The organism is Afipia carboxidovorans OM5 (assembly GCF_000218565.1).
In the GTDB taxonomy this organism is placed as follows: domain Bacteria; phylum Pseudomonadota; class Alphaproteobacteria; order Rhizobiales; family Xanthobacteraceae; genus Afipia; species Afipia carboxidovorans.
In genome coordinates this window covers 114256-226465 of sequence record NC_015684.1, presented here as the reverse complement: position 1 = coordinate 226465, position 112210 = coordinate 114256, and the positions used below count along the sequence as shown (strand labels likewise).

The 112210-nt window shown below is 63.8% G+C and carries 107 protein-coding genes and 2 tRNA genes (2 of these 109 running past the window's edge); 62 read left to right on the top strand and 47 right to left on the bottom strand.

Features of this window, described 5'->3' with window-relative positions; all coding sequences use genetic code 11:
• The 3 genes in view from OCA5_RS01045 to OCA5_RS01035 are tightly spaced (at most 14 nt apart) and all read left to right on the top strand, a layout consistent with a single transcriptional unit that may run on beyond the window.
• A protein-coding gene (locus OCA5_RS01045) for an FUSC family protein (protein WP_012561495.1) crosses the window boundary here: on the top strand, positions 1-1845 show its 3' portion. It extends 234 nt beyond the left edge of the window; 1845 of the gene's 2079 nt are visible here — the last part of the coding sequence; the start codon falls outside the window, past its left edge; it ends in the stop codon at positions 1843-1845.
• Entirely contained in the window at positions 1842-2039 is a 198-nt protein-coding gene (locus OCA5_RS01040) for a DUF1656 domain-containing protein (protein ID WP_012561496.1), read from the top strand. Before OCA5_RS01045 ends, OCA5_RS01040 begins: the two co-directional genes overlap by 4 nt.
• A gap of 14 nt (positions 2040-2053) precedes the next feature.
• Positions 2054-2953 (top strand): efflux RND transporter periplasmic adaptor subunit, encoded by a 900-nt coding sequence (locus OCA5_RS01035; protein ID WP_012561497.1) that lies wholly within the window; start codon positions 2054-2056, stop codon positions 2951-2953.
• Between the two features lie 175 nt (positions 2954-3128).
• Here OCA5_RS01035 and OCA5_RS01030 read toward each other — a convergent pair whose 3' ends face one another.
• Positions 3129-4064, bottom strand: a complete 936-nt coding sequence (locus OCA5_RS01030; RefSeq protein WP_012561499.1) for a LysR family transcriptional regulator — start codon at positions 4062-4064, stop codon at positions 3129-3131.
• A 230-nt stretch (positions 4065-4294) separates the two neighbouring features.
• Between OCA5_RS01030 and OCA5_RS01025 the strand changes: the two genes are divergently transcribed.
• Positions 4295-5341 (top strand): GGDEF domain-containing protein, encoded by a 1047-nt coding sequence (locus OCA5_RS01025; RefSeq protein ID WP_013912734.1) that lies wholly within the window; start codon positions 4295-4297, stop codon positions 5339-5341.
• Between the two features lie 209 nt (positions 5342-5550).
• Here the strand turns inward: OCA5_RS01025 and OCA5_RS01020 are convergent.
• From OCA5_RS01020 to OCA5_RS01005, 4 genes are all read right to left on the bottom strand, one after another.
• Positions 5551-5626 (bottom strand) — tRNA-Thr (locus OCA5_RS01020).
• Between the two features lie 85 nt (positions 5627-5711).
• Positions 5712-7430 carry a heme biosynthesis protein HemY gene (locus tag OCA5_RS01015; protein ID WP_012561502.1) on the bottom strand — a complete coding sequence of 573 codons (1719 nt, stop codon included), beginning with the start codon at positions 7428-7430 and terminating at the stop codon, positions 5712-5714.
• A gap of 30 nt (positions 7431-7460) precedes the next feature.
• A complete protein-coding gene (locus OCA5_RS01010) occupies positions 7461-8744 on the bottom strand; it encodes a COG4223 family protein (RefSeq protein ID WP_012561503.1) in 1284 nt (427 codons plus the stop codon).
• Positions 8745-8760: 16 nt separating this feature from the next.
• Positions 8761-9525, bottom strand: a complete 765-nt coding sequence (locus tag OCA5_RS01005; protein ID WP_012561504.1) for a uroporphyrinogen-III synthase — start codon at positions 9523-9525, stop codon at positions 8761-8763.
• 156 nt (positions 9526-9681) lie between these two features.
• Between OCA5_RS01005 and tsaD the strand changes: the two genes are divergently transcribed.
• The 5 genes from tsaD to OCA5_RS00980 all read left to right on the top strand — a co-directional run bounded on the left by tsaD (position 9682) and on the right by OCA5_RS00980 (position 15188).
• Positions 9682-10755, top strand: coding sequence for a tRNA (adenosine(37)-N6)-threonylcarbamoyltransferase complex transferase subunit TsaD (gene tsaD / locus OCA5_RS01000; protein WP_012561505.1), 1074 nt, complete (start codon positions 9682-9684; stop codon positions 10753-10755).
• A 54-nt stretch (positions 10756-10809) separates the two neighbouring features.
• Positions 10810-11787, top strand: a complete 978-nt coding sequence (locus OCA5_RS00995; protein ID WP_012561506.1) for an NAD(P)H-dependent glycerol-3-phosphate dehydrogenase — start codon at positions 10810-10812, stop codon at positions 11785-11787.
• 8 nt (positions 11788-11795) lie between these two features.
• Complete coding sequence (locus tag OCA5_RS00990; protein ID WP_012561507.1) at positions 11796-12209, top strand: EVE domain-containing protein; 414 nt, start codon at positions 11796-11798, stop codon at positions 12207-12209.
• Positions 12210-12426: 217 nt separating this feature from the next.
• The gene (gene acs, locus OCA5_RS00985; protein ID WP_012561508.1) at positions 12427-14382 is read left to right on the top strand and encodes an acetate--CoA ligase; all 1956 of its coding nucleotides are present in this window, start codon (positions 12427-12429) and stop codon (positions 14380-14382) included.
• Positions 14383-14663: 281 nt separating this feature from the next.
• Complete coding sequence (locus tag OCA5_RS00980; RefSeq protein WP_012561510.1) at positions 14664-15188, top strand: L,D-transpeptidase; 525 nt, start codon at positions 14664-14666, stop codon at positions 15186-15188.
• Between the two features lie 36 nt (positions 15189-15224).
• On the opposite strand, the gene OCA5_RS00975 is transcribed toward OCA5_RS00980, so the two are convergent.
• Together OCA5_RS00975 and OCA5_RS00970 are read right to left on the bottom strand one after the other, a co-directional pair.
• Positions 15225-15788 carry a thermonuclease family protein gene (locus OCA5_RS00975; RefSeq protein ID WP_012561511.1) on the bottom strand — a complete coding sequence of 188 codons (564 nt, stop codon included), beginning with the start codon at positions 15786-15788 and terminating at the stop codon, positions 15225-15227.
• A 68-nt stretch (positions 15789-15856) separates the two neighbouring features.
• Positions 15857-16069 carry a DUF1674 domain-containing protein gene (locus tag OCA5_RS00970; protein ID WP_012561512.1) on the bottom strand — a complete coding sequence of 71 codons (213 nt, stop codon included), beginning with the start codon at positions 16067-16069 and terminating at the stop codon, positions 15857-15859.
• 179 nt (positions 16070-16248) lie between these two features.
• On the opposite strand from OCA5_RS00970, the gene OCA5_RS00965 reads away from it, so the two are divergent.
• The 3 genes from OCA5_RS00965 (at position 16249) to purH (ending at position 21198) form a co-directional block, all read left to right on the top strand.
• Positions 16249-17589, top strand: coding sequence for an RsmB/NOP family class I SAM-dependent RNA methyltransferase (locus tag OCA5_RS00965; protein WP_012561513.1), 1341 nt, complete (start codon positions 16249-16251; stop codon positions 17587-17589).
• Positions 17590-17703: 114 nt separating this feature from the next.
• Positions 17704-19449, top strand: a complete 1746-nt coding sequence (locus tag OCA5_RS00960) for a heparinase II/III family protein (protein ID WP_013912732.1) — start codon at positions 17704-17706, stop codon at positions 19447-19449.
• Between the two features lie 156 nt (positions 19450-19605).
• Positions 19606-21198 carry a bifunctional phosphoribosylaminoimidazolecarboxamide formyltransferase/IMP cyclohydrolase gene (purH, locus tag OCA5_RS00955; RefSeq protein WP_012561515.1) on the top strand — a complete coding sequence of 531 codons (1593 nt, stop codon included), beginning with the start codon at positions 19606-19608 and terminating at the stop codon, positions 21196-21198.
• 137 nt (positions 21199-21335) lie between these two features.
• On the opposite strand, the gene OCA5_RS00950 is transcribed toward purH, so the two are convergent.
• A complete protein-coding gene (locus OCA5_RS00950; protein WP_041559625.1) occupies positions 21336-22739 on the bottom strand; it encodes an MFS transporter in 1404 nt (467 codons plus the stop codon).
• 132 nt (positions 22740-22871) lie between these two features.
• Between OCA5_RS00950 and ggt the strand changes: the two genes are divergently transcribed.
• The 3 genes from ggt (at position 22872) to OCA5_RS00935 (ending at position 26282) form a co-directional block, all read left to right on the top strand.
• Positions 22872-24590 (top strand): gamma-glutamyltransferase, encoded by a 1719-nt coding sequence (ggt, locus tag OCA5_RS00945; RefSeq protein ID WP_012561517.1) that lies wholly within the window; start codon positions 22872-22874, stop codon positions 24588-24590.
• Positions 24591-24731: 141 nt separating this feature from the next.
• Positions 24732-25622, top strand: coding sequence for an SDR family oxidoreductase (locus tag OCA5_RS00940; protein ID WP_012561518.1), 891 nt, complete (start codon positions 24732-24734; stop codon positions 25620-25622).
• A 75-nt stretch (positions 25623-25697) separates the two neighbouring features.
• Positions 25698-26282, top strand: coding sequence for a DUF2239 family protein (locus tag OCA5_RS00935; RefSeq protein WP_012561519.1), 585 nt, complete (start codon positions 25698-25700; stop codon positions 26280-26282).
• 2 nt (positions 26283-26284) lie between these two features.
• On the opposite strand, the gene OCA5_RS00930 is transcribed toward OCA5_RS00935, so the two are convergent.
• From OCA5_RS00930 to OCA5_RS00920, 3 genes are all read right to left on the bottom strand, one after another.
• Positions 26285-26755, bottom strand: coding sequence for a secondary thiamine-phosphate synthase enzyme YjbQ (locus OCA5_RS00930; protein ID WP_012561520.1), 471 nt, complete (start codon positions 26753-26755; stop codon positions 26285-26287).
• Positions 26752-27171, bottom strand: a complete 420-nt coding sequence (locus OCA5_RS00925; RefSeq protein WP_013912729.1) for a DUF1810 domain-containing protein — start codon at positions 27169-27171, stop codon at positions 26752-26754. Before OCA5_RS00925 ends, OCA5_RS00930 begins: the two co-directional genes overlap by 4 nt.
• Before the next feature lie 209 nt (positions 27172-27380).
• Positions 27381-27455, bottom strand: a tRNA-Gly gene (locus OCA5_RS00920).
• A gap of 225 nt (positions 27456-27680) precedes the next feature.
• Between OCA5_RS00920 and trxA the strand changes: the two genes are divergently transcribed.
• From trxA to OCA5_RS00905, 3 genes are read left to right on the top strand one after another with little or no spacing between them, the layout of a single operon-like run.
• On the top strand, positions 27681-28583 hold the full coding sequence (gene trxA / locus OCA5_RS00915; RefSeq protein ID WP_012561523.1) for a thioredoxin: 903 nt from the start codon (positions 27681-27683) through the stop codon (positions 28581-28583).
• A 27-nt stretch (positions 28584-28610) separates the two neighbouring features.
• Positions 28611-29285: an LON peptidase substrate-binding domain-containing protein gene (locus OCA5_RS00910; RefSeq protein ID WP_012561524.1), complete on the top strand. Its 675-nt coding sequence runs from the start codon at positions 28611-28613 to the stop codon at positions 29283-29285.
• Positions 29286-29323: 38 nt separating this feature from the next.
• Positions 29324-29527 carry a Trm112 family protein gene (locus OCA5_RS00905; RefSeq protein ID WP_012561525.1) on the top strand — a complete coding sequence of 68 codons (204 nt, stop codon included), beginning with the start codon at positions 29324-29326 and terminating at the stop codon, positions 29525-29527.
• A gap of 162 nt (positions 29528-29689) precedes the next feature.
• On the opposite strand, the gene OCA5_RS00900 is transcribed toward OCA5_RS00905, so the two are convergent.
• Positions 29690-30910, bottom strand: coding sequence for a ubiquinone biosynthesis hydroxylase (locus OCA5_RS00900; protein WP_012561526.1), 1221 nt, complete (start codon positions 30908-30910; stop codon positions 29690-29692).
• 149 nt (positions 30911-31059) lie between these two features.
• On the opposite strand from OCA5_RS00900, the gene tesB reads away from it, so the two are divergent.
• The 7 genes from tesB to OCA5_RS00865 all read left to right on the top strand — a co-directional run bounded on the left by tesB (position 31060) and on the right by OCA5_RS00865 (position 39764).
• Positions 31060-31947 carry an acyl-CoA thioesterase II gene (tesB, locus tag OCA5_RS00895; protein ID WP_012561527.1) on the top strand — a complete coding sequence of 296 codons (888 nt, stop codon included), beginning with the start codon at positions 31060-31062 and terminating at the stop codon, positions 31945-31947.
• Positions 31948-32231: 284 nt separating this feature from the next.
• Complete coding sequence (locus OCA5_RS00890; protein WP_012561528.1) at positions 32232-32570, top strand: P-II family nitrogen regulator; 339 nt, start codon at positions 32232-32234, stop codon at positions 32568-32570.
• A 41-nt stretch (positions 32571-32611) separates the two neighbouring features.
• The gene (locus OCA5_RS00885) at positions 32612-33928 is read left to right on the top strand and encodes an ammonium transporter (RefSeq protein WP_012561529.1); all 1317 of its coding nucleotides are present in this window, start codon (positions 32612-32614) and stop codon (positions 33926-33928) included.
• A gap of 268 nt (positions 33929-34196) precedes the next feature.
• Complete coding sequence (locus OCA5_RS00880; RefSeq protein ID WP_041559626.1) at positions 34197-35429, top strand: aminotransferase class I/II-fold pyridoxal phosphate-dependent enzyme; 1233 nt, start codon at positions 34197-34199, stop codon at positions 35427-35429.
• An 8-nt stretch (positions 35430-35437) separates the two neighbouring features.
• Complete coding sequence (locus OCA5_RS00875; protein WP_012561532.1) at positions 35438-37894, top strand: DNA translocase FtsK; 2457 nt, start codon at positions 35438-35440, stop codon at positions 37892-37894.
• A 142-nt stretch (positions 37895-38036) separates the two neighbouring features.
• The gene (locus OCA5_RS00870) at positions 38037-38867 is read left to right on the top strand and encodes an outer membrane lipoprotein carrier protein LolA (protein ID WP_012561533.1); all 831 of its coding nucleotides are present in this window, start codon (positions 38037-38039) and stop codon (positions 38865-38867) included.
• 81 nt (positions 38868-38948) lie between these two features.
• Positions 38949-39764, top strand: coding sequence for an exodeoxyribonuclease III (locus OCA5_RS00865; protein ID WP_012561534.1), 816 nt, complete (start codon positions 38949-38951; stop codon positions 39762-39764).
• A 188-nt stretch (positions 39765-39952) separates the two neighbouring features.
• Here the strand turns inward: OCA5_RS00865 and OCA5_RS00860 are convergent, their stop codons facing one another.
• On the bottom strand, positions 39953-40393 hold the full coding sequence (locus OCA5_RS00860) for a cyclic nucleotide-binding domain-containing protein (protein WP_012561535.1): 441 nt from the start codon (positions 40391-40393) through the stop codon (positions 39953-39955).
• Between the two features lie 66 nt (positions 40394-40459).
• Complete coding sequence (locus OCA5_RS00855; protein WP_012561536.1) at positions 40460-41146, bottom strand: response regulator transcription factor; 687 nt, start codon at positions 41144-41146, stop codon at positions 40460-40462.
• Positions 41147-41267: 121 nt separating this feature from the next.
• On the opposite strand from OCA5_RS00855, the gene OCA5_RS00850 reads away from it, so the two are divergent.
• On the top strand, positions 41268-41837 hold the full coding sequence (locus tag OCA5_RS00850; protein WP_013912725.1) for a L,D-transpeptidase family protein: 570 nt from the start codon (positions 41268-41270) through the stop codon (positions 41835-41837).
• A gap of 97 nt (positions 41838-41934) precedes the next feature.
• Here OCA5_RS00850 and OCA5_RS00845 read toward each other — a convergent pair whose 3' ends face one another.
• Entirely contained in the window at positions 41935-42624 is a 690-nt protein-coding gene (locus tag OCA5_RS00845) for a YggS family pyridoxal phosphate-dependent enzyme (RefSeq protein ID WP_012561538.1), read from the bottom strand.
• A 132-nt stretch (positions 42625-42756) separates the two neighbouring features.
• Here OCA5_RS00845 and OCA5_RS00840 point away from each other — a divergent pair, with 132 nt between their 5' ends.
• The 5 genes from OCA5_RS00840 (at position 42757) to OCA5_RS00820 (ending at position 50629) form a co-directional block, all read left to right on the top strand.
• Positions 42757-44451 carry a diguanylate cyclase domain-containing protein gene (locus tag OCA5_RS00840; RefSeq protein WP_012561539.1) on the top strand — a complete coding sequence of 565 codons (1695 nt, stop codon included), beginning with the start codon at positions 42757-42759 and terminating at the stop codon, positions 44449-44451.
• A 115-nt stretch (positions 44452-44566) separates the two neighbouring features.
• Positions 44567-47206: a leucine--tRNA ligase gene (gene leuS / locus OCA5_RS00835; RefSeq protein WP_012561540.1), complete on the top strand. Its 2640-nt coding sequence runs from the start codon at positions 44567-44569 to the stop codon at positions 47204-47206.
• The gene (gene lptE / locus OCA5_RS00830) at positions 47193-47747 is read left to right on the top strand and encodes an LPS assembly lipoprotein LptE (RefSeq protein WP_012561541.1); all 555 of its coding nucleotides are present in this window, start codon (positions 47193-47195) and stop codon (positions 47745-47747) included. The genes leuS and lptE overlap by 14 nt, the downstream gene beginning before the upstream one ends.
• Before the next feature lie 18 nt (positions 47748-47765).
• Complete coding sequence (holA, locus tag OCA5_RS00825; protein ID WP_012561542.1) at positions 47766-48794, top strand: DNA polymerase III subunit delta; 1029 nt, start codon at positions 47766-47768, stop codon at positions 48792-48794.
• A 116-nt stretch (positions 48795-48910) separates the two neighbouring features.
• Positions 48911-50629: a glycosyltransferase family 39 protein gene (locus OCA5_RS00820; protein ID WP_013912724.1), complete on the top strand. Its 1719-nt coding sequence runs from the start codon at positions 48911-48913 to the stop codon at positions 50627-50629.
• A 61-nt stretch (positions 50630-50690) separates the two neighbouring features.
• Here the strand turns inward: OCA5_RS00820 and OCA5_RS00815 are convergent, their stop codons facing one another.
• The 5 genes from OCA5_RS00815 to mnmE all read right to left on the bottom strand — a co-directional run bounded on the left by OCA5_RS00815 (position 50691) and on the right by mnmE (position 56818).
• A complete protein-coding gene (locus tag OCA5_RS00815; RefSeq protein WP_012561544.1) occupies positions 50691-51581 on the bottom strand; it encodes a ParB/RepB/Spo0J family partition protein in 891 nt (296 codons plus the stop codon).
• Positions 51582-51775: 194 nt separating this feature from the next.
• A complete protein-coding gene (locus OCA5_RS00810; RefSeq protein WP_012561545.1) occupies positions 51776-52627 on the bottom strand; it encodes a ParA family protein in 852 nt (283 codons plus the stop codon).
• Positions 52624-53313: a 16S rRNA (guanine(527)-N(7))-methyltransferase RsmG gene (gene rsmG / locus OCA5_RS00805; RefSeq protein ID WP_012561546.1), complete on the bottom strand. Its 690-nt coding sequence runs from the start codon at positions 53311-53313 to the stop codon at positions 52624-52626. The genes OCA5_RS00810 and rsmG overlap by 4 nt, the downstream gene beginning before the upstream one ends.
• Positions 53314-53464: 151 nt before the next feature.
• Entirely contained in the window at positions 53465-55339 is a 1875-nt protein-coding gene (mnmG, locus tag OCA5_RS00800; protein ID WP_012561547.1) for a tRNA uridine-5-carboxymethylaminomethyl(34) synthesis enzyme MnmG, read from the bottom strand.
• Positions 55340-55489: 150 nt separating this feature from the next.
• A complete protein-coding gene (gene mnmE / locus OCA5_RS00795) occupies positions 55490-56818 on the bottom strand; it encodes a tRNA uridine-5-carboxymethylaminomethyl(34) synthesis GTPase MnmE (RefSeq protein WP_012561549.1) in 1329 nt (442 codons plus the stop codon).
• A gap of 102 nt (positions 56819-56920) precedes the next feature.
• On the opposite strand from mnmE, the gene OCA5_RS00790 reads away from it, so the two are divergent.
• Positions 56921-58975 carry a thioredoxin domain-containing protein gene (locus OCA5_RS00790; protein ID WP_012561550.1) on the top strand — a complete coding sequence of 685 codons (2055 nt, stop codon included), beginning with the start codon at positions 56921-56923 and terminating at the stop codon, positions 58973-58975.
• Positions 58976-59055: 80 nt separating this feature from the next.
• Here the strand turns inward: OCA5_RS00790 and OCA5_RS00785 are convergent, their stop codons facing one another.
• The 4 genes from OCA5_RS00785 to OCA5_RS00770 all read right to left on the bottom strand — a co-directional run bounded on the left by OCA5_RS00785 (position 59056) and on the right by OCA5_RS00770 (position 62912).
• Entirely contained in the window at positions 59056-59934 is an 879-nt protein-coding gene (locus OCA5_RS00785) for an ABC transporter permease (protein WP_012561551.1), read from the bottom strand.
• A complete protein-coding gene (locus tag OCA5_RS00780; protein ID WP_042200923.1) occupies positions 59934-60737 on the bottom strand; it encodes an ABC transporter ATP-binding protein in 804 nt (267 codons plus the stop codon). Before OCA5_RS00780 ends, OCA5_RS00785 begins: the two co-directional genes overlap by 1 nt.
• Positions 60738-60744: 7 nt before the next feature.
• Positions 60745-61611 (bottom strand): ABC transporter substrate-binding protein, encoded by an 867-nt coding sequence (locus tag OCA5_RS00775; protein ID WP_244396129.1) that lies wholly within the window; start codon positions 61609-61611, stop codon positions 60745-60747.
• Positions 61612-61835: 224 nt separating this feature from the next.
• Entirely contained in the window at positions 61836-62912 is a 1077-nt protein-coding gene (locus OCA5_RS00770) for a tartrate dehydrogenase (protein WP_012561554.1), read from the bottom strand.
• 91 nt (positions 62913-63003) lie between these two features.
• On the opposite strand from OCA5_RS00770, the gene OCA5_RS00765 reads away from it, so the two are divergent.
• From OCA5_RS00765 to OCA5_RS00750, 4 genes are read left to right on the top strand one after another with little or no spacing between them, the layout of a single operon-like run.
• Entirely contained in the window at positions 63004-63612 is a 609-nt protein-coding gene (locus OCA5_RS00765; protein ID WP_012561555.1) for a cupin domain-containing protein, read from the top strand.
• Positions 63609-64556, top strand: a complete 948-nt coding sequence (locus OCA5_RS00760) for a 2-hydroxyacid dehydrogenase (protein WP_012561556.1) — start codon at positions 63609-63611, stop codon at positions 64554-64556. Before OCA5_RS00765 ends, OCA5_RS00760 begins: the two co-directional genes overlap by 4 nt.
• A 38-nt stretch (positions 64557-64594) precedes the next feature.
• On the top strand, positions 64595-65245 hold the full coding sequence (locus OCA5_RS00755) for a glutathione S-transferase (protein WP_012561557.1): 651 nt from the start codon (positions 64595-64597) through the stop codon (positions 65243-65245).
• A 36-nt stretch (positions 65246-65281) separates the two neighbouring features.
• Positions 65282-65887 carry a helix-turn-helix domain-containing protein gene (locus tag OCA5_RS00750; protein WP_013912721.1) on the top strand — a complete coding sequence of 202 codons (606 nt, stop codon included), beginning with the start codon at positions 65282-65284 and terminating at the stop codon, positions 65885-65887.
• Between the two features lie 75 nt (positions 65888-65962).
• Here OCA5_RS00750 and rho read toward each other — a convergent pair whose 3' ends face one another.
• Both rho and hemJ read right to left on the bottom strand, forming a co-directional pair.
• Complete coding sequence (rho, locus tag OCA5_RS00745) at positions 65963-67228, bottom strand: transcription termination factor Rho (RefSeq protein WP_012561559.1); 1266 nt, start codon at positions 67226-67228, stop codon at positions 65963-65965.
• A 276-nt stretch (positions 67229-67504) separates the two neighbouring features.
• Positions 67505-67927 (bottom strand): protoporphyrinogen oxidase HemJ, encoded by a 423-nt coding sequence (gene hemJ, locus OCA5_RS00740; protein WP_012561561.1) that lies wholly within the window; start codon positions 67925-67927, stop codon positions 67505-67507.
• A 540-nt stretch (positions 67928-68467) separates the two neighbouring features.
• Between hemJ and OCA5_RS00735 the strand changes: the two genes are divergently transcribed.
• Genes OCA5_RS00735 through dnaQ form a run of 4 tightly spaced genes read left to right on the top strand, consistent with a single transcriptional unit; the run spans position 68468 to position 71257 of the window.
• Entirely contained in the window at positions 68468-69319 is an 852-nt protein-coding gene (locus OCA5_RS00735; protein ID WP_012561562.1) for a pyruvate, water dikinase regulatory protein, read from the top strand.
• Positions 69320-69326: 7 nt separating this feature from the next.
• Positions 69327-69935 (top strand): Maf family protein, encoded by a 609-nt coding sequence (locus tag OCA5_RS00730; RefSeq protein WP_012561563.1) that lies wholly within the window; start codon positions 69327-69329, stop codon positions 69933-69935.
• Between the two features lie 11 nt (positions 69936-69946).
• A complete protein-coding gene (gene coaE, locus OCA5_RS00725) occupies positions 69947-70546 on the top strand; it encodes a dephospho-CoA kinase (protein WP_012561564.1) in 600 nt (199 codons plus the stop codon).
• A gap of 18 nt (positions 70547-70564) precedes the next feature.
• Positions 70565-71257, top strand: coding sequence for a DNA polymerase III subunit epsilon (dnaQ, locus tag OCA5_RS00720; RefSeq protein WP_012561565.1), 693 nt, complete (start codon positions 70565-70567; stop codon positions 71255-71257).
• Positions 71258-71345: 88 nt separating this feature from the next.
• Here the strand turns inward: dnaQ and secB are convergent, their stop codons facing one another.
• The gene (gene secB / locus OCA5_RS00715) at positions 71346-71831 is read right to left on the bottom strand and encodes a protein-export chaperone SecB (protein ID WP_012561566.1); all 486 of its coding nucleotides are present in this window, start codon (positions 71829-71831) and stop codon (positions 71346-71348) included.
• Positions 71832-72116: 285 nt separating this feature from the next.
• Between secB and OCA5_RS00710 the strand changes: the two genes are divergently transcribed.
• The 3 genes from OCA5_RS00710 to OCA5_RS00700 are packed head-to-tail and all read left to right on the top strand — an operon-like array spanning position 72117 to position 74792.
• Positions 72117-72821, top strand: coding sequence for a Tim44/TimA family putative adaptor protein (locus OCA5_RS00710; RefSeq protein ID WP_012561567.1), 705 nt, complete (start codon positions 72117-72119; stop codon positions 72819-72821).
• Positions 72799-74196: a murein transglycosylase A gene (gene mltA, locus OCA5_RS00705; protein ID WP_013912720.1), complete on the top strand. Its 1398-nt coding sequence runs from the start codon at positions 72799-72801 to the stop codon at positions 74194-74196. Before OCA5_RS00710 ends, mltA begins: the two co-directional genes overlap by 23 nt.
• Positions 74193-74792, top strand: a complete 600-nt coding sequence (locus OCA5_RS00700; RefSeq protein WP_012561569.1) for a Smr/MutS family protein — start codon at positions 74193-74195, stop codon at positions 74790-74792. The genes mltA and OCA5_RS00700 overlap by 4 nt, the downstream gene beginning before the upstream one ends.
• A gap of 114 nt (positions 74793-74906) precedes the next feature.
• Here OCA5_RS00700 and hslU read toward each other — a convergent pair whose 3' ends face one another.
• Together hslU and hslV are read right to left on the bottom strand one after the other, a co-directional pair.
• Entirely contained in the window at positions 74907-76208 is a 1302-nt protein-coding gene (gene hslU, locus OCA5_RS00695) for an ATP-dependent protease ATPase subunit HslU (RefSeq protein WP_041559540.1), read from the bottom strand.
• Between the two features lie 107 nt (positions 76209-76315).
• Entirely contained in the window at positions 76316-76867 is a 552-nt protein-coding gene (gene hslV / locus OCA5_RS00690; RefSeq protein WP_012561571.1) for an ATP-dependent protease subunit HslV, read from the bottom strand.
• 194 nt (positions 76868-77061) lie between these two features.
• Here hslV and hisB point away from each other — a divergent pair, with 194 nt between their 5' ends.
• From hisB to coaA, 7 genes are all read left to right on the top strand, one after another.
• On the top strand, positions 77062-77655 hold the full coding sequence (gene hisB / locus OCA5_RS00685; RefSeq protein WP_012561572.1) for an imidazoleglycerol-phosphate dehydratase HisB: 594 nt from the start codon (positions 77062-77064) through the stop codon (positions 77653-77655).
• 28 nt (positions 77656-77683) lie between these two features.
• The gene (locus OCA5_RS00680; RefSeq protein ID WP_012561573.1) at positions 77684-78181 is read left to right on the top strand and encodes a DUF2628 domain-containing protein; all 498 of its coding nucleotides are present in this window, start codon (positions 77684-77686) and stop codon (positions 78179-78181) included.
• Positions 78178-78828: an imidazole glycerol phosphate synthase subunit HisH gene (gene hisH / locus OCA5_RS00675; RefSeq protein ID WP_012561574.1), complete on the top strand. Its 651-nt coding sequence runs from the start codon at positions 78178-78180 to the stop codon at positions 78826-78828. The genes OCA5_RS00680 and hisH overlap by 4 nt, the downstream gene beginning before the upstream one ends.
• The gene (gene hisA, locus OCA5_RS00670) at positions 78825-79562 is read left to right on the top strand and encodes a 1-(5-phosphoribosyl)-5-[(5-phosphoribosylamino)methylideneamino]imidazole-4-carboxamide isomerase (protein ID WP_041559627.1); all 738 of its coding nucleotides are present in this window, start codon (positions 78825-78827) and stop codon (positions 79560-79562) included. Before hisH ends, hisA begins: the two co-directional genes overlap by 4 nt.
• Positions 79562-80335: an imidazole glycerol phosphate synthase subunit HisF gene (hisF, locus tag OCA5_RS00665; RefSeq protein WP_012561576.1), complete on the top strand. Its 774-nt coding sequence runs from the start codon at positions 79562-79564 to the stop codon at positions 80333-80335. The genes hisA and hisF overlap by 1 nt, the downstream gene beginning before the upstream one ends.
• 80 nt (positions 80336-80415) lie before the next feature.
• Positions 80416-80745, top strand: coding sequence for a phosphoribosyl-ATP diphosphatase (locus OCA5_RS00660; protein WP_012561577.1), 330 nt, complete (start codon positions 80416-80418; stop codon positions 80743-80745).
• A gap of 70 nt (positions 80746-80815) precedes the next feature.
• Positions 80816-81772: a type I pantothenate kinase gene (gene coaA, locus OCA5_RS00655; protein WP_012561578.1), complete on the top strand. Its 957-nt coding sequence runs from the start codon at positions 80816-80818 to the stop codon at positions 81770-81772.
• Between the two features lie 189 nt (positions 81773-81961).
• Here the strand turns inward: coaA and olsB are convergent, their stop codons facing one another.
• From olsB to rsmI, 8 genes are all read right to left on the bottom strand, one after another.
• The gene (gene olsB, locus OCA5_RS00650) at positions 81962-82921 is read right to left on the bottom strand and encodes a l-ornithine N(alpha)-acyltransferase (protein WP_012561579.1); all 960 of its coding nucleotides are present in this window, start codon (positions 82919-82921) and stop codon (positions 81962-81964) included.
• Positions 82922-83042: 121 nt separating this feature from the next.
• Positions 83043-85265: a PAS domain-containing hybrid sensor histidine kinase/response regulator gene (locus OCA5_RS00645; RefSeq protein WP_012561580.1), complete on the bottom strand. Its 2223-nt coding sequence runs from the start codon at positions 85263-85265 to the stop codon at positions 83043-83045.
• Between the two features lie 120 nt (positions 85266-85385).
• Positions 85386-85865, bottom strand: coding sequence for a hypothetical protein (locus OCA5_RS00640; protein ID WP_012561581.1), 480 nt, complete (start codon positions 85863-85865; stop codon positions 85386-85388).
• Positions 85866-85949: 84 nt separating this feature from the next.
• A complete protein-coding gene (locus OCA5_RS00635) occupies positions 85950-87488 on the bottom strand; it encodes a YifB family Mg chelatase-like AAA ATPase (RefSeq protein ID WP_012561582.1) in 1539 nt (512 codons plus the stop codon).
• A gap of 104 nt (positions 87489-87592) precedes the next feature.
• Positions 87593-88411, bottom strand: a complete 819-nt coding sequence (locus tag OCA5_RS00630) for a PAS domain-containing protein (protein WP_012561583.1) — start codon at positions 88409-88411, stop codon at positions 87593-87595.
• Positions 88412-88543: 132 nt separating this feature from the next.
• Entirely contained in the window at positions 88544-89485 is a 942-nt protein-coding gene (gshB, locus tag OCA5_RS00625) for a glutathione synthase (protein ID WP_012561584.1), read from the bottom strand.
• Positions 89486-89515: 30 nt separating this feature from the next.
• A complete protein-coding gene (locus OCA5_RS00620; RefSeq protein WP_012561585.1) occupies positions 89516-89911 on the bottom strand; it encodes a YraN family protein in 396 nt (131 codons plus the stop codon).
• Positions 89908-90849 (bottom strand): 16S rRNA (cytidine(1402)-2'-O)-methyltransferase, encoded by a 942-nt coding sequence (gene rsmI, locus OCA5_RS00615; protein WP_013912718.1) that lies wholly within the window; start codon positions 90847-90849, stop codon positions 89908-89910. The genes OCA5_RS00620 and rsmI overlap by 4 nt, the downstream gene beginning before the upstream one ends.
• A 205-nt stretch (positions 90850-91054) precedes the next feature.
• On the opposite strand from rsmI, the gene OCA5_RS00610 reads away from it, so the two are divergent.
• The gene (locus OCA5_RS00610) at positions 91055-92263 is read left to right on the top strand and encodes a penicillin-binding protein activator (protein WP_013912717.1); all 1209 of its coding nucleotides are present in this window, start codon (positions 91055-91057) and stop codon (positions 92261-92263) included.
• Positions 92264-92379: 116 nt separating this feature from the next.
• Here the strand turns inward: OCA5_RS00610 and hemW are convergent, their stop codons facing one another.
• From hemW to rph, 3 genes are all read right to left on the bottom strand, one after another.
• Positions 92380-93537, bottom strand: a complete 1158-nt coding sequence (gene hemW, locus OCA5_RS00605; protein ID WP_012561588.1) for a radical SAM family heme chaperone HemW — start codon at positions 93535-93537, stop codon at positions 92380-92382.
• A complete protein-coding gene (gene rdgB / locus OCA5_RS00600; RefSeq protein ID WP_012561589.1) occupies positions 93527-94165 on the bottom strand; it encodes an RdgB/HAM1 family non-canonical purine NTP pyrophosphatase in 639 nt (212 codons plus the stop codon). The genes hemW and rdgB overlap by 11 nt, the downstream gene beginning before the upstream one ends.
• Positions 94166-94282: 117 nt before the next feature.
• Positions 94283-94999 (bottom strand): ribonuclease PH, encoded by a 717-nt coding sequence (gene rph, locus OCA5_RS00595; RefSeq protein WP_012561590.1) that lies wholly within the window; start codon positions 94997-94999, stop codon positions 94283-94285.
• A gap of 154 nt (positions 95000-95153) precedes the next feature.
• Between rph and hrcA the strand changes: the two genes are divergently transcribed.
• On the top strand, positions 95154-96245 hold the full coding sequence (hrcA, locus tag OCA5_RS00590) for a heat-inducible transcriptional repressor HrcA (protein WP_012561591.1): 1092 nt from the start codon (positions 95154-95156) through the stop codon (positions 96243-96245).
• Positions 96246-96359: 114 nt separating this feature from the next.
• A complete protein-coding gene (gene grpE, locus OCA5_RS00585; RefSeq protein ID WP_012561592.1) occupies positions 96360-96962 on the top strand; it encodes a nucleotide exchange factor GrpE in 603 nt (200 codons plus the stop codon).
• 37 nt (positions 96963-96999) lie between these two features.
• On the opposite strand, the gene OCA5_RS00580 is transcribed toward grpE, so the two are convergent.
• Positions 97000-97968 carry a hypothetical protein gene (locus OCA5_RS00580; RefSeq protein ID WP_012561593.1) on the bottom strand — a complete coding sequence of 323 codons (969 nt, stop codon included), beginning with the start codon at positions 97966-97968 and terminating at the stop codon, positions 97000-97002.
• Positions 97969-98278: 310 nt separating this feature from the next.
• Here OCA5_RS00580 and dnaK point away from each other — a divergent pair, with 310 nt between their 5' ends.
• The 7 genes from dnaK (at position 98279) to OCA5_RS00545 (ending at position 105136) form a co-directional block, all read left to right on the top strand.
• Positions 98279-100192, top strand: a complete 1914-nt coding sequence (gene dnaK / locus OCA5_RS00575) for a molecular chaperone DnaK (RefSeq protein ID WP_012561594.1) — start codon at positions 98279-98281, stop codon at positions 100190-100192.
• Between the two features lie 153 nt (positions 100193-100345).
• Positions 100346-101479, top strand: a complete 1134-nt coding sequence (dnaJ, locus tag OCA5_RS00570) for a molecular chaperone DnaJ (protein WP_012561595.1) — start codon at positions 100346-100348, stop codon at positions 101477-101479.
• 96 nt (positions 101480-101575) lie between these two features.
• A complete protein-coding gene (locus OCA5_RS00565) occupies positions 101576-102172 on the top strand; it encodes a class I SAM-dependent methyltransferase (RefSeq protein WP_012561596.1) in 597 nt (198 codons plus the stop codon).
• A 103-nt stretch (positions 102173-102275) separates the two neighbouring features.
• Positions 102276-102845 carry an NADPH-dependent FMN reductase gene (locus OCA5_RS00560; RefSeq protein ID WP_012561597.1) on the top strand — a complete coding sequence of 190 codons (570 nt, stop codon included), beginning with the start codon at positions 102276-102278 and terminating at the stop codon, positions 102843-102845.
• A gap of 9 nt (positions 102846-102854) precedes the next feature.
• Complete coding sequence (pyrF, locus tag OCA5_RS00555; protein WP_012561598.1) at positions 102855-103562, top strand: orotidine-5'-phosphate decarboxylase; 708 nt, start codon at positions 102855-102857, stop codon at positions 103560-103562.
• 110 nt (positions 103563-103672) lie between these two features.
• Positions 103673-104491: a 4-hydroxy-tetrahydrodipicolinate reductase gene (gene dapB / locus OCA5_RS00550; protein WP_012561599.1), complete on the top strand. Its 819-nt coding sequence runs from the start codon at positions 103673-103675 to the stop codon at positions 104489-104491.
• 21 nt (positions 104492-104512) lie between these two features.
• A complete protein-coding gene (locus OCA5_RS00545) occupies positions 104513-105136 on the top strand; it encodes a 2,3-bisphosphoglycerate-dependent phosphoglycerate mutase (protein WP_012561600.1) in 624 nt (207 codons plus the stop codon).
• Positions 105137-105288: 152 nt separating this feature from the next.
• On the opposite strand, the gene OCA5_RS00540 is transcribed toward OCA5_RS00545, so the two are convergent.
• Together OCA5_RS00540 and OCA5_RS00535 are read right to left on the bottom strand one after the other, a co-directional pair.
• Complete coding sequence (locus OCA5_RS00540) at positions 105289-106203, bottom strand: methylated-DNA--[protein]-cysteine S-methyltransferase (RefSeq protein ID WP_012561601.1); 915 nt, start codon at positions 106201-106203, stop codon at positions 105289-105291.
• A gap of 93 nt (positions 106204-106296) precedes the next feature.
• Positions 106297-106812, bottom strand: a complete 516-nt coding sequence (locus tag OCA5_RS00535) for a DUF2244 domain-containing protein (RefSeq protein ID WP_012561602.1) — start codon at positions 106810-106812, stop codon at positions 106297-106299.
• A gap of 23 nt (positions 106813-106835) precedes the next feature.
• Here OCA5_RS00535 and nth point away from each other — a divergent pair, with 23 nt between their 5' ends.
• Entirely contained in the window at positions 106836-107657 is an 822-nt protein-coding gene (gene nth / locus OCA5_RS00530) for an endonuclease III (RefSeq protein ID WP_012561603.1), read from the top strand.
• A 153-nt stretch (positions 107658-107810) separates the two neighbouring features.
• Here the strand turns inward: nth and OCA5_RS00525 are convergent, their stop codons facing one another.
• Positions 107811-108563, bottom strand: a complete 753-nt coding sequence (locus OCA5_RS00525; RefSeq protein WP_012561604.1) for a sulfate transporter family protein — start codon at positions 108561-108563, stop codon at positions 107811-107813.
• A gap of 105 nt (positions 108564-108668) precedes the next feature.
• Positions 108669-109577, bottom strand: a complete 909-nt coding sequence (locus OCA5_RS00520) for a YiiX/YebB-like N1pC/P60 family cysteine hydrolase (RefSeq protein ID WP_012561605.1) — start codon at positions 109575-109577, stop codon at positions 108669-108671.
• A 197-nt stretch (positions 109578-109774) separates the two neighbouring features.
• Between OCA5_RS00520 and OCA5_RS00515 the strand changes: the two genes are divergently transcribed.
• Entirely contained in the window at positions 109775-111223 is a 1449-nt protein-coding gene (locus tag OCA5_RS00515) for a flavin monoamine oxidase family protein (protein ID WP_012561606.1), read from the top strand.
• 7 nt (positions 111224-111230) lie between these two features.
• Here the strand turns inward: OCA5_RS00515 and OCA5_RS00510 are convergent, their stop codons facing one another.
• Together OCA5_RS00510 and OCA5_RS00505 are read right to left on the bottom strand one after the other, a co-directional pair.
• Positions 111231-112073 carry an alpha/beta fold hydrolase gene (locus OCA5_RS00510; protein ID WP_012561607.1) on the bottom strand — a complete coding sequence of 281 codons (843 nt, stop codon included), beginning with the start codon at positions 112071-112073 and terminating at the stop codon, positions 111231-111233.
• 14 nt (positions 112074-112087) lie between these two features.
• Positions 112088-112210 carry the final stretch of a dipeptide ABC transporter ATP-binding protein gene (locus OCA5_RS00505; protein WP_012561608.1) on the bottom strand. The gene runs 1761 nt beyond the window's last position, so 123 of the gene's 1884 nt are visible here — the last part of the coding sequence; its start codon lies beyond the right edge, outside the window — the gene reads right to left on this strand; the stop codon is at positions 112088-112090.

The window sequence follows — 112210 nt, the reverse complement described above, 5'->3', positions numbered from 1 at the left end:
GCGCTGTTCTCCAACAGCCCGGAATTGTTCTGCCTCGTACTGGCGCTCTGGATCGGCCTCGGAACCACAATCACCATCTACCTGCGCGATGCGCCACAGGCCTATGTCGGCATGCTGTCGGGTTATTCGGCGGCGATCATCGGATTGCCGGCCGCGCTCGCGCCTGAAGTGGCATTTGAGTATGCGACGTCACGTTGCCTCGAGATCATGGTCGGTATCGGCTGCGCGACGCTGATGCATCATTTGATCTTTCCGCAGCGCGCCGGTGACGCCTTGCGCAAGGCGCTCGATGCAACATTGCCGAGCATGGCGCGCTGGGCGCAGGACGCGCTGCAAGGCAAGCAGAGCGAGGTCACCGGGCTTCTCGACCGGCGCCGCATTCTCAACGCCGTGGTGTCGCTTGATCTGTTGCGCATATTCGCGACTTTCGACACCCCTGCGATCCGAGTCGTCGATCCGGCGATCCGGCAGTTCGAGGGCACACTGCTCTCACTCCTCGCTATGCTGATGTCGGTCTACGACCGCTTCGCAGCGCTCGTGCAGGAGCGTCCCGCCACCGCCGACGCGCTCCGGCCGCTGCTCGCACAGGTGGCCGACCACATGGCGAAATCCGCGGAAACCAAAGCGACCGCAAACACAGAAGCCGAGCAATTCGACGAGGCGGCGTTGCGCCGGGATCTCAATGCGCATCTGCCCGACATCGCGACACTGCGCGTGGATACGCGCTCGTTCCTTGTGCGCAGCATGCTGCTGCGGCTCGGCGACGTCCTCGACCTGTGGCGCGACGTGGTGTGGCTGCGCACGCATATCGCGCGCGGCCAACGCCTTCCGCCGGATACGCCCACACCCTCGCGGCGGCCCCATCGCGATTTCGCCACCGCCTTGCTCGGGGGCGGAATTGCGGCGCTTGCGGTGCTGCTGACAAGCGCGTTCTGGATTCTCTCGGCGTGGCCGAACGGATGGACCGCCGTCATCTTCGCAGGCATCATTTGCGCGATCATGGGCGGCCGCGACAACCCTGCCGCCGCATCCACGATCTTTCTATGGATGAGCCTCGCAGGCATTCCTATTGCCGCGTTCTATCTGTTCGTCATCCTTCCCCCACTGTCAGGTTTTGCAGCACTCGCGATCGCATTCGCGCCATTCTATCTCGTCACCGGCGCGCTGCTCGCCGTTCCAAGAGCCATTCCCTTTACCCTGCCGCTGATCCTCACGGCAGGCGGCCTGATGCCGATCGTCAACACCATGACCTACGATTTCGCTGCTTTCCTGAACAGCGCGATCGGCTTCATCGGCGGCACCGGCATCGGCGTTCTCACGCTCGCTCTGTTCTGGCCGCTGCGAACCGATTGGGCGGTGCAGCGCCTGATGTGCGCCACCTTCGCCGATCTCGCCGCCATCGGCCACGGCAACATCGATCGCCCCGCTTTCGAAAGCCGCATGTTCGACCGCAGCAACGCCTTGTTTGCGCGGCTCGACCCGATGAAAGCCGACGAGCGCGCGATCATGCAGGGCAGCCTCGGCAGCCTTCGCCTCGGCCTGAACATGATTACGCTGCATCGCCTGCGCTATAGCCTGCCGACCGCCGCGGTGCGCACCATCACAAACGCTCTCGCCGATATTGCGGAATATTTCACCCGCGCCTCGCACAACGCTCTCGGCGCCACGCCGCTGCCCGCGCTCAGCAGGGCAAGCGCCGAACTTCTTCACAGCGATGACAGCCCGCTCGTGCTGCGCGCGGCCGAATCGCTTTATAACATCGACATGCTGATGAAGCGCCACGCGATATTTTTCGGACAGCCGACGGCGGACGCCACCTTCCAACCCCAGCCGGTGACCGCATGATCAAGGAGATCAACATCGCAGGCGTGCTGCTGCCACCCTTGATGGGATACGCCTTCGCCGCAATGATCATCTGGCTTGTGCTGCGGTTTACGCTGGCACGCACGAACCTTTACCGATTCATCTGGCATCCGCCTTTGTTCAACACCGCGCTTTACGTCATCCTGCTCAGCATCATCGTCGTCACGACGCTTTGACCGGACCGCTCCGAATGCCCGAACGTCTGCCAATTCTGCGCTTCTCCGTGACGCTCATTGCCCTCGCCGCCGCGCTTGTGGCGGGCTGGCTGCTGTGGCGGACCTATGAATACAGCCCCTGGACCCGTGACGCGCGGGTGCGCGCCAATGTGGTTCAGGTCACGCCCGATGTCTCCGGTGTGGTGATCGACGTGCGCGTCAAGGACAACCAGCAGGTCAAGGTCGGCGACGTGCTGTTCGTTGTCGATCAGGCGCGCTTTCAACTTGCGCTCGCCAGCGCCGAGGCCGCGCTTGCCGGAGCGGAGACGCTGCGCGACCAGCGGATCGACGAATATGAACGGAGGAAAAAGCTAAGCTCGGTTTCGATCTCCGACGAGGCGCTCGCGCAGGCCCGCAGCGCAGCCCTTGCCGCCGAAGCAAACTACAATCAAGCGCTCGCCGCACTCAACGTAGCGAAGTTAAACCTCGCACGCACCCAGGTGCGCTCGCCGGTCAACGGCCACGTCACCAACCTCCTGCTCGACAAGGGCGACTACGCGACCGCAGGGCGCGCGATGCTGGCTGTCGTCGACAGCGATTCCTATTACGTCGCGGGTTATTTCGAGGAGACGAAGCTGCAGGCGATCCATATCGGAGATCGCGTCGCCATCCGGCTGCTCGGCTTTAAACCCGAATTGCGCGGGCATGTCGCAAGCATCGCACGCGCCATCACCGATCGCGACAACGCACCGGCGAGCGACCTCGTCGCCAACGTCAACCCAACCTTCAACTGGGTGCGCCTTGCACAGCGCATCCCGGTGCGCATCAGCATCGACCGCGTGCCGGAGGGCATCACGCTCAGCGCCGGCATGACGGCAACCGTGGTGGTGACAGGGCCGGACGAGACGATGCGCGCGTCTGCCAAGAGCCCATAACCGGCATATTCAGGCTGGCCAGAACGGCTCAGGTTGGCTCGGAATTGTCATGCGGGCGTGGCCATTCGAAGAACGGCATCGCTTCCACTCTTGCTGCTGCATCGAAAGACGATGAAACGGCAATTTCGCCGGTTAACGTCCCACAGGTCAAAAGCATCGCGCTGGATCGGGTCGCTTAACTTATCGTTTGAGCAATGACTTTACGTAGCCAGATGCAGGCTGGATCGGCATCCGTTCGTTGATGCCAGACGAGTGAGTAAGTGTAATCCTCTATCCTGATCGGAAGGTCGAACGATTTCAGGCCGTAGCTTTCGGCGATCGATGAAAGGCGTGAGGGTAACGTTGCGATAAGATTGGTTCCGCTAAGGGCCGTGATATTACCGATAAAGCTCGATGACGCCAAACCGATCGTTCGCTTGCGCCCGACTGCGGCGAGCGCAACATCGACGGGGCTTGGATTTGAATCTCGAAATTTTGCAATGACGTGAGGGTAGCCCACATAGTCGTCGAGTGTGAGCCTGCCTCGGTTGGCTGGTTTGGCAAGAGGATGGCGACGATCCAAGAAGCCTTTCGAGCTTTCTCGGAAAAGCGGCATTGTGACATAGGGAGCGCCCGGAGGCTTGAGCGCCCAGAAAGTGCAGTCGAGATCGTTCGATTCCAGTTGTGCAATAGTTTGTGAGCCGACAGAAAAAACTTCAAGTTTTGCGCGAGGCGACGCGCGGTGCAATGTCCGTACCAGCGTCGGCATGATCGTAAGCATCGTGTAATCGCTCGCTGCTATACGAAAGGTGCGCTCGTTTTCGGCAGGATCAAACGGAGCATTTGCGAGAACAACTCCCACCGCGTTGAGGATATCCCGGACTTGAAGAACCATCCCCTCAGCACGCGGCGTCAGAACAAACCGGCCACGGCCCCGCACGAACAGGGGATCGCCGATCAGTCGCCGCAATCGGCTAAGTGCGTGGCTGACCGCCGGCTGGCTTAATGAAAGTTGTGTTGCGGCTAGAGTGGTGGAGCGAGCGCTTGCAATCGCGTCGAAGACCACCAAAAGATTGAGGTCGAGGCGCGCCAAGTTTTTTTGGTGCATCAGGCTAGTATTCTTTTCATGCATAGAAAGTAATCAATCTATTCATTTTTCATGTCGAGCCTAGTCCGGTAGTCTTCTTTGTCAAAGACGATTCTCGTCGAAGCTGGGCACTTTTCGCGGATGCGGGCCGAGAACAATTGCCTCCCGCATGTTTGAGAAACGCCCTTCATCGATAATTCTCGTCCAGGGATTTGCTTCTGTGCCGGTGCGGACGACAGCCTCGACAAAGTAGGCGCTCAATCGGTGATGCGTCAGTGCTTCAAGACACCAGCAGACCTCAAAGTATCGTGCACAAAACGCGCAGAGAACTCCTCAACAATATCTCCTCCTTCTTGCTCCATCATAGTTTGGAAGTGACGCCGACCAATCTGGTCCTGGTGCATGGCGCATTGTCGGGCGAAAATCGTGGATTGGCGCGGGCTATCGTCGCAAGGGTCGACGCCGGTGGGGCCGTTACGCAAGAATGGCTTGAAGAAGTTGCGCTCCTTGGTCCCGAGCCGACAACAAAACACGGTCAGCATGGTGTCGGCGCACTGATAGAAAAGCTCGAGGCAGCGCTGGAAGCGTTCGCTAGTTTGACGAGCAATATGAGACACGCCACATCACGTTACGGCGAGACTCTTGAACAGCAAGTTTCCGAGATGTCGAGGATCGAGGAGGCGGAATATCTCGTTGCAAGCCTCTCCGCCCTGACCAGAGCTATGATCGGCCGGACTCGCAAGGCCGAGGAGGAGATGGGCAAGTATGAAGACGAGGCCGAGACCCTGCGCAGGCGGCTGGAGAACGCGACGCGAGATGCCGAGATCGACTACCTGACCGGACTTCCAAACCGCCGTGCCTTCGAAGTGCTTCTGGATCGGCACTACGGGGAGGCTCGTGCGGCCGCCGAATCTCTAATCCTTGCTTTCTGCGATATCGATCACTTCAAGCGGGTCAATGACATTCACGGACACGAGGCTGGAGATCGGGTGTTGAAAGCGATAGCTGCGGCGCTTTCGAAAACGACGGACAACAACTGTCATGTTGCGCGATATGGCGGTGAGGAATTCGTGATGTTGTTCCGAAATATCTCAACCAATGAGGCAAGGAAACGATTCGATGATGTTCGCAAGGAGTTGGCGGAGCAACGGTTCATCAATCGCGCGACGGACAGGCCGGTTGGTCAGATAACGCTTTCAGGAGGGATGGCTAACGTGTTTGCCTATTCCGATCCCCGTGAAGCATTAAAAGCTGCCGACGATGCCCTCTTTCTAGCAAAAGAACGTGGCCGCAATCAGATCGTCGTCGCCGAAAACTATTGAGAGCTCGTGCACACGCGGGGCGCAATACAACGGCTTTGGCGCGATGGCCTGGGAGCAACGTAAATCAACTAGTGGTGTGCGTTTGTACGAATTAACGGCGGCGAAATCGGGGTACGATTTCTGCGGTCAAAGACCGATCACAAAGATCGGAACCCCTTCGCTAAGCCGTAACCAGATAGACCAGCGGCGAACAGCCGACAATGGAGCCATGGTGCCGCAAGAGGGACTCGAACCCCCGACCCCGTCATTACGAATGACGTGCTCTACCAACTGAGCTATTGCGGCGAACCGTAGGCGCGGACCGAAGCCGGCCCGGACAGGCGCGTGTTTATCGGTCGCAGCCCGGTTTTGCAAGAATCCCGGGCGAGTTTCAGCCGCCGAGCCGCGCCACGAAACCCCGCCAGCCGCCGGGCTGGCGGTCGTGCCCACCCTCGGGATCGTCCGAAAAATCGTCCTCGGGAACACCCGGATCATCGGGGGCGCGTACCAGCGGAATGACGGTCGGCGGCTGCGAGCGCGTCTCGCCGGCCGGGCGCGGCCGGAATACCGGCGGTGGGGCAACCATCTCGGGGCGAATCGGCGTGGGGGGTGGCGGCGCCGGAACTTCGTCGTCCAATTCTTCCGCAGCGGCGGGCAGCCCCTCGGCGATGGGCGATGCAGCGGCCTCGTCCGGAGCTGTATCGACTTTTACATCCGCCTCGAGATTTGTCTCGGGATTTGCGTCCGCCTTCTCCTCCGGTTTCGATTCGATCGCGATCGGCGGCATCGGCAGTGTCGGCGTCTCCGCCTCGATGGTCGCGCGTTCGGGCGCAAGCGCCGCCACCGGCGTGACCCATTGGAAAGCATCGAGCCGCCCCGTCACCGGAGACACCGGCCGCCAGCGATCCGAGACATAGCCGTCTGCCGTCCACGCCGGATCGGGTGCGGCCCGCACCGCGCGCGCGGTCCATTCGCGCGCCCGGCCCTCATCGTGATTGGCACGCTCGAGCTCAGCCATCAGCAACGCCACGCGCTGGGTCGGTGCATCGATCAGTGGCGCGAGCGCTTCGCGCGCCCGTTCAAACTCGCCGGCATCGATTGCAGCGCGCGCCACCGCGAGGCGGCCCTCACGATGATCCGGCGTTTTCTGCGCCAGCATCTCGACGCGCGACAGCCGCTCGCGCGCGGAATCGCCGAGACGCACATGCGCGTAGGCATCGGCGAGATCGGGGTGCGGGTTCGCCACCCACGCCGCCTCGACCACCCGCATCGCACGGCGAACCTGATTGTCCTCGCTATAGAACTTCGCGGCCAGCACCGCTGCCGGTACAAGCTGCGGCGCGAGCTTGACCGCTTCCATCGCACTCTTGCGCGACGCATCGCGATCGCGTTCCTCAAGCGCAAGCGCGCGGGCGGTGAGTAGAACGCCGCGCTCACGACGATACACAGCGGGCTCAACCAGCCCTGCGGCCTTGTTGGTGTCGAGCAGCGCCAACGCGCCGTCCCAATCGCTCCCTGCGCAACGGAAGCCAAGCACGGCCTGCGACGCCCATGGCGAAGCCGGTGCAATCTTCAGGGCCTCTTCGGCCATTGCCACGGCCGTATAGGCGTCGTCGCTGCGCTGCGCCTCGATGAAAAGCCCGCGCAGGCCGAGCAGGCGCATATCCTTGCGCTCGGCCATCGCACGGAAGGCGCGCTGCGCGCCCGCGCGATCACCTTCGAGTTGCGCGGTCTGTGCCTGCAGCATCAGCGCCAGCGGATCGTGCGCGGCGAGCCGCGTCGCCATACCGGCATGGCGTTGCGCGGCAAACGAATCACCGGTGCCGACGGCAATGAGGCCCTGCGTGATGGCGCGACGCGCTTTCGCCGCGCGCTTTTCCCGCCGCCGCCGACGCAGCCCCTCCGGCGCTTTCCAGAATGTGCGCACGACCGACCACACGACGAGCGCGACCGCGAGCAGGATGACACCGAGAAGTGCGGCAACCGGCAGCGACGTCTCGATGCGCCAGCCGCTCCACGACAGCACGAGACCTCCGCCCTGATCGGCGACCCACGCCGCGCCGAGCGCGGCAAGCGCGAGAAGGATCAGGAAGAAGAAGATGCGGGCCATCAAGTGTTTCCGATCGCAAACTTCAAAGTATCAATGCGGTGACGGCGGCAACGCCGCCGTTGCGGTTTCAGCGAAAGCGCGAGAGGCGGCCAGCGCCGTGCCGCGCGCCTGCACCTTGCCGATCCAGCCCTGCAGCGCGGAGCGATCCGGCTCCGGCAATTGCGTGACGATCTCACTGGCCTGTTTCAAATCGTTGCGGTTCGCAGCCGTCGTCGCCCGCGACAGCAATGCCGCGCGATCGGTGCCGTTGTCATCGACCCGCGTCACCTTCACAAGGCGCGACGCACTGTCACCGAGACGCTCGACCCAGCCACTCGCGGCGGGTGCGCTCTTCGGCGCGGCCGCAAGGCGCGGCAATTGCGTGAGGAGTTCACGGCACAGCGCCTCGGCGGTCGGCACGCCGGTTGCCGCAAATGGCTCGAGCGGCGCAAGCACCGAAGCTTCACCACCAAGGCGCGTGGCGGCGGCGAGCATCGCCGCATAGGGAAGACCCTGCCGCACGGTCTGATCGAGCGCGGTGGCCGCGAGCGCAAGGCGCAGCGCGGTATCATCCGGCGGCGGAGGCGGCGGCGCAGCGGCAAGCTTCGTGGCAGCCTCCGCGCTTGCTGCAACGGCTTGCTGTTCGAGTTTTGCCAGTCGCTCCTCCAGGCCGGAGATATCCGGCGCAGGCGCGGCCTTTGCTTCATCCTTCGCTTCAGCCGCGGATTCGGCCTTGGGCTCAGCTTTGGGCTCGGCTTTGGCTTCAACAGCCTCGGCAGTTTTCGCCGCCAGGGCCTGCATCTGCTCGCGGAGTGCGGTCATATCGGTTCGGATATCGGCGACGGCCTGATCGAGTGCATCGAGGCGCTTCGTCAGCGCGCTCGTGTCCACAGTCACCGGTACAGGCGTGGGTTTCGATTCAAGCTGCGCGACGCGCGTGCTCAGGCCTTCGATGGTCGACGTCTGCGCCGGCGGAATGTCGGGGTCGGAATTGTTCGGCCACAGCGCATTCCACAGCCCGCTGACCAGCAGCGCGACGACCGCGGCGCTCAAGGCTGCGGGCAGCACGACTCGCCACGACGGCGCGGCCCCGGCTGGCGATGGCTCTGACGAAGCGCTCTGCGCACTTTCTCCGGATGTCGTATCTGAATGCCCACCGCCAACCTGCGCATGGTCTGCATGCACATCTTCCGACGTCCGTTCAGCCTCAGACTCAGCGTTCACCTCACCCTTGGGCGTGGTGTCGGTGACATCGGAAGGATCGAGATCGATCGTTGGCGCGGCGCGCTTGCGGGCAGCTCCTTCGGTCTCACGCTGGTCGTCGTCTGTGGCCATGGTCCGCCCGGGTTTCCTACAGCTTACCAGATTTCGTTTTGGGCCGCGATGGCCGCTTCGGCGCGATCGCACGCTGCAATGCCTCGAACATCGCAGGCTCATCGGGCGCCGCCGCGACCCGCACCCGCGCGGCGCCGGCCTCCTGCAACACCGTGCCGACCACGTTCGAGATGCAGAACTGCGGCAGCGCCAGCGCGGAAATCTCAAGGCCTGCCGCCTGCACCGCGGCGACGAATGCCCGCGCGCTGCGCCGCGAATAATGCAGCACTGCCTCGACCTCTCCGGCCGCAAACGCCGCCTCAACCGCTTCGGAAAAATGTGGAAGCGGAATCATGCGGTAAGTCGTGAGCGTGGTCACGCTGTAGCCTTGTGCGCCGAGATCGGCACCGAGGTCGCGGCTCACATCGGCCCCCGCGAGATAGCAGATCCGGCCCTTGCCACGCATCCGCGCCTCGACCAGCGCGATCAGCGCTACCGCATCGCCCGCTGCGCTCTCGACATCGCGAAAGCCCGCGTTCCGCGCGATTTGCGCCGTCGCATCGCCGACAGCGAACAGCTTTGTCTCGCACAGTCGCTCCAGGATTGGTTTTCCCTCGATGCCGCGTAGCGCATTGGCGCTGGTCGCAAGAATCGCATCGTAGGGAAGTGCGTCAGGCTCTTCGCGCAGCGGCACCGGCTCAAACCGCAGCGCCGGCGACAGCAACACACTATATCCCTCATCCCGCAATGCGGCCGCGGTCGCCTCGTTGTCAGGAAAAGGCCGCATCACCAGGATCGACATTCATGCCTCATTCTGCGGAACTCCCTTTTACCGGACGTCCGCTAATGCTACCCGAGAACCAAGCAGAACGCCGCTTCGGCGGCAAACGCAAGTGCCCGACCGACCTATTCAATCTCGGACATGATTTAAAGGCTAACTTTGGCGCAAGGCCCCGCGATGCTCGTTCTGGGAATAGAGACCACCTGTGACGAAACCGCCGCCGCCGTGATCGAGCGGCAGGCAGACGGATCGGGCCGCATTCTCTCCAACATCGTGCGCTCGCAGATCGCCGAGCACGCGCCGTTCGGCGGCGTGGTGCCGGAAATCGCCGCGCGCGCCCATGTCGAGATGCTCGACGTGCTTGTGGATAGAGCAATGCGCGAGGCGGGCGTTGATTTCGCTCAACTCGACGGTATCGCAGCCGCCGCAGGCCCCGGCCTGATCGGCGGCGTTATCGTCGGCCTCACCACCGCAAAAGCGATCGCGCTCGTGCACGATACGCCGCTGATCGCAGTCAACCATCTCGAAGCGCATGCGCTGACGCCGCGCCTCACGGTGCCGCTCGCGTTTCCCTATTGCCTGTTTCTTGCTTCCGGCGGGCACACCCAGATCGTCGCCGTGCTCGGCGTCGGCGAATATGTGCGGATCGGCACCACGGTCGACGATGCGCTGGGTGAAGCGTTCGACAAGGTCGCAAAAATGCTGGACCTGCCTTATCCGGGCGGCCCGCAAGTCGAGCGTGCCGCGCGCGAGGGCGATCCGACACGTTTCGATTTTCCACGGCCGATGCTCGGGCGGAAGGATGCGAACTTCTCGCTGTCCGGCCTCAAGACCGCCGTGCGAAATGAAGCCTCGCGGTTGATGCCGCTCGAACTGCAAGACATCGCCGATCTGTGCGCGAGCTTTCAGGCTGCTGTGCTGGATTCGATCGCCGACCGTATCCGCTCTGGGCTTCGGCTTTTCCGCGAGCAGTTCGGCACGCCTCGCGCGCTGGTCGCGGCCGGCGGCGTCGCCGCCAATGTCGCGATCCGCAACGCGTTGCAGGAAATCGCAGCCGACGATGAAATCACCATGATCGTGCCGCCGCCGCAGCTTTGTACCGACAATGGCGCAATGATTGCCTGGGCCGGCGCGGAGCGTCTCGCGCTCGGCCTCACCGACACAATGGAGGCTGCGCCGCGTGCGCGCTGGAAGCTCGACGCAACCACCGAGACGCCGACGAAATTCATCAACACGCGCGCGCGTCATTGACGCACGGGCGCAGACCTTCTTCAATCACCCACGACATAACTGCCAAACAGACTCATGACCACTTTCAACACCATCTCCGTCATCGGCGCCGGCGCGTGGGGTACGGCGCTTGCCAATGCCTGCGCGCGCGCAGGCCGGCAGGTGACGCTTTATGGCCGCAGCACCGATGTGCTCGCTGCGATCGCCGCGCGCGGCGAAAACCCGCGCCTGCCCGGCATCACGCTTGAGAAAAGCATTCGCGTCACGCATGATCTTGCCGAGAGCGCGAAAGCCGACGCTCTTCTGCTGGTGACACCGACGCAAAGCCTGCGCGAGGCGATGATCGCGCTTGCGCCTCATGTTGCCGATGCAACTCCGCTTGTAATCTGTGCAAAAGGCATCGAGCGCGGCACCCGCAAATTCGTCACCGAGATCGCAACCGAAGTGCTGCCGCAAACGCGGCCCGCGATTCTCTCCGGCCCCAGCTTTGCCGCCGACGTGGCACGCGGCCTGCCGACGGCAGTCACGCTTGCGGCAGCGGAAGAGCCGCTCGCAGTGGCGCTGACGCATGCGCTGGGCTCATCGTCGCTGCGACCGTACCACACCACCGACGTGCGCGGCGTCGAGATCGGCGGCGCGGTGAAGAACGTACTTGCGATCGCGGCTGGTATCGCGGCAGGTAAGGCACTCGGCGCATCCGCGCTGGCGGCCCTCACCACCCGCAGCTTTGCCGAACTGATGCGTTTCGGACTTGCCTGCGGCGCGCATCGCGAAACCATCGCCGGGCTGTCCGGCCTCGGCGATCTGATCCTCACCTGTTCGAGCGCGCAGTCGCGCAACTTTACCTTCGGCATGGCGCTCGGCCGCGGCGAGGCGCCTCCTGGCTCGCTCAGCGAAGGGCAATCGACCGCGCCGGTGCTGATCGAGATCGCGCGCGCGCAAGCCATCGAAATGCCGGTCGCCGAGGCCGTCGCCAACGTGCTAGCCGGCGCGATTACCGTCAACGAAGGGATCGAGATGCTGCTGGCGCGGCCGTTCCGGGCGGAAGGATAAGGATCAAAATGAACTACTGGCTCGTCAAATCCGAACCATCGGTGTGGTCGTGGGACCAGCAGGTCGCCAACGGCAAGAAGGGCGAGCCCTGGACCGGCGTGCGCAATCACTCCGCCAAGCTCAACATGATGAAGATGAAGAAGGGCGACCGCGCCTTCTTCTATCATTCCAACGAAGGCAAGGAAATCGTCGGTATTGTCGAGATCGTGCGCGAGCACTACCCCGATCCGACCGATGCCACCGGCAAGTTCGTCTGCGTCGACATCATCGCGGGGAAACCGCTGAAAAAGCCGGTGACTCTCACTGCCGTGAAAGGCGAAGCGGCGCTTGCCGATATGGAGTTGCTGCGCCTGTCACGCCTGTCGGTGCAGAGCGTGACGCCCGCGCAATGGAAGCATGTCTGCAAAATGGGCGGGCTTTGAGAGGTTTTTGCGCGTATCGCGTGAAATTTCCTCTCACCTGCGGCGTTTTCTCCCATCCGCACGCATGCGTGCACTCAACTTATTGAAGAAATTCAATCGCGTCTCGACAAAAGTCCTAAATCTTCCAACTTGTCCCCCCTGCCCCCGGAAGCGCATAATTCCCATTGAATTCAACAAGATTACCCGCGTGTGAGGCGGGGTGTTCCGGGAGAAGCAAATGTCCGACGCAATTTACAAAGTGACGCCCGAATGGGCGAAGCGCGCCTATGTCGATGAAGCCAAATACAACGACATGTACGCGCGCTCGATCAAGGACCCGACCGGGTTCTGGAAAGAGGCCGCCAGCCGGGTGGACTGGATCAAGCCGTTCACCAAGGTCGACAATGCCTGCTTCGATCTCGGCAAGGTTTCCATCAAGTGGTTCGAGGACGGCGTCCTCAACGCCGCCTACAACTGCATCGACCGCCATCTCGAGAAGCGCGGCGACCAGACCGCGATCATCTGGGAAGGCGACGATCCGTCAGAGTCCCGCCACATCACCTATCGCGAACTGCACGCCGAAGTCTGCAAGATGGCGAACGTGCTGCGGGCACGCAACGTCAAGAAGGGCGATCGCGTCACCATCTACATGCCGATGATCCCGGAAGCGGCTTACGCGATCCTCGCCTGCGCGCGCATCGGCGCGATCCATTCCGTGGTATTCGGCGGCTTCTCGCCTGATTCCATCGCCGGCCGTCTGCGCGATTGCAAATCGCGCGTCGTCATCACCTCGGATGAAGGCCTGCGCGGCGGCCGCGTCATTGCGATGAAGGCGAACGTCGATGCGGCGGTCGAGAAGGTGAACGGCGAAGTCGACACCGTGATCGTGGTGAAGCGCACCGGCGGCAACATCACGATGAACCCGAAGCGCGACATCTGGTATCACGACGCTGCGGCGAACGCCGGCACCGACTGCCCCTGCGAGCCGATGAACGCCGAAGATCCGCTGTTCATCCTCTACACTTCAGGCTCGACCGGTCAGCCCAAGGGCGTGCTGCACACCACCGCGGGCTATCTCATCTTCGTGGCGATGACGCATCAATACGTCTTCGACTACCACGACGGCGACATCTACTGGTGCACCGCCGACGTGGGCTGGGTCACCGGCCACAGCTACATTCTGTACGGGCCGCTTTGCAACGGCGCGACCACGATGATGTTCGAAGGCGTGCCGAACTATCCCGACAATTCGCGGTTCTGGAACGTCATCGACAAGCACAAGGTCAACATCTTCTATACTGCGCCGACCGCGATCCGCGCGCTGATGCAGGCGGGCGACCAGCCGGTGAAGAAGACCTCGCGTGCCTCGCTGCGCCTGCTCGGCTCGGTCGGCGAGCCGATCAACCCGGAGGCATGGGAGTGGTATCACCGCGTCGTCGGCGATGGCCGTTGCCCGGTGGTCGACACCTGGTGGCAGACCGAGACCGGCGGCATCATGATCTCCGCGCTGCCCGGCGCGATCGCGCAGAAGCCCGGCTCGGCAACGCGACCATTCTTCGGCATCGTGCCGGAGATCGTCGACGGCGAGGGCAACGTGCTCGAGGGCGAATGCAGCGGCAACCTCTGCATCGCGCGCTCGTGGCCCGGCCAGGTCCGCACCGTTTACGGCGATCATGATCGCTTCGAGAAAACCTACTTCTCGACTTACAAGGGCCGGTACTTCTCCGGCGATGGATGCCGCCGCGATGCCGACGGCTATTACTGGATCACCGGACGCGTCGACGACGTCATCAACGTCTCCGGCCACCGCCTCGGCACCGCCGAAGTCGAGAGCTCGCTGGTCGCGCATGAAAGCGTGTCGGAAGCCGCCGTGGTCGGCTACCCGCACGACATCAAGGGCCAGGGCATCTACGCCTATGTCACTTTGATGGACGGCGTCGAGCCGAGCGAGACGCTCCGCAAGGACCTGATCGCCTGGGTGCGCAAGGACATCGGCCCGATCGCCCAGCCCGATCTGATCCAGTTCGCGCCGGGCCTGCCCAAGACCCGTTCGGGCAAGATCATGCGCCGCATCCTGCGCAAAATCGCCGAGGACGAGCCGACCAAGCTCGGCGACACGACGACGCTCGCTGATCCCGGCGTCGTCACCGACCTCGTCAACAACCGCCAGAACAAGCGGGCGGTTCACGCCTGATCGCCTGCTCCAAGCAGGCCGCCATCCGCCTCTCCCCCGCCATCGCGGGGGAGAGGTTTTTTGTGGCTCAGCGTCAAGGCCGCACCTTCACGGCATTGTTAAGTGCGCAGGCTCTGCGCGCGGCGCTTTCATCACGACTGTTGTTTTGCGGACATTTACAGCGCCGCCGATTTTTCCTTTATGGACGCCGCCGCGCCGGACGATTTCTCCCTGCGCGAGAGCGTCAATTGCGCGCAGGCCATTCTGCCGCGCCGACAAAAGGATTGCGGAGACCAATTGCCATGCGCCCGTTTGCTTCGACCATTGCCATCGCGTTCGCAGCCCTGGTGGTTGCGTTTGCCGCAAGCACTTCGGAGGCATCGGCACGGCCTGATCTCGTCAACGCACCGGCCGGCTATTCGCCGGGCACCATCGTGGTGAAGACCAACGAGCGCCGCCTCTATCTCATTCTCGATGAGCAGCATGCGATCCGTTATCCGGTCGGCGTCGGCAAGCGCGGCAAGGAATGGAGCGGCACGACGCGCATCAGCGGCAAGTACCGCAATCCGGCCTGGGCACCGCCGGCCGACGTGAAGCGCGACCATCCGCATCTGCCCGACGTCATCGAAGGCGGATCGCCGCGCAATCCGATGGGCGTTGCCGCCATGACGCTCGCCGGCGGCGAGTATGCGATCCACGGCACCAACGTGCCGAAGTCGGTCGGCGGCTTCGTCTCCTATGGCTGCGTGCGGATGTACAATCCCGACATCACCGACCTGTTCGAACGCGTCTCGGTCGGCACACCGGTTGTCGTCGTCTCGCGCTAAAGCGGATTATTTTCAGTCCATCATCCACGCGCGGCGTTAACACCAGCCCGCGCGATGGCCGCCGCCATAAGGCCGGCCATGACCGGCGGCAATCAGCGCGGCCGAGACATTCGGTGTGCGGCGGGTCGCAGCATCCGCCACGACGCGGCCGTTATATTTATCCGGCCCGACATTGAAGATGGTGACGCCGCCTTCGGCGAGCAGATCGGTAAGCGCCCGCTTTGACGCGCGCGCCATCCGCTCTTCCTCATAGCAGTTCGCTTTCAGCTCCGGCGCATCGATGCCGCGCAGGCGAACCCGCGTCGTGATCTGCAGTCCCTGCCACAAATGCACGCGCGCCTCGAACGTATCGCCGTCGATGACGTACAGCACGTCCGCAGGCTGGCGGACGGCCCCGTCCTGCGCCCGCGAGGCCTCAACGAGGAGATCCTGCTCCGCCCGTCCCTTGTCGTCCGCCCAAAAACTGAAGCTTCCGCGCGGCAGCCACGCCCCGGCGACTAGCCCGACGCTGAAAATCACCGCAAGCAGCGTGCCCGCCCACAGGCGATCGCGGCGTCGTACGGCCCGGATTGTCCTTCGATTCGCGTCATCTAGGAACATATCCCTAAATATCCCGCCTGCGAAAATCTGGCAAGCGGCTGCGGGGTTCTACGTAACACCGCAAAACCTCAGAAATCCGAGGCGATCCCTTTATTTTCCCAATCGCCATAGCGGGTGGGCTCGGGACCCTTCGGGCCGTTGACCTCTTTGGGGGCAGTTACGGCCTGAGCCTGCGCCGCCGTCCTGCGGGCTTCAGCCTCGGCGAGCGCGCGCTGGGCTGCCGGCGGTAAAGGGCGGCGCGCGGCGGCGTCTGCCTTGTCCGGTTTCGTCTCGTCGGTCATGGGCTCGCCTTTCCTGATTGCGCAATCCGTGAGGGTGCAGCCAAGCACGCCGCCGGATCGAGGCCGGCATCTCTCATATAAAGCGCATCGCGATTCTTACATTTGGCATATTCGCATGTCATCCCTGCCCCTTCGTCGTCTCACCTCCCGTTGTTCTCTTTCCTGCAAGCGCCCTTTTCATGAAGCCTTCGCGATTCGTTCCGCCGACAGAGGTGCCTGGCCTCGCCGCGCGCCGCATAGCCGCCGACATCATCGACGGCGTTCTCCACAAGCGGCGGACACTCGACGATCAGCTTGAAGGTGCGGCTCAGCATCCCGCGCTGAAATCGTTGTCCGATCGCGACCGCGCCTTGATGCGCCGTCTCGTCGCCACCGTGCTGCGTCGGCGCGGCACGCTTGCCTATCTGCTGTCGCGCCTGCTCGACCGCGGCGTGCCCAGCGATGCGCCGCGCGCGCAAAGCGCACTGATGATCGGCGCCGCGCAGATTCTGTGGATGGACGTGCCCGATCACGCGGCCGTCGATCTTTCCGTCCGTCTCGTGCAGGCCGACCGCCGTGCTGCAAAATATGCGGGCCTCGTCAACGCCGTGCTGCGCCGCTGCGCGCGTGAAGGTATTCCGCTGATCGACGAATCGACCGACGAGATGATCGATCTGCCACCATGGCTCGCAACACGATGGATCAAGGCCTATGGCGAAGACACCGCGCGCGCGATGGCGCGCGCCATCGGCCATGAGCCGCCGCTCGATCTCACCGTGAAATCCGATTCGGAGAACTGGGCCACGCGCCTGCATGGCGAGACACTGCCGACCGGAACCGTACGCACGCTGCTGCACGGATCGGTCACGATGCTGCCGGGTTTCTCCGAAGGCGCGTGGTGGGTACAGGACGCAGCCGCTGCACTCCCGGCGCGGCTGTTCGGCGACATCGCCGGAAAGCCCGTTGCCGATCTCTGCGCAGCACCGGGCGGGAAGACCGCACAACTCGCGCAAGCCGGCGCGAAGGTCACGGCGGTCGATCGCTCCGCCGGACGGCTTGCGCGGCTGAAAGAAAATTTTGCGCGCCTCGGGCTCGAAGCCACCTATGTCGCCGCCGATGCCACCGAATGGGAGGCCGGGCCGTTCGACGCCATTCTTCTCGATGCGCCCTGCATGGCGACCGGCACCATCCGCCGCCATCCCGATGTGGCCTGGCTCAAGAACGAAGCCGATCTCGACGCGCTCAGCGCGCTGCAGGCCCGGCTTCTGCGGAAAAGCGTGACGCTGCTCAAACCCGGCGGCACACTCGTTTACTGCACCTGTTCGCTGGAGCCTGAAGAGGGCGAGCAAGCCATTGCAGCCCTTCTCGAGGCGGAGCCGCAGATGAAGCGGCGCCCGGTCGAGGCTTCCGAACTTGCCGGGCTGTCCGAGCTCATCAGCCCCATGGGCGACGTGCGCACGCTGCCCTGCCACTTGCAGCATGACGACCCGAAGCTCTCCGGGCTCGACGGCTTCTACGCCGCAAGGCTCGTCAAGACTTAAGCTTTTTCTTTCGGTTCCATCCGGCGCCGTGCGGCTTTGTCCCCATCCAAAGGTGCCTTGGCGGAAATTCCAGACTAAAAAGGACGCACGGAGATTCCCTCCGTTGCGGGGACAATGTCAGTTACGGGGCAAAGACGGGTTTCGGGGCTGCTGCTCGGGCGCGCCGGGCGGAAGGTGATGGCGCGCGCCAGCAGCGCGTCGGTCGCCATCTCGCGCGTATGGCCCGGCCGGGCCGACCGGCTCCTGATCGCTCCGCACGATTTGCGCACCACGGATGCCACCCGCGCGGCCGAAATCTATTCTGGCCGTTTTGTGTTCGCGGGGAAAATCGTCACCTGTCACGGCCGCTCGGTGTTCGAGCTCGATCCGCCCTCCGAAGAGTGGGAAGTGACGCTCCTGGGTTTCAGTTGGTTGCGCCATCTGCGCGCCGCCGATTCGGCGATCACCCGCGCCAATGCCCGCGCGCTGCTTGACGACTGGCTGACCCATCCGCGCAAGAGCACTGTCGCACGCCGCGCCGACGTGGTCGGGCGGCGGATCATCTCGCTGTTGTCGCAGGCGCCGCTCGTGCTGCACGATGCGGATGCGCGGTTCTACCGCCGCCTCATCAAAAGCCTCACCCGCGAAATCCGCGCGCTGCGCTACACCAAGGCCGACATTCCCGATGGCATCAGCCGCCTGCAGGTGCTGATCGCGCTCTGCTATGCCTCGCTGTGCCTCGCCAATCAGGCAAAGCACATCCGCGGTGCTGCAAAAAAGCTCTCCGAGGAATTGCAGCGCCAGATCCTGCCGGATGGCGGGCATATCTCGCGCAATCCGGAAGCGCTGGTCGAACTGCTGCTCGATCTGCTGCCGCTGCGCCAGACTTTTGCCGCGCGCAACATCCCGCCGCCGCCCGCGCTTCTCAATGCGATCGACCGGATGATGCCGATGCTACGCTTCTTCCGTCACGGCGACGGCTCATTCGCGCTGTTCAACGGCATGAACACCGCTGCCCCCGGCGTGCTCGCCACATTGCTCGCCTATGACGACACCCACGGCACGCCGATGCCACATATGCCGCATACCGGCTTCCAGCGGCTCGACGCCGGCACACTGACGATCATCGCCGACACCGGCCCGCCGCCGCCCCCCGCGCTCAGCCGCGATGCGCATGCCGGTTGCCTGTCGTTCGAGATGTCGAGCGGCACCAACCGCATCGTCGTCAATTGCGGGATGCCGCCGACCGGGCGCGACAACTGGCGCAGCTTCGCGCGCTCCACCGCGGCGCATTCGACGCTGACCTATCGCGATACCTCGTCCTGCCAGTTCGTCGAACGCAAGACGGTGAAGCGCCTGCTGCAGGGTTCGCCGATCGTCGCGGGGCCGGCGGTCGTGGAATCCTATCGCGAGGTCGATGCCGAGGGCACGATCCTGACGATGTCGCATGACGGCTACCGCAAGGCCTTCGGCTTCGTGCATCGTCGGGTACTGAGCGTCGCCGCCGACGGCAGCCGCGTCGACGGCGAGGATACGCTTGCGAAAGAGCCGGGCTCGGCATTTCGCGGCGCGGACGATTACGCCATCCGCTTCCACCTCCACCCCTCCGTGAAGGTGAACCGGCTGCGCGACGGCCGCGGCGCCATGCTGGTGCTGCCGAACCGCGACGTCTGGACGTTCGAGGCGCCCGACCAGAAGGTCGAGCTCGAGGACAGCGTCTTTCTCGCGGGCTCGGACGGGCCGCGCCGCACCACCCAGATCGTGATCCGCCAGCGCGCGCAGCAGACCGCAACGGTGCGCTGGTGCTTTGCCAGATCCGCCAATTCGGCATCGGCGACCGCCCGGCGCGACCCGCAGCGCGAGCCGGAATTACCGCTCTAGATTCCCGCTTTACCGGGTTTTCCGCGTCTGAAAACGCCTGACCGCCCAAAGCAAGGTTTTGCCGACACGCAATCTATGTTAGCGCGATGTCGCGGCCCCGGCCGGCTTCCTTGCCGGAAGACCGCCCCGGCCATCCTCCCTGCTTCGGACCATGACATGACAGACCATCCGCGCCGCGTGACTCGCGCACTGCTTTCCGTTTCCGACAAAACCGGACTGATCGATTTCGCCAAGGCCCTCGCCAGCCACGGCATCGATCTGGTCTCCACCGGCGGGACCGCAAAGGCGATCGCGGACGCGGGGCTGAAGGTCACCGACGTCTCCGACCTCACCGGTTTTCCGGAGATGATGGATGGCCGCGTCAAGACGCTGCACCCGAAAGTACATGGCGGCCTGCTCGCAATCCGCGACAACACCGACCACGCCAAGGCGATGAAGGATCACGACATCCCGCCGATCGATCTCTTGGTCGTCAATCTCTACCCGTTCGAGGCGACGGTCGCGAAGGGTGCGAGCGAGGACGACTGCATCGAGAATATCGACATCGGTGGCCCGGCGATGATCCGTGCCGCTGCCAAAAATCATGGCGATGTCGCGGTCGTGGTCGAGCCGTCCGATTATCAGGCCGTGCTCGACGAGCTTGCCGCGCACAAGGGCGCGACGACCCTTTCACTGCGCAAGCGCCTTGCCGCCAAAGCCTATGCGCGGACGGCAGCCTATGACGCCGCGATCTCAAACTGGTTTGCGGCAACGCTGAAAATCGACGCGCCGGATTTCCGCGCCATCGGCGGCCGGCTTGCCGAAGCGCTGCGCTATGGCGAGAACCCGCACCAGAAGGCGGCGTTCTATGTCAGCGCCGAGCCGCGCGCCGGCGTCGCCACCGCACGGCAGGTGCAGGGCAAACAGCTCTCCTACAACAACATCAACGATACCGACGCCGCTTACGAATGCGTCGCCGAGTTCGATCCGGCGAAGAGCGCGGCCTGCGTCATCGTCAAGCACGCGAACCCCTGCGGCGTCGCGGAAGCCAGTGATCTCGCCACCGCCTACAAGAAGGCGCTGGCCTGCGATTCGACCTCGGCCTTCGGTGGCATTGTCGCGGTGAACCGCCCGCTGGATGCGGAAGCCGCGCGTGCCATCACCGGCATCTTCACCGAAGTCATCATCGCGCCCGATGCGAGCGAGGAGGCGATCAAGATCATCGCCGCCAAGAAGAACCTGCGGCTGTTGCTCGCCGGGCAATTACCGGACCCGCGTGGAAAAGGTTTCATCGCCAAGACCGTCGCGGGCGGCCTCTTGGTGCAGTCGCGCGACAATGCGGTAGTCGACGACATGACGCTCACCACGGTCACCAAGCGCGCGCCGACCAACACTGAGCTCACCGACCTGCGCTTCGCCTTTCGCATCGCCAAGCATGTGAAGTCGAACACGATCGTTTACGCGAAGGATCTCGCCACCGTCGGCATCGGCGCCGGGCAGATGAGCCGGGTCGATTCCGCGCGTATCGCCGCGCGCAAGGCACAGGATGCCGCGAAGGAGCTTGGTCTCGCCGCGCCGCTGACCAAGGGCTCGGTGGTCGCCTCCGATGCGTTCTTCCCGTTCGCGGACGGCTTGCTGGTTGCGATCGAAGCCGGTGCCACCGCAGTGATCCAGCCGGGCGGCTCGGTGCGCGATCCGGAAGTGATCGCCGCCGCGGATGAGCACGGCATTGCCATGGTGTTCACCGGCACGCGGCATTTCAAGCATTGACGTTCATGCCCCGGACGCGGTGCGGCACAACGTGCCGCTCAGAAGAGCCGGGGCCATTCCAGAAACGGGAGTGGTACGGTCCCGGATCAGCGGTGCACCGCTCCGCACTGCACACGCATCTGGGACAGGTGCAATGTTTACGCTCGTCTCCGCGCGGGCTCCTTCACCCGCGCGAGCAATAACAAGCCTGCCGTGAAGAACACGATCAGCACCGCCATGCCGGCTTTCTGGCTGGCAGTGAGCGCGGTGACGACGCCGACCGCGAGCGGCGCGAAGAACGACGTCACCTTGCCCGACAGCGCGAACAGCCCGAAGAACTGCGTGATGCGCTCCCGCGGCGCGAGGCGAATCAGCAGCGTGCGCGAGGCGGCCTGCAACGGCCCCGCCGCAAGGCCGATGAACAACCCAAGTCCGAGATAGACCTGCTCGGCAGCGGCTGCGAACAAGCCGCCGCCCGGCGCCGGTGGCGCGACTTTCACCACCAGGAACAGCGTATCCCGATCGATGGTGAGAATCGCGAGGATTGCCATCAGCAGGATCGTCATCGATCCCATGATCACTCTCTTCGGCCCAAGCAGATCGTCGAGCTTGCCACCGATCCATGCGCCCAGCGTGCCGCTCACCGCAAGCAGAATGCCGAAGGTGCCGATCTGGATGGTCTGCCAGCCGAACGTACCCGCCGCATAGATGCCGCCGAACGCGAACAGCGCGACCAGCGCATCGGTGTAGACCATGTTGGCGATGAGGAACGTCGCGATATTGGGCTGCGACGGCAGCGCGCGCAGCGTTCCGCGCAGTTCACGCAATCCCTCGCGCACCGCACCCGACGCAGGCTTCTTCGCCGCATGATCGGGCGTCAGCAAAAACATCGGCAGCACGAACACGACAAACCACAACGCCGTGAGCGGCCCCGAGATGCGGTCGCCCTCATGCATCGAAGGGTCGAGCCCGAACAGTGGCGTGAGGCCGAACAGCGTGCGGCCGGTCGCCTCGTTCGCCGCAAGAAAGCCCAGCACCAGCACGAGGCTGACGATGCCGCCGATATAGCCGGTCGCCCAGCCGGTGCCGGAGAGGCGGCCGATTTTCTCGGGCGGCACCAGATAAGGCATCATCGCATTGTTGAAGACGGTCGCGAACTCCGCGCCCACGGTCGCCACCGCATAGGCAATCAGCACCGGCACGATGACGGTGGGATCGCCGGGGCGGCCGATCCACATTGCCGCCGAGCCAATCACCAGCAACGCACCGAACGCCGCGATCCACGGCTTGCGTCGCCCGCCCGCATCCGCAATCGCGCCGAGCACGGGCGAGAGAAACGCGATCAGGAACCCGGCAATCGAAGTGGCAAAACCCCACAGCGACTGGCCGGTCGCAGGATCGGGCGCAACGCGCGTTGCGAAATAAGGCGCGAAGACGAACGTGGTGATCAGTGTGAAGTAAGGCTGCGCCGCCCAATCGAAGAAAATCCAGCCGATCACCGCCGAGCGTTGCGGATAGGTACGCATCGGCTCGGATGCAAGGGCGGGCGCAACGGACGTCATCATCACCTTCATGTTCGTTGGCGGATCGGGGCCGGGCGGCTAGTGTCCCGAACCAGGCTGCCCGCGCACCTTATAGAGCAATTCACACTGATTCTCGCCGTGCCGTTGCACGCGAAATCCGGAAAGCATCGCTTGAAACATTTTCTTCTCGCCCTGCTCCTGATGTTCTCGCCCGCGGTGACGTTGGCGCAGGATGCCCGCGTCGCATCGAAGGCGACCACGGCACCCGCGAAGCCGGTGTTTGCACGCCACGGCATGGTGGTGGCGCAGGAACGGCTTGCCGCCAAGATCGGCGCGGATGTGTTGAAACGCGGCGGCAATGCGGTCGATGCCGCGGTCGCGACCGGCTTTGCGATGGCGGTGACCTATCCGCGCGCGGGCAATATCGGCGGCGGTGGATTTATGGTGATCCACCTCGCAAACGAGAAGCAAGATATCGCGCTCGATTATCGCGAGACTGCGCCGGCCGCCGCAACGGCGCAAATGTTCATTGGGCCGGACGGCAAGCCAGATTCCGCAAAATCACGCGACAGCGCGCTCGGCATCGGCGTGCCGGGCACGGTCGCGGGATTGATTGCGGCGCTGGAACGTTACGGCTCGGGCAAACTCTCGTTGCGCGATCTGCTCACCCCCGCGATCAAGCTCGCGCGCGAGGGATTCGTCGTCACTGGTGACATCGCCGACACGCTGACGCGCGCCTATCCGCGGCTGTCGCGCTGGCCGACCGGCGCAAAGATGTTCGTGCGTGCCGACGGCACGCCGCTGCGCGATGGTGACCGCCTCAAACAGACCGATCTTGCCGACACGCTGCAGGCGATTGCCGATCATGGTGCTAACGGCTTCTATCAGGGGCCGGTCGCGAACAAGCTTGCCGCCGCCATTCAGGCGGCGGGTGGCATCATCACCCGCGACGATCTGGAAGCCTATCGCCCAGTATGGCGCGAGCCGGTGCGCGGCACCTATCGCGGCTACGATATTATTTCGATGCCGCTGCCATCCTCCGGCGGCACCGTGCTGATCGAGACGCTCAACATTCTGGAGGGATACGATCTGCGCAAATTGGGCGCGCAGACGCCGGCCTCGCTGCATGTTCTGATCGAGGCGATGAAACGCGCCTACGCCGACCGCGCGCGCTATCTCGGCGATCCCGCATTCGTCAACGTGCCGCTCACGCGGCTCATGTCCAAAAATTATGCCGCGCAATTGCGCCGCGACATCGATCCCGGCAAGGCGACGGCGGTGACGGCGGCTGTTGGCGCGCAGCCGCATGAGGGCACCAACACCACGCATTTCTCGGTGGTGGACGCGCAAGGCAATGCGGTCAGCAACACCTACACGCTGAACTTCAGCTATGGCGTGGGTCTCGTTGCGGAGGGCACCGGTGTTCTTCTCAACAACGAGCTCGACGATTTCACCGCGGCGCCGGGTGCTGCGAATGCCTACGGACTGGTCGGCTATGACGCGAACCTGCCGGGGCCCGGCAAGCGGCCGCTGTCCTCGATGACGCCGACCATCGTGCTGAAGGACGGCGAGGTTGTGCTCGTCACCGGCTCGCCGGGTGGCAGCCGCATCATCTCGACCACGCTGCAGGTGATCGTCAACACGCTCGACCACCGCATGAATATCGCACAGGCCGTCAGCCGCCCACGGCTGCATCATCAATGGCGGCCGGACGAGGTACGGATCGAGCGCGGCTTCCCGCAGGCGACGCTCGATGGGCTGCGCGCCAAGGGCCACGACCTTGTCGCGCCGATGGGGCAGACCTCGGCGAATTCGATTGCTGCAACCAAGGGCGGCTGGCTCGGCGCCGCCGATCCGCGCACCCGTGGCGCGATGGCGGCGGGTTATTGAGAGCGTTTCGTGTTACTCGGAATCGTCATGCGCGGGCTCGACCCGCGCATCCATCAAAACGAAGAGTCGTTTCAAGAAGATGGATTGCCGGGTCAAGCCCGGCAATGACAGATTTAATTTCCATCAAAAGCGGAAGCAGGCATGAGCACACTCAAGGGCAAGACGCTTTTCATCACCGGCGGCAGCCGCGGCATCGGCCTTGCGATTGCCAAACGCGCGGCACGCGACGGTGCCAACATCGCGACCGCCGCGAAAACCACGACGCCGCAACCGAAACTCGAAGGCACGATCTTCACCGCGGCGGAAGAGATCGAGGCGGCAGGTGGACGCGCGCTGCCGCTTGCCTGCGATATCCGCGATGAGGATCAGGTGCTCGCCGCCGTCGCCGCCACCGTGAAGGAATTTGGCGGCATCGACATCTGCATCAACAATGCGAGCGCGATCAGCCTGACGCCGGTGCAGGCGACCGAGATGAAGCGCTTCGACCTGATGATGGCAATCAACACCCGCGGCACATTTCTGGTTTCGAAGTCCTGCATCCCGCATCTCAAGAAGGCGTCCAACCCGCACATCCTGATGCTGTCGCCGCCGCTCGACATGCGGACCAAATGGTTTGCGCCGTCGACCGCCTACACCATCGCGAAATACGGCATGAGCATGTGCGTGCTCGGCCTCGCGGGCGAATTGAAAGCCGACGCCATCGCGGTGAACGCGCTGTGGCCGCGCACGACGATTGCCACTGCCGCGGTCGGCAATCTGCTCGGGGGCGAGGCGATGATCCGCGCCAGCCGCAAGCCGGAGATCGTCGCCGATGCCGCGCACGCGATCCTCGCCAGGCCGGCGCGGGAGTTCACCGGACAATTCTGCATCGACGACAGCGTGCTTGCAGCCGAGGGCGTGACCGATTTCGAGCCCTATCGGGTCGACCCGTCTGTGCCTCTGATGCCGGATATTTTTCTGCCGGAGGACGACGTCCCGCCGCCCGGCGTGGTGCTCGGCGAGCGGCCGGCGCTGGACCGACCGCCTAAATAATATCCGGGTAATATTGACGAGTTAATTTTATCCGGGTATATTTAGGGGAAATCGCTCTCTCATCCCGGATTTCCCATGCCTTCCAGTCAGGTTATTGCCTTCGAGGACGACCGCTGCATTGCCCAGGGCGACCTTGTCGACGTCGCCGTGCGGATGAAGCAGGCGCTGTCCGCTCACCCGCACAGCCGGGTGCTGCTGTTCGACATCGAGACCTGTCACCCGGTGGAGGTCGACCTTCGCGGCTCGATTGCCGACATCACCACCCGGATCAGGGCGGCCCGGACAGAGGCGACACCGCATCGCGGCCCCGGGCGACCGAAGCTCGGCGTCGTCGCCCGCGAGGTGACGCTGCTGCCGCGGCACTGGGAGTGGCTCGCCGCCCAGCCCGGCGGCGCATCCGTCACGCTGCGCAAGCTGATCGAGGAGGCGCGGCGCCAGACCTCCGCCGAAGGCGAGACTCGCGACCGGCGCGAGGCCGCGCATCGCTTCATGTCCGCGATCGCCGGCAACAAGCCGCATTACGAGGAAGCGCTGCGCGCGCTCTATGCCGACGATGGCGCACGCTTTCATGCACTGATCGCCGACTGGCCGATCGACGTGCGCCGCCATGTCGAGCGGCTCACCACGGAGCTGTTTCAGGAGAAGGCCGCGAGTGCCTGATTTCAGGCGGCTGTGCTGCCGATGAATTGGAGCACGATCTCGCGCCGGTGCGGCCGCGCGCGATGCTCGATCAGGTAGATGCCCTGCCACGTGCCGAGCATCATCGCGCCCTTCTCCACCGGCACCTGAAGGCTGCACGATGTCAGCATCGTCTTGATGTGCGCGGGCATATCATCCGGACCCTCGACCGTATGAATCCAGCCGCCGTCTTCCGGCGCGAGACGGTCGAGCGCATCGGTGAGATCCGTCAGCACATCCGGATCGGCATTTTCCTGAATGGTGAGCGAGGCCGAGGTGTGGCGGATGAACAGCATCAGCGCGCCATCGCCCGCTTTTGCGTCACGCAGAAACGCCTGCGCCTGTGCGGTGATATCGAAGAACCCGCGGCGCGGCGTCTCGACGCTCAAGGTCGCGGTTGCGATCCGTTCGGGCGTGATGGTCACAACAGGCGAACAGTGGCCGTTCAGCTTCATGCCTCTCCGATCCTTTGCAGCGTTGCTTCGTCGAGGCGCCCGTCGAAATATTTTTCGATCGCGGCCGCGAACAGGCTACGGCCTTTCGCAACCCGCGCAAACAACGTCATCGACGAATGAAATTTCAGATCGTCCGGCGAGCCGAAAATCTCGTACACCGACTTTCCATCGATGGCGTTTACAAGCGCGGTGCATTCCTCGAGCCGGCCGCAGAGCAACGGACAAGCGAGATAGGCGGCGGCCTCTTCGCGCGAGGCGATAGCGTATTTCAGCGCCATGGCGCTCGAGCCGAGTCCTTCGATCTGCGGAAACACGAACCACATCCAGTGCGTGCGCTTCTGCCCGGCACGCAGTTCGGCCAGCACCCGATCATAGAGCGGCCATTGCGCGTCGATGAAGCGTTGCAGGTCGGCCATCCCCTTCCCCTTGTTGCGATCCATCATGAGGGCAACGCGGGGAAGCTGCAAAGGTTGTCCGGAGGGAAAGGCTCGAAAGCGAGCCGCGAAAATAAGCCGCGGCCAGCAACGACCAAGCTCGGAAGCGACGAGGTCCGAAAACGACGAAGCCGCCTTGCGGCGGCTTTTCGTGGTTGCCAATCTCTTCTTGCGCAAAGCCCGAAGAGTTCTGGAGCGGGCGAAGGGATTCGAACCCTCGACCCCGACCTTGGCAAGGTCGTGCTCTACCCCTGAGCTACACCCGCATCACAGACAGGGCGGCGCAGCGCGCCGCCGGGCGCAACCTATGCCAAACCCGGCTCGGCAATGCAACAGAGAAAGGCGGCCTTTTTCGCCTTGCGATATCCCGGCGCCTCGTGTTCGGGAACGATTTCAAGCGCTTCCGCAATTGAAATCGTCACTTTCACCGCCATTTTAGGACGGGGCATGGTAAATGAGCCCAAAGCAACCGCCAGGTGGGATGGAACGACGTGACGCTACTCGACCACAATGACGATGCCTCGGGGTCCGACCTCATCAAGGACACCACGACGCAAACCTTCGTGCGCGACGTGATCGAGGAATCTAGGCATCAGCCGGTGCTGATCGATTTCTGGGCGCCCTGGTGCGGCCCGTGCAAGCAGCTCACCCCGATCATCGAGAAGGCGGTGCGCGCGGCCAAGGGCAAGGTCAAACTCGTCAAGATGAACATCGACGAGCACCCGGCCATTCCCGGCCAGATGGGCATTCAGTCGATCCCGGCCGTGATCGCCTTCGTCAACGGCCAGCCGGCCGACGGCTTCATGGGCGCACAGCCGGAAGGCCAGATCAACGCCTTCATCGAGAAGCTGACCCAGGGCATGCCGTCGGGCGACGCCGACATTCTGGCGGAAGCCGACGCCCTGCTCGCGGAAGGCGACGCCGCCTCCGCCGCCTCGCTCTACGCCGAGGCACTCGCGCAGGACAGCGCCAGCGTTCCGGCGCTCGCCGGCCTTGCCCGCTGTTACGTAGTCACCGGCTCGCTCGATCAGGCCAAGCAGACGCTGGCGATGGTGCCCGAAGCGAAGCGGGCAGACCCCGCGGTCGCCGCCGTGCAGTCGATGCTCGACCTTGTGGAACAGGCACAGGCAGTCGGCCCGGTCGCCGAGCTCGAGCAGAAGGTTGCCGCAAACCCGCTCGACCATCAGGCCCGCTACGACCTTGCCACCGCGCTCAACGCCAAGGGGCAGCGCAGTGACGCCGCGACGCACCTCCTTGAGATCGTCAAGCGCGACCGCAAATGGAATGATGACGCCGCGCGCAAGCAGCTCCTGCAGTTCTTCGAAGCCTGGGGCGGCGATGACGACGCCACGGTGGATGCGCGCAAGCGGCTCTCCACGATCCTGTTTGCGTGACGTCCGCCAATCGGGGACCTAAATCGAATGGCCATCAATTCCGAATATCGCGGGCCGGGCGATCTTCCCGAAATCATTCCGGTGTTTCCGCTCCCCGGCGCACTGCTGCTGCCGCGCGGGCAGATGCCGCTCAACATCTTCGAGCCGCGCTATCTCGAAATGGTCGACGATGCACTGCGCGACGGTCACCGCATGATCGGCATCATCCAGCCGGATATCGCCAATTCGGAGAGCGAGGAACACCCGCGGCTGTTCCGGATCGGCTGCGTCGGACGCATCACGCAGTTCGGCGAGACCGGGGATGGCCGCTACATTCTCGAACTCACCGGCGTCGCACGCTTTCAGGTGGTCGAGGAGCTCACCGTGCTCACGCCCTACCGGCAGTGCCGGGTCGATTTCTTTCCGTTCATCGATGACTTCACCGCCCGCAAGGGCGAGGAGGATGTCGACCGCGACGCGCTGCTCGACACACTCACCAAGTTTCTCAAGGCCAATGCGCTGAAGGTGGATTGGGACGGCATTCGCAGCGCACCGAACGAGGCGCTCGTCAACGCGCTCGCGATGATGTCGCCTTACGGGCCGGCCGAGAAGCAAGCGCTTCTGGAGGCGCCCGACCTCAAGACCCGCGCCGAGATTCTGATCGCAGTGACGCAGATGGACCTCGCCAAGAAAACCACGACCGGCGATCCGCCGTTGCAATAATCTTTGCTTTGATTGTTTGACCCGATGCGATGGTTCCGATGACGACGAACATTCCGCCCGCGAGCGACTCCGACCCGGTCGACTCCAAATTGCTGGAGATTCTGGTGTGCCCGGTGACCAAGGGCGTGCTGGAATACAATGCCGAACGGCAGGAGCTGATTTCACGCAGCGCCAAGCTTGCTTATCCGATCCGCGACGGCATTCCGATCATGCTGCCGGAAGAAGCGCGGAAGCTGGATTAGTTTCGTCATTGCGATGAGTACTTGCGACAATCCCTGTCGTCATGCCGGGCATCCACGTCTTAAAAATTTCAGCCGAAAGAAGGACGTGGATGGCCGGGTCAAGCCCGGCCATGACGGAGGATAGAATGTCATCGCACCTGCTCTTCGCAATGACAACCGAAGCTACAACGCCTCTCCGCGCAGCAGCCGCGGCACGTCGCCGGTGAGGCCCGCTGCCTGGCGGATGAACGCGCCCTTCAGCGGCGGCAGGCGATCGACCAGACCGAGCCCGATATCGCGGACCGCGCGCAGCGGTGTGAAGTCGTTCGAGAACAGCCCGTTCAGCACGTTGGTCGCAACACCCATTGCCATGGTGTCGAACCGTCGCCAGCGCTGATAGCGCTCAAGCACATCGGCCGCGCCGAAGTCGGTACCGAGCCGCGCGGCCTCGACCACGACTTCCGCCAACGCCGCGACATCCTTGAGACCGAGGTTCAGCCCCTGCCCCGCGATCGGGTGAATGACGTGCGCGGCATCGCCGACAAGCGCCACGCGATCCGCGATGAAGGAGCGCGCCACGAAATAGCGAAGCGGGAACGTCCGTGGCTTGTCGAGAACTTCCAGTTCGCCGAGATGCAAACCGAAGCGTGTTTCGAGCTCGGTCTTGAACGCCTCGCTCTCGAGCGCGATGAGGCGCGCGGCTTCCTCCGGCCGCTCGGTCCACACCAGCGAGGAGCGCCGTCCGGTGAGCGGCAGGATCGCGAACGGACCCGCGGGAAGAAAATGTTCGTCGGCGCGGCCTTCGTGATCGCGCTCATGACCGACCGTGACCACGATCGCTGATTGATTGTAATCCCAGCCATGGGTTGCGATGCCTGCGCGCTCGCGAATTTTCGAGCGCGCGCCATCGGCCGCCGCGAGCAATTGCGCGGCGATCACATCGCCACCGCCGAGCGCCACGTCAATGCCGCCGTCGCGCGCCTCGTAGGCCGTGACCGCATCGTTGCGCAACTCGATGCCGTTTGCTTTGGCGTGGCTCGTCAGCGCATCGATCAGATGATGGTTCTCCACCATGTGCGCGAACGGCTCGCCGGCCGCGACCTCGCCCGCGAAGGTGAGAAAGGCGGGACGCGTCGCGTCCTGCAATTTCGAATCAGTGATGACCATGTCGAGGATCGGCTGCGCGCGCGGCGCGACATCGGCCCACACGCCAAGCGCCTCGAACAGTCTGCGGCAGGCCGCAACGATGGCGGAGGCGCGCTGATCGCGGCTCGGCCCCTTGTCGAATGCGGGATCTGCGACGATCACCGGAACGTCCGCGCCGAGCCCCTGACGCAGCGCCAGCGCGAGCGCGAGCCCCGCCATGCCGCCGCCGCCGATCACGATGCCTTGTGATTTCGCCATCGCCCCTGCACACTCCAACCAATTGCCGTCACGACAACGCGCGAGATCGCTTGCGGAGCCCGGCCTCGCGCGTTTTATAACGTCCCGCGCTGCTTAACGGAACCACCCTTGCGGACCGGCCGCCGCGACGGGCTGCGGAAAGGGACGATATGACGCCTTCTTTCTCCAACCTTCTGTCCATTCTCGATATCGAATCGCTGGGTGACGACATCTTCCGCGGCCTGAGCCCGGCGAGCGGCTGGACCCGGGTGTTCGGTGGGCAGGTGGTCGGGCAGGCGCTGGTTGCTGCATGCCGTACGGTCGAGAATCGCCTGCCGCATTCGCTGCACGCTTATTTCATCCTGCCGGGCGACCCGAGCATTCCGATTATCTACGAAGTGGTACGGCTGCGCGACGGCGGCAGCTTCACGACGCGGCGCGTCAGCGCGATGCAGAAAGGCGCTGCGATCTTTTCAATGATCGCCTCGTTTCACGTTCAGGAAGACAGCATCTTCGACCATCAGGCCACGATGCCCGACGTGCCGCCACCCGACAAAGTGAAGCGACTCGATCTCGCCGAGACCATAGGCGAGAAGATGCGCAGCGAAATGCCGAACTTCATCCGCCGTTTCTTCGAGGCCGATATGCCGTTCGAGATGCGGCCCACGGATCTGTCGCGCTATGTCGGCAAGAAAGTCACCGACGGGCGCGTGCACATCTGGCTCAAGGCCGCGCGGGCGCTGCCAGACGATCCGGCGCTGCATCAATGCGCGCTCGCCTTCGCCTCCGACTTCTCGCTGCTCGATGCCGCGCTCGCACGCTACGGCCGCACGGTGTTCGAGAACAGCATCAGCGCCGCGAGCCTCGACCACGCGCTGTGGTTTCACCGCCCGTTCCGCGCCGACGAGTGGCTGCTCTACACCCAGGACAGCCCGAACACCCATGACGGCCTCGGCTTCTCCCGCGGCTTGATCTTCCGCGCCGACGGCACGCTGGTGGCCTCGGTCGCTCAGGAAGGCTCGATCCGGGTCCGTCGGACGAAGCCGTCAGCGGTCTGAGCGCGCGATCCCGCAAACCACTCTGCGCATCTTTCCAGCAAGTTTTATGACTGCCTAATTTATAGGCGGCCCTGTCGCCGCTTTGAGCGGCAGCGTCTGGCCAGTTACCTGCCTGCCTCTGGGTACGCCTGAATCATATTTCCTATCAAATAGATAGCAGCCGCGCTCCCACTGGCACGGCTTTTGATTTGTCTGTTCCGGCGGGTGCCCGCGGCGTGTCCTTCTCCGCATGGCGATCCCGAAACGGCCAAGCCCGGCATCCGGGCCAAGCGGGGAACAGACGCATGAAGATCGTGATGGCTGTCATCAAGCCGTTCAAACTGGAGGAGGTTCGTGACGCGCTGACCGCGGTCGGCGTGCACGGCCTCACGGTAACTGAGGTCAAGGGCTATGGCCGCCAGAAGGGTCATACCGAGATCTATCGCGGCGCCGAATATGCCGTGAGCTTCCTGCCCAAAATCAAACTCGAGATCGCGGTCGCCGACGCCGACGTCACGCGCGCGATCGAGGCGATCTGCACCGCGGCCAGAACCGGCCAGATCGGCGACGGCAAGATTTTCGTCAGCGACATCGAGCACGCCGTGCGCATCCGCACCGGCGAGACCGACGACGCGGCCATCTGATGCAGCAACCCCATTCCCTTTTTCACTCAGGAGTTCAAACCATGACGTTCTCGTCTGCCTCTCGCGCGGGATGGCTCGCTTTCGCGGCCATCGTGCTTTCAAGCGGCGCGGCGCTCGCCCAGGCCGCAGGCACGCCCCCCGTTGCCGACAAGGGCGACACCGCCTGGATGATGGTCTCGACGGTTCTCGTGCTGTTGATGATCGTGCCCGGCCTTGCACTGTTCTATGGCGGCCTGATCCGCACCAAGAACATGCTCTCCGTGCTTACGCAGGTTCTCGCCGTCGCCTGCATCTCGATGCTGCTGTGGGTGATCTATGGCTATAGCCTCACCTTCACCGGCGGCTCTGCGGTGCTTGGCGATTTCTCCAAGGCATTTCTTCTCGGCGTCACAAAGGACACCGTGAATGACGGCGGCACGATTCCCGAGTACGTATTCTTCGCCTTCCAGATGACATTCGCGGCAATCACGCCAACGCTTGCGATTGGCGCATTTGTCGAGCGCGTGAAGTTCTCCGCAGTGCTTCTGTTCGCGCTGTTGTGGATCACGCTTGTCTATTATCCGCTGGCGCACATGGTGTGGCAGTCCGACGGCTATCTATTCAAGCTCGGCGCGCTTGATTTCGCGGGCGGTACGGTGGTGCACATCAATGCCGGTATCGCAGGCCTTGTCGGTGCGCTGATCGCAGGCAAGCGCGTTGGCTATGGCCGCGAGATCATGGCGCCGCATGCGTTGACGCTGACCTTCACCGGCGCGGCGCTGCTGTGGGTCGGCTGGTTCGGCTTCAACGCAGGCTCGGCACTTGCCGCAAACGGCGTCGCGGCACTGGCGCTCGTCAACACCTTGCTGGCCACCGCCGCTGCGGCGCTCGGCTGGATGCTGGTCGAGTGGGCGGTGAAGGGCAAGCCGTCACTGCTCGGCACCGTCTCCGGCGTCATCGCCGGCCTTGTCGCGATCACACCGGCGGCCGGGCTTGTTGGCCCGATCGGCGGCATCGTGCTCGGCGTCGTCGGCGGCGTTGTGTCGTTCTTCTTCTGCACCACGGTGAAGAATGCGCTCGGCTACGACGACAGCGCCGACGTGTTCGGTGTCCATGGCGTAGCCGGCATCGTCGGGTCGATCGGCACCGGCATCTTCGTCAGCACCTCGCTCGGCGGCGTTGGTGTCGAGAACTACGACATGGCCGCCCAGCTCTGGACCCAGTGCGTCGCGGTTGCGATTGCGGTGGTGTGGTGCGGCGTGATCTCGGCCTGCATCTTCAAGGTGCTCGACCTGACGATCGGATTGCGGGTCGCGGTCGATGCCGAGCGCGAAGGCCTCGACATCACCGACCACGGCGAACGCGCCTACAACATGTGAACGCGGACGGAACCTCCGGTCGGGGCGCGTTCCCGGCACGCCCCGGCCACGAAAGGGCTCCGGCACATGCCGGAGCCCTTTTTCGTGAGCGACGAGGTCTTTGGCGACAAGCGCCACAGGGTGCGCACCGCACCCGGCCGCCTTGGCGAAAATCGATGGCAGGTCCGATGGTTAATCGCGTCTTAACCTCGCCACCGCTATGGTGGAGCAATCTTTTCCGCATCTGCCGGTGATGACCGACCCGATTGAAAGTGCTGGGCTTTTTGTAATGGTTGCCTCCGATCCGTCCCGCCCGGAGACCGCTGCCGCGCCCGCGGCCAGCGAACGCTCTCCGTTTGCGCGGCTGACGGAGTTGCTCGCGCCCTTTGAGCCGGGGCAAAAGCTCATCAATCTCTCGCTCGGCGAGCCGCAGCATCCGATGCCGCCCTTCCTCGGCGAGGTGCTTGCAAAAAATCTCGGCGATTTTAACCGCTATCCGCCCTCGAACGGCATTCCGGCGTTGCGTGCCGCGGTCTCCGTCTGGCTGTCGCGGCGCTACACCCTGCCGCGCGCGCTCGATCCGGAAAGCGAAGTGCTGGTGCTGAACGGCAGTCGCGAGGGACTGTTTCACGCCGCGATTGCAGCGGCCGCCTTCGTCGGCCCGCGCCGCGGCGCGCCCGCGATCCTGATGCCGAACCCGTTCTATCCGGCCTATGCCGCGGCGGCGCGCGGGGCAAACTGCGAGGCCGTGTTCCTGCCCGCGACCCGCGAAACAGGTTTCCTGCCCGATCTCGACGCGCTCGACGAGGCGCTGCTGGCGCGCACGGTCGCGATTTATATCGCCTCGCCCGCGAACCCGCAGGGCTCGGTCGCAACACCCGCTTATTTCGCGCGGCTCAGCGAACTCGCGACCCGCTACGGCTTCATGGTGCTGAGCGACGAGTGCTATTCCGAAATCTACACACAAACGCCGCCCGGCAGCATTCTGGAAAACTCAGGCCCCGACTTCAAAAATGTCGTGGCCTTCCAGTCGCTCTCCAAACGCTCGAACCTGCCCGGTCTGCGCGTCGGTTTCGTTGCCGGCGATCGCGCCTTCATTCGCCGCTTCCATGAGTGGCGCAACGTCGCCGCGCCGCAAGTGCCGATGCCGCTGCAGCATGTCGGCGCCGCCGCCTATCAGGACGAAGCGCATGTCGAGGTGAGCCGCGACCTCTACCGGCAGAAATTCGATGCCGCCGACATCGTGCTCGGCAACCGCTTCAATTATCGCCGCCCGGCCGGCGGCTTCTGCGTGTGGCTCGACGTCTCCGCCTATGGCGGCGACGAAGCCGCGACCATCAAGCTTTTCCGGGAGGGGGGCGTGCGGGTGTTGCCCGGCAGCTACCTCGCCCGTACCGGCTCCGACGGCCTAAATCCCGGCGCGGGTTACATCCGCGTCGCATTGGTGCAGGCCGCCGACACCACCACGGAAGCGCTCCGGCGCATGGTGGACGTCCTCAACGATCACGAAGCGCGGGGTTGAGACGCAGCATGTCGATTGAACGCGTCGTTCCTCTGGTCGGACAGCTCTCCGACCCTATCCGCGAGATGCTGATGCGGCGTCTGCGCGAATTGATCGGTCTTGCGATCATCATCTTCGCCGGCGCTGCCGCTGCTGCGCTGATGACATGGTCGGTGCAGGACCCGAGCTTGAGTCACGCGACCTCCGGTCCGATCCGCAATCTGCTCGGCTGGCCGGGTGCGATCGGCTCCGATCTTCTGATGCAGATCCTCGGCCTCGGCACCATCATGCTGATCCTGCCCGTCGCGGTGTGGGGCTGGCGGCTGCTCACCCACCGGCCGTTCGACCGCGAGGCGATGCGGCTCGGTTGCTGGATTTTGTGCGCGGTGCTGGCGTCCGGTTTCGCAAGCTGCTGGCCGCACAGCCTGGCGTGGCCACTGCCAACTGGGCTCGGCGGCGTGGTCGGTGATGCCATCGTGCGCGTGCCGGCCGTGGTGTTCGGCCCGCCCGGCCTGTTGTATCGCCTCGGGCTCGGACTTCTCCTCGGCATCGGCGTTGTCGTGACTTGTGCATTCGCCGGCGGCTACGGCGCACGCGAGGCCGATCCGGATGACGAGATCGCCGCGATCGATGACGACGAGGAAGCATTCGAGGAAGACACCTCGCCGGGTCTGCTCTCACTGGGCTTCCTGATGCACGCCGCGATCAGCACCAAGGCGCGGATCGGCCGGGCATTGCGCGCGCTGTTCGCGCTCGCGGTCGGCCGCAACGAGTCACGCCGCGCAGCCTTCGAGCGTACCGAGCCCACGCTGCATGGCCGCAGCCCCTCGCTGGTGCCGCAGGACGAAGACGAAGAGCTCTACGACGAGGAGAGTGAGGAAGAGGAAGACGAGGACGAGGAGGAAGACGAAGAGGAAGAGCGCGCGCCCGCGCGTCGCAAGCGCGCCGCCAAGCCATCCTCGCGCAAATCCACCACCTTCGTCATGCCGCCGATCTCGGTGCTTGCCACGCCGAAAGCTTCCGACCGTCACACGCTCAGCAAGGACGAGCTCGAGGAGAATTCCCGCTCGCTGGAAGGCGTACTGCAGGACTTCGGCGTGCGCGGCGAGATCGTGAAGGCGAACCCCGGTCCGGTGGTGACGCTCTACGAACTCGAGCCCGCGCCCGGCATCAAATCCTCACGCGTGATTGGTCTCTCCGACGACATCGCCCGTTCGATGAGCGCGATCTCCGCGCGCGTCGCGGTGGTTGCCGGGCGCAACGCCATCGGCATCGAACTGCCGAACGCCAAGCGCGAGAAGGTTTATCTGCGCGAGTTGCTGACCGCGAAGGAAGCCACCGAGAGCAATGCCAAGCTGCCGCTCTGCCTCGGCAAAACCATCGGCGGCGATCCGGTCATCATCGACCTCGCACGCACGCCGCATATGCTGATTGCGGGCACCACCGGCTCGGGCAAGTCGGTCGCGATCAACACCATGATCCTGTCGCTGCTGTATCGGCTGCGGCCCGATCAATGCCGCCTCATCATGGTCGATCCGAAGATGCTCGAACTTTCCGTCTATGACGGCATTCCGCATCTGCTGACGCCGGTCGTGACCGATCCGAAGAAGGCCGTGGTCGCGCTGAAGTGGGCGGTGCGCGAGATGGAGCAGCGCTACAAGAACATGGCGAAGCTCGGCGTGCGCAACATCGACGGTTACAACGCGCGGGTTGCCGAAGCGAAAGCAAAGGGCGAGGAGCTCACGCGTACGGTCCACACCGGTTTCGACAAGGAAACCGGCAAGGCGATCTACGAGGAAGAGAAACTCGAACTCGAGCCGCTGCCCTACATCGTCATCATCGTCGACGAGATGGCCGACCTGATGATGGTCGCAGGCAAGGACATTGAAGGCGCGGTGCAGCGTCTCGCGCAGATGGCGCGCGCCGCCGGCCTGCACGTGATCCTCGCGACGCAGCGTCCGTCGGTTGACGTCATCACCGGCACCATCAAGGCGAACTTCCCGACCCGCATCTCCTTCCAGGTGACCTCGAAGATCGACAGCCGCACCATTCTCGGCGAGATGGGCGCCGAACAACTGCTCGGCCAGGGCGATATGCTCTACATGGCGGGCGGCGGTCGCATCAGCCGCGTGCACGGCCCGTTCGTGTCCGACGAGGAAGTGGAAAAGATCGTGCGTCACCTGAAGACGCAAGGCTCGCCGGAATATCTCGAAGCGGTCACCGCGGAAGAGGAAACCGACGAGGACGGCAACGCCGTGTTCGACAACACGAGCATGGGCGGCGGCGAGGGCGACCTGCTCGCGCAGGCGATCGCGATCGTCAAACGTGATCGCAAGGCCTCGACGAGCTACATCCAGCGCCGGCTGCAGATCGGCTACAACAAGGCCGCGACGCTGATGGAGCGCATGGAAGAAGCGGGCATCGTCGGGCAGGCAAACCACGCCGGAAAACGCGAAATTCTGGTCCCGGAGGAGGAGGGCTTTTGAGCACGCCGTCTCCAAAGATCACGCAGCGGATCGGACAACGAGCCACAAAATGGGTCGCGAAAACGCCATCACTGGCCGCTAGACTCGTCTCATCGTCTTTCAACGCCCGGCAGGACCTTCCTTGAACCGTCGAAACCGCCCCATGTCTCTCGCCCGCAAAACCCTGCCGCGTCTTGCCCTTGCCGCCGTCATCGCGGCAGCGGCGTTTGCCGAGGCGGAAGCCGTGCCGCTGCCGCGCCCGGCACCGAAGGCGCGCGACATGCAGGTCGCGACCTCCGAGCCTGCCCCCGCCCCCGCGCCGGCTGCACCCTCCGCCAGCAGCACACCGCGGCAGCGGGTTGCCGAACCTGCTCCGAATCCGATTCTGCCGGCACTGAAAAAGCTGTTCGGCAACGACAGTGCCGCGCCGCGCGTGCAGGCGTTCGATGCAAACCAGCGCGCGCTCGCCGCCAAGGTCAGCGCCTATCTATCGTCGGTGCAGAATCTCTCGGGAAATTTCGTGCAGGTCGGCCCCGATGGCAGCCGCACCACCGGCACCTTCTACATGCTCAAGCCCGGCAAGATCCGCTTCGAGTATGACGATCCTTCGCCGATCGCGCTCGTTGCCGACGGCACCAGCGTAATCGTGCGCGACCGTCGCCTGGCGACGCAGGACGTCTATCCGCTGTCGCAGACGCCGCTGCGCTATCTGCTCGCCTCACACATCGATCTATTGAAGGACACCAACGTCACCGGCATCAGCGCCGACGATCTCTACATCAGCATCACCATCGAGGAGAAGCAGGCGGTCACCGGCACCAGCCGGCTGACGCTGATGGTGGGCGCGAAAGACGACAAGCTGAAGCAGTGGACCGTCACCGACCCGCAGGGCTATGACACCACGGTTGCGGTCTACAACCTCGACGCGTCGAAGAAGCCAGATCCGAGCCTGTTCAAGATCGACTACACCACCTATCAGGGCGGTTCGAACTGAGGTTATCCACGCAACCGGCGCGCGCTTTAGACATCGCCGCCGTCCTGTGCGATAAGGCGCGCGCACAAACCTCCGCGTCTCATGCCCTTCACCATCGCCACCTGGAATATCAATTCCGTTCGCCTGCGCATCGATCTCGTCGCCAAGTTTTTGAAAAACCGGCGGCCCGACGTGCTGTGCCTGCAGGAGACGAAATGCATCGACGACGTTTTTCCGCTGAAGCGCTTTCAGCGGCTCGGCTATGAGCACATCGCGCTGAACGGTCAGAAGGGCTATCACGGCGTCGCCATCGTCTCGAAGCGGCCGTTCCTTTCAAAAGACATCCGCATGTTCTGCGGCAAGGTCGATTCACGCCACATCTCGGTTGCGTTCGGCGAAAGTGCAGGCCTTGCTGCACCGCTGGTGCTGCACAATTTCTACGTCCCCGCCGGCGGCGACATTCCCGATCCGGCGCTCAATCCGAAGTTCGAGCACAAGCTCTCCTTCCTCGACGAGATGCGCGACTGCACGCCGCTACATGCGGAGGATGGCGCGAACCATATTCTGGTTGGTGACCTCAATGTCGCGCCGCACGAGCACGACGTGTGGTCGCATCGCCAGCTTCTTAATGTCGTTTCACACACGCCGGTCGAATGCGAGAAACTGCTCGCCGTGCAGGCGCAAGGCGGCTGGATCGACGTCGCGCGCCAGCGCATTCCGATGGACGAGAAAGTCTATACCTGGTGGAGCTATCGCGCCGCCGACTGGACCGTGGGCAATCGCGGCCGCCGGCTCGATCACATCTGGGTTTCACCCGCGCTTGGCGACAAGGTGCGTGACTTCCGGATTTTGCGTGACGCGCGAAGCTGGGAGCGGCCCTCCGACCATGTGCCGGTGACGGCGGTGCTGGATATCTGAAAGCCACTTTAATTTAGACGAACCAACTACTCGTCATGCCCGGCTTTATGCCGGGCATCCACGTCTTGGGAATTTCAGTACAGAAAAAAGACGTAGATAGCCGGGACATCAGGGCGTTCACGCCCGTCTTCGACGGGCTATGCCCGGCCATGACGGATCAGATAATTCGGCGCGGCCGTCGAAACCAATCACACCAGCTTCGACGTCAGCCGCGCAATCGCGCTTGTCGTTGCATTGGTGCGTGCGGCGAGATCGTCGCGAATACGACGCGCGGCTTCGGGGTGGCTTTCCAGCACGCGCTGATAGAGCGTGCGCGACACCCGCACCACGGTCGAATGCTCAAGCGCAGTCGCGGTTGCGGGGCGGCGCATGTCGAGGATCAACGCAAGCTCGCCGATCAGCTCGCCCGCACCCGCCACCATTTCAGGCCCGCCCTCGGCGGCGATGCGGAACGAGCCGCGCTGGACCACATAGCCGGCATCGGCAATATCGTTCTGGTGGAACAAGACATCGCCATGGCCGTAATCGCGCTGCTCCGCGCCGATCGCAAGCACCTGCAGCGCGGCCATGCCGAGCAGGTTCAGCGCCGGCACGCGGGCTAGCAGAGCGATATCGTCTTCAATCGACATAAGAACCTGAGCTGGGAACGCGACGCGGGACCATGAGATGAGTCTCGCATCATGCTATGCCACAGATCAGGGGACAAGTTTGTAGCCGCCCGACTCTGTCACCAGAATTTCGGGATTGGCGGCGTCTTCCTCGATCTTCTGGCGAAGCCGGTAGATATGGGTTTCCAGCGTGTGCGTGGTGACGCCGGAATTGTAACCCCACACTTCCTGCAGCAGCGTTTCGCGCGTCACCGCCTGCTGGCCCGCACGATAGAGGAAGCGCAGGATCGCAGTTTCCTTTTCGGTGAGCCGCACCTTCTTGCTGTTCGCGCCGGTGAGCATCTTCGAGCCGGGGCGGAAGCTGTAAGGCCCGACCGAGAACACCGCATCCTCGCTCGCCTCGTACTGACGCAGCTGCGCGCGGATTCGCGCGAGCAGCACGGCGAAGCGGAACGGCTTTGCGACATAATCGTTCGCACCCGACTCCAACCCGAGGATGGTGTCGGATTCACCATCGTGCCCGGTAAGCATAATGATCGGCGCCTTGAAGCCGCTCTTGCGCAGGCCGCGCACCACCTCGCGGCCGTCGGTGTCGGGCAGGCCGACATCCATCAACACGAGGTCGGGCGAGTCGGTTTTCGCGGCAAGCGCACCCTTGGCGCCGGTGTCGGCGGCGCTCGGCTCGAACTCTTCATGCAGGGCGAGTTGCTCCATCAGCGCCTCGCGCAGATCGCTATCATCATCCACGATCAGAATCTTGCGAGCGGTGGGCATGCATCGAATCCTTTGAGGGTCATGAAAATAAGAAACTCGACCAAAGACGCTGAACCGGGGCAAAACAATGTCCGGATAGCACCTTGCTTTGCCGGCGCAAGATAGGAGTTCGGCGTATTCCATGAGAAGCCGAGCTAATACATATACTTACCGTCCCCGCCCGGGAAACGCGCCGGTGCGGCTCATTATCATACGGCCAGCAGCGGGCAATCGCCGGCGCGGCTGGCTCATGCTGGAGGGGATTGCGATTCCCGTGGCCCTCGGCCGCGGGGGTATTTTAGCCGACAAGCGCGAGGGCGACGGCGGCACCCCGCGCGGCACCTTTCACCCGATGCGGTTGTGGTGGCGGGGCGACCGCCACGTGCGGCCACGGACGGCGCTGCCGACCCGCCGCATCACCGCTACGGACGCCTGGTCGGAAGACCCCACCGATCGCCGCTACAACCAGCCGACCCGCATTGCCGATGGCGAACCCGGTGACCGGCTGATGCGGCAGGATCACCTCTACGATTTCATTATCGAGATCGACCACAACGCCCGCCCGCGCATTGCCGGTCGCGGCAGCGCCGTGTTCCTGCATCTAGCACGCGATAATTTCGGGCCGACCGCAGGCTGCGTCAGCATGACGAAACACGCAATGCTGCGGTTGCTGGCGCGGATCGGACCGCAGACAAGAATCGTGATTGGTTGAGCTGTCATTCCGGACAGTGCGCCACTTCAGGCGCGCTAATCCAGAATCTCGAGATGAAGCGCGAGATTCCGGGTTCGCTCGCGCCCCGGAATGACGCTCAGCGCTTTCCGAAAATCGCCGAGCCGACGCGGATATGCGTCGCACCGAACTGGATCGCGACCGCGAAGTCCGCACTCATGCCCATCGACAACAGCTTCAGGCCGTTGCGTTCGGCGATCTTCGCGGTCAACGCGAAATGCGGCGCGGGCGCTTCCTCCGCCGGCGGAATGCACATCAGCCCGGAAATCGTCAGGCCATAGCGCTCGCGGCAGGCCGCAAGAAATGCATCGGCATCCTGCGGCGCGACGCCCGCCTTCTGCGGCTCCTCGCCGGTGTTGATCTGCGCGAACAGCAACGGGTGCCGGTCGCGGGATTTAATTTCCTTGCTTAACGCTTCGCAAAGGCTCGCGCGGTCCACCGAATGGATGGCGTCGAACAGCATCACAGCCTCGCGCGCCTTGTTGGACTGCAGCGGGCCGATCAGATGCAATTTAATATCCAGCGTCGCTTCTTTCAGCGGCGGCCACTTCGCTTTCGCTTCCTGCACGCGGTTTTCGCCGAATACGCGCTGGCCCGCGGCGATGACGGGTGAAATCGCATCCGCATCGAAGGTTTTCGACACCGCGATCAGTTCCACCGAGCCACGGTCGCGACCTGCGTCCGCGCAGGCGCGCGCGATCTCGCGCTCGACCTCCCGAAATCCTTCCACACAATCCGGCCCGTTTGCCGATGCGTTACTGTCGGTCATTGCTTCCCATCATCGGACGTCACAGCCCGCAAACCCTGCGATCGCGACAAATTACATCAAACTTTATCGGGTTGGAGAAACTCTTCTTGATTCCTTTCCCCTAGGGTCCGGTGCCAGGGGCGGGAAATACCAATGTCGATTACCAGTTTCGTCGGCGATACGTCAAAGTTAAAGGCGCTTGTCGGCATTCGTGCGCGCCTGATCCTGCTCGGACTCATTCTTGTCGTGCCGATGATGCTCGACCGCGTGCGCCTGCTTGAGGAAAGCCGCAAGCAGCAGGTTATCGTTGCCGACAACGAGCTGACCGAACTCGCGCGGCACACCGCCGCGACACAGCGCGAAACCATTCTCACCGTGCAGGCGGTGTTGAAATCCTCCGCCCTTCTGTATGGCTCGGCCAGCACAGCCGCGCAGGGCTGCACCGCGATGCGCGCCGGCATGCGTTACGACCTGCCGTGGATTCGCAGCATCTCGGTGGTGAATAACGCAGGAACGGTTACCTGCTCGACAGCGGAAAGCATTGCAGGCCTCGACCTCAGCGACCGCAGCTATATCTCCCGCGCAAAGAACGCGCGCGCCTTCGTCATCAGCGATTACGTCTTCAGCCGCGCCGCCAACCTTCCCACCCTGATGGCTGCGCTTCCCGCCGTCAGCACCGCAACGGGCGAACGTTCGGTGTTGATTGCCGCAATCGACCTGAAATGGATGTCCGAGCTGATGCGCCGCCGCAGCCAGCGGCCGGGGCTCTCGGCTCTGATGGTCGACGCCGATGGCGTGGTGCTTGCCACCTCGCGGCAACAGGACATGTCGCTGATCGGGCATCCGCTCAAGGAGCCGCGTTTGCTTGCCACGGTGAGCAATCATGAAATCGACACCGAGAAGGACTCCGGCTCGCTGCTGTTTCATTCCGAAGAAGGCCGCCGCCTCGATGTGACGTTCGCCCGCGTCGGCGGCACCTCCGCACGAATGATCGTGACGATCGACGAAGCGGAGATGCTGGGTGACATCGACCACAGCATCCGCACTGCTTATGCGCAACTCGGCTTGCTCGTGCTGTTTGCGCTGCTCGGCGGCTGGCTCGTCGGCGAGCGCCTCATCATACGTCCGATCAGCATCATCACCGATGTCGCCGAGCGCTTCGGCCATGGCGATCTGTCTGCGCCCGACTCCGATCTGCGGCTGCCGCCCGAATTCCAGCCGCTCGCGACCGCATTCGGCCGGATGGCGACGCAATTGCGCGAGCGTGAGCGCGAACTCGTCGCCACCAACGAACGCCTGCGGGTGATCGCCTCGGTCGACATGATCTCCGGCCTCGCCAACCGCCGCGGGCTGCAGAACCGCCTCGAATTCGAATGGCGCAAGGCCGAGCAGACCGGCGGGCCGGTGTCGCTCATCATGATCGACATCGATCACTTCAAGCTGTTCAACGATACCTATGGCCATCTCGAGGGCGACAGATGTCTGCGCCAGGTCGGCGAGGCGCTGGCCCGGATTGCGGGAGAGGTCTCGGGCTTCGCCGCGCGGTTTGGCGGTGAGGAGTTCTGCCTGCTGCTGCCCAAAACCGACGGCATTGCTGCGATGGAGATCGGCGAGCAGGTCCGCGCCGCGGTCGAGAGCCTCGAGATTCCGCACAGCATGAGCGCCTTCCAGGTCGTCACCATCAGCGCCGGCATGGCGGCGGTGGCGCCGGGCGAGGCCAGCTCGGTGCAGGAACTGATCGAGGCCGCCGATGCCGCGCTTTACGCAGCGAAGCACCGCGGCCGCAACACTGTGGCCGCCCATGCGCTGGTGCGCCGGGAGGGTTCAGGTTTTTCGCTCGCGAGCTGACGCCCGAAGGCCCGCCGGCACGCCAAAACCCGCCGCCCGAGGCGGTTTCCTCTACCGCCGAAACCCTCTATGAGATGGTCTGCTGATCCTTCCCGATGCAGGCTGCCTTATCCTTATGAGTACCGAACGCTACAACGCCCGCGAGGTCGAACCCCGCTGGCAGCAGATCTGGGACGAAAAAGGCGTTTTCGCCTCCCGCAACGACGATTCCCGGCCCAAATACTACGTCCTTGAGATGTTCCCCTATCCGTCCGGGCGCATCCACATGGGCCATGTCCGCAACTACACCATGGGCGACGTGGTCGCGCGCTACCGCCGCGCCAAGGGCCATAACGTGCTGCATCCGATGGGCTGGGATGCGTTTGGCATGCCGGCGGAAAACGCCGCGATGCAGAACAAGACCCATCCGGCGAAATGGACCTACGCCAACATCGCCGCGATGAAGAAGCAGCTCAAATCGATGGGGCTGTCGCTCGATTGGGCGCGCGAGATCGCGACCTGCGACCCAAGCTACTACAAGCATCAGCAACGGATGTTCCTCGACTTCCTGAAGGCAGGCCTCGTCGAGCGCAAGCAATCGAAAGTGAACTGGGACCCGGTCGATCAGACCGTGCTCGCCAACGAGCAGGTGATCGACGGCCGTGGCTGGCGCTCGGGCGCACTCGTCGAGCAGCGCGAACTGACGCAATGGTTCTTCAAGATCAGCGACTATTCCGAGGAGTTGCTCACGGCGCTCGATACGCTCGATCGCTGGCCGGAAAAAGTCCGGCTGATGCAGAAGAACTGGATCGGCCGCTCGGAAGGCCTTCTGGTGCGCTTCGCGCTCGATGCCGCAACCGCGCCCGCCGGCGAAAGCGAAGTCGAGGTTTTCACCACGCGTCCCGATACGCTGTTCGGCGCGAAGTTCGTGGCGCTGTCGCCCGACCATCCGCTCGCGGCAGAAGTCGCGAAAGCAAATCCCAAGCTTGAGGCTTTCATTGCCGAGTGCCACCGCCACGGCACCGCGCAGGCGGAGATCGACACCGCCGAAAAACTCGGCTTCGACACCGGGCTGCGTGCGCGGCATCCGTTCGATCCCGACTGGCTGCTGCCGGTCTACGTCGCGAATTTCGTGCTGATGGATTACGGCACCGGCGCGATCTTCGGGTGCCCCGCGCACGACCAGCGCGATCTCGACTTCGTCAACAAATACGGCCTCGGCAACACGCCCGTAGTCTGCCCCGAAGGACAGGACCCGAAAAGCTTCGTCATCACCGACACCGCCTATGACGGTGACGGCCGCATGATCAACTCGCGCTTCCTCGACGGCATGACCATCGCCGACGCAAAAGAAGACGTTGCGAAACGGCTGGAAACAGCAACGCTGCCGCGCGCGAATGGCGGGGGCAACGCACCTGTCGCCAAGCGTCAGGTGAACTATCGCCTGCGCGACTGGGGTATCTCGCGCCAGCGCTATTGGGGCTGCCCGATCCCGATCATCCATTGCGAAAGCTGCGGCATCGTGCCGGTACCGGTGAAGGATCTGCCGGTGAAGCTGCCGGACGATATCGAATTCGATCGCCCCGGCAATCCGCTCGACCGCCATCCGACATGGAAGCATGTCGCCTGCCCGCAATGCGGCGGCAAGGCGCGGCGCGAGACCGACACGATGGACACGTTCGTCGACTCGTCGTGGTACTTCGCGCGCTTCACCGACCCGTGGAACGAGAACGCGCCGACCACGCGCAAGGTGGTCGACGCGATGATGCCGGTCGATCAGTATATCGGCGGTATCGAGCACGCGATTTTGCATCTGTTGTATTCGCGCTTCTTCACCCGCGCCATGAAAGCGACCGGTCATGTCGGCTTCGACGAACCGTTCGCCGGCCTGTTCACGCAAGGCATGGTGGTCCACGAGACCTACAAAAACGCCGACGGAAGCTGGGCGGCGCCGAGCGAAATCAAGATCGAAGGTACGGGCGACGCCCGCCACGCCACCCTGATCGACACCGGCGCGCCGGTCGAGATCGGCTCGATCGAGAAGATGTCAAAGTCGAAGCGCAACACCATCGACCCCGACGACATCATCGGCACCTATGGTGCCGACACCGCGCGCTGGTTCATGCTCTCCGACTCGCCGCCCGACCGCGACGTGATCTGGAGCGAGGAAGGCGTGCAGGGCGCGAACCGTTTCGTGCAGCGCGTGTGGCGTCTCGTCAATCTCGCGGCCCCGCATCTGCCGAAAGACAGCGCCGCAGCGGGCACGAGCGCCGATACCAAACCGCTGCGCAGCACCGCCCACCGCACGCTCGCGGACGTGTCGCAGGCGATCGAGCGGCTGCGCTTCAATACCGCCATCGCCAAGCTTTATGCCTTCGTCGGCCCGCTCAACGAGGCGATCGACGATCCCCGGCTGAAGGCCGACCCCGCCTGGGCGGCCTCGGTGCGCGAGGCACTCGACATGCTGGTGCGGATGATCGCCCCGATGATGCCGCACCTCGCCGAACAGTGCTGGGAAGCGCTTGGCGGGCAGGGCCTCGTTTCCGAGGCGGCATGGCCGGAGGTCGACCCTGTCCTCCTTGTCGAGGACACCATCACGCTGCCGGTCCAGATCAACGGTAAGAAACGCGCCGATGTCACGGTCGGCCGAAATGCGCCGAATCCAGAAATTGAGGCTGCCGTTTTGGCGCTCGATGCGGTAAAAACCGCCCTTGCCGGGGCGACCCCCCGCAAGATCATCGTGGTTCCGCAAAGGATCGTGAATGTCGTGGTTTAACGCCCGCATCGCCGCGCGTCTGGCGGCCATCGGCGTCCTCGGGGCGCTGACCGCCGGCTGCTTCCAGCCGATGTATGCGGAGCACACCCCGAACGGCGGCCCCGGCCTGCGCCAGAAGCTGCAGCAGGTCGAGTTCGTCCCGCTCAACGTCAGTAACGGCTCGCGCGAGGCCCGGCTCGGGGTTGCGATCCGCAACGCCATGATGTTCGACGCCTATGGCAGCGCGGTCGGCCTGCCGCCGCTCTACAAGCTGACGCTGCGGCTCTCGACCCAGCGGCTCTCGATCATCGTCGACCCGACCACCGCGCGCCCCGATATCGAGAACTACGGCATCGACGCCTATTACGAGCTGCGCGAGATCGGCACCAACAAGCCGCTGGTGAACGGCACCGCGACTGCGCGCGTCTCCTTCGACAATCCCGGCCAGGAGCAACGCTTCGCGCGTGACCGCGGATTGCGCGACGCCGAGGACCGCGCCGCCAAGGAAATCGCCGACAAGATTTCCACCCGCCTCGCGTCCTTCTTCTTCTCCAATATGTAGCCCGCGACAGCGCCTGTTGTGACGGCACTCCGCGGCAAAGAGATCGACACCTTCCTCGCCCGGCCCGACCCCGCGCGCCCGGTGATCCTGCTCTACGGGCCTGATACGGGCCTCGTGCGTGAACGCGCCGACGCGCTGCTTTCTTCCGCCGTCGCGGACCCAAACGATCCGTTTTCGATGGTGAAGATGGATGGCGACGAGCTTGCCGGCGATCCGGCGCGCCTTGTCGACGAGGCGATGACGGTGCCGCTGTTCGGCGGCCGGCGGGCGATCCGCATCCGCGCCGGTTCGCGCAATTTCGCGAGCGCCATCGATACGCTTGCCGGGATGGCGCCGAAAGACTGCATGATCGTGATCGAGGCGGGGGAATTGCGTCCCGACGCGCCGTTGCGCAAGGCGTGCGAGCGCTCACGCAGCGCAGTCGCCATCGCCTGCTACACCGATACCGAGCGCGATCTGGCGCGCCTGATCGACGAGGAGTTGCGTGCGAACGGCACCACCATCGCCGCTGACGCGCGCGCCGCGCTGACCGGCCTTCTCGGTGGCGACCGCCAGGCCTCGCGCAACGAGATCCGCAAGCTCGCGCTCTACACCCATGGCGCAAAGGAAGTGACGCTGGCCGACGTCGCGGCCGTCGTCACCGATGCCTCGGCGCTCGCGCTCGATCCAATCATCGACGGCGCGTTCGCCGGGCGCGCGGCGGCGGTTGAGACGGCCTACGCCAAGGCGCTCGCGGCCGGCACCTATCCCGGCCAAATCATCGCCTCGGCCCAGCGCCATGCCGCACAACTCCACAAGGCCCGCCTCGCACTGGAAGAGGGCCGCAGCGAAATGGACGCGCTGGAAAGCGGCTTTCCGCGGCTGCACTTCTCCCGCCGCACCCATGTCGAGACCGCGCTCCGGGGCCTGTCCTCCGAGCGGCTGTTACGGATCATCTCCCTGCTGGCGGAGGCAGCGTTCGACATGCGCCGGCAGGCCGACCTCGCCGGCACCATCGGCGGCCGCGCGTTGATGTCGATCGCGGTCAACGCCCGGGCGCGCCGTTAACTTCCGCTGCTGCGCCGCGGAATCGAAAACCAATTGTCAGGTTCCCGGCGGCGTGATTGGCTGTCGCGCCGATTTTCAGTGCCGCCGGGGATTTCCTTGCCAGCCTGTGTGTGCCGATGACTCGTCCCGGGGGGGACGGGTCGCAGAGTGATGGTGCGTTATTGCGGCGGGCCAACCCGCCGAACGCCTCTGCATTTTTCCGGAGATTTTCCGAGCGCCTGCGCCGTGCGGACGGCTTCGACCTTGCGACGCTTGCCGTGTTTGCGGCACTGCTGGTTGTCATAGCGCTGACGTTTCGTGTTTACGCCGTCTCGAACGACGAATGGGTGCAGCACCATTACGGCGAACTGATCCTCAATTACTACAAAAGCGGCTTCACCGACCGCGCGCTGTTTCAGTTCGACAACCTCTACCTCTATGGCGGGCTGTTCGACATCACCGCGGTGGCGCTCAGTTCTATCGTGCCGCTCGAGGTCTATGACCTGCGCCATCTGATGACCGCGCTATGCGGTCTCGGCGGCATTGCCGCGGCGGCAGCGCTCGCGCGCCGGATCGCCGGGCCGCGCGCGGGATTTCTCGCAGCTCTTCTGCTTGCGACCTGTGCCGCGTGGTACGGCACCATGTTCAACCACACCAAGGATATCCCGCTCGCGGCAGCCATGACCGCGGCGAGCTATTTCCTGATCTGCGCCGCGCGCGGGCTGCCGCGCCCGCAATGGCGTCACATCTTCGGCTTCGGCCTGTTCACCGGACTCGCGCTCGGCATCAAGGTGCTCGGGCTTCTGCTTCCGGTCTATGCCGGTGTGGCCGTGGTGATGAGCCTGCCGCGGCCGCTCACGATCCGCGGCAGCGTGCGCCATATCACCACCGCCGCACTGCGATTCATGCCGGCGTTCGTGCTCGCCTATCTCATCATGATCGCCGCATGGCCATGGGCAGCGCTGGCGCCGCTCAACCCGCTGCGCGGCCTGTTTCAGTTCGCCGAGTTTCACTATCACATCACGACATGGCTTCATGGCCAGTCCTACGAGATGGCGAACGCGCCGCGGCTCTACGTGCCGATCTATCTCGCGATCCGCCTGCCGCTCCTGCTGCTCGGCGCCGCGATCTTCACTCTCGTTCTCATGATGCTGCCGCGTGCGATGGTCCGTGTGCTTCCCGCACACGCGCGGCAGGAGACCGCGCTGGTGATTTTGATGGTGCTGTTTCCGCTCGCCTGTCAGGTGATCGGGCACGGGCCGGCTTTCACCGGCATGCGGCACTTTTTGTTCGTGGTGCCGCCGATCGCCGCCCTTGCCGCGATCGGCCTCGACGCCGTGCTGGCCGCACTGGCGCGCGGGCACATCGCTCTCGCAGCAACCGCCTTCGCGCTGGTGCTCGGCAATGCGGGCTGGAACGCGCATCGCATGGTCGAACTGCACCCTTACGAATATCTCTACTACAATCAGCTCGTCGGCGGTTTGCACGGAGCGGACCGGCGCTACGTCATGGACTACTGGGTCGGCGTGATGCCCGCGTCGGTCGCCCAACTCGGACAATTTCTTGAGCGGACCGAGGGTGGCAAAAAAGTGGTGCCGCCGGTCTACAGTGTCGGCGTCTGCGGTGAGCGCAAATCCTTTGCGCGCGAACTGAAGGTGCAGGGTCTCATCCACCGTCTGCGCTGGACCGCCGACTGGAATCGCGCCGATTTCTTCATCGCACCGACGCACGGCAATTGCGACCGCGTGCTTGAAGGCCGGACCATCGCGGCCATTACGCGCGACGATACATTGATCGGTGTGGTGAAGGATCGTCGCCGTACCACGCGACCCGCGATCGTGGACGCAACGCCATAACGTCTAAAAGGCCCGCGAACCGGGCCTTTTATCTCACAGCATGTCGCGCGTTTTGCTTGTGTCAGCGACCGCTTTCGAGGCGGCGCAAAATCTCGTCGAGCTGGTCGAGATCGCGATAGGCGATCTGCACCGTGCCGCCAGGATCGCGGTGATCGACGCTGACCTTGAGGCCGAGCGCATCGCTGATGCGCTTCTCCAGCGCGAGCGTATCGGCATCCTTCTTGTCCGCACCGGAGGCTTTGCCGCGCGCCTTCGGCGTGCCGCGCGCAGGCACGCCCGCCTCATGCGACAATGCTTCGACCTGACGCACCGACAGCCCCTGCTCGACCGCCTGCTTCGCGGCAGCGGCCGGGTCCTTCGCATTGATCAGCGCACGGGCGTGACCGGCCGAGAGCTTGCCCTCGGCAATCAGCACCTGCACGCTCTCGGGCAATTTGGTGAGCCGCATGGTGTTGGCGACATGGCTGCGGCTCTTGCCGACGAGCTTGGCAATGTCATCGGCGCTGTGATTGTAGGAGGTTGCGAGTGCGTGATAGCCCTGCGCTTCTTCCATCGCGTTGAGGTCGGCGCGCTGCACGTTTTCGATGATCGCAATTTCGAGCGCGGCACTGTCCGTCACCTCGAGAGTGACGATCGGCACCTCATGCAGGCCTGCACGCTGCGAGGCGCGCCAGCGCCGCTCGCCGGCGATGATCTCGAAACGATCCGCGGCACCTTTCACCGCACGCACCACGATCGGCTGGATCACGCCGTGCTGCTTGATTGAGGCCGACAACTCGTCGAGCTCGGTATCGGCAAAGGTGCGGCGCGGATTGCGCGGGTTGGCTTTGAGGAATTCGATCGGCACCTTACGCGGCGTGCGGGCAGGGCGCTCGACATGCGCCGCCTCGCCACCGACATCGCCGATCAGGCTTGCCAGACCGCGACCCAATCGCGAACGCTCCTCGGCCATCGCAGCCTCCCTCGGACTCATTTGACTACTCCCCGTGTCGTCATCCGGACGATCCGCCCTTCGCGGATCGATCCGGAATCTCATGACGGCATCAACACACGTCCAGAACTTCAATTCGAGATTCCGGGTTCGCTCGCTCTGCTCGCACCCCGGAATGACGGTCTCATCGGCGGCGCAAGTAACGCCGCCTTTCTTCAATGCATCCGCAGCGCGCGCTCGCGCTGGATCACTTCGGTCGCAAGCCGCAGATACGCATCGCTGCCGACGCATTTGAGATCGTAGACCAGCACCGGCTTACCGTAGGACGGCGCTTCCGAAATACGCACGTTGCGCGGGATCATGGTGTCGTAGACCTTGTCGCCCATGAACTCGCGGACGTCGGCAACGACCTGGTTCGATAGGTTGTTGCGCGAGTCGAACATGGTGAGCACGATGCCGTGGATCGACAACGTCGGGTTCAGAGTCGAACGCACCTGTTCGACCGTCTGCAGCAATTGCGACAGACCCTCGAGCGCGAAGAATTCACACTGCAGCGGCACCAGAATCGCGTGCGAGGCCGCCATCGCGTTGACGGTGATGAGGTTGAGCGACGGCGGGCAATCCACCAGCACATAAGTGTAGTCGGCACCTTCCGGCGCATCGGTGTTGAGATCGGCAATCGCATCGCGCAGGCGGAAGGCGCGGTCGCGCGCGGTGCCGAGTTCGAGCTCGAGGCCGGAGAGATCCATGGTTGAGGCGGCGATGTGCAACCGCGGCACCGCGGTCGGCACGATGGCCTCGCGCAGCTTGGCCTCGCCGATCAGCACGTCATAGGTCGAGCAGTTGCGGTTGCGACGATCGATGCCGAGGCCGGTCGAGGCGTTACCCTGCGGATCAAGATCGACAATCAGCACGCGCTCGCCGATCGCAGCCAGCGCCGTGCCGAGATTGATCGCGGTCGTGGTCTTGCCGACGCCGCCCTTCTGGTTGGCCAACGCGATGATGCGCGGCTGCCCGGTCGCCCGTTCGGACGGGTGATCCTCAAAGATGCCGTCGATCCCGTTCATGCCCCATTCCCTCCAGCGGGCATCGCCATGCTGCACCGCACAATTTCTGTCACCTCGACCACGCAGCCGTCACCGCCGGTGCGGCTAGGGTGCAAGGCACGCTTAATTTTCCAATATTTAGTGGCTTCCGTCAATTCTCTCTCTACATCTTGGCCCTTGAGAAACACAGCCTTGGCGCCATTCCGTACCAACGGTTCCGCGAAGCCGAGCAATTGATGTAGCGGGGCCAGCGCCCGCGCGGTGACGCAATCGACCGGCGCGGCGCGACTATTCACGTAATCCCCGATATCCCTGTGATGAACCTCGCCCGCGCCGCCAGTGATTCGCAACGCCTCGCGCAGGAAGGCTGCCTTCTTGGCGTTGCGCTCGACCAGATCGACATGGGCGCCGGGACGATCGGCAAGCGCGCACGCAAGCACGATCCCCGGAAAGCCGCCGCCGCTGCCGAGATCGGCAAAGGTTTTCGCGCGAGATGCGAGATCGAGAAGTTGCAACGAATCAGCGACGTGCCGGGTCCACAACGTCGGCAATGTCGACGGCGCGACGAGATTCGTCACCGCCTGCCATTGCAGCAGCAGATCGACATAGGCCTCAAGCCGCCCGAGTGTTTCACGTGAAACAGGCGCGAGCGCTAATGCCGCGGCCTTATCAGCGGAAGACGGCTCTGGAAGCCTGGCCTTACTCACGTTCGTCTGCCTTGAGGAATCGGTCGCGCCCGATGCGCGCCATGCCGAAAACTAGCCGCCCTTCCCGATCCGGGCAATTGTCTGGGCGGTTTTGCGAGGAGTTTCGGCGCGTTGCACCGCTCCCCGCCGTTTCTCCTGACACTTACGTAGTTTAGCCCGCTTTGGCGTCAGACCGATGACGGGATCGCCGCCGCAGATATGCGGTGAGGATGCCGAGCGCGGCCGGGGTCATCGCCTCGATCCGTGCCGCCTGCCCGATGGTCCGCGGCTGCGCCTTTTGCAGCTTCTGCCGCGCCTCGTTGGAAAGTCCGGGCACATCGGCATAATCGACACCGCTCAGCACCAGCGCCTCGTCGCGGCGGAAAGCGCTGACGTCGGCGGCCTGACGCGCCAGGTAGACGTCATATTTCGCATCGATTTCAACATGTTCGGCGATATCCGGCGTAACCTCGGCAAGCTGCGGCCAGATCCGCGCTACATCCGCCCAGCCGATCTCCGGATAGGCCAGAAGCTCGAAAGCGCTGCGGCGTTGGCCATCGCGGTTGAGCGCCAAACCATGGCGAATGCCTTCGGTAGGCGTCAGCGACAGCGATTTCGCCGCCTCCTTGGCCGCATCCAGCGCCCGCATCTTCGCATCAAACTGCGCCTGCCGGGCAAAACCGACGACGCCGAGCGCGAGGCCGCGCCAGGTCAACCGCTGGTCGGCATTATCCGCCCGCAGCGTCAGGCGATATTCGGCCCGCGAGGTGAACATCCGATAGGGCTCGGTGACGCCACGCGAAGTGAGATCGTCGATCATCACCCCGAGATAGCCGTCGGCGCGGTCGAAGATCACGCCCTCTTTCCCGCCGGCCGTCCGCGCAGCGTTCAGCCCGGCAACGAGGCCCTGCGCCGCCGCCTCTTCATAGCCCGTGGTGCCATTGATCTGGCCCGCCAGAAACAATCCCGGCACCCGCCTGGTCTCCAGCGTCGGCTCAAGCTCGCGCGGATCAACATGGTCGTATTCGATGGCGTAGCCCGGGCGGATCATCCGCGTCCGTTCAAGCCCCGGAATTGTCGTCAGAATTGCCTTCTGAACCTCTTCCGGCAGCGAGGTCGAGATTCCGTTGGGATAGACCGTGGTGTCCTTAAGCCCCTCTGGCTCAAGGAAAATCTGGTGGCTGTCGCGGTCGCCGAAACGGACGATCTTGTCCTCGATCGAGGGGCAATAGCGCGGGCCGATGCTCTGGATCTGGCCGGAATAAAGCGGCGAGCGGTGCACATTCTCGCGGATCACGGCATGGGTCGCAGTCGTGGTGCGGGTGATGCCGCATTCGACCTGCGGGGTCGTGATTTCCTCTGTGAGGGTCGAAAACGGCTCGGCCGGATCGTCCCCGGGCTGCCGTTCGACCGCTGCCCAATCGATCGTGGTGCCGTCGAGCCGCGCCGGCGTACCGGTTTTCAGCCGCCCGAGCGTAAAACCGATCTGCTCGAACGACTTCGACAGACCCATGGCGGGCGCTTCGTTGATGCGGCCGGCCGGCCAGCTGGTCTCACCGAGATGGATGATTCCACGCAGAAACGTGCCGGTGGTGATAACCACCGCGCGACAGGAGAATTCCCGGCCATCGGCAAGCTTCAGGCCGGCGATCCGGTCATCCTTCAGCACCAGCGCATCGGCTTCCCCTTCGATGACGGACAGATGCGGGGTGGCACGAATTTCAGCTTGCATCGCAGCCGCATAGAGCGCGCGGTCGATCTGGGCGCGGGGCCCGCGAACAGCGGGACCCTTGCGGCGATTGAGAACCCGAAACTGAATACCGCCGGTGTCTGCCATCCGGCCCATCAAGCCGTCCAGCGCGTCGATTTCCCGGACCAGATGGCCCTTGCCGAGCCCGCCGATGGCCGGATTACACGACATCGCCCCGACGGTGGCGAAACGATGGGTCAGAAGCGCGGTTTCGGCGCCGAGGCGGGCGGAAGCCGCCGCCGCCTCACAGCCGGCATGACCGCCTCCGACCACAATAACATCGAATGTTTTACGCATGGGCGGCCTTTTATCGCGCTGATGCTGCGACGGAAAGACGTTTCGTCAGAAGCAATCGCCCAAACTGTTTCACGTGAAACAGAGATTTGCGGTTATCAGGCGGGAAGCTGCCCCCTGCCCCAAGGCGACTGTTTCACGTGAAACAACCGTTCATTTACCAATACAGAACTCTCGAAAGATCGAATCCAGAATCTCTTCAACGTCGACCCGCCCAAGGAGCCTTCCAACAGCATGAATCGCGATTCGAAGCTCCTCAGCGACGATTTCATCGCCCTGCCCGGCCCGATCCTCGGCCCGCTTCAACGCCGCAACGGTCTCGGTCAGCAACACGCGATGCCGGGCGCGGCTGACCAGTGCCGCCTCCCCGCCCCCGAAATAGTCCGACGCAAATCCGACAAGAGCCGCCACCAACTGGTCGACGCCCTCCCCGGTCACGGCCGAGATCGCAAATGCCGGATCGCTTCCGCCCGTTGACGCACCAACCTTCCCGGCAAGGTCGATCTTGTTGCGTACGCGCCAGAGCGGCACTTCGCCAGCGAGCGGCGTCGCGTTGCTTTCCGCCTCATCCAGCCACAGCACGAGATCCGCGGCCTCCGCCCGCGCCCGTGCCCGGCGCACGCCTTCCTGCTCGACCGGATCGCTCGCATCACGCAGCCCGGCAGTGTCGATCAGCGTCACCGGATAGCCATCGAGATCGAGATGCACTTCGATGATGTCGCGCGTGGTGCCGGCATGCGGCGAGACGATCGCAGCCTCACGTCGCGCAAGACGATTGAGGAGTGTCGACTTGCCTGCATTCGGTGGCCCTGCGATCGCAACCTGCAGGCCCTCGCGCAGGCGTTCACTTTGTGCCGATGCCGCAAGGGTTTCTTCGATTTCCGTTCTGAGAGAAGCAACGCGCGCAAGCGCCGGCGCCATCAACTCCGTCGAGACATCGCCCTCGTCGGAAAAATCGATACCCGCTTCAATCAGCGCCATCGCCTCGATGATCTGCGCGCGCCAACTCTCGGCGCGATGACCAAGCAGCCCCTGCAGATGACGCAGCGCCTGGCGCCGCTGGCGATCGGTGTCGGCATGAATGAGGTCATCGAGACCTTCGGCTTCCGTGAGGTCGAGCTTGCCGTTCTCGAATGCGCGGCGGGTGAATTCGCCGGGCTCGGCCGGGCGCAGGCCATCGATTTTTTCCAGAGCGGCGAACAGTGCCGCGATCACCGCGCGGCCGCCATGAAGCTGGAATTCGGCGACGTCTTCGCCGGTCGCGCTATGGGGCGCGGGAAACCACAACGCGACGGCTTGGTCGATCGGTCCGGTGCCCGGCGAGGTCAGCGTCACGAGCGTCGCAGTTCGGGGCTGGGGCAGGCGGCCGCACAACCGCTCCAGCACCTGAGGCACCTGCGGCCCGGAGACGCGCACAATCGCGATCGCCGCGGGCGGCCGGCCGGAGGCGAGTGCGTAAATGGTTGGTGGTTGCAACGGCATGGCTTATTTGTTCGACAGAGCAGGGCGGAGCAACCGAAAACCGCAAAATTCCCGGTTTCGTCGCTATGTTGCGACGCAACATATTGCAGAAGGAGCTGCGGCATGGACGATGCTGCACCGCACACAAATCGCCTGGCGGGCGAAACCAGCCCCTATCTTCTGCAACATCAGCACAATCCGGTCGACTGGTGGCCCTGGGGGACGGAGGCTCTGGCCGAAGCGCAAAAGACCGGCAAGCCGATCCTGCTGTCGGTCGGCTATGCCGCCTGCCACTGGTGCCATGTCATGGCGCACGAAAGTTTCGAGGACGCCGCCACCGCAGAGGTGATGAACGAGCTGTTCGTCTGCATCAAGGTGGATCGCGAGGAGCGGCCGGATATCGACCAGATCTATATGCGAGCGCTGCATCTGCTGGGTCAGCAGGGCGGCTGGCCGATGACGATGTTTCTGTCGCCCGACGGCGCGCCGATCTGGGGCGGCACTTATTTTCCCAACACACCGCAATATGGCCGCCCGTCCTTCGTCGGCATCATGCGCGAGTTCATCCGAATCTATCGTGACGAGCCCGACAAGATCGCCGCCAACAAAACAGCGATCGAGCGCAGCCTCGCCGAGCGAAGCCCGACCGACACCGCCTCGATCGGCCTCAACGAACTCGACAATGTCGCGGGCTCGATCGCGCGTTCAACCGATCCGGACAATGGCGGGCTGCGCGGCGCGCCGAAATTCCCGCAATGCTCGATGCTTGAATTTCTCTGGCGCGCGGGCGCCCGCACCGGAGACGATCGTTTCTTCATCACCACCAACCTCGCGCTGACGCGCATGAGCCAGGGGGGCATCTACGATCATCTCGGCGGCGGCTACGCGCGCTATACGGTCGATGATAAATGGCTGGTGCCGCATTTCGAGAAGATGCTCTACGACAATGCGCAGATCCTCGATCTGCTCGCGCTCGAACATGCGCGCGCACCGAACGCGCTCTATCATCAGCGCGCCGAGGAAACAGTCGGCTGGCTCAAGCGCGAAATGCTGACGAGGGAAGGCGGCTTCGCGTCATCGCTCGATGCCGACAGCGAAGGCGAGGAGGGGCGTTTCTACATCTGGTCGCAAAGCGAGATCGAGGAGCTGCTCGGTAAGGACGATGCGACGTTCTTCGCGGCGAAATATGGCGTCACCGCAGACGGCAATTTCGAGGGGCGCAACATCCTCAATCGCCTCGGTGATGATAGCGACACTGCAACGGAAGCCGAGCAGCTTGCGGCGATGCGCGCGATTTTGTTTCGCGCGCGGGAGAAGCGGGTGCGCCCCGGTCTCGACGACAAGGTGCTTGCTGACTGGAACGGCTTGACCATTGCTGCGCTGGTACACGCGGCCCAGGCCTTCGCTCGGCCGGACTGGCTGACGCTTGCCGCGACCGCGTTCGGATTCATCACGACCACGATGAGCCGCCATGGCCGGCTCGGTCATTCCTGGCGCGCGGGCAAGCTGCTGCAGCCCGCGCTCGCCTCCGACAATGCCGCGATGATCCGCGCGGCGCTCGCACTGCACGAGGCAACCGGCGACCATCTCTTCCTCGATCAGGCCGTGCTCTGGCAGGCCGACCTCGATACGCATTACGGCGATCCGCGCCATGGCGGATACTTCCTCACCTCCGATGATGCCGAGGGCCTGATCCTGCGCCCGCATTCGAGCGTCGACGACGCGACGCCGAACCACATTGGCCTCACCGCGCAAAACCTCGCGCGCCTTGCCGTGCTGACCGGCGATGATCGCTGGCGCAAGCAACTCGACACGCTGTTTTCACGCATGCTTGCCGTCGCTGGCGAAAACGTCTTCGGGCACCTTTCGCTTCTCAACGCACTCGACCTTTATCTCGCCGGCGCCGAGATCGTGGTGACGGGAGAGGGCGAGGAGGCCGAAGCACTGTTGAAGGCGGCGCGCGCGCTGCCGCACGCCACCACCATCGTTCTGCACGTACCCGATCCGGCAAAACTGCCGGCGCATCATCCCGCCAACGACAAGGTTGTGCCGGGCGGCGGCGCGGTCGCTTTCGTCTGCCGCGGCCAGACCTGTTCGCTGCCGGTCTCCGAGACGGATGCGTTGGCAGCCCTCGTTCGTCATGAGGACCCGGTGGCCTCAACCAACCGTCTGCAATAAACGCAACACGCGCTCACCCACAAAAAAAGCGGCGATGGTGAAAACCATCGCCGCATTATTTCAGGGTCGAGATTAAAGTTTCAGCGCTGCATACCCCAGCGCTCTACCGTGCGCATCTCGATTGCGCGGAAGACCAGATTTTCGACCAGAAGTCCAAGGCCGATCACCGCGAGCAGGCCCGCGAACACCGCCGGGATTTCGAGGTTGTTCTTGTTCTCGAAAATGAACCAGCCGAGGCCGCCGTCACCCGAACTCGCGCCGAACACGAGCTCCGCCGCGATCTCCGTACGCCAGCCGAATGCCCAGCCGATCTTGAGACCGGACAGGATGCTCGGAAACGCCGCGGGGATCAGGATTCGCGCGACATAGGGCAGGCCGCGCAACCCGTAATTCGCACCCACCATCCGCAGCGTCGTACTGACCGAGCGGAAGCCGCCGTGCATGTTGAGCGCAACCGGCCACAGCACCGAGTGGATCAACACGAACAGCAGGCTGCCAACGCCGAGCCCGAACCACAGCATCGCAAGCGGCAGCAGTGCGATAGCGGGCAACGGACTGAAGGCGGCGTTGAGCGTCTCCAGAATATCGGTGCCAATCCGGGTCGACACCGCCAGCACCGTCGTCGCAGTCGCGATGGCAACGCCCGCCGCGTAGCCCATCAGGAGAATGCGCAACGAATTCAGGAATTGCTCGACCAGCGTACCACGCGTCACCGAATCGACGAACGCGGATACCGTTGCCGTGAAGGTCGGGAATTGCAGGTCGTTGTCGGTCCACTTCCCGTAAAGCTGCCAACCGATAATCAGCAGCACGACCACAAAAATCTTGCGGACCACATTGCTGTCCACCACCCGTAACTGGAGCGGCAGCGGTTTCGAGACGAATTGCGACGGGTCGTTGGTTTGCGGGATATCGACCAGACGGTCGCCCCGTTCGTCGAAGCTCACAGTCTGACTCATCAATGCCCTCCCGTCGTTTCGGTGCCAGGAAACAGCAACTGGTGAATCCGCTCGACGAGCGGTCCGCCATCCGCATGAAAATCCTTCACGCCACGCAGCTCGGCACGTACCTGGCCCGGATGTGGCGACAGCACCAGAATCCGGTTGCCGAGAATAACGGCTTCCTGAATCGAGTGAGTCACGAACATCAGCGTGAAGTTGGTGCCGCCCCAGAGCTGCAGCAGCTCTTCCTGCATGCGACGACGCGTGAGCGCGTCGAGGGCCGCGAACGGCTCGTCCATCAGCAGGATGTCCGGCTCCATCGCCATGCCGCGCGCAATCGCGACGCGCTGCTTCATGCCACCCGACAACGTGTGCGGGTAGGCATTGGCGAACTCCTTGAGCCCGACCTTGACGATGTAGGCCATCGCGCGGTCTTTCGCCTCGGACGCTCGCAGCTTGCGCTTCACGATCATCGGGAACATGACGTTCTGCAGAACCGTCTTCCACGGCAGGAGTTGATCGAACTCCTGAAACACCATCATCCGGTCGGGGTTCGGCCGGCGGATGACTTCGCCGTGCAGGCGGATCTCGCCTTCGGTGGGCGCGAGATAGCCGCCGACGGCTTTGAGCAGGGTGGATTTCCCGCAGCCGGAGGGGCCGAGCAGAATGAACCGGTCCCCTCGGCGCACTTCGAAGCTCACGCGGTAGGTGGCACGCACCACGACACTGCGCGTTCCGTATTGCAGGGTCACCCCATCGACTGTCAGGAGTGACGCCTGCGGCGCCGGCGCCCCTACGGGCACCGGCGCAACCTCGGCCATCGACATATCAACTGCCCGCTTGGTCGTGGACGTTGGCGAACGCAAGCTCCTTCCAGGAGTTGGCCTTGACCTTGATGGTGCCGACCGAATGCATGAAGTCCACAAACGGCAGCAGCTTCTGCGGATTGATGCCGAAGGAGAACTGCGGATCGTTGAGCTGGCGCATCACCGATTCCATGCTCTCCTTGGTTCGCGTCTTGGCGATGTAGAGCGCCGCCGCCTCCTGACGGTGGGCATTGATCCAGGCAGTCGATTGCTCGAGCGCCTTGGCGACCGCGGCAAACGCTTCCGGATTCTTCTCGGCATAGCGCGTCGATGTCGTGAAGAAGCTCGATGACACCGGGCCGCCGAGAATGGAGAAGTTGTCCAGCACCTTGTGCATCTCGGGCTTGTCGAGCTCCTGATACTGGAACGGCGGACTGCCGAAATGCGCCGTGATCTGCGACTGGCCCGACAGCAGCGCGATCATCGCATCGGGATGCGTCATCGACACTGTGAGGCGGTCGAGCTTGGAGAAATTCTCCGGCCCATATTCCTTGACGCAGGCCATCTGCAGACAAACCGCCTGCAGCGACGACTTGATGCTCGGCAACGCGATGCGATCGGATTCGGTGAAGTCGTTGATGGTCTTCACGGCCGGATTGCGGGTGATGAGCATGTAGGGCATCGCGCTCAACGCGCCGAGCGTCTTGAACCCGAGCCCGTTGATGGTGCGGGCCCACAACTGCGCCGTGCCGGGAGGGCCGACGGTGCCGAACTGGGCGGAGTTCGACAACAGCGCGTCCGTCACCTGGGCGGGGCCTGTCAGCACCGCGAAGTCGACCTGAACCGCTTTGCCCTTGACGTTGTTTTCGACGTACTTCTGTTCCTGCATCACCATCATCGGCAGGTATTGCAGCCCGTACTGATAGGCGATGGTGATTTTTTCATCAGCACGCGCTCGGCCAGAGGCAAGCGCAAGACCAACCGCACCGATCCCGGTGACAACCTGCCGTCGTGACGGCAGGGCTTTTTTTCGGCGAGAAGATAGATTGAACGCAGATCGATCTGTCGTAACTTCATCCTCCCTTGAGATTTTATGGTTTGGTCGATCGGCCCCTATTCGTTGGAGCTTCGTATCGCTTCGCAGACAGCGTCGGTGACCTTGGCGGTTGAAGCGTTGCCACCAAGATCGGGGGTATGGTTGGCCGGATCACGGGTGATCAATTCCACCGCGGTCATCAGCCGTTTCGCAGCCGCATGCTCGCCGAGATGGTCGAGCATCATCGCGCCGGTCCAGAACGTCGCGACCGGGTTGGCGATGCCTTTGCCGGTGATATCGAAGGCGGAGCCGTGGATCGGCTCGAACATCGAGGGGAAGCGGCCTTCCGGATCAATATTGCCGGTCGGGCCGACACCAAGGCTGCCGGCGAGCGCCGCTGCGAGATCCGAAAGAATGTCGGCGTGCAAATTCGTGGCGACGATGGTGTCGAGGCTTGCCGGATTGAGCACCATCCGCTGCGTCATCGCATCGACCAGCATCTTGTCGACGGTGACGTCGGGAAATTCGCGCCCGACTTCGGCGGCGATCTCGTCCCACATCACCATGCCGTGACGCTGGGCATTCGACTTGGTGACGATCGTCAGCAGCTTGCGAGGCCGCGAGGCCGCGAGCTTATGGGCGAAGCGCATGATCCGCGTCACGCCGGTGCGGGTGAACACCGCCGTCTCGGTGCCGACCTCTTCGGGAAAGCCACGATGGGCGCGGCCGCCATGGCCCGCATATTCGCCTTCGCTGTTTTCGCGAACGATCACCCAATCGAGCTCGGGGCCGTTCACATGACGCAGCGGGCTCGTCAGCCCCGGCAGCACGCGGGTGGGGCGGACGTTGGCGTATTGATCGAATCCCTGGCAGATCGGAAGGCGCAGGCCCCACAGTGTGATGCTGTCCGGAATGACCGGATCACCGACGGCGCCGAAATAGATCGCATCGAATTTTTTCAGGCGCTCGAGACCATCGGCGTCCATCATGCGTCCATGCGCACGATAATAATCCGAGCCCCAGGGAAAATGCTCGAATGTCATCGCGAAATCCCCGCAGCGGGCCTGCAGGGCTTCCATGGCTTTCAATCCGGCCGCGATAACCTCTTTGCCAATACCGTCGGCTGGAATGACAGCAATCTTATGTGTGCGCACGAACGAGTCCTTTCTGAAACGTCGTTGACATCATGACATAGTGTGTCCTATACACAATCGTCGTGTCAAACAGATTTATCAGGAGCCTCCGATGGATCAAAAAACGCCAGGCAAACTTGACCAGGCTGAACCACAGGCCGGCAGCATTCTTGCCTACAAGGACTTTATCGAGAGTGCAAAGCGCCCGCTTCTGAAGCCCGCGGTATGGAAATTCGACAGAAGCCTCGAAGCACTCCATGCGAGCGATCGCGACTTCAAGCGCCGCATCATCGCGCTCGCGCACCCCGATCTCGCTGAAGAAAGCTCGGCCGCACAGGACCTCGCGATCGTGATGCAGTTGATGAAGCCCGGCGAGCGCAGCCAGCTTCACCGCCACTCGCCGTGGGCGCTGCACTTCGCGCTGGCCGGTCAGGGCTACACCACCATCGAAGGTGTGCGTTACGACTGGAGCGTCGGCGACATCGTGTTCACACCGGCATGGGCCTACCACGAGCACGTCAACACCTCGGATACCGAGGACGCGATCCTCTACTCGCTGCAGAACATGCCGATGCTTGCGCACCTCAACTCGTTGTTCCGCGAGGAGCCGGCGGGCGAGCCGATGAAACACGTTCTCCGTCATCGTCCGGGCGATCCCGGCTCCTACACACCGCCGCCGCGCGAGGCAGAAGAGCAGGGCAAGTCAAGCTGGCGCGCATGACCGAGAAACCTGAAATTTTCGCACGGGGTCGCTTTCCCGACCCGACCGAAGAATTGCTTGAACAGCACTTCAACGTGCACTGGGAGCGCCGGGCGGACGATCGCGCCCGGATGCTTGCCGACATCGGTCCGCGGATTCGGGCAATCGCCACCACAAGCGCGCAGCGCACCGGTGGCGATCTGCTCGACTATTTTCCCAATCTCGAAATCCTGTCGACGTTCTCGGTCGGTTACGAGCACGTCGATATTCCGGCCGCACGCTCGCGCAAGATCCTCGTCACCAACACGCCCGACGTGTTGAACGAATGCGTGGCGGACTTCGCAATCGGGCAGACCATCATGCTGCTGCGGCGCATGGGGGAGGGCGAGCGCTATCTCCGTGCGGGACAGTGGCCGAAAGGCGCATTCCCGCTCGGCGCCCATCTCGGCGGCCGCACGCTCGGTCTCTACGGGCTGGGCGGAATCGGCAGCCGGATCGCCACCCGCGCCACCGCGTTCGGCATGAAGATCGCCTATCACGGCCGCCGGCGGCGTCCCGAATATCCCGACTATGCCTATCACGACACGCTGGTCGGGCTCGCAAAGGCCTGCGACGTGCTGATCGCGGTGCTGCACCCCAGTCCCGAGACCATCGGCTCGATCAACGCCGAAGTGTTGGAAGCGCTGGGCCCGAAAGGCTACCTCATCAATGTCGCGCGCGCTTCGATCGTCGACCGCGATGCGCTGCTGCACGCCTTGCAGAACAAGACCATCGCCGGTGCCGCCATCGACGTGTTCTGGAACGAGCCGAACGCCGATACCGCGTTCTTCGATCTCGAACGCGTGGTGCTCACCCCGCATCAGGGCGGCGCATCGGTCGAAACCCGGGCCGCGATGGGCCGTCTCATGGTCGACAACCTGCTCGGCCATTTCTCAGGACAAGGTGTGCTGACGCCGGTGTCCTGAGATCCCCGATTGTCCGATCATCCCAAGGAGGCCGGCCCATGCGCCTGCACTGCACGATCACCTCGGCCTATGCCCGCAAAGTCTGGGTCGTGGCTCATGAAACCGGCCTCCTCGACAAGATCGAGCGGCTGCCGACCAACCCACATTTCGACGAATATCTGCGGGACGACAATCCGCTGTGCCGGGTGCCGACGCTGCTTCTCGATAATGGCGAGGCGCTGTTCGACAGCCCGGTGATCTGCGAATACCTCGACAGCCTGCATAACGGCCGCAAGCTGTTCCCGGCCGAGCCCGAGAAGCGCTGGCCGGCGCTGCGGCTGCAGGCCTTGGGCGACGGCATGCTGGACGCCAACGTCTCCCGGCGCTGTGAAATCATTCGTCCGGCCAACGAGCAGTCGCCGATGTGGATCGCCCGGCAGATCAAGGGCGTCGAGGCGTCCTGCGCCTGGCTGGAGGCTCGCCTGGACCAGCTCTCCGGACCCGTTACCATCGGCCATATTGCTATCGGCTGCGCGCTTGGCTATTTTGATATTCGTTTCCCTGATGATCCGTGGCGTGCTCAGTTCCCTGGTCTTGCCGCATGGCATGCCTCATTTGAGGAGCGCCCTTCGATGCAGGCCACACGGTACTCCGTGTTGAAGGCGACACTGCCTGCACACCTGATCAAAGAGGGCCCGAATCACCACTGATGCGATTCGCTCGGTCGCTTTGCTACGGCTGTTTTGATGAAGATTACGCTTCCACCGGCTAACGGAGTTCCCACCGCCCTGACTGCTGTAAGCTCTAGCCTCGGCGAACGGATTCGCTTTGCCCGCCAGCAGCGCGGCATGAGCCTTGAACAGCTCGCCACGGCGACAGGTCTCACCAAAAGCTATCTTTCCAAGGTCGAGCGCCAGCTCGCGGTGCCCTCGATCACGACGGCGCTAAAAGTCTCGCGCGTGTTCGGCCAGACCGTCGGCCAATTGCTGGGCGAAAGCCTCGATGAGTCCTCGCTCTGCATCGTGCGCAAGAACGAACGCCACCGGTTCCTGAAGAACGATACCCACAACGGCTATAACATCGAGGCCATCGCCTCGAGCCTGCCGCACAAGCGGATGGAACCGTTCGTAATGCGGCCGCCGCACAAGTTTCACAGTGACCGGCGTTTCACCCATGCCGGCGAAGAACTGATCTTCGTTCTCTCGGGACAGATCGAGATCGAGTTCATCGATCGCACGGTCCTGCTCGAAGCAGGCGACGCGCTCTACTTCAATTCTCACAACCCGCACCGCTCTCGCTCGATCGGCGAGACACGGGCCGAAGCGCTGGTGGTGGTACTAAACCAGCCCTGAACTTGCGACAATCTTTCAAACAAAAAGCCCGGCTGTTTCGCCGGGCTTTTTTCTTGGTGCAAGAATTTGGGCTGCTTACGTGTTCATCGAATCGAAGAACTCGGCGTTGTTCTTGGTCGATCGCAGCTTGTCGAGCAGGAATTCGATGGCGTCCATGGTGCCCATCGGATTGAGAATACGCCGCAGCACGTACATCTTCTTAAGCGTCTGCGGATCGGTGATGAGTTCTTCCTTGCGCGTGCCGGAGCGGGCGATATCAATCGCAGGGAAGATGCGCTTGTCAGAGACCTTGCGGTCGAGAATGAGTTCGGAGTTGCCGGTGCCCTTGAACTCTTCGAAAATCACTTCGTCCATGCGGCTGCCGGTATCGACCAGCGCAGTCGCAATGATCGTCAGCGAACCGCCTTCCTCGATGTTACGCGCGGCACCAAAGAAGCGCTTCGGCCGCTGCAGCGCGTTGGCATCGACACCACCGGTCAGCACCTTGCCGGATGACGGCACCACCGTGTTGTAGGCACGGCCAAGACGGGTGATGGAATCGAGCAGGATCACCACGTCGCGGCCATGTTCGACAAGGCGCTTGGCCTTTTCGATCACCATTTCCGCAACCTGAACGTGACGCACGGCAGGCTCATCGAACGTTGACGACACCACCTCGCCCTTCACCGAGCGCTGCATGTCGGTGACTTCCTCCGGGCGCTCGTCGATCAGCAGAACGATCAGATAGCATTCCGGGTGATTGGTGGTGATGGCGTGGGCGATGTTTTGCATCAGCACGGTCTTGCCGGTGCGCGGCGGTGCGACGATCAGCGCACGCTGGCCCTTGCCGATTGGCGCGACAATATCGATCACCCGCGGCGACAAATCCTTGCGGGTCGGATCGTTGAGCTCGAGCTTGAAGCGCTCGTCCGGAAACAGCGGCGTCAGATTGTCGAAATTGACCTTGTGCTTCGACTTTTCCGGGTCCTCGAAATTCAGCGTATTGACCTTGAGCAGCGCGAAATAGCGCTCGCCTTCCTTCGGGCTGCGAATCTGGCCCTCGATGGTGTCGCCGGTGCGCAGGCCGAAGCGGCGGATCTGCGAAGGCGAGACGTAGATGTCGTCAGGGCCGGGCAGGTAGTTCGCATCGGATGAGCGCAGGAAGCCGAAGCCATCCGGCAGGATTTCAACGACGCCTTCACCGATAATGTCGGTTTCCTGGCTCGCGAGCAGCTTGAGGATCGCAAACATCAACTCCTGCTTGCGCATGGTGCTCGCGTTTTCGACCCCAAGTTCTTCCGCGAACGAGACAAGCTCGGCCGGCGTCTTGGCCTTGAGGTCCTGAAGTTTCATTTCCCGCATGGGAGTATCCTGAGAGGTGAGAAAAAGAGGGATTTCGCCTGCGATGCGAAAAGGGGTCTGGGTTGGCGCAGAGCCTGAGTGTCTCGGCGAGGGTCTTGGCTGAGATTAAGGTGCCGGGCGGCCTCGAGCTCGATATGACGACCGGCGAAAACCGGGACGCTCACATCCGCCTGCGTTCGGAAGGATGAGGGGAATATAGAAAATCACCCTTTGTCGCGCAAGATCATCCTTCAGCGACCTTCAGGGCAAGATGACGGCGAAAGCGCGGAAAAACCATTAAAACGGCTTCACCACCACGAGAATGACGATGCCGATCATCAGGACGGCGGGAGCTTCATTCAAAATCCGGTAGTATTTCTCGCTGCGCGTGTTCCGATCCTGGCGGAATTCCTTGACGCGGCGCACCAGCATGCCGTGGATCGCCGACATCACGATCACCAGGGCAAACTTGGCGTGAAACCAGCCCGACAGATACCAACCGCCGTCCCAGACCAGCCATCCTCCGGCAAGCCACGTCACGATCATCGCAGGATTGATGATGATCTTCAGAAGCCGCCATTCCATGATCTTGAAGGTCTCGGACTGCTTCGAGCCGGGCTCCGCCACGCAGTGGTAAACCATCAGCCGCGGCAGATAGAGCATCCCCGCCATCCAGGAAATCACAGCAAGGATGTGCAGGGCCTTGATCCACTCGTACATCGGCACGGCTTTCGTCAGGAAGGGTGGCCCCTGATATCGTCAAACCCGCAGCCTCTGCAACCAGCCTTCGGTAAGGAAGGAACGGTCCTCCTGCCAGGCCGTTAAGGGATTGTCCGTCTCGACGTGGCTTGTCCGTATCCCGACCTTCCCTTTTCCAATCTTTTAGATTCTTAAGGTTTGAGTCTGCGTAACAGTGGATAGTGGCGGCCCAACACAATCCTGAACCTGCCCGGCGCTTTTCAACATCGCGCGGGATTGTCCCCACTCCCAGCGACAATCTGTTCTCACCAAAAACAGCTTGAACACCAGTATCTTACCGTTGGCTCCCGGCTCCATTGTGCGAGACAAATCCACATAACCCCGCTACACTTTCAGCAGGCCGATCGGTTGCATCCCGCAAACAGCGATGTGAACAATTGATCGGGTTTTACGCTCGCCTTCCGGCCGAGGCGCTGACAGCGCTTTCTGCCCACATGGACTCACAGTAATGCACAGACCGGGACTCGTGACGGCACCGGGTCCGGTGAGGACCTGATCACAATGGCCGGAACGAACAAAAGCTACTTCCACCTGCACATGATCTCGGACTCGACAGGAGAGACGCTGATCATGGTCGCACGCGCGGTCGCAGCCCAGTATGCGAACGTGACGCCGGTGGAGCATGTCTATCCGCTGGTACGCAGCCAGAAGCAGCTCGACCGCGTGCTGGCCGAAATCGAGGAAGCACCGGGCATCGTCCTGTTCACGCTTCTCGAGAAGGATCTCGTCGAGCGGGTCGAGGCGACTTGCAAGGACATGAACATCCCGAGCCTGTCGATCATCGGCCCGGTAATGGAATTGTTCCGCGCCTATCTCGGCCGAGAGACCTCGCCGCGGGTCGGCGCCCAGCACACGCTCAACGCTGAATATTTCAACCGCATCGACGCGCTGAACTACACAATGATGCATGACGACGGCCAGCATGTCGAAGGGCTGGAAGAAGCCGACGTCGTGCTGGTCGGCGTGTCGCGCACCTCGAAGACACCAACCTCGATCTATCTCGCCAACCGCGGCATCCGCACCGCCAACGTGCCGCTGGTGCCGGGCATTCCGATCCCCCCGCAACTTGAGACGTTGAAAAAGCCGCTGGTGGTCAGCCTTCACGCGACGCCGGAACGGCTGGTGCAGGTGCGGCAGAATAGGCTCCTCGGTATCGGCGCCGGTGCACCACTGCCCGGTCGGGGCGAGGATTCCTACATCGACAGCCGCTCGGTCGCGGAAGAAGTGGCGTTTGCCCGCAAGCTCAGCGCCAAATATGACTGGCCGCTTCTCGATGTCACCCGCCGTTCCATCGAAGAAACCGCGGCCGCCGTGATGAAGCTCTATGCCGACCGCCAGCGGCAGCACGGATAGCCGGCCGATGGCAACACGCGCCGCTGCCCGGCTCATTCTCGCTTCGCAAAGCGCCTCCCGTCAGATGCTGCTGCGTCGCGCGGGCGTGACGTTTGAGGCGCTGCCTGCCGATCTCGATGAGCGTGCGATCGAGCAATCTTCATCCCTTGTCGAGGCGTCGCAGATTGCCGCGCTGCTTGCGCGCGAGAAAGCCAAGCATGTCGGCCGCGCGCACCCCGAGGCCTATGTGATTGGCGCCGACCAAACGCTCGGTCTCGGCTCCAAGATTTTTGCCAAGGCAGAAAGCCGCGCCGAGGCGCGGTCGCAGTTGAAATCCATGTGCGGGCAGACGCATGAACTGCATTCCGCCGTCGCGGTGGTGAGGGGCGAGAGCATTCTGTTCGAGACGCTTTCCAGCGCACGCATGACGGTGCGCCCTCTGACGGAGGCCCAGATCGACGCCTATCTCGATCTCGTTGGCGATGCGGTGATGGCGAGCGTCGGCGGCTATCAGTTGGAAGGCGCGGGCGTACATCTCTTCGAGAAGATCGAGGGCGATTACTTCACCATCCTCGGCCTGCCGTTGCTGCCGCTCCTCGGCTTCCTGCGCGGGCACGGCCTCGCGCCGCTGGCCTGAGAGGCTTGGCGATGTTCGTTCTCGGATTGACCGGATCGATAGGGATGGGAAAATCCACCACGGCACAGCTTTTCGCCGAGTGCGGCGTGCCGGTCTACGATGCGGACGCAACGGTGCATCGCCTCTATGCATCTGAGGCGGTTGAGGCGATCGAGCAGGCGTTTCCCGGATCGACGGGCGAGCAGGGTGTCGATCGCACCAAACTCTCGGCACAAGTCGTCGGTAATAGGCAAGCGATGCGGCAGCTCGAATCCATCGTGCACCCGATGCTGCGCGCGCATGAGACGGAGTTTCTGAACGCAGCCGAGAAAAGCGGCGCGCCTGTTGCCGTGCTCGATATCCCGCTTCTGTTCGAGACCGGCGCAGACAGCCGTGTCGATGCCGTTGTCGTGGTGAGCGCACCGCATAGCGTGCAGCGCGAACGAATTCTCGCGCGGCCCGGCATGACGGCTGACAAGCTGGAAGCGATCATCGCGCGGCAGATGCCGGATGCCGATAAACGGGCGCGTGCGGATTTTGTGGTGGATACGTCGGCGGGGCTCGATTCGGCCCGCGAACAAATCCGCCATGTGCTTGCGAAAGTGGCTACGATGCCGCGTCGCCGCTCTTGATTCCGGGGAACTTCACCGATGCGCGAAATTGTTCTCGACACCGAAACCACCGGCCTCGATGCGCTGCGTGGCGATCGTCTGGTCGAGATCGGCTGCGTCGAGATGTTCAATCACATGCCGACCGGGCAGACCTATCACGTCTACATCAACCCGGAACGCGACATGCCGCAGGAAGCCTTTGCGGTGCACGGCCTGTCGACTGAATTTCTCGCCGATAAGCCGCTGTTCGCCGCGGTGGCCGACGAGTTCCTCGAGTTTATCGGCGACGCGCCGCTCATCATTCACAACGCCTCGTTCGATATCGGCTTCATCAACATGGAGCTCGACCGTCTGAAGCGTGCAGCGATTCCGTGCGAACGCCTTGTCGATACGCTGTTGCTCGCACGCCGCAAGCATCCGGGCGTCTCCAACCGGCTTGATGATCTGTGCTCGCGTTATGCGATCGACAATTCGCGGCGCACCAAGCACGGCGCATTGCTCGACGCCGAGCTGCTGGCCGAGGTCTATATCGATCTGATCGGCGCACGGCAGTCCTCGCTCATCCTGGCGGAGACGGAGCGCACGCAGATTCACGTTGTCGAGGTGACGCGCCGCGTGCGCGAAGTGCCGCTGGCGTCGCGCATCACCGTGGAGGAGCGCGAGGCGCATCGCGCGTTTGTCGCAACGCTCGGCGACCATCCGCTCTGGGCGGAATTCAAGGACGCGGACTAAAGACGGCAAAAGAGCGGCAACACCGGCGTGCTGCCGCTCGATATATTCTCGTAACAGGTTCGATGATCTTGCGCGGTCAGCCGATCGCTTAGTTCGGCTTGGACTGCTGCTGCTGTTCGGCCTGCCGCGCCATGTTCTGGCGATAGAGGCCGACGAAGTCGACCGGGTCGAGCATCAGAGGCGGGAAGCCGCCGTTGCGGGTCGCGGAAGCGACAATTTCACGCGCGAACGGGAACAAAAGCCGGGGGCATTCGATCATCACAAATGGATGCAGGCTGTCCTGCGGGACATTCTCGATGCGGAACACGCCGGCATAGGCAAGCTCGAGCGCGAACAGCACCTTGTCTTCGGCCATCGCCTTGCCTTCGATGGCGAGCATGACTTCAAAGTCGGTGCCGCCGAGATTGGTGGCGCCGACATTGATCTGGATCGTGATGTCGGGCTGCTTGCCTTGCTGCGACAATGAGGCGGGGGCGTTGGGATTCTCGAAGGAGAGATCCTTGATATATTGGGTCAGGATGCCGAGCTGCGGAGGAGCGGCGGCCTCGGCCGACGCGGCGGTGGTGTCAGTCATCAATCTCTCCTGCAATCTCGTTCCGGGAAACCCGTACGGGCGCAGTGGCTATCATAGGGCTGGCGCACTCGACAAGGACGGCGCCCGGAAATTGCGGCCAAAAGCTTGGCCGGCTAGCAGGGATTGGGCTAAAATCGCAAGAATTGACGCAAATTGGAGTCCCGGCGCCACCACGTTAAGGGTTTGAGAGGCGTTGGCGCGGCTAGTTTTGTGCTTACATGATATCTGTCAGGTCACTCCCCGGCGCAGCCTGACGGAACACGCCAGATCGGAAAGTGAAGCGACGTGGACATTTACACCATCATATTTTTGGCCCTGGCCGTCTTTATTTTCCTGCGGCTGCGTAACGTGCTCGGCCAGCGTACGGGTAGCGAGCGCCCGCCGTTCGACCGCATCACGCGCGACATGGCGCGCAGCGGCAACGACAACAACGTGGTGAAAATGCCGGGCACGACGATTGACCAGACGCCGCTCGCGCCGGCCGCTGATCCGATCCCCGCGCAGGATCGCTGGAAGGGCATCGCCGAGCCCGACACGCCACTTGCCACCGGCCTCGACGAGGTCGCCGCGGCCGATCCGAGCTTCAACGCGCAGCACTTCGTCTCCGGCGCCAAGAGCGCCTACGAGATGATCGTGCAGGCGTTTGCAAGCGGCGACCGCCGCATGCTGAAGGATCTGTTGTCCGCCGAGGTCTATGACGGGTTCGAAGCCGTCATCAAGGGACGCGAGCAGCGCGGCGAGAAGGTCGAGACGCGGTTCGCCTCGATCGACAAGGCCGCGCTTGTCAGCGCCGGCGTTCGCGACAGGATCGCTCACCTGACTGTTCGTTTCGTCTCGCAGATGATTACCGTGACGCGTGACAAGGACGGTGCGGTCATCGATGGCAACCCCGAAAAGCTCACCGATGTGACCGATGTCTGGACCTTCTCCCGTGATGTTTCCTCCCGCGATCCGAATTGGAAGCTGGTTGGAACGGAAAGCGGACGCTGAGGGGCGCTTTCGCTACGGGAGTGCCGCCGCGCTCGTGTTCGCGGCGGCCGTTCTCACATCCAGTGCGGTGGCCGACGCGCGCAGCCGCCATCAGCCGGCAGCCGCGGAAACGCATCATCCGATAAGGCCGCGGCCTGAAAACATTCACTGGCCGCTCGCCATTCCCGGCGTTCAATATAATCCCGTCGCCTGGAACGACTTGCCGGGCTGGACGACCGACGATCAGTTTGCCGCCTTCAAGACTTTCCGCGTGAGCTGCGCGCCGATCCTCGCACGCAAGCCGAGCAAGCTCAGCGATACGTCCAACAAATCCTCCGACAAATTCCTGGGCGATAGTCTGCGCGGGCCGTGCCACGTCGCGCGGGAGGCGAAGGTCAAGGACGCAGCGACTGCGCGCGCATTCTTCGAGAAGGAATTTGCGCCGGTCATGATCTCGCGCCTCGGTGAGGATGCGGGATTCGTCACCGGCTATTACGAGCCGATCGTCGAGGGCTCGCGCACCAAAACCGATGTCTACACCATCCCGGTCTATCGCCGCCCGTCGAACCTGTTCGTGCGCGGCTACAGTCAGGCCTCGCCGAGCCTGCCCAACAAGGGCGACGTGTTTCGCAAGATCGGCCGCCGTAAGCTGGTGCCGTATTACGATCGCGGGCAGATCGAGGATGGCGCTATTGCCGGCCGCGGTCTCGAAATCGTCTGGCTGAAGAACCAGACCGATCTATTGTTCATCCAGATTCAGGGCTCGGCACGTATCAAGCTGGCGGACGGGTCGATGGTGCGGATCAATTACGATTCGCATAATGGTTTTCCCTACACACCGATCGGCCGGGTTTTGATCGAGCGCAACATCATCCCCAGAGACCAGATGTCGATGCAGCGCATCCGCGAATACATGGAGCAGAATCCGGGCGCGGCCGATGAGTTGCGGCGGCAGAATCGCTCCTACATCTTCTTCCGCGAAGTGCCGCTCAAGGCCGATGACGAGGCGGTCGGCGCGCAAGGCGTGCCGCTCACCGCAGGCCGCTCGATCGCGGTCGACAAGGCGCTGCATGTCTACGGCACGCCGTTTTATATCGATGGCGATCTGCCGATCGAGAAGGATACGTCCAACACGCCGTTCCGCCGCCTGATGGTGGCGCAGGATACAGGTTCGGCCATCGTCGGCCCGGCGCGCGCCGACCTTTACTTCGGCGCGGGCGTCGAGGCCGGGAAGATCGCGGGACGCATCAAGGACGCTGCGCGCTTCACCATGCTGCTGCCGAAGGCGCTCGATCCGGTCGCGCATGGCAAGACCGTGCCGCTGCCCGAGGCGCGCCCGGTCCAGAAGAAGCCGAAGCCGAAACGCCGTGGCCGCCGCCACGCGGAGGCGACATGAAGCGCGGCCGTCCGCCAGATCTGTCGCCGCCACCCGCACGCCGCCGTCGCGCACTCGATGCCGAAGAGCGTGCGCTGTGGGAGACGGTGACGAAGCAGATCAAGCCGCTGCGCCGGCGAAAACCAAAAGAGCTGGAGGTTGCAGCCGAGGCGGGCGAGGAGGTGGCTGCGCCTCAAGGCGCACGGGCGCGCTCGTCACGCGCGTCTGAGGCATCAAAGCCAACAGTGACAGCACCTCGGCCGAAAGCGCCGCCACCGCTCGTCACATTGGGCCGGCGGGAGCGAACGCATCTCGCCCGCGGCCGCAAGGAGATCGAGGCGCGGCTCGATCTGCATGGCATGACGCAGGCCCGCGCGCATCGCGCGCTGATCGGCTTCGTCACCTCGTCGAGCGAGAACGGATTGACGTTCGTGCTGGTCATCACCGGCAAGGGCCGCAGCGGCGCGCTGGATGCCGAGCGCGGCGTGCTGCGCCGTCAGGTGCCGGAGTGGCTCGGCCTGCCGGAGCTTCGTCGCTTCGTCGTCGGCTTCGAGGAAGCATCGATCGGCCATGGCGGTGCCGGCGCGCTTTATGTGCGGCTGCGGCGGGCGAGGTAGATGATCGAGGTCATTCCGGACATCTCGCGAAAGCGGGATGATCAGGAGTCTCTCAATCGACCATCGAAAGATTCCGGGTTCGCGGGTTTCACCCGCGCCCCGGAATGACGTGCCTCACAAAATAAACCGGCTCAGATCGGTGTTTTTCGCCAGATCACCGATGTGCTTCTGCACATAGGCAGCATCGATCGTAATGGTCTGCCCGTTCATGTCAGGCGCATGGAACGAGACTTCGTCGAGCACTCGCTCCATCACCGTCTGCAATCGACGCGCGCCGATGTTTTCGACGGAAGAATTGACCGACACCGCGACGTCGGCGAGCGCGTCGATCGCCTCATCGGTGATCTCCAGCGTGACGCCTTCGGTTTTCATCAGCGCGATATATTGCTTGATGAGCGAGCCTTCCGGCTCGGTCAGAATGCGGCGCAGATCATCGCGGGTCAGCGCCTGCAGTTCGACGCGGATCGGCAGGCGGCCCTGCAACTCCGGCAATAGGTCGGACGGCTTTGCGATATGAAACGCGCCGGACGCGATGAACAGGATATGGTCGGTCTTCACCGGTCCGTGCTTGGTCGAGACGGTGGTGCCCTCGATCAAGGGCAGCAGGTCGCGCTGCACGCCCTCGCGCGAAACGTCGCCGGTGCGTGCGCCATCGCGGACGCAGATCTTGTCGACCTCGTCGAGGAATACGATGCCGTTGTTCTCGACCACATGGATCGCATCGCGGGTCAGCGCCTCGTCGTCGAGCAGCTTGTCGGATTCCTCGTTGACCAGTACCTCGTGAGAATCCTCAACCGTAAGCCGCCGCGTCTTGGTGCGGCCGCCCATCTTGCCGAAAATATCGCCGAGCGAGATCGCGCCCATCTGCGCGCCGGGCATCCCTGGAATTTCGAACATCGACGGTCCGCCGCCCGCCTGGGTCTCGACCTCGATTTCCTTGTCGTTGAGTTCACCGTCACGCAGCCGGCGGCGGAATGACTCGCGCGTGCCACTGGAGGCATTGGCGCCAACCAGCGCGTCGAGCACGCGCTCTTCCGCGGCAAGCTGGGCGCGGGCGCGCACGTCCTTGCGCTTCTTCTCGCGGGTCTGGGCGATGGCGACGTCGACAAGGTCGCGCACGATCTGTTCGACGTCGCGGCCGACATAACCCACTTCCGTGAACTTCGTCGCCTCCACCTTGAGGAATGGCGCACCGGCAAGCTTGGCGAGCCGCCGCGCGATCTCGGTCTTGCCGACGCCGGTCGGCCCGATCATCAGAATATTTTTCGGCAACACTTCCTCGCGCAGCCCGCCTTCGAGCTGCAGCCGCCGCCAGCGGTTGCGCAGCGCGATTGCGACCGCGCGCTTGGCGTCGTTCTGGCCGACAATGAAGCGGTCGAGTTCGGAGACGATTTCGCGGGGAGAAAAGTCGGTCATGGGTTTCATCTTCTTGCCCTCTCCCCTTGTGGGAGAGGGTGGCGCGAGCCGGGTGAGGGGTTTGCCGGGTGAGGTTACGCTCCTCACCAAGTCGCGCGTGAACGCGCTTATGCCGTCAGCGCCTCGATGGTGACGTTGCGGTTGGTATAGACGCAGATATCGGCAGCGATTTCGAGCGAACGACGCACGATGGTTTCGGCGTCGTGCTCGGAATCGGACAGCGCGCGGGCGGCGGCCAGCGCATAATTGCCGCCGGAGCCGATCGCCATCACGCCGTCTTCGGGCTCCAGCACGTCGCCGGTGCCGGTCAGTACCAGCGACACCTCCTTGTCGGCGACGATCATCATTGCCTCAAGGCGGCGCAGGTAGCGATCGGTTCGCCAGTCCTTGGCGAGTTCGACGCAGGCGCGGGTCAACTGCCCCGGATATTGTTCGAGCTTGGCCTCCAGCCGCTCGAACAGCGTGAAGGCGTCGGCGGTGGCGCCGGCGAAGCCGCCGATCACATCGCCCTTGCCGAGCTTGCGGACCTTCCGGGCATTGGACTTGATCACGGTCTGGCCGATCGAAACCTGGCCGTCGCCGCCGATGACCACCCGTCCGCCCTTGCGGACGGTGAGGATCGTGGTGCCGTGCCAGCTCTCGGCTTGCGAATTTTGCATATGGTCTATCCCCTGACTGGCTCCCATTTAGGAAGCTCGCGCGGCGGATGCAAACTTATGGCTGGGAGGCCCGGAATCCGCAAAATCCGGTCACCATAGCCGCGAATGGGAGGCTCCCCGGCGACTGTTGCAGTAGCGAAGGCGTCATCCGCCTGTTAAAAGGCGCTCAAAATTGGGTTCTGGAGCGAATTTTCATGCGCACGGCCACGATCAAGCGCAAGACCAAGGAGACTGACATCGCCGTCAGCGTCAATCTCGACGGCACTGGCGCCTCCGACGTCGCGACCGGCATTGGGTTTTTCGACCACATGCTGGACCTTCTGGCGCGCCACTCGGGCATCGACATCACGGTGAAGGCGAATGGCGACCTGCATGTCGACCATCACCACACCACGGAGGATGTCGGCATCGCGCTCGGTCAGGCGGTGAAGCAGGCGCTGGGCGACATGGCGGGCATCACCCGCTATGCGGGCGTGCATCTGCCGATGGACGAGACGCTGTCGCGCGTCGTGATCGACATTTCCGGCCGTCCGGTGCTGGTGTTCAAGGTGGAATTCCCGCGCGACAAGATCGGCGAGTTCGACACCGAGCTGGTGCGCGAGTGGTTTCAGGCGTTCGCAATGAATGCCGGCATCACGCTGCATGTCGAGACCTTGTATGGCGAGAACAGCCATCACATCTCGGAATCCTGCTTCAAGGGGCTCGCGCGCGCGCTGCGCGCCGCGGTCGCGATTGATCCGCGTGCGAATGGTGCGGTGCCCTCGACCAAGGGTCAGTTGGGCGGCTAGCGCGAAAGCGCTCCGCCGGAGACGAGAGATGCCGGTTTACACCGTCCACGCCCCGAAAAGCCTCGGTGATAACGTGCGCGCCGCGCCGGAAAAGGTCGTGTTCGTGCGCGACGGCTTTTACGTGTGGGCGTTCCTGCTCGGCTTCCTCTGGATCATCCGTCATCGGCTGTGGCTGGTGCTGCTCGGTTATATCGTGGTGCAGATCGCGGCCGAGGTAGCGTTGCAGATGAGCCGCGCGCCGGCCATTGCGCATTTCGTGGTGATGGGCGTAATCGCGCTGTTTCTCGGCGCCGAAGCGGGCTCGTTGCGGCGCTGGACGTTGTCGCGCCGCAAGTGGCGGCAGATCGGCCTTGTTGCGGCCGAGAATGAAGAGGCTGCGGCACAGCGCTTCTTCGAGCGGCTTTCCGCTGCCGGTATTGCAGCTGCGACGAGGCCCGTAACTGCCGCGAAAATGCCGATGCCGCATTCCTCCATCGCCATGCCCGACGCGGCAGGTTTCTTTCCGATGCCGGGTGGCTCGCGGTGAGCGTTGCGCTGATCGATTACGGCTCCGGCAATCTGCACTCGGCGGCGAAAGCTTTCGAGCGTGCTGCGCGCGCGCTGGAACTGCCGGAAAAGATCATCGTCACCCGCGACCCCGAGATCGTCTATCGCGCCGATCGTATCGTGCTGCCGGGCGTCGGCGCGTTTGCCGATTGCCGCAAGGGCCTCGATGCGCTTGACGGCATGGTCGATGCCATGACGCAAGCCGTGCACGACAAGGCGCGTCCGTTCTTCGGCATCTGTGTCGGCATGCAGTTGCTGGCGACGCAGGGCAAGGAGCATGTCACGACGCCGGGGCTCGACTGGATTGCGGGCGACGTTGAAAAGATCGCGCCGCGCGACGAGAGCCTGAAGATTCCGCATATGGGCTGGAACACGCTCGATCTCGTCCGTGAGCATCCGGTGCTGGAAAAATTGCCGCTCGGCGACAAGGGCCGTCACGCCTATTTCGTGCACTCCTATCACCTTAACGCTGCGAGCGAGAGCGATATTGTCGCGCGCGCCGATTACGGCGGGCCGCTGACCGCGATCGTTGCCAAGGACACGATCTTCGGCACGCAGTTTCATCCCGAGAAGAGCCAGCGCTTCGGCCTCGTTCTGATCGCCAATTTTCTGAAGTGGAAGCCGTGATCCTCTTTCCTGCCATCGATCTGAAGAACGGTCAGTGCGTGCGTCTCGAGCAGGGCGACATGGCGCGCGCGACCGTGTTTAACCTCGATCCGGCCGCGCAGGCGCGCAGCTTTCAGGATCAGGGATTCGAATATCTGCATGTCGTCGATCTCGATGGCGCGTTCGCGGGCAAGCCGCAAAATGCGCAAGCCGTCGAGGCGATGCTGAAGACCGTGACGATGCCGGTGCAGCTTGGCGGCGGCATTCGCGACATGGCGACGCTTCAAGCATGGCTCGACAAGGGCATTGCGCGCGTCATCATCGGCACCGCCGCGGTGCGCGATCCGGCCTTTGTGAAAGAAGCCGCGAAGAAACATCCCGGCCGTGTCGCGGTGGGTCTCGATGCGCGCGACGGTAAGGTCGCGGTGGAAGGCTGGGCGGAAACGTCGACCGTCACCGCGCTCGAGATCGCGCAGCGCTTCGAGGATGCCGGCGTTGCCGCGATCATCTTTACCGACATCGCGCGCGATGGCCTGCTCAAGGGCCTCAATCTCGATGCGACCATTGCGCTTGCGGATGCGATCTCGATTCCGGTGATCGCCTCCGGCGGCCTCGCCTCGATCGACGATGTGAAGGCGCTGCTCACGCCGCGCGCCAAAAAACTCGAAGGCGCGATCTCCGGCCGCGCGCTCTATGACGGCCGCATCGATCCGGCCGAGGCGCTGGCGCTGATCAAAGCGGCGAGGGCGGCCTGATGTTCAAGGTTCGCGTCATTCCCTGTCTCGACGTCAAGGACGGCCGCGTCGTCAAGGGCGTGAATTTCGTCGGCCTGCGTGATGCCGGCGATCCGGTGGAAGCTGCGATTGCCTATGGCGCGGCGGGTGCGGACGAGCTTTGCTTTCTCGATATCACTGCGACGCATGAGAACCGCGGTACCATTCTCGACGTGGTCAAGCGCACGGCGGAAGCCTGCTTCATGCCGGTCACGGTCGGTGGCGGCGTGCGCACGGTAGATGATATCCGAACGCTGCTCAACCACGGCGCCGACAAGGTCTCGATCAATTCGGCCGCGGTCAGCCGCCGCGAATTCGTGAAGGAAGCGGCGGAGAAATTCGGCAACCAGTGCATCGTGGTTGCGATCGACGCCAAGCGCGTCGCGCGCTCGGGCAGCGACCGCTGGGAAATCTTCACCCATGGCGGGCGCAAGGAAACCGGCATCGATGCGATCGAATATGCGCAGGAAGTGGTCGCGCTCGGCGCCGGCGAAATTCTCCTGACCTCGATGGATCGTGACGGTACCAAGCAGGGCTTCGACATTCCGCTGACGCGCGCTATTGCCGACAGCATCACCGTGCCGGTGATCGCCTCGGGCGGCGTCGGCAATCTCGATCATCTGGTCGCGGGCATTCGCGAGGGTCACGCCACGGCGGTGCTCGCGGCCTCGATTTTCCATTTTGGCGAATTCACGGTCCGGCAGGCCAAGGAGCATATGGCCCGCGCAGGCCTGCCGATGCGGCTTGACCCGTGAGCACCAACCGGTTTTTTGATAGGGCGGCGGCCCGGTAGCCCCACCGCCCTGAATGCAATCTTAAGGGTAAGGGACACCCAATGAGCGGCTTCACTATTCATGACCTCGCCGGCGTCATTGACGCCCGCGCCGCCTCGAGCGGCGAGGTGTCCTATACGCGCAAGCTGCTCGACAAGGGCGTGGAGCATTGTGCGAAGAAGCTCGGCGAGGAAGCGATCGAGGTGGTGATCGCAGCCGTCGAGCAGAACAGCATGCGCGAGCGGGTCATTGCCGAGAGTGGGGATTTGCTTTTTCACCTTCTGGTTCTGCTGAAGGCGCGGGGCGTTTCGCTGGCCGAAGTCGAGGCTGAACTCGAACGCCGGACAAAAATGTCGGGTCTCGAGGAAAAAGCCTCGCGCAAGGGCGATTGAGCAGGCAAAATTTTTGCATCTCCGGGAAGGCGTCCGCCGGGCCGGCATCCAAACGAAAAGAGACTGGCTCATGACGACCGGAGCCGAACTGCAAAAGTACGATCCCTACCGCACCTTCACGCGCGAGCAGTGGGCGAAGCTGCGCGACGATACGCCGATGACGTTGCGGGCGGAGGAGATCGAGCGGATGCACTCGATGCTTGACCGCCTGGATATCAAGGAGGTCGAGGAGATCTATCTGCCGCTGTCGCGGCTGCTGTCGTTTTACGTCTCCGCGGCGCGGCGGTTGTTCGAATCCGAGCGGCGCTTCCTGCGCATCCGCGATCGCAAGATGCCCTACATCATCGGCGTGGCGGGCTCGGTCGCGGTCGGCAAGTCCACCACTGCGCGCGTGCTGCAGGCGCTGCTGGCACGCTGGTCGCCGAAGCCGAAGGTCGATCTCATCACCACCGACGGTTTCCTGCATTCCAACGCCTATCTCGAGCGCGCGGGCTTGATGGACAAGAAGGGTTTTCCGGAGAGCTACAATCTCGGCGCGCTGCTGACGTTTCTAAGCGACATCAAGGCGGGACGCCGTGACGTGCGCGCGCCGGTCTATTCGCATCTCACCTATGACATCGTGCCGAACGAGACCATCGAGATCGATCAGCCCGATATCCTGATCGTCGAAGGCCTGAACGTGCTGCAGACCGGGCGGTTGCCGGCCGACGGCAAGGCCGTGCCGTTCATCTCCGACTTCTTCGATTTCTCGGTCTATATCGATGCCGATGAAAGCACGCTACAGGAATGGTACGCCGCGCGCTTTCTCAAGCTGCGCGACACCGCGTTCAGTGATCCGCGATCCTACTTTCATCGCTATGCCGGGCTCTCCGACGAGGCCGCGCGCGAGAAAGCGCTGTCGATCTGGAACAAGATCAACCGCGTCAATCTGCGTGAGAACGTGCTGCCGACGCGCCCGCGCGCGACGCTGATCCTGAAAAAAGGCAGCGACCATGTGGTGGAGCGGGTGTCGCTGCGGCGGCTTTAAAAGCCAGGGCCTACCTTGTCATGCGTGGGCTTGACCCGCGCATTCATCTTGAATTTTCAGGTTACATGCCCCGGATGCATTGCAACGCGAAGCGGTGCACGGCTGATCCGGGGTCGCTAAGCATGGGATCTGAACGGTCCCGGCTCTGCGAAGCGACGTTGCACGTCGCATCGCGTTCGGACAACAGAGCTACGCCGCGTGGCGGCTCGCGTCGGCGCCGAAATGGCCGATATAGCGCGAGGCGATCGCGGCGACCGGCATCACTACTAATACGTCGGTGGTGCCGAACTGGTGGTCGATCACCGCGCCGTCGCCGATGAAGGCACCGAGCCGCAGATAGCCCTTGATGAGCGGCGGCAGTTCGCGCAGTGCCGCCTTGGGGTCGATCGTTTCCTTCGCCATGCGGTTCATCGCGATATAGCGGGACGCCTGCGCGCGGGTGCGCCACTCGGCGGGTGCAGCGGCATAGTGGTGTAGGAATGACAGCGGTAGCGCGAGACGGTCGGGATCGGTGCCGGCAAGGCTCGCGCACCCGATCATCACGTCGATGCCGTGGCGGCGAACGTAGGTCCAGATGCCATGCCACAGAAGTTCGACGGTGCGTTTGGTGCGGTAGGACGGTAGCACGCAGGAGCGGCCGAGCTCGAGAAAGCGCAGATTGCCGTGACGCTCGACAAGAGCCGAGATGTCGAACTCATCGTCGGAATAGAAGCCGCCGTGGTGCTCCGCCACGTCCTGGCGCAGCAGGCGATAGGTGCCCACCACGCGCTGCTTGCCGCTGAGCGTCGGCTTCGCGGCATGATCGATGACAAGGATGTGGTCGCAGAATTTGTCGAACACGTCCTTGTCGCGCCGGGCCAGCAGCGTCGGTGCATCCGCGATCGCATGGCCGTCCCGATAGAAAACCTTGTAACGCAGCTTCTGCGCGCGTTTCACGTCATCGCGCGTGGTGGCAAGCCGCACTTCGAGCTCGCCGAGGCGGCCGAGCGTATCGATGCGTGGAGTTACCGCCTCGAACCGAAGGAAATCGCCGCGGCGCGCGGGCTTCAGCCAGGTGGCGGCGGTCGTGGCTGCGGTGCGTGCAAGGTCGGGCTTGAGCCAGGTTTGCATCGCGCCGGGCTTGAAGCCGGCATCCGTGTCGCCACGCATCGTGATCCCCGCGGCGCTTCGTCGAATCGGTCAGAAGCGCTTCCGCGGGTGATAAAGCACGGCTAGCCCAATGGTTTTATGACAGTGCCGCGCGTGCTGCGTGCGACAGAACAATGACGGCTCATGCGGCGAGATGCGCCGGTGTCACGTCGCGCAATGCCTGCACGAGGTTGTCGCGGTCGAGCGGCTTGACGAGAAAGCCGTCCATGCCCGCCTCGAAGCAGGCGTAGCGATCCTCAACCAATGCGTTGGCAGTCAGCGCAAGGATCTTTGTGCGCGGAAGGCCACGCTCCGCCTCACGCGCGCGAATGGCACGCACGGTCTCGATGCCGCTCAGGTGCGGCATCTGCACATCCATCAGCACCGCGTCATAACGCGTGCCGGCCGTTTCCGCCGCGATCCAGGATTCCAGCGCCGCGCGGCCGTCGGTGCAGAGAACGGCTTCATGGCCGAGCTTGGTGAGCAGCGAGCGGATCAGCAGTGCATTGATCTCATTGTCTTCGGCAACAAGGATCGAAAGCTGTTTCGGTGTCTGTGGGCGCGGAAGCGGAGCTTCATCCGGCAAGTCCGGCGCGGTAGTGGAGGCGTCAGTGGTGAGGCGTGCTGCAAGCGAGGCTGCGCGCACCGGTTTGACGAGATAACCGGTGAACGCTGTCATCTCGGCCGGCTGCACATCGTGGCGCTCCGCCGGCGTGAACATCGCGATGCAATGAGCGGCAACCGCGGCCGCGCGGCGCCCGAACGCCTGCACGGCATCCGCGCCCAGCGCGTGATCGATCAGCACGGCATGCCAGGCGCGCTCCGGCAGCAGCGCCTCGGCAATGGCGAGGTCAGTGGTTTCGCACACTTGCGCGCCCCAGCGTGCGAGCCGCCGCGCCAGCAGCGACGAGGCAATTGCGTGCGGTGTCACCACCATCACAGCTTTGCCAGCAAGATCCGGCATGGGTGCTGCCGGGGCGGAAGTGTCGGCCGCTTCCAGAGGAATCGAGACCTCGAATGTGGTACCGCGGCCGATAGCGCTTTCCAGCGCGATGCGCCCACCCATCCGCCGCACTATGCGTTCGCTGATGGCAAGGCCAAGCCCGGTGCCGCCATATTCGCGCGCGATTTCTTCGCCCGCCTGTTCGAACTCGCGGAAGATGCGCTGCTGCGCATCGGGCGCGATGCCGATGCCGGTATCGCGAATGAGGAAGCTGATTTCGTTCGGCCAGATGCCGGGTTCGGCGATCAGCGCAACGCCGCCCTCGGCGGTAAATTTCACCGCGTTGCTTGCGAGGTTGAGCAGCACCTGCCGCAGCCGCGCGGCATCACCGATCACCTCGCGCGGCAACCGCTCGTCGACATAGGATGCGATCTCGATCTGACGGGCCTGCGCGCGCGGCGCGAGCAGTTCGGTGATCTCCTCGATCATTGCGCCGAGATGGAAAGGTCGGTGCTCGAGGTCGATCTTGCCGGCCTCGATCTTGGAGAAGTCGAGCAACTCTTCGACCAGCGACACCAGCGCCTCGCCGGAATCCTTCACCGCTTTTGCGTAAGCAGCCTGCTCGGGATTGAGCTGGGTGTCGAGCAGGAGGTTGCTCATGCCGAGGATGCCGTTCAGCGGGGTGCGGATTTCGTGCGACGCGACGGCGAGGAATTTCGATTTGGCGCGATTGGCGGAGACGGCGTGGTCGCGCGCGAGCCCGAGGGCATGCTCGCTCTCGGCGCGGTCGGTCACATCGCGGCCGACGCATTGCAGCTCGGCGCCCTGGTTGGCGTTGGGGCGCACCAGCGTCTCGCGCCATGCGATCCAGCGCGGGCCGAACGCGGTTTGAATCTTCTGGTCGTGCACGCGGGTGCCGCCGGGTTCGGTCGCGTCGTCACCCTGCTCGATCACCGGCAGAGTGCGGGTGCTGCCGAGCAGGTCGCTGCGCGGTTTGCCGGCGTAATGGCAGAACGTGTCGTTGACAAAGGTGAGGCGTCCGCGTGCATCGCGCAGCGCGATCAGGTCGCTTTGCGATTCGAACAGGCTTCGCGCGCGCTCCTCGGCTTCCTTCAATTCCCAATTGCGGTCGATCAGCGCTTCGTTATGCAGCGCGAGCTTGCGCATATTTTTCTTCAGCCAGCGCATCCGCATGCTGAGGGTGGCGAGTGCGAGGCAGGCGAGCGCGAACAGAAAACTGATGCCGAGCGCAAAGGCCTGCGGGTCATAGCCCGCGGTCTCCGACACACTGCCGCGGATGAAGCCGTAGGCCGCGCCGAAGGTTGCGGTGAAGATCAGGAGATAGCGGATCGTGCTGACGATCCGGCGATTGCGGCGGGTAAGCCTGCGCAGCGTCAGTCGCAACTGCTTGATCCCGTCCATGAACCGCCCCCGCTGCCTGTCGCCTCGACCGCTTGTCCGCGAGAGTGCCGCCGCAGCGTTGCGAATGGCTTGAGGCTTGAGGCCTTCGCGGGGCGCGATGCAAAGATGGCTAACAGAGTCTTAAAGCTGCGAGAGCACCAGCTGGCCCGGCTGGGGCGCGGCGCCGATCAGAAGCGCAGCGGCATCGCGAACCGACACCTTGGTCGAATTCACATAGAGGCGATAATCGCCGGGCTGTTCGGAGAGGTAGATGATCGGCTCGGAGGCCTTCTGGTGCTCGGCGATCGCAACGTAATGCATCGCCGCAGTTACCGGGCAGCCCTGCCGGGTCGGCGCAGCGTCGGGCGAGGCATCCACGTCGTCCACGACGGTAAAGTCGGCCATCTCGGGGCTGTCGACAAGCTGCACGCGCACCGTTGCGCGGCTCGCGTCATCGGTGAAGGAGACATGTTGCTGCGGCTGCCACGGCGCGGTGGCAATCTGCACCGAGGTATGCCCCACCGCGATGCAGGGTTGCGAGGCGGTGGTGAACTGCCCGCCCGCCAGAATGCCGACGGCGAGAAGGGGAATGGATGAGGCGAGCATCCGGAAATGCAACATGGCGAGACTCAACGCTTACACAACAAATGGCCACGGCGTGCCATGGTTTGGAAAGTGTAAAGAGCGATCGTTACTGTGCGGTTATCAGGCCGCGCGTTGCACGTCTTCGGCGAGCACGCGGTAGGACAACGCCTCCGCGAGGTGGATGCGGCCGATCGTGTCCGCGCCGTCGAGGTCGGCGAGCGTGCGTGCCACCCGCAGCACGCGGTGATAGCCGCGTGCGGACAGCCGCATGCTGTCGGCCGCCTCGCGCAGCAGCGTGCCGCCCGCGGTATCGAACGCCGCAACCTCGTCGAGCACCGCGGCCGGCGCTTCGGCATTGGTGCGGATATGCGGCAGGCCGAGTGCCGCATAACGGGCAAGCTGAATGTCGCGCGCCGCTGCGACACGCGCGGCAACCTCGCGCGAGCCTTCCGCCGGCGGTGGCAGCAAAAGATCGGAGGCACTGACCGCAGGCACTTCGATGCGCAGATCGATGCGATCGAGCAGCGGCCCGGAAAGCCGCGCCTGATAGTCGGCGCTGCAACGGTCGGGCCGTCCGCGCTTGCAGGAAAAGCCCGGTTCATAGGCCTGCCCGCAGCGGCATGGGTTCATCGCAGCGACCAGCATGACGCGCGCCGGATAGGTGATGCGGTGGTTGGCGCGGGCAACCGAGACCTCGCCGTTCTCAAGCGGCTGGCGCAGCGAATCGAGCACGCGCGCATCGAATTCCGGCAGTTCGTCGAGAAACAGCACGCCGTGATGGGCGAGCGAAATCTCCCCCGGCCGTGCCCGCAGGCCGCCGCCGGTCAGCGCCGCCATGCTCGCGGAATGATGCGGGGCGCGGAACGGCCGCTTCGAGGTTAGTGCGCCGCCGTTGAGCTCGCCGGCCACGGAGGCAATCATCGAAATCTCGAGCAACTCCGCAGGCGAGAGCGGCGGCAGGATCGAGGGCAGCCGTGCGGCGAGCATCGATTTGCCCGAGCCGGGAGCACCCACCATCAGGAGATGATGACCTCCGGCGGCTGCGATCTCGAGCGCGCGCTTGGCGCTTTCCTGGCCCTTGATGTCGCGCAGGTCGAGCGTCTCGGCGCCTGCTTCCGCGATCTTCGGCGTCGGCCGCGACAGCACCTGCGTGCCCTTGAAGTGATTGGCGATCTGGATCAGCGAAGCGGCGGCAATGATGGCAAGCTCCGGGCTTGCCCAGGCTGCCTCCGCACCGCAGGCGGCGGGGCAGATCAGACCGTGATCGTGTGCATTGGCGCCGATCGCGGCCGGCAGCACACCTGCGACCGGAGCAATCGAACCATCGAGGCCGAGTTCGCCGAGCACCGTGAAGCCCGCGAGCGCATCGGGCGGGATTGCGCCGATGGCTGCCATCAGGCCGAGCGCGATCGGCAGATCGTAATGGCTGCCTTCCTTCGGCAGATCGGCGGGCGCGAGATTGACGGTGATGCGTCGCGCCGGCAGCGCGAGTCCCGAGGCAATCAACGCCGCCCGGACCCGTTCGCGCGCTTCCGACACGGCCTTGTCCGGCAGACCGACAATGGTGAAGGCAGGCAGGCCCGGCGCGACCTGAACCTGGACATCGACGGCGCGCGCCTCGATGCCCTCAAAGGCCATGGTGGAGACGTGCTGAACCATCTGTGAGTCCACCTCGCGCCAACGGGCTGGTGGAACTTTACCCCTTTAACGGGTCAATGCAAGAACATTAAAAGAACAAAATAGGATAGCGTTGCAGAAACGCATCAGGCGAGGCTGGGCACCAGAGCGACATTGTCGGAAATGCGCTGCGGCAGGCGGGGCCGCAATTTCAGTCCGAAGACATGGGGAAAGCGCATCAGCTCGATATCGAAATTGGCCGATGGCACCGGAATCAATCCGCTGGAGACGTTCGGCCCATAAAGCCGGCCCCAGACGTCGACCCCCGCAAACTGCGGGATTTCCGAGAGCCGCAGATTGCCGATGCTGCGGGTAAACCCCAGCATGTCGCGGGCCCGGTCGTTCATCATGATGACCCAGCCGTCCTTGGTGTGGCCGACATCGTTGGCGATCGGGCAGGCCACAACCATGGCGTCGGGCGCGGTCCGGAAAAGCTGGTCGTAGACTTCCTTGTGGTGGTCGATCAGCTCGGAATAGACCACGAGGCAGACGGCGGTGTCGGCAATCGGCACCGGCAGAATCAGCCGCTGCCAGATCTTGCCGTTCTGCGTGGTCGGCAGCGTATAGCGCAGGCAGGCCGGAATGAGGTCGTCGGCGACCTTGCGATAGACCCGCGCATATTCCCCGCGCATCGGATTGCCGCTGGTCGAGAGCAGCGAGCCCGCACGGTCGCGACCGATGGCTCTTTGAATCTCCGCGCCGACATAGGTGTAGACGAAGTCGTCGCCCGCGGTCATCAGGAAGACGAGACGGTCGCGCAGCGGGTAGTTCGATTCCTCGGTCAGCCGCTGCAGCGTCAGGTCGCCGGTGGCGTAGAGGGTTTTCCACTTCGCCCAGAGGTATTCCATCGCGGCCGTCGTGAGCTCGCGCGGAATCGATGTGCCGCTGAAGACTTCGAGGGACATGAAAGGGCGATCTGCAATTGATGCGGATACGACTTAATAAAATCAAACTAAGAGAAAGCGGGATTAATCTGCCAAATCTTTGTCAGTAATTGATTAAGGCGATCATTCGTATTTGGTGCGCTTAAAAATTTCTTAACGGCGCTTTCGCTCGATCGCATCCCAGATGTCGGCGGCGACGTTGCGCCCGCTGAGATTTGCAATGGCGCGGATGCCGGTCGGCGAGGTGACATTGATCTCGGTGAGATGGCCGTCGATCACATCGAGCCCGACAAACAGCAGGCCCATCTCCTTCAGGCGCGGCCCGACCCGCTCGCAGATCTCGCGCTCGCGCGGCGTGAGGTCCGTTGCCTTCGCGGCGCCGCCCCGCACCATGTTGGAGCGCAGATCGTCGGCCGCCGGTACGCGGTTGACCGCGCCTGCAAATACGCCGTCGACCAGGATGATGCGCTTGTCACCCGCGCGCACGCCCGGCAGGAAGGCCTGCACCACCCACGGCTCGCGGAAGGTAGTCGAGAACAGATCGTACAGCGATCCAAAATTCATGTCCTGCGCGGCGATCCGGAACACCGCGGCACCGCCATGGCCGTAAAGCGGCTTGAACACCACGTCGCCATGCGCCTTGCGGAACAGCTCGATCTCCTCCTTGTCGCGCGAGATCAGCGTCGGCGCCATCAGGTCGGAGAATTCCATCACGAAGATTTTTTCCGGCGCGTCGCGCACGCTGGTCGGATCGTTCACCACAAGCGTCTTGGGGTGGATGCGCTCCAGAAGATGCGTGGTCGTGACATAGGCCAGGTCGAACGGCGGGTCCTGCCGCAACAGCACCACGTCGAAGGATTCGAGGTTGGCGCGTGTCGCGTCGCCCAGCGTGAAGTGATTGCCGATCTCGTCGCGGACACTCAACGGTTGCACCGGCGCGATCACCTCGCGGCCCAACAGCGAGAGCCGTTCGGGCGTGTAGTAGAACAGTTCGTGCCCGCGCTGCTGCGCCTCCAGAAGCATCGCGAAGGTCGAATCGCCGCGCACGTTGATGCGCGCGATCGGGTCCATCTGAACGGCAACTTTCAAGGTCATGGCGGGTCCGGCTGTGAAATGAAACGAGGATCAGAACGAAGTGGTGTCGAAGGCCGCTTCCAGATGGCGCGGAAATCGCTTCGGCGCAATCAGTATCACGTCGAAGCGGCAATCCAGATTCGCATGGTCGGGATGCGCGGCAAGCCAGACGGAAGCCGCCGTTGCGATGCGTTGCTGCTGGCGCGCGGTGACGCTCGCGGCCGCCTCATCGAGCGAATTGCGCGCCTTCACTTCGGCGAACACCAGCGTCGCGCGCCGTCGCGCCACGATGTCGATCTCGCCATGCGGGGTGCGGTAGCGCCGTGCCAGCAGACGGTAGCCTTTGGCGGCGAGGTAAAGACATGCGCGACGCTCGGCCGAGAGCCCGAGATGAAACGCCGCGAGATGCGCGGGATCGGCGGCCGGTTGCTCGCCGGGCGCTGTCATTCGTCTTTGCCTTCGTTTTTACCTTCCTGCGCGAGCGCAAGAGCGCGCGCATAAACCTCGCGGCGCGGATAGCCTGACAGTTCGACTGCGGCGGCAACGGCATCCTTGACGCTGCCGTGCGCAAGCTGTGCGCGCAGCAGATCGTCGAGCTCGGTCTCGCTCATCCGCGAGGCGTCGGCCGACGGCGGGCCGATCACCAGCACGAATTCACCGCGTGTTTCAAGCTCGTCGGCGCGTGCTGCGGCCTCGGCCAGCGGCATGCGGCGGATGTCTTCGTGCAGTTTGGTCATCTCGCGGCAGATCGCGATGTCACGACGGCCCAGAATCTCCGCGAGATCGCGCAGCGAGGCCGCCAGGCGCGCACCGGATTCGAACAGCACCAGCGTGACGTCGATCCGTGCCAGTTCCGCGATGCGGTTGCGCCGCGCGCCATCTTTCGCCGGCAGAAAGCCCTCGAAGTAGAAGCGGTCGGTCGGCAAGGCCGCAACCGTGAGGGCTGCGAGCACGGACGAAGGCCCCGGCAGCGCGTGAACGGCAAAGCCCGCGGCAGTGGCCTCGCGCACCAGCTTGAAGCCAGGGTCGGAGACCAGGGGCGTACCGGCATCGGAGACCAGCGTCACCGCATCGCCCTGCGCAAGGCGAGCAAGAATCTTCGGCCGCGCGGCAACGGCGTTGTGCTCGTGATAGGGCGACAGCGGCACCGTAATGCCGTAGCGCTCGAGCAGCTTGTGGGTGACGCGGGTGTCCTCGCAGCAGATCACATCACTGCCCGCAAGCGTTTCCAGCGCGCGCAGCGTGATGTCACCGAGATTGCCAATCGGCGTTGCGGCGAGATGCAGGCCAGGCGCTGCCTTGGGAACCATGATGCGGTGTCCAGCCACCAGTATTTCACGGAGAGGCGGGGCGTCGATGGTGCGGGGAGAGGAACGGGGTGACATTAAGTGAGTGTAGCCTCTCGCCATGCGATCGTCTTGTGGTGCGTGAAAAAGATCACGCGGCGGGCGCGAAACGGCTTTTGGGGGAATTCGCGGGTCACAAATCCTTCGTTTTCCCGTATGGTTACCGCCAAGAAGCTAAAATCCGCCGCGTTATCGGTCTGCCAATTCCCCGGCCGGTTCCGCGAACGGGTCTGAAAGAGGATCGATGACGTCTCCGACCACTCCCTCGAAATTGAACCTGTTGACCACCCGTCGTAGTGCCGTCGGGCTCGTCCTGAGTGCACCGCTGTTGGCCGGATGCGCAGGGATGTCCGGGCTCACCGGAGGGGGTGACCAGCCGCCCGGGCCTTCGGGTCCGCCGCAGGAAGGCACCGCCATCGGCAAGGGGCAGGTCAAGGTCGGGCTGATCCTGCCGCTGTCCGGCGCGGGCAATGCCGGCATCGTCGGCCAGTCGATGAAGAACGCCGCCGAGATGGCGCTGGCGGAATTCCAGAACCCGGACCTGCAGCTTCTCGTCAAGGACGACACCGGCACGCCGCAAGGCGCGCAGATGGCCGCGCAGCAGGCGGTCGGCGAGGGTGCCGAAATTATTCTCGGCCCCTTGTTCGCGCTCTCGGTCTCGGGCGTCGCGCAGCAGGCCCGCGCGCGCAACATTCCGGTGATCGCGTTTTCGACCGACGCCAGCGTTGCGGGGCAGGGTGTCTATCTGTTGAGTTTTCTGCCCGAGTCCGATGTCAACCGCGTCATCGATTATGCCTCCGGCACCGGCAAGCGTTCGTTCGCGGCTCTGTTGCCGGAAAACGCGTATGGCAATGTGGTCGAGGCGACATTCAAGCAGGCGGTATCGCGCCGTGGCGCGCGGATGGCGGCGTTTGAGAAATACTCGACCGATCCCGCGCAGATGCAGAACGCCGTGCGCAACATCGCGCAGGCGCTAGGCAGTGCCGATGCGCTGCTGCTTGCCGATGACGGCGATGTGCTGGTGCAACTCTCCAACCAGCTTGCGAGCGCAGGCGCCGATCTGAAGCGCGTGCAGCTTCTCGGCACCGGACTGTGGGACAATCCGAAGGTGTTTGCCGATCCGCGTCTACAGGGCGGTTATTACGCCGCGCCCGATCCGTCGGGATATCGTGCGTTCGCCAAGCGCTATCGCGGCAAATACGGGCAGGACCCGGTGCGCACCGCAACGCTTGCCTACGACGCGGTGGCGCTCGTTGCCGCGCTGTCGCGTGTTTCCTCCGGCGGGCCACGCTTCTCCGCCGATGTGCTGACGAATGCGTCGGGCTTCACCGGCATCGACGGGCTGTTTCGGTTTCGCAGCAACGGCACCAACGAGCGCGGCCTTGCGGTGCTGCGCGCGGCGCCGGGCGGTGGGCAGATCGCCTCCGCCTCGCCGAAGAGCTTTGGGGCGTAGGCAGCTCCCTGTTCTCTGTCATGGCCGGGCTTGTCCCGGCCATCCACGCCTTAAGTGAGTATGAAGAAGACGTGGATGCCCGGCACGAGGCCGGACATGACGAATAGAGAGCATCGTTACGCCGCGAGGTCGGCGACCACGGCGTCGAGCAGCGGGAAGCCTGCCTGCGTCACCCGCAGCCGGCCATTGATATCCATCACGATCGCGCCGTCGTTCTTCAATGCAGCAATGCGATGCGGATCGAGCGGGCGTCCGGCGAGCGTTTCATAGCGCTGCGGGTCGATACCCTCGGCGAGCCGCAGGCCCATTAGCAGAAACTCGTCGGCGCGCTGCTCGCTATCGAGCAGGTCATCGGTGATGAGGCCGTGGCCTTCTTCTTCGACGCGCGACAGCCAAACCTCCGGCCGCTTCTCGGTCGCGATCGCATGGCGAATGCCGTCGATGTCGAGCCGCCCGTGCGCGCCGGGCCCGATACCGGCATATTCCTGCCCGCGCCAGTAGACGAGGTTGTGGCGGCATTCCGCGCCCGGCCGGGCGTGATTGGAAATCTCGTAAGCGGGAAGATTGTTCGCCGCGCAGATTTCCTGCGTGACGTCATAGAGCGCGCGCGCAAGGTCTTCGTTCGGCGTCTTCAACTTGCCGGCGCGGTGCAGGCCGAAGAACGGCGTGCCTTCCTCGATGGTGAGCTGATAGAGCGACAGATGCTCGGCTGCTTCCGCGATGGCGCGATGAAGCTCGCCCGCCCATGCCTGCACGCCCTGGTCCGGGCGTGCGTAGATGAGGTCGAACGAATAGCGCTTGAACGCGCGGCGTGCGATCGCCACCGCATCAAGGGCTTCACGCGCGGTGTGCAAGCGTCCCAGCGCTTTCAGCGATTGATCGTCGAGCGCCTGCACGCCGAGCGAGACGCGGTTGACGCCCGCTGCGCGATAGCCGGCAAAGCGCGTCGCCTCGACGCTCGTCGGGTTGGCCTCGAGCGTGACCTCAACGCTCTTATCGACGCTCCAGTGCTGCGCGATGGCGTCGAGGATCGTGGCGACCGTCTGCGGCTTCATCAAGGACGGCGTGCCGCCGCCGAGAAAGATCGAGGTGACGGTGCGGTCCGGCGCGCGAGCCGCAGTGGTTGCGATCTCGCGCACAAAGGCGCGGGCAAACCGTTCTTCATCAATCGCGGCGTGGCGGACGTGGCTGTTGAAGTCGCAATACGGGCACTTAGACAGGCAGAAGGGCCAGTGCACATAAACGCCGAAAGCATTGTGGGCGTCAGCGCGCAAGGCAGATCTCCGCGAGCTTCACGAAAGCCTTCGCGCGATGCGACAGGCCCATGCCGTGCGGCGGCAGGCCGTGCTTCTCGATACTTGTCATTTCACCGAAGGTACGCCCGTGCCCATCGGGGAGGAAAGCGGGATCGTAGCCAAAGCCAGCCGTGCCGCGCGGCGGCCACACCATCTGGCCGTCGACGCGCTCTTCCACTTCCTCCACATGCCCGTCGGGCCATGCGACGCACAGCGCGGAGACGAAATGCGCCTTGCGCTGCGCGGGCTCGGTCGCGTCGCGCTCCTGCAGCAGCCGCTCGATCTGCGTCATCGCCGCCATGAAATCCTTCGACGGCCCGGCCCATCGTGCCGAATAGATTCCCGGCTGACCTTCGAGCGCATCGACGCACAGGCCGGAATCGTCGGCGAAGGCCGGCAGGCCCGTTGCGTTTGCTGCGGCCGTGGCCTTGATGCGTGCGTTGGCGGCAAACGTCGTGCCGGTTTCCTCGGGCTCATCGAGATTGAGTTCAGCCGCCGACACCGCCTCGATGCCGTAAGGCGCCAGCAGCTCACGCATCTCGGCGAGCTTGCCGGGATTGTGAGTCGCGATTACGAGGCGACCGGTGATGTGGCGGTGGTTGGACATTGAAAGAACCTTGTCATGGCCGGGCTCGTCCCGGCCATCCACGTCTTAAATTTGTTGAGATCATCGAAGACGTGGATGCCCGGCACAAGGCCGGGCATAACGTCCTATTGTGGGTGGTTACGCCATCGCGATCTTTTGCAATTCGACCAGACGGCCGATGCCGTTTTGCGCGAGTGCCATCAGCTGCAGAAATTCCTCCTGCGAGAACGGCGTGCGCTCGGCGGTGCCCTGCACCTCGACGAGGCGGCCGTCGCCGGTCATGACGAAGTTCGCATCGGTCTCGGCTTCTGAATCCTCGGCGTAATCGAGATCGAGTACCGGCGTGCCGTTATAGATGCCGCAGGATATGGCGGCGACATTGTCGCGCAGCACGTTGTCGTTTTTCAGCATGTTGCGTGCCTTCATCCATTGCAGGCAGTCGGCGAGCGCAACCCATGCGCCGGTGATCGACGCTGTGCGGGTGCCGCCATCAGCCTGGATCACGTCGCAGTCGATGGTGATCTGGCGTTCGCCGAGGGCCACGAGATCGACGGTGGTGCGCAGCGAGCGGCCGATCAGGCGCTGGATTTCCACGGTGCGGCCGCTCTGCTTGCCGGCGGAGGCCTCGCGGCGGACGCGTTCATGGGTGGCGCGGGGCAGCATGCCGTATTCGGCAGTGACCCAGCCGCGGCCCTGACCCTTGAGCCACGGCGGCAGCCGCTCCTCCAGCGTCGCGGTGACGAGCACGCGGGTGTCGCCGAATTTCACCATGCAGGAACCTTCGGCGTATTTCACCACGCCGCGTTCGAGCGAGACGGGGCGCAGTTCGTTGGGCGCGCGGCCGCTGGGACGCATATTTTTCTCCGAAAAGCAGGAAAGAACGTGGGCTGCTTTTAGGGGGGCGGGCTTCGCCCGGCAAGGCCGATATCCGTCGCCAAGGCGCTTGTCAGGCGCGGATCGCGGGAACACATTAAGGCGGATTCGATCACGACTTCCTCAGGAGCAATGGTTGTCGCACCACGACCCGAAAGAGGCGCTGATTACGCCCGGCGCCGCGCTGTCGCAGCTCAATGAGCGCTCCCGCGACATTTTTAGGCAAATCGTCGAGAACTATCTCGCAACCGGCGAGCCGGTCGGCTCGCGCAATATCTCGCGGATGATTTCGGTGCCACTGTCGCCGGCGTCCGTGCGTAACGTGATGGCCGATCTCGAACAGCTTGGCCTGATCTATGCGCCACATACCTCGGCCGGCCGGTTGCCGACCGAACTCGGTTTGCGCTTTTTCGTCGATGCGCTGATGCAGGTCGGCGATCTGACGGAAGACGAGCGGCAGTCGATCCAGGCGCAGCTCGCCGCGATCGGCAAGCAGCAGTCGATCGAGGCGACGCTCAGCGATGCGATGATGCGGCTCTCGGGCCTCACGCGCGCCGCCGCAGTGGTGCTGACGGGAAAATCCAATCCACGGCTCAAGCATATCGAATTCGTGCGGCTCGAGCCCGAGCAGGCGCTCGTCGTGCTCGTGTCCGAAGACGGGCAGATCGAGAACCGCGTCCTCGCATTGCCGCCTGGCGTTCCGTCGTCGGCGCTCATCGAGGCCTCGAACTTCCTCAATTCGCGGATTCGCGGCCGCACCTTGAGCGAGGTGCGCGGCGAGCTTGAAGCTGCACTGGCGCAACGCCGCAGTGAACTCGATCAGTTGACGCAGAAGATCATCGCGGCCGGTGTCGCCTCCTGGTCCGGCGGGTCGAGTGACGAACGGCGATTGATTGTGCGCGGCCACGCAAATCTCTTGGAGGACCTTCACGCGATGGAGGATCTGGAGCGCGTGCGGCTTCTGTTCGACGATCTCGAAACAAAGAAGGGCGTCGCCGATCTGCTGGGTCTGGCCGAGCAGGGCGAGGGCGTGCGGATTTTCATCGGCTCGGAGAACAAGCTGTTCTCACTGTCGGGTTCCTCAACCATCACCGCGCCCTATCGCGACAGCTCGGGCCGCATCGTCGGCGTGCTCGGCGTGATCGGGCCGACGCGGCTCAATTATGCGCGCGTGATCCCGATGGTGGACTACGCCGCGCGGATCGTGAGCCAGATGCTCGGCAAGTAAAGCGTGCGGATCGGTATTTGTGGCCCTTCATGAGGGGTCGCCCGCGCTTGATTTTTGCCCGGCAAACGACGATATGGCGAGCAAGAACCTCTTCAATCAGACAGTGGAAGCGTGATGACCGACAACGACGGCCAGAAGGATTTTTCTGAAGCGGCGGCAGAAAATGCGGGCAGCAAGCCCGGTGAGCCGCGCGTGTCGAAGCCCTACATCATGCCCGACGACCCGGAGGAGACCCCCTCCGAAGCGCTCGTCAAGGAAGCGGCGGAAGCCAAGGACCGCATGCTGCGCACGCTGGCGGAGATGGAAAATCTGCGCAAGCGCACCCAGCGCGAGGTGGCTGATGCACGTGCTTATGGCATTGCGGGCTTTGCGCGCGACGTTCTGGAAATCGCCGACAATCTGCAGCGCGCGCTCGATGCCGTGCCTGCGGAGGCGCGGGCCGCGGCCGACCCCGGTCTCACCGCGTTGATTGAGGGTGTTGAGCTCACCGAGCGTTCACTGCATCGCGCGCTTGAGAAGAATGGCGTGAAGAAGCTCGATGCCGCGGGCGAGAAGTTCGATCCGAACATCCATCAGGCGATGTTCGAGGTGCCTGACAATTCGGTGCCGCCCGGCACCGTCGTGCAGGTGATCCAGACCGGCTACATGATCGGAGATCGCGTGCTGCGCCCGGCGCTTGTCGGCGTATCCAAGGCGGAACCGAAGCCCGCCGCCTGACCTGAGACCAAAGCTGTTTTAATTAAACGCTCGGCTGCTATTTGGCGCTGATGCTGTCGCGCACCGTGCGGAAGCGCGTGAAGGCGGTGCCCCACTCGCTTTGCGGTGCACTCGCGACGATGCGCAGCGTCGCCTGTCCTGATCCGAACCGCAGCCACTGCACCACGCGCACCGGAGTATTGTCCGTGCCGGTGACGCCGTCGAGACGCGTCTCGTAGCCGGGTGATCCGTCGATGCGCAATGGCTCGTTGTTCGTCATCTTGACGTCGCGCAGGCCGACGATGTTCGAGGCAAGGTCGCGCGCGAAGCGGCCGCGATCGTCGGGCTGAGCCGGGCCGCCCTGCATGATGCCGACCATGATGTAGGCGGAGCTGTCGAGCTTTGCGTCATCGTCGCCATCGCTGAGCAACACTGCCGAGCGCGGCGCGATGGTGCGCACGTGCTTGAAGCCTGCAAGATCGCCGATCTTGAATCCGAGCTGGGCGAGTTGTTCGTCGACCGGCACTTCGGGGCGTGTGACCGCGGTTGCGAGCATCTTGCGGATGTTGGCTTCGGAATAAGTCTCGCCCGCCTCGCCGCGAACCTGAACGATGGCATAGCCGGTGAACTTGTTGCCGGGCAGAAGCAGCGTGTAGTTCGCGACCTCGGTGTCGCCTTCCTTGCCGGATTCGGTGATGAGATAGCCCTTGCGCGTGGTGGTCTCGAAGACCTGCGGCTTCGGCGCGCCGACCGGCATGTTCTCCTGCTTGGCGGCGGTTTCGGCTGCTGTGTAAGCGGCCTCCGGAATCTCCGACAGTCCGATCCGCACGCGCTGATCGCCGCTGATGAAGCCGGAAAACTCCTTGGATGGTGTGAGCCCGTCGAGCGGCACGAGGCCGATGCGCACACCTGCCGGGAAAACCGCATCCGCGGCAAGCGCGGGGACGGCCGGGGCGAGAGCGGCGGTGAGCGTCATCAAGGCCGCGGCTGCGGCCCGGCGGAGTGTCTTCCTGGAGATCATCATCATCGCAGGCTCCCTGACGCCCGATTGAGGCGGTTCGATGAAACGCGGGTTCGATAGCAGCTTCCGGCGCGTGCCGACAGGGCGCAGGCGAGGGGTCGGCAGGGGGTCGCGGACAGGGCTTCCCGGATATTAACCGGGCGGCATAAATGCCTCCGAATAACGGCTTTCGTGGTACCCGGTCCTTGCGGCCCCCTGCGCCTCTCCTATATGAGGCGGAGCGTCGCAGGCTTGCGCGCTTGGATTTTCAGGGGGTTGGGTGCGGTGCGCCGACAGGGCCCGACCAATCCGCCGCAAAAAGAAGGATAGAGGGACGATGGGAAAGGTCATTGGGATCGATCTCGGCACCACCAATTCGTGCGTGGCCGTGATGGACGGCAAATCGCCGCGAGTTATTGAGAATGCTGAGGGCATGCGCACGACGCCTTCCATCGTTGCGCTCACCGACGACGACGAACGCCTCGTCGGCCAACCTGCCAAGCGGCAGGCGGTCACCAATCCGGAAAAGACCATTTTCGCCGTGAAGCGCCTGATCGGCCGCCGCTACGACGATCCGACCGTTGCGAAGGACAAGGACCTCGTCCCCTACAAGATCGTCAAGGCGTCGAATGGCGATGCCTGGGTCGAGGCCGACGGCAAAATCTATTCGCCCTCGCAGATCTCCGCCTTCATCCTGCAGAAGATGAAGGAGACCGCGGAAGCTCACCTCGGCCAGAAGGTCGACCAAGCCGTCATCACCGTTCCCGCTTATTTCAACGACGCCCAGCGCCAGGCCACCAAAGACGCCGGCAAGATTGCCGGCCTTGAAGTGCTGCGCATCATCAACGAGCCGACGGCGGCTGCGCTCGCTTATGGTCTCGACAAGGCCAAACAGGGCACCATCGCGGTCTACGACCTTGGCGGAGGCACCTTCGACGTCTCGGTTCTCGAGATCGGCGACGGCGTGTTCGAGGTGAAGTCGACGAACGGCGACACCTTCCTCGGCGGCGAAGACTTCGATATGCGCCTCGTCGGCTACCTCGCCGATGAATTCCAGAAGGAGCAGGGCATCAACCTGCGCAACGACAAGCTCGCGCTGCAGCGTCTCAAGGAAGCTGCGGAGAAGGCGAAGATCGAGCTGTCGTCAACGACCCAGACCGAAATCAACCTGCCGTTCATCACCGCCGATGCCTCGGGTCCGAAGCATCTGACGATGAAGCTCACCCGCGCCAAGTTCGAGGCGCTGGTCGATGACCTCGTGCAGAAGACCATCGAGCCGTGCCGCAAGGCGCTGAAGGATGCGGGCCTCTCGGCCGGTGAAATCAGCGAAGTGGTGCTGGTCGGCGGCATGACCCGCATGCCGAAGATTCAGGAAGTGGTGAAGCAGTTCTTTGGCAAGGAGCCGCACAAGGGCGTCAACCCCGACGAGGTGGTGGCGATCGGCGCTGCGATTCAGGCCGGCGTGCTGCAGGGCGACGTCAAGGACGTGCTGCTGCTCGACGTGACGCCGCTCTCGCTTGGCATCGAGACGCTGGGCGGCGTGTTCACCCGCATCATCGAGCGTAACACCACGATCCCGACCAAGAAGAGCCAGGTGTTCTCGACCGCGGAAGACAATCAGAACGCGGTGACGATCCGCGTCTTCCAGGGCGAGCGCGAGATGGCGGCCGACAACAAGGCGCTCGGCCAGTTCGACCTGATGGGCATTCCGCCGGCACCGCGCGGCATGCCGCAGATCGAAGTCACCTTCGACATCGACGCGAACGGCATCGTCAACGTCTCGGCGAAGGACAAGGCGACCGGCAAGGAACAGCAGATCCGCATCCAGGCCTCCGGCGGTCTCTCCGAATCCGAGATCGAGAAGATGGTCAAGGAAGCGGAGGCGAATGCCGCCGAGGACAAGAAGCGCCGCGAGGCGGTCGACGCCAAGAACCACGCCGATGCGCTGGTGCACTCCACCGAGAAGGCGCTTGCCGAGCACGGCTCAAAGGTCGGCGAGGGCGAGCGCAAGGCGATCGAGGACGCGCTGGCCGATCTGAAGGAAGCCCTGAAGGGCGACGATTCGGAGGCCATCAAGGCGAAGTCCAACACGCTGGCGCAGGCTTCGATGAAGCTCGGCGAGGCGATGTATCAGCAGCAGGCCGAGGGCGATGCAGCCCGCGACGCTGCGCAGGACGCCGCCAAGGACGATGTCGTCGATGCGGAATTCACCGAGGTCGACGACGACAAGAACGACAAGAAGTCGGCGTAAGGGTTCAAGATCATGGCCCCTCATCCTTGAGAAGCGCACAGCGTTTCAACGAGGATGAGGGGCTTCATGCTTTGACCATGCGCCGGAGCTCCTGAAAGCGCGGCCTTCGAGGCACGCGTGGAGATCCGGAAGACGATGGGGCAGACGTAAAGGATGGCAACCAAAACCTGCTACTACGAGACCCTCGAAGTCTCGCGCGAAGTCGACGAGGCCGGTCTCAAATCCGCTTTTCGCAAGCTCGCGATGAAATGGCACCCGGACAAGAATCCGGGCAATCCGGCCTGCGAGCACAAGTTCAAGGAAATCTCCGAGGCCTACGAGGTCTTGAAGGACAGCCAGAAGCGCGCGGCCTATGACCGCTTCGGCCACGCGGCCTTCGAGCAGGGCGGCATGGGTGGCGGTCCGGGTTTCGGCGCCGACTTCGGCTCGGCGTTCTCCGACATTTTCGAAGGCATTTTCGGCATGGCCGGCCGCGGGCGCGGCGGCGGTCGCGAGCGCGGCGCGGACCTGCGCTACAACATGGAAATCACGCTCGAGGAAGCCTTCCACGGCAAGACCGCGCAGATCAACATTCCGGTCGCGGTGGCCTGCGAGGCCTGTTCGGGCACAGGCGCCAAGCCCGGCACCAAACCGAAAGTCTGCGCGACCTGCGGCGGCGCCGGTCGCGTGCGCCAGGCTCAGGGCTTCTTCACGCTGGAGCGCACCTGTCCGAGCTGCCATGGCCGCGGCCAGAGCATCGACACGCCGTGCCCGGCCTGTTCGGGTCAGGGCCGGGTGCAGAAGGAACGTTCGCTGTCGGTTAACATTCCGGCCGGCGTCGAGGACGGCACCCGCATCCGCCTCGGCGGCGAGGGCGAGGCCGGCGTCCAGGGCGGCCCCTCCGGCGACCTCTATATTTTCCTGTCCGTGGGCTCCCACCCGCTGTTCCAGCGCGACGGCGCCGACCTGCACTGCCGGGTGCCGATCTCGATGGTGACGGCGGCGATCGGCGGCGAGTTTGAGGTGCCGGTGATCGACGGTGGCAAGTCGCGGGTCAAGGTACCGAGCGGAACCCAGTCCGGCCGCCGCTTCCGCATTGCCGGCAAGGGTATGCCGGTGCTGCGCTCGCGCCAGACAGGCGATATGTATGTGCAGGTTGTGGTCGAAACCCCACAGAACCTCACGAAAAAGCAGAAGGAACTGCTGGCGGAGTTCGAAAAATTGTCCTCCGGTGAAACCCAGCCGGAGGCGGCGGGTTTCTTCAAGGCGGTCAAGGATTTCTTCGGCGCAGGCGCGGGAACCGCCTGAGCCGGAACTTGACCGCGTCAGTTTGCCTCTGTACGTCTCTGTGAAGAAAAAATTGAAAGGGCCCGGGTTCGCCGGGCCGTCGCTGGTACCCCCGCCATGACCTTCGAGTCCGCGCGCGTCCTCAAGAAACCTCTTCGGCTTGACGACGAGGTTCGCTTTCTCCGCTCGTGGATCGAAAAGCCGCTGCACATGGGCGCGGTGATGCCGTCCGGCCGGATGCTCGCCCGCACGATGGCGAGCTACGTCGACACCGAGACAGAGGCCCCTGTCATCGAACTTGGTCCCGGCACCGGGGCGATCACCGACGCGCTGGTGGCCCATGGTGTCGATCAGAAGCGCCTGATCCTCGTCGAGTTCAATCCCGGTTTCTGCGCGCTGCTGCGCGAACGCTATCCGCAGGCGACCGTTGTGCAAGGCGATGCCTATCACCTCGACAAGACGCTTGCCGAAATTGCCCAGCCCGCCGCGGCGGTCGTCTCGGGCCTGCCGCTCGTCACCAAGCCGATGCTCACCCGGCTGCGGCTGATGCGCGAAGCCTTTATGAAGTTGATCCCCGGCGCGCCCTTTGTGCAGTTCACCTATTCGGTCGTGCCGCCGATTCCGAAATCGCTGCCCGGCATTCTGACCGAAGCCTCCGAGCGCATCTGGATGAACGTGCCACCGGCCCGCGTCTGGGTCTATCGCAAGGCATGACGCCGCCGCGCCGGCGCACGAACGGCGCCTCTGACGCAGCATCGCGGTGCGCGCATCGCAGGCACCTTCCCCCGTTTCCGAAACCGCTTTCAGGCTTTTGCGCATGGCGGCCGTGAAAATCCTCGTCATCCCGGGTTCTGCGCGCGAGAGCGCTGCCGATGTGCGGCTGGCTGCGGCGCTGGTGAAAGAGATCGCGCTTGCCGACCATGAGGCGACGCGGATTTCGCTGACGGATTTTCCGCTGCCGCTTCACGATGACAGTGAGAGCAAAACACCGCCTGCCGCGATCGATCTCAAGCGCATGATCGGCGCGCATCATGCGGTGCTGCTGGTGACGATGGAGCGGCTTGCGCTGCCGTCGCCGCTTCTTCTCAACGCGCTCAACTGGCTCGCTGTGACGCGTGAGCGAAGCGAAGAGCCGCTGCAGGTGTTTCGCGGCAAGCCGCTGGCGGTTGCATCTGTCTCGGAGCGCGCGGATGGCATCTATGCCGCGCTTTCGCTGCGGCAGATGCTGACCGCTGGTTTCAATGCGAATGTGATCGCGCCGCAACTCGTGGTCGCCCGCGGGCACGAGGCCTTCGATCGGATGGATCGCCTGCAGGATGATAATGAACTCGCCGCGATGCAGGCGATGGTGCGTGCATTGATCGATGCCGCGCAACGAACGATGTGAGGAGATGACGTGACGCAGACCCCGACCAATCCGCGCGAGCGGCTCATCGTGGCGCTTGACGTGCCGGACGTTGCGCAGGCCTCAAAACTTGTCGCCACGCTCGACGACAGCGTTCTCTTCTACAAGATCGGTTATCAGCTCGCTTACGCCGGCGGGCTTTCGATGGCGCAGGATCTGATCGGTGCCGGCAAGAAGGTGTTCATCGACCTCAAGCTGCACGACATCGGCAACACCGTCGCGAGCGGCGTGGCCAGCATTGCAAAGCTCGGCGCCACCTTCCTTACCGTGCATGCCTATCCGCAGACGATGAAAGCGGCGGTGGAAGCGAGCCGCGGCACGGGCCTGAAAATTCTCGCGGTCACGGTGCTGACCTCCTACGACGAGGCCGATCTCAAGGAAGCGGGCTACAGCCTCGGCGTCGCCGATCTCGTTGCGCAGCGCGCGCGGCAGGCACAGGCGATCGGCATTGACGGTCTCGTTTGCTCGGCCGAGGAGGCGGCGAATCTGCGCGCGATTGTCGGCGAGGGCCTCTCGCTGGTAACGCCCGGCATTCGCCCCGCAGGCAGCGCCGTTGGCGACCAGAAGCGGGTGATGACGCCCGCGCGTGCCATCGCCGCGGGCGCCGATTATCTCGTGGTCGGGCGGCCGATCGTTGCCGCTACGGATCCGAAGTCGGCGGCCAACGCGATCGTCGCGGAAATTGCGGTGGCTCACTGACTTCTCATCAGAAACCCATCATCAACCTCTTGATCAACCCCTTGGCGGGAAGGCGCATTGCCGGGGCAAGGCGCGCCCGCTATACCCCGAAAGCAATGTGAGGGCTCAGGATGTCCGATATGCGTTTGATCGTTGCGGGGGCTGGCGGCCGAATGGGCCGGACGCTCATTCACGCGCTGCACGAGGCGGACGGCGCGGCGCTGGTCGGCGCATTGGAGGCTCCGGGTTCGGAGCTGCTCGGTCAGGATTCCGGCCTTCTCGCAGGCCTCGGCCCGAATGGTATTCCGGTGTCGGCCGATCTGTGGAGCCTCTCGAAGGACGCCGACGGCATCATCGATTTCACCGTGCCCGCGGCGACCATCGCCAATGTCGCAATCGCGGCCGAACGTGGCATCGTCCATGTCATCGGCACCACGGGCCTGTCGGCCTCCGACAACGCCGTCATCAAGAGCGTGACCTCGCGCGCAATCGTGGTGCAGTCCGGCAATATGAGCCTCGGCGTCAATCTGCTCGCCGCGCTTGTGAAGCAGGTTGCAAAATCGCTCGACGAGGATTTCGATATCGAGATTCTCGAGATGCATCATCGCGCCAAGATCGACGCACCTTCCGGCACGGCCTATCTGCTTGGTCAGGCAGCGGCGGACGGGCGCGGCGTACCGCTCGAGGAGAAGTCGGTGCGTTCGCGCGATGGTTTCACCGGCGCGCGCGGCCGCGGCGATATCGGCTTTGCGACGCTGCGCGGCGGCACCGTCACCGGCGAGCACAGCGTGATTTTTGCAGGCCCTTATGAGCGCATCGAACTCACCCATCGTGCCGAGGATCGCATGATCTTCGCCCGCGGTGCGGTCAAGGCGGCGTGCTGGGCGCGCGGCCGCAAGCCCGGACTTTATTCGATGGCCGATGTGCTGGGGCTCGGCAGCCAATCCTGACGACCAAGGACCCAAAGCGAAATGAGCGATCGTCTTCTCGTGCTCGTGCGTCATGGCCAGAGCGAATGGAATCTGAAAAACCTGTTCACCGGCTGGAAGGACCCCGACATCACCGCGCAGGGTGTCGATGAAGCCAAGCGCGCGGGCAAGCTTCTCAAGGCGGAAGGCTTTGTCTTCGATGCCGCCTTCGTCTCGGAGCTGACGCGCGCCAAGCACACGCTGTCGCTCATCCTCGAAGAACTCGGGCAGACCTCGCTGCCGGTAAAGAGCGATATCGCACTGAACGAGCGCGACTATGGCGATCTCTCCGGCCTTAACAAGGATGATGCGCGCAAGAAATGGGGCGAGGAGCAGGTGCATATCTGGCGCCGCTCCTACGATGTCGCCCCGCCCGGCGGCGAAAGCCTGAAGGATACGTTGGCGCGGACGCTGCCTTATTACGTGCAAGAAATTCTGCCGGGCGTGCTGCGTGGCGAGCGCACCATCGTCACGGCGCACGGCAATTCGCTGCGTGCACTGATCATGGTGCTGGAGAGGCTTTCGCCCGAGGCGATCCTGAAGCGCGAACTCGCAACCGGAGTGCCGATTATCTACCGGCTCCGCGCCGATGCGACCGTGGAATCGAAGACCGATCTCGCGGGCTGATCTGCAACCTCCGGCTTGACCGCAGGCGAGGCCTTTTGTCATTGCGAGGATCAAAGCGACGAAGCAATCCAGTACGAATATGACTGAATTGCTTCGCGGAGCCTGTCATCGGGCCGGCGAAGCCGGGCCGTTGGCCCGCAATGACGATGTTACTACTCCATCGTCTCGGTCTGCGCCGTTTCCCAGCCGAGCATCGCGCGCTTGCGCGTCAGGCCCCAGTGATAGCCGGTGATGGCGCCGCCCTTGCCGAGCACGCGATGGCACGGCACCACGAAGGAGATCGGGTTGCGCCCGACCGCGCCGCCGACCGCGCGCGAGGCTTTTGGCGCATTGATCGTGAGGGCGACGTCGGAATAGGTCGTAGCCTTGCCCATCGGAATTTTCAGCAACGTCTCCCACACCCGGATCTCGAAGTCGGTGCCGATCAGCACCACGCGCAGCGGATGCTCAGAGCGCCACTGCGTGGAATCGAAAATGCGTCGCGTTACGGTGGCCGTGCCGGCGCTGTCCTCGACATAGGTCGCAAGCGGCCAGCGCGTCTGCATGTCGCGCAGCGCCTCGATCTCGCCGCCTGTGTCGGCGAAGGCGAGCCCAGCCAACCCGCGCTCGGTGACGATCACCACGGCGACGCCGAACGGCGAGGGATGGAAGCCGTAGCGCAGCGTCAGTCCCGCGCCGCCCTTCTTCCATTCGCCTGGCGACATCGCCTCGTGCGTCACGAACAGATCGTGCAGACGGCTCGGGCCGGAGAGGCCGGAATCGTAGGCGACATCGAGCAGGCTCGCGGAGCCGCGCAGCAGCCGCTTGGCGTTGTCGAGCGTCACCGCCTGCATGAAAGCCTTTGGCGACAACCCGGCCCAGCGGCGGAACAGATGATGCAGCTCGCCCGGCGTCACGCTGACGGCTTCCGCCATCTCCTCGATGGTCGGCTGCCCACGCCAGTGCTCGGAGATGAAGGCGATGGCGCGATGGACGATCTCATAATCGCGCAACGCGTCGCGGCCGGCGGCGCTCTCGGCAATCTGGCTGCGCAGCGGCGTCGCCGATGTCGGTTCAAACATGGTCATGGGGGTTTGTATCATCATCCCGACAAGCTAGGCACGCGCGTTGCCGTTGCCCACCCGATTTCGGACGAGCCGGAGGACGCTATCGAGATCGCTTCAGTTCAGCGGATTGTAGGTCGGACCGCGTCTGGCATCCTGCAGAGCAAGCCGCAATGCCTTGGCGAAGCTTGCCTTTTCATTGGGCGAGAGGAACTTGCCGACCGCGACGCGCTGGGCGCGTGCGGAGAGGTAGATGCCCTCGACACCGAACTCGTGGTGTTCCTCGACATCGAGCCGCACCCAGTGCGGGTTGAAGGTCCACTCCATGGCGTGGCCGCGATGGCTGACACGGCGTAGCCGCAGTTCATAAGGCGTGAGCACCAGTTGTTCGAAGGCGCGGGCGCGCGCGTAGTTCACGCGGAACGCCCAGTAGATCAGCACCACGTCGAGCACGAAGAAGCCGAACACCGGCCAGGCGCCCATGCGCACGAACAGGATGCCGGAGATGAAGCTCGCCGCCACCAGGACACTCATCAGGATGATGAAGCCGGTGCGGCTGAGCGAGCGGTGCGGCGTCAACTCCGCGGTGAAGATCGGCCGGTCAAAATCCTGAAAATCGTTGCCGCTGGTCATGGCCCTTCAGTATATCCTTGCGCATGTCAAGAAAAGCACCGCCCGCCTCACGACCGCGTCAAGCCGGAACACTGAAGAAGGTCGCTGCCAAAACAGTGATCAAGACAGCGGCGAAGCCGGCTACCAAGGCTCGCGTTCGCAAGACGGCTGCGAAGGCTGTTCCGGCCAAGAAACGAGCGTCCGCCACGCGACCCAAACGCTGGAGCGAGGCGGAAGTTCATGAAGCCTTCTCACGGTTTCGCGCCGCGAATCCCGAGCCCAAGGGTGAGCTTGAGCATCTCAACAATTTCACGCTGCTGGTTGCGGTGGTGCTGTCGGCGCAGGCAACGGATGCCGGCGTCAACAAGGCAACGCGCAGCCTGTTTCCGGTCGCCGACACGCCGGAGAAAATGCTGGCGCTCGGCGAGGATGGGCTTCGCGAGCACATCAAGACCATCGGACTTTATCGCGCCAAGGCGAAGAACGTCATCGCACTGTCCGAACAGTTGATCGCCAATCATGATGGCGAGGTGCCGCGCACGCGCGAGGAGCTGGAAGCGTTGCCGGGCGTCGGCCGCAAGACGGCGAATGTCGTGCTGAACATCGCGTTCGGTGAGAAGACGATTGCGGTCGACACGCATCTCTTCCGCGTCGGCAACCGCACCTATCTCGCGCCCGGCGACACGCCGCTCGCGGTCGAGATGGAGCTGCTGCGCGTGGTGCCGGACGAGTTCATGCGCCACGCCCATCACTGGCTGATTCTGCACGGGCGCTACACCTGTATCGCGCGCAAGCCGCGCTGCGAGGTGTGCATCATCAACGATCTGTGCCGCTGGCCGGAGAAGACGGTTTTTATGAATCCGTAAATTCTTCACCTCGCCCCGCTTGCGGGGAGAGGTCGACCGCGCAGCGGCCGGGTGAGGGGGCGGTTGCGAGTTCGAGCTATGGCCCCTCACCTGTTTGAGCCATGGCCCCTCACCCCAGCCCTCTCCCCGTAAGAACGGGAAGAGGGGGAATGCTCACACACTCGGCACGCTTGCTCGGCGTTCCGGCTCCAGCAGCTCGGGCCGCGGGCCGGACAGGCGCTTGTGGATGTGCACCATGAACGCCATGCCGAACAGCGGCGTCGCGAGGTTGACGATCGGGATCGACACGAAGGCCGCGATGAACAGCCCCGCGATGAACACCTGCATCGCGTGATGCTTTCGCATCGCCTTTGCTTCCGCAGGCGTGCGGAAGCGCATTGCGGCGAGCTCGAAATATTCGCGGCCCAGCAGCCAGGCGGTCGCGAGAAAGAACACGACAAAGCCGATGCCCGCGAACAAGAGGAACGGCAGCGCCGCGAGATAGACGAGAATGGTCAGGCCAGCGGTCTTGCCGCCCTCGACCAGCGCACGCACGACCGGCAGCGCGTGGCCCGGCATCTCGGCCGGGTAATCCTTGCGCTCGACATGATCGGCGACGTCATCGACGAACACGCTGGCGACGAGCGACGTCACCGCCGGCATCAGGAACACCGCGCCGAGCACGATGCCGAGCCCGGCTGCGATCGAGAGAATCCACGAGAGCGTTTCGATCACCGCATGAAAGCTTGCGCCCGCGGCTTGCTCGGTCCAGACCGCGCCCGCGCCGGCGAGCCAGTTCAGCACCCGCTGCAGCGTGATGGCGACCACGGTGATCAGCACCAGCGCAAGGCCGACCGACTTCCACAGGATCGCGCGCATCGGCCTCGAGAAAATCTCGGCAAGCGCACGGATGGCGGCCTCAAACATCGCTCTGTCTCCCTCTTCTCACGGAAGGGAAATGGCCATGCGGAGGCAGAACAACAAGTGTTTGCGCGAGAAGTTCGCCGATAGGATGAGGCGTGGAGGCGAGCGCTATTCCGCGGCCTCGGAGACCGGCGCGCGGCCGTCCTCATTGGCAGGCGCGAGCGGTGCGTCGACGTCCGCTATCTCTCCATCGCCGGAGAGTGCGCTTCGGGCGCCCGCGAAGACTCCCTCTGGAAAGGGATCGCTCTCGTCCGCCACCTCCCGGGGCGGCTTCGGCGTATCGGCCCAGTGCAGCTTGGTGTAGTCGAAGCCGCATTCGATGGTCGGCTTGATGATCTCGAAATAGGGCGAGATGTCGAAGTCGCGGGGCGTGTAGAGCGAGGAATCGCGGATGTACAGAATCTCCCGGCGAGCCTGGCGGCTGCCGGCACGGGTGATGCGCGGCAGGATCGGATAGCGCACCGCGCCGAACGCCTGCGCGATCAGCGCCGAGCAGATGATCTTGGTGGGATCGCCGGAGCCGAGCGAAAGCATGCGCCGCCGCCAGCGTTGCGGCACCGGCAGCGGCACCAGATAGCGGATCAGGTCGACGATGTTTTTTGTGTCGTAACCGAAGCCGACGCGGTTGATGGCGTAGCGGCACACGGTGTTGCGGTCCTCGAACGACAGTCCGACCGGCCGGCAGATCCGGGTGTGATAGGTGAAATATTTCGACAGCGGCGCAGTGATGACGCCGGCGCCGACGTAGGCCTCGATCAGCACGTGCGGCTCGCCGTCGGGTTCGGATGCGCCGTCGATCGGCCCGACATAAAGTGCGGAGTGCGACCATGTCGATTGCGTGAGGTATTTGATGATGCCGGCGATGCGGTTGTTGCCCTCGACGAGCAACACGTCGCCCTCGCGCAGCAGATGGCTCAGCCGTTCCGGCTCGCTTGGCGTGAATGGCTCGTAACCAGGCACCTCGCGCTGGAGGTAGCCCGCAAGCATCTTGCCGATGGTATCGAGCACGAAGCCCATCATGGCCTCCCGGGACATGACGGACCGCCATGCCTGCTGCGTTCTGCTCCTAAGTCTTGCGTAAAGCGATTGCAACTTCGTTGATATCCTTTCCGATGCAGTTCACCAGCGATTCACCATGCCCGTTGCGAAAGCCGCGTCATTGCGGCAAGTTGTCTCTCCATCCCCCGCGCGATTGAAGTTTCGGAAACCATGACATGAATTTGACGCGCCGCGAGTTGATGGCTGCCGCAGCCGTGCTTGCCATGCCGGGTGTGCGTGGCGCGGCTCGCGCGGCAGGCCTGCCGCGTGAGGTCGATGTTGCGATCATCGGCGCGGGTGCCGCCGGAATCGCCGCCGCACGCAAGATTTCCGCAGCCGGAAAATCGGTGCTGATGCTGGAGGCCTCGCCGCGGCTTGGCGGCCGTTGCGTCACCGATGTGGAGACATTTGACGTGCCGTTCGATCGCGGCGCGCGTTCGCTTTATGCGAGCGCGTCGAATCCGCTAACCGAACTGGCACGCAGCCAACAGGTCGATGTCGTGCCGGCGGCGCGCGGCCAGCGCATCCGCATCGGGCGGCGCAATGCGCGCGCGGGCGAGACGGAGGATTTTCTCGCGCTGATGGTGCGGGTCAATCGCTCGATGGCCGAGGCCGTGCGCGGCCGTGCCGATGTCGCGGTCGCAAAAGCGCTGCCGCAGGATCTGCGCGAGTGGCGCAACACGGTGGAATTCCAGCTCGGTCCGCTGAGCAATGGCGATGATCTCGATCGCTTCTCGACAGCTGATCTCTTGAGCTTCGCACAGCGCGATCCTGCCGCGTCCTGCCGTCAGGGTGTCGGCACGCTGATTACGCGCCTCGCAGGCTCGCTGCCGGTTGCGCTCAATACGCCGGTGACGGGCGTGCGCTGGAGCGGCCGCGACGTGCAGCTCGAGACACGCGCGGGAAATTTGAGCGCGCGGGCAGTGATCGTCACCGCCTCGGTCAACGTGCTCAATACGGGTGTCATCAAGTTCACACCCGATCTGCCGAAGCGGCAGGCGGAGGCGCTGTCGCATCTTTCGCTCGGCACCCGCGAACGCATCGCGCTCGATCTTCCGGGCAATCCGCTCGGGCTTGGTCGCGACGAGGTGCTGATCGAGCAAAGCCACAGTGCGCGCACCGGGCTTCTGCTCGCGAACACCGGTGGCTCCTCGCTGTGCCAGGTGGATGTCGGCGGTGCGTTCGGCCGCGAATTGTCGGCGGAAGGCGAGGCGGCAATGATCGAGTTCGCGCAGGACTGGCTGCGCAATCTGTTCGGCGGCGATATTGCCAAAGTGACAACGCGCGCGAGCGTCACGCGCTGGGGCGCCGAGCCTTATGTGCTGGGCGCGATGTCGGTTGCGGCACCGGGCGGCCAGCCGTCGCGGCGGGTTCTCGCCGAGCCGCTCGGAGCCTTGTTCTTCGCGGGCGAAGCGTTGCACGAGGCGCTCGGCGGCACGGTCGCGGGCGCATGGATCTCCGGCGAACGCGCGGCCGATGCGGCGCTCCACAAGATTGCAGGCGCCAAGGCGGAGCGCCCCGCGGCGGCAAAGCCCGCCAAGAAGCGCCGCGCGCCCGCACCCAAGGCGCGCCATCCCGAGCCGCTGCCGCGCAGCGGACTGCGCTGGCCGAACGCCGGACGCTGATGCGGGCTTAGCTTCTCTCGACCGTCGCGAGGAATTCGCGCACCGCGCGATTGAACGCTTCGGGCGCCTCGAGATAGGCGGCGTGTCCGACATCCGGCAGGCTCACCGTGCGCGCGGAGGGCAGATACTCCATCATCGCTTCGGAGCGTTGCGGCGTCACCACGGGATCGCGGCTGCCGGTGAGGATCAGCACGGGCAGCCTCAGCGTGGAGAGGAACGGCCGGTTGTCGGTCTTCTCGACCATCTGCCCGCCGTTGAACAGACCTTCGCGCTTCATTTCCGAAGCAACGCCCGCGAGTTCATCGAGCACGTCGGGCGATGGCGACGGCGAGGACGGCACCATCTTGCCGGCCCGCACCTTGCCGTATTCCTCCGCCGACATTTCCTCGAGCTCCCGCAGCCGCCGCGCGTATTTGGCGGCGAGCGGCGTGCCTTCGGGCACGGCGTTGCCCCAATGCGTGCCGGAGAGCACGAGCGACGCCGCGCGATCGAGATGGCGCGCGCAGAACCGCTCGGCGATCACGCCGCCCATGGAGTGGCCGATGACATGTGCCTTCTCGACATTGAGATGGTCCAGAAGATGCGCGGCCTGCGCCGCATAGGCATCAGCTTCCGGCAGCACGGGATCGGACTGGCCGTAGCCCGGCGCGTCCCATGCGATGACACGATAGGAATCCGAGAACGCCGCAAGTTGTTGCGTCCAGCTTCGCGAATTGCCGTTCATGCCGTGCAGCAGAAACAGCGCCGGTCCCTGGCCCGCCTCGCGATAGCTGATGGTGCCGCCCGGCGTGGCGGCGATCTGGCGTTCCGGCAATGGCGGCTTGCGAACGTCCACGGTCACTTGGGTCATGTAAGTCCTCGAAATTAACGCAACAGATGAATGGGGTCGGGGGCGCGCGCACCGGCATCGGCGCGGGCTTGCAAAGCGGGTATTTCGACTTTCAGGACGGAGCCGAGCAGCGTGCGCGTGTAAGGATCGCGCGGCGC

What these genes read in the sequence shown, in the direction of transcription:
- OCA5_RS01040 (WP_012561496.1), top strand. Translation starts at nt 1,842, where the DNA reads ATGATCAAGGAGATCAACATCGCAGGCGTGCTGCTGCCACCCTTGATG.
- OCA5_RS01035 (WP_012561497.1), top strand. Translation starts at nt 2,054, where the DNA reads ATGCCCGAACGTCTGCCAATTCTGCGCTTCTCCGTGACGCTCATTGCC.
- OCA5_RS01030 (WP_012561499.1), bottom strand. Translation starts at nt 4,064, where the DNA reads ATGCATGAAAAGAATACTAGCCTGATGCACCAAAAAAACTTGGCGCGC.
- OCA5_RS01015 (WP_012561502.1), bottom strand. Translation starts at nt 7,430, where the DNA reads ATGGCCCGCATCTTCTTCTTCCTGATCCTTCTCGCGCTTGCCGCGCTC.
- OCA5_RS01010 (WP_012561503.1), bottom strand. Translation starts at nt 8,744, where the DNA reads ATGGCCACAGACGACGACCAGCGTGAGACCGAAGGAGCTGCCCGCAAG.
- OCA5_RS01005 (WP_012561504.1), bottom strand. Translation starts at nt 9,525, where the DNA reads ATGTCGATCCTGGTGATGCGGCCTTTTCCTGACAACGAGGCGACCGCG.
- tsaD (WP_012561505.1), top strand. Translation starts at nt 9,682, where the DNA reads ATGCTCGTTCTGGGAATAGAGACCACCTGTGACGAAACCGCCGCCGCC.
- OCA5_RS00995 (WP_012561506.1), top strand. Translation starts at nt 10,810, where the DNA reads ATGACCACTTTCAACACCATCTCCGTCATCGGCGCCGGCGCGTGGGGT.
- OCA5_RS00990 (WP_012561507.1), top strand. Translation starts at nt 11,796, where the DNA reads ATGAACTACTGGCTCGTCAAATCCGAACCATCGGTGTGGTCGTGGGAC.
- acs (WP_012561508.1), top strand. Translation starts at nt 12,427, where the DNA reads ATGTCCGACGCAATTTACAAAGTGACGCCCGAATGGGCGAAGCGCGCC.
- OCA5_RS00980 (WP_012561510.1), top strand. Translation starts at nt 14,664, where the DNA reads ATGCGCCCGTTTGCTTCGACCATTGCCATCGCGTTCGCAGCCCTGGTG.
- OCA5_RS00975 (WP_012561511.1), bottom strand. Translation starts at nt 15,788, where the DNA reads ATGTTCCTAGATGACGCGAATCGAAGGACAATCCGGGCCGTACGACGC.
- OCA5_RS00970 (WP_012561512.1), bottom strand. Translation starts at nt 16,069, where the DNA reads ATGACCGACGAGACGAAACCGGACAAGGCAGACGCCGCCGCGCGCCGC.
- OCA5_RS00965 (WP_012561513.1), top strand. Translation starts at nt 16,249, where the DNA reads ATGAAGCCTTCGCGATTCGTTCCGCCGACAGAGGTGCCTGGCCTCGCC.
- OCA5_RS00960 (WP_013912732.1), top strand. Translation starts at nt 17,704, where the DNA reads ATGTCAGTTACGGGGCAAAGACGGGTTTCGGGGCTGCTGCTCGGGCGC.
- purH (WP_012561515.1), top strand. Translation starts at nt 19,606, where the DNA reads ATGACAGACCATCCGCGCCGCGTGACTCGCGCACTGCTTTCCGTTTCC.
- OCA5_RS00950 (WP_041559625.1), bottom strand. Translation starts at nt 22,739, where the DNA reads ATGACGTCCGTTGCGCCCGCCCTTGCATCCGAGCCGATGCGTACCTAT.
- OCA5_RS00940 (WP_012561518.1), top strand. Translation starts at nt 24,732, where the DNA reads ATGAGCACACTCAAGGGCAAGACGCTTTTCATCACCGGCGGCAGCCGC.
- OCA5_RS00935 (WP_012561519.1), top strand. Translation starts at nt 25,698, where the DNA reads ATGCCTTCCAGTCAGGTTATTGCCTTCGAGGACGACCGCTGCATTGCC.
- OCA5_RS00930 (WP_012561520.1), bottom strand. Translation starts at nt 26,755, where the DNA reads ATGAAGCTGAACGGCCACTGTTCGCCTGTTGTGACCATCACGCCCGAA.
- OCA5_RS00925 (WP_013912729.1), bottom strand. Translation starts at nt 27,171, where the DNA reads ATGGCCGACCTGCAACGCTTCATCGACGCGCAATGGCCGCTCTATGAT.
- OCA5_RS00910 (WP_012561524.1), top strand. Translation starts at nt 28,611, where the DNA reads ATGGCCATCAATTCCGAATATCGCGGGCCGGGCGATCTTCCCGAAATC.
- OCA5_RS00905 (WP_012561525.1), top strand. Translation starts at nt 29,324, where the DNA reads ATGACGACGAACATTCCGCCCGCGAGCGACTCCGACCCGGTCGACTCC.
- OCA5_RS00900 (WP_012561526.1), bottom strand. Translation starts at nt 30,910, where the DNA reads ATGGCGAAATCACAAGGCATCGTGATCGGCGGCGGCGGCATGGCGGGG.
- tesB (WP_012561527.1), top strand. Translation starts at nt 31,060, where the DNA reads ATGACGCCTTCTTTCTCCAACCTTCTGTCCATTCTCGATATCGAATCG.
- OCA5_RS00890 (WP_012561528.1), top strand. Translation starts at nt 32,232, where the DNA reads ATGAAGATCGTGATGGCTGTCATCAAGCCGTTCAAACTGGAGGAGGTT.
- OCA5_RS00885 (WP_012561529.1), top strand. Translation starts at nt 32,612, where the DNA reads ATGACGTTCTCGTCTGCCTCTCGCGCGGGATGGCTCGCTTTCGCGGCC.
- OCA5_RS00880 (WP_041559626.1), top strand. Translation starts at nt 34,197, where the DNA reads ATGGTTGCCTCCGATCCGTCCCGCCCGGAGACCGCTGCCGCGCCCGCG.
- OCA5_RS00875 (WP_012561532.1), top strand. Translation starts at nt 35,438, where the DNA reads ATGTCGATTGAACGCGTCGTTCCTCTGGTCGGACAGCTCTCCGACCCT.
- OCA5_RS00870 (WP_012561533.1), top strand. Translation starts at nt 38,037, where the DNA reads ATGTCTCTCGCCCGCAAAACCCTGCCGCGTCTTGCCCTTGCCGCCGTC.
- OCA5_RS00865 (WP_012561534.1), top strand. Translation starts at nt 38,949, where the DNA reads ATGCCCTTCACCATCGCCACCTGGAATATCAATTCCGTTCGCCTGCGC.
- OCA5_RS00860 (WP_012561535.1), bottom strand. Translation starts at nt 40,393, where the DNA reads ATGTCGATTGAAGACGATATCGCTCTGCTAGCCCGCGTGCCGGCGCTG.
- OCA5_RS00855 (WP_012561536.1), bottom strand. Translation starts at nt 41,146, where the DNA reads ATGCCCACCGCTCGCAAGATTCTGATCGTGGATGATGATAGCGATCTG.
- OCA5_RS00850 (WP_013912725.1), top strand. Translation starts at nt 41,268, where the DNA reads ATGAGAAGCCGAGCTAATACATATACTTACCGTCCCCGCCCGGGAAAC.
- OCA5_RS00845 (WP_012561538.1), bottom strand. Translation starts at nt 42,624, where the DNA reads ATGACCGACAGTAACGCATCGGCAAACGGGCCGGATTGTGTGGAAGGA.
- OCA5_RS00840 (WP_012561539.1), top strand. Translation starts at nt 42,757, where the DNA reads ATGTCGATTACCAGTTTCGTCGGCGATACGTCAAAGTTAAAGGCGCTT.
- leuS (WP_012561540.1), top strand. Translation starts at nt 44,567, where the DNA reads ATGAGTACCGAACGCTACAACGCCCGCGAGGTCGAACCCCGCTGGCAG.
- lptE (WP_012561541.1), top strand. Translation starts at nt 47,193, where the DNA reads ATGTCGTGGTTTAACGCCCGCATCGCCGCGCGTCTGGCGGCCATCGGC.
- OCA5_RS00820 (WP_013912724.1), top strand. Translation starts at nt 48,911, where the DNA reads ATGACTCGTCCCGGGGGGGACGGGTCGCAGAGTGATGGTGCGTTATTG.
- OCA5_RS00815 (WP_012561544.1), bottom strand. Translation starts at nt 51,581, where the DNA reads ATGGCCGAGGAGCGTTCGCGATTGGGTCGCGGTCTGGCAAGCCTGATC.
- OCA5_RS00810 (WP_012561545.1), bottom strand. Translation starts at nt 52,627, where the DNA reads ATGAACGGGATCGACGGCATCTTTGAGGATCACCCGTCCGAACGGGCG.
- mnmG (WP_012561547.1), bottom strand. Translation starts at nt 55,339, where the DNA reads ATGCGTAAAACATTCGATGTTATTGTGGTCGGAGGCGGTCATGCCGGC.
- mnmE (WP_012561549.1), bottom strand. Translation starts at nt 56,818, where the DNA reads ATGCCGTTGCAACCACCAACCATTTACGCACTCGCCTCCGGCCGGCCG.
- OCA5_RS00790 (WP_012561550.1), top strand. Translation starts at nt 56,921, where the DNA reads ATGGACGATGCTGCACCGCACACAAATCGCCTGGCGGGCGAAACCAGC.
- OCA5_RS00785 (WP_012561551.1), bottom strand. Translation starts at nt 59,934, where the DNA reads ATGAGTCAGACTGTGAGCTTCGACGAACGGGGCGACCGTCTGGTCGAT.
- OCA5_RS00780 (WP_042200923.1), bottom strand. Translation starts at nt 60,737, where the DNA reads ATGGCCGAGGTTGCGCCGGTGCCCGTAGGGGCGCCGGCGCCGCAGGCG.
- OCA5_RS00775 (WP_244396129.1), bottom strand. Translation starts at nt 61,611, where the DNA reads ATGCAGGAACAGAAGTACGTCGAAAACAACGTCAAGGGCAAAGCGGTT.
- OCA5_RS00765 (WP_012561555.1), top strand. Translation starts at nt 63,004, where the DNA reads ATGGATCAAAAAACGCCAGGCAAACTTGACCAGGCTGAACCACAGGCC.
- OCA5_RS00760 (WP_012561556.1), top strand. Translation starts at nt 63,609, where the DNA reads ATGACCGAGAAACCTGAAATTTTCGCACGGGGTCGCTTTCCCGACCCG.
- OCA5_RS00755 (WP_012561557.1), top strand. Translation starts at nt 64,595, where the DNA reads ATGCGCCTGCACTGCACGATCACCTCGGCCTATGCCCGCAAAGTCTGG.
- OCA5_RS00750 (WP_013912721.1), top strand. Translation starts at nt 65,282, where the DNA reads ATGAAGATTACGCTTCCACCGGCTAACGGAGTTCCCACCGCCCTGACT.
- rho (WP_012561559.1), bottom strand. Translation starts at nt 67,228, where the DNA reads ATGCGGGAAATGAAACTTCAGGACCTCAAGGCCAAGACGCCGGCCGAG.
- hemJ (WP_012561561.1), bottom strand. Translation starts at nt 67,927, where the DNA reads ATGTACGAGTGGATCAAGGCCCTGCACATCCTTGCTGTGATTTCCTGG.
- OCA5_RS00735 (WP_012561562.1), top strand. Translation starts at nt 68,468, where the DNA reads ATGGCCGGAACGAACAAAAGCTACTTCCACCTGCACATGATCTCGGAC.
- OCA5_RS00730 (WP_012561563.1), top strand. Translation starts at nt 69,327, where the DNA reads ATGGCAACACGCGCCGCTGCCCGGCTCATTCTCGCTTCGCAAAGCGCC.
- coaE (WP_012561564.1), top strand. Translation starts at nt 69,947, where the DNA reads ATGTTCGTTCTCGGATTGACCGGATCGATAGGGATGGGAAAATCCACC.
- dnaQ (WP_012561565.1), top strand. Translation starts at nt 70,565, where the DNA reads ATGCGCGAAATTGTTCTCGACACCGAAACCACCGGCCTCGATGCGCTG.
- secB (WP_012561566.1), bottom strand. Translation starts at nt 71,831, where the DNA reads ATGACTGACACCACCGCCGCGTCGGCCGAGGCCGCCGCTCCTCCGCAG.
- OCA5_RS00700 (WP_012561569.1), top strand. Translation starts at nt 74,193, where the DNA reads ATGAAGCGCGGCCGTCCGCCAGATCTGTCGCCGCCACCCGCACGCCGC.
- hslU (WP_041559540.1), bottom strand. Translation starts at nt 76,208, where the DNA reads ATGACCGACTTTTCTCCCCGCGAAATCGTCTCCGAACTCGACCGCTTC.
- hslV (WP_012561571.1), bottom strand. Translation starts at nt 76,867, where the DNA reads ATGCAAAATTCGCAAGCCGAGAGCTGGCACGGCACCACGATCCTCACC.
- hisB (WP_012561572.1), top strand. Translation starts at nt 77,062, where the DNA reads ATGCGCACGGCCACGATCAAGCGCAAGACCAAGGAGACTGACATCGCC.
- OCA5_RS00680 (WP_012561573.1), top strand. Translation starts at nt 77,684, where the DNA reads ATGCCGGTTTACACCGTCCACGCCCCGAAAAGCCTCGGTGATAACGTG.
- hisF (WP_012561576.1), top strand. Translation starts at nt 79,562, where the DNA reads ATGTTCAAGGTTCGCGTCATTCCCTGTCTCGACGTCAAGGACGGCCGC.
- OCA5_RS00660 (WP_012561577.1), top strand. Translation starts at nt 80,416, where the DNA reads ATGAGCGGCTTCACTATTCATGACCTCGCCGGCGTCATTGACGCCCGC.
- coaA (WP_012561578.1), top strand. Translation starts at nt 80,816, where the DNA reads ATGACGACCGGAGCCGAACTGCAAAAGTACGATCCCTACCGCACCTTC.
- olsB (WP_012561579.1), bottom strand. Translation starts at nt 82,921, where the DNA reads ATGCGTGGCGACACGGATGCCGGCTTCAAGCCCGGCGCGATGCAAACC.
- OCA5_RS00645 (WP_012561580.1), bottom strand. Translation starts at nt 85,265, where the DNA reads ATGGACGGGATCAAGCAGTTGCGACTGACGCTGCGCAGGCTTACCCGC.
- OCA5_RS00640 (WP_012561581.1), bottom strand. Translation starts at nt 85,865, where the DNA reads ATGTTGCATTTCCGGATGCTCGCCTCATCCATTCCCCTTCTCGCCGTC.
- OCA5_RS00635 (WP_012561582.1), bottom strand. Translation starts at nt 87,488, where the DNA reads ATGGTTCAGCACGTCTCCACCATGGCCTTTGAGGGCATCGAGGCGCGC.
- OCA5_RS00630 (WP_012561583.1), bottom strand. Translation starts at nt 88,411, where the DNA reads ATGTCCCTCGAAGTCTTCAGCGGCACATCGATTCCGCGCGAGCTCACG.
- gshB (WP_012561584.1), bottom strand. Translation starts at nt 89,485, where the DNA reads ATGACCTTGAAAGTTGCCGTTCAGATGGACCCGATCGCGCGCATCAAC.
- OCA5_RS00620 (WP_012561585.1), bottom strand. Translation starts at nt 89,911, where the DNA reads ATGACAGCGCCCGGCGAGCAACCGGCCGCCGATCCCGCGCATCTCGCG.
- rsmI (WP_013912718.1), bottom strand. Translation starts at nt 90,849, where the DNA reads ATGTCACCCCGTTCCTCTCCCCGCACCATCGACGCCCCGCCTCTCCGT.
- OCA5_RS00610 (WP_013912717.1), top strand. Translation starts at nt 91,055, where the DNA reads ATGACGTCTCCGACCACTCCCTCGAAATTGAACCTGTTGACCACCCGT.
- rdgB (WP_012561589.1), bottom strand. Translation starts at nt 94,165, where the DNA reads ATGTCCAACCACCGCCACATCACCGGTCGCCTCGTAATCGCGACTCAC.
- rph (WP_012561590.1), bottom strand. Translation starts at nt 94,999, where the DNA reads ATGCGTCCCAGCGGCCGCGCGCCCAACGAACTGCGCCCCGTCTCGCTC.
- grpE (WP_012561592.1), top strand. Translation starts at nt 96,360, where the DNA reads ATGACCGACAACGACGGCCAGAAGGATTTTTCTGAAGCGGCGGCAGAA.
- OCA5_RS00580 (WP_012561593.1), bottom strand. Translation starts at nt 97,968, where the DNA reads ATGATGATGATCTCCAGGAAGACACTCCGCCGGGCCGCAGCCGCGGCC.
- dnaK (WP_012561594.1), top strand. Translation starts at nt 98,279, where the DNA reads ATGGGAAAGGTCATTGGGATCGATCTCGGCACCACCAATTCGTGCGTG.
- dnaJ (WP_012561595.1), top strand. Translation starts at nt 100,346, where the DNA reads ATGGCAACCAAAACCTGCTACTACGAGACCCTCGAAGTCTCGCGCGAA.
- OCA5_RS00565 (WP_012561596.1), top strand. Translation starts at nt 101,576, where the DNA reads ATGACCTTCGAGTCCGCGCGCGTCCTCAAGAAACCTCTTCGGCTTGAC.
- OCA5_RS00560 (WP_012561597.1), top strand. Translation starts at nt 102,276, where the DNA reads ATGGCGGCCGTGAAAATCCTCGTCATCCCGGGTTCTGCGCGCGAGAGC.
- dapB (WP_012561599.1), top strand. Translation starts at nt 103,673, where the DNA reads ATGTCCGATATGCGTTTGATCGTTGCGGGGGCTGGCGGCCGAATGGGC.
- OCA5_RS00545 (WP_012561600.1), top strand. Translation starts at nt 104,513, where the DNA reads ATGAGCGATCGTCTTCTCGTGCTCGTGCGTCATGGCCAGAGCGAATGG.
- OCA5_RS00540 (WP_012561601.1), bottom strand. Translation starts at nt 106,203, where the DNA reads ATGACCATGTTTGAACCGACATCGGCGACGCCGCTGCGCAGCCAGATT.
- OCA5_RS00535 (WP_012561602.1), bottom strand. Translation starts at nt 106,812, where the DNA reads ATGACCAGCGGCAACGATTTTCAGGATTTTGACCGGCCGATCTTCACC.
- nth (WP_012561603.1), top strand. Translation starts at nt 106,836, where the DNA reads ATGTCAAGAAAAGCACCGCCCGCCTCACGACCGCGTCAAGCCGGAACA.
- OCA5_RS00525 (WP_012561604.1), bottom strand. Translation starts at nt 108,563, where the DNA reads ATGTTTGAGGCCGCCATCCGTGCGCTTGCCGAGATTTTCTCGAGGCCG.
- OCA5_RS00520 (WP_012561605.1), bottom strand. Translation starts at nt 109,577, where the DNA reads ATGGGCTTCGTGCTCGATACCATCGGCAAGATGCTTGCGGGCTACCTC.
- OCA5_RS00515 (WP_012561606.1), top strand. Translation starts at nt 109,775, where the DNA reads ATGAATTTGACGCGCCGCGAGTTGATGGCTGCCGCAGCCGTGCTTGCC.
- OCA5_RS00510 (WP_012561607.1), bottom strand. Translation starts at nt 112,073, where the DNA reads ATGACCCAAGTGACCGTGGACGTTCGCAAGCCGCCATTGCCGGAACGC.